Raw genomic sequence first — 115,343 nt, 5'->3', positions numbered from 1 at the left:
ATAAATTCAGCACTGGCAGGCAGCTCCGCTTGTTTACGGTTGCTCGGTGCCATTACTCGTCCACGTTCGTGGAAATAGCGTTCCATCTCTTTAAGCCAGGCTTCATGTAGCACCAGACCTTCACCTTTTGCTGTCGCAGCAGCGAGCGCGCTTAAATCATCGCTGGTTGGCCCCAGTCCGCCGTTGACGATCAGCACATCGGCGTGCTGACTGCGCTCACGAAGAATGGTGACTAAATCTTCAAGGTTATCGCCCACCGTATTACGGCGAGATAGCGGCAAGCCCTGATGAAAGAAAAAGTCGGCCAGCCAGGCTGCATTCGTGTCAACGATTTGCCCGTGTAACACCTCATCCCCGGTGGATAGCATTTCCACTTTTAACATGGTTATCTCCTGCTTTTGTTATCGAATCACTATAACGCAAAGGGAGATAAGGCGTAGTAAGAAACTGAAAGGCGCGACAGAACGCCGCGCCGGAAGGTATCAGAAGCTGGCGTTAACCCCGACATAAGGGCCGTCGGCCACGGCATTATCGCGATTGCCGTCTTTCCCCGACAGGTTCAGATAACGGTAGCCTGCCTCAATACTGACTGGACGCATAATGGTGTAACGCGCGCCAGCATTCGCTTCTTCATAACTTTGAATACCGCTGGAGAGCGAATCCGGAGAGTAATAATACTCGCCAAACAGACGGAAGCTGTCACCAATTTGCCACTGTAAACCACCACCGACTGCCGCCGCATAACCTTCATCGCCGTAATTCGGGTTGGTATAAACACCTTTCCCACCTACAGTTGCCATTAACGGCCCCAGAGGAAGATTCAGGCCCAGCCCCACGCCCGCGACATCACCGTCGTCGTCGTTATGTGTCCAGTTACCGCTTAACGCCAGTCCCGTAGACTCGGTCCCGAAACCGACGCCAATATTGGTGTATTCCTTACCTGCCTGGCCGCTGATGCTTATCGCATTTGCCGATGCAGAAACCAACAGCATTCCAGCCAGAACTGGTAGCGCAAATTTTTTCATTTTTACCTTTTTCCGCAAGAAGATAATCAACATTCCCCAAAGCTGCGGGATTGTACTGCCTGACGCAGAGGATTCAATGCGCGAAAAAAGTGATCTGCTAACTTATTGTAACTAAATACTTCTCAAATAATTTAACGCCGAAAAAATAAACATGATTTACGTTATAAACCAAAATAATAATCAGCGCAGTTATCATCGCAAAAGAGACTAATGTCACTTTCGCATATTTATGAGTTGCCGTATTCTCTTGGTTTATTTTCGATTATAAGGAACATCCCTGTGCGACAACGGACTATTGTTTGCCCTTTGATTCAAAATGATGGTGCTTATCTGCTATGTAAAATGGCTGACGATCGCGGCGTTTTCCCGGGTCAATGGGCGCTTTCGGGTGGTGGCGTGGAACCTGGCGAACGTATTGAAGAAGCATTACGCCGTGAAATCAGAGAAGAGTTAGGCGAGCAACTGATTCTTACTGACATAACTCCGTGGACTTTCAGCGATGATATTCGCACTAAGACGTATGCAGATGGTCGTAAGGAAGAGATTTATATGATTTACCTGATCTTTGACTGCGTTTCTGCCAACCGTGAAGTGAAAATAAACGAAGAGTTTCAGGAATACGCGTGGGTAAAACCAGAAGATCTGGCGCAATACGATTTGAATGTTGCTACCCAGAAAACATTACATTTGAAGGGTCTTCTGTGATAGTGATGACAGCCATTACTGGCTGTCAGATTCAAAGATCAGTGATTGACAAATTCCCCATCCAGTAAAACTTTACCGTTTTCCACATGCATCACCAGTCCATCCAGATAATCTGGTTTAAATGTCACGTTACGTTTATCTTTCGCGATATACGTCAGACAGTGGTTGTGGGTGAAGATAACAATATTTTTATCAGGCGCTTTACTTTGTAAGTCTTTAATTGCGCTATAAATCTCATTACCACATTGTAACAGTCGTTTATCTACCGTCAGTTTTTTGCCCGCAGAAAACCAGGTTGCCGACTGAATAGTCCGAACGGTATTACTGGAATAAAGATCGAAATCAGGGATATCTGCGCTGAAGGCTTTGCCCAGTTCACGCGCATCCTGAGAGCCATTTACCGTAATACCTGTTTTGTCTGACAAGCATTGACTGGAGGAACGATCGCAGCGTTCTCCATGGCGAAACAGAACCACCACCGGGTGCTGCTGCGCCAGCCTGGCCAACGTTTTATTGTCGATTCGTGGCAACCCATTGCTACTCCAGGCAGCATGACTACCCAACCCGGCAATTACAGCAAGCACCAGTAAAATGAAGATATATTTTTTAGACTTCATCGAAGTCCGACAAAAAGCTAACACCTAAGCTCCACCTATAGACACGCGTAGCCAGCTAAATGACCGTGAAAACAAATAATATTTTCACCGGCAAATAGGGGCTGGGGATAGTATTAAAACATTACGATGCACGCAAAATGCCTTAAATCTTGTCAAATGAAAAGCCCGAACAAGCTAAAAAAACGAAAAAAAATAATATGTAAGTACTATATTAGTTCCTTAAGGTTAAATTAATATTCTACCCTTAGAATTTCACTCCAAATGGCAAAATACATATAACGCTCCCTATAACAAATATTAGTGAATAGATGGGGAAAGTATTCAATGGCCGAAGGAATAATAATGTCAGATTTTTTGCCCTTTTCACGTCCGGCAATGGGTGTGGAAGAACTCACTGCGGTTAAAGATGTTCTCGAATCTGGATGGATCACCACAGGTCCGAAGAATCAGGCGCTTGAACAAGCCTTTTGCCAGTTGACGGGAAATCAACATGCCATCGCGGTCAGTTCAGCCACAGCCGGAATGCATATCACGCTGATGGCGCTGGAGATAGGTGCTGGCGATGAAGTGATCACGCCTTCTCTGACCTGGGTATCAACCCTCAATATGATTTCTTTGTTGGGCGCTACGCCGGTAATGGTAGATGTCGACAGCGATATGCTGATGGTCACGCCTGAAGCGATCGAAGCAGCCATTACGCCGCGTACCAAAGCCATCATTCCAGTGCATTATGCCGGTGCGCCAGCAGATATTGACGCCATTCGCGCCATTGGCGAACGTTACGGCATCGCAGTTATCGAAGATGCCGCCCATGCCGTCGGTACGTATTACAAAGGTCGACATATTGGCGCGAAAGGTACCGCTATTTTTTCGTTTCACGCCATCAAAAATATTACCTGTGCAGAAGGCGGCCTGATTGTTACTGATAATGAAAACCTCGCCCGCCAGCTACGGATGCTGAAATTTCACGGTCTGGGTGTCGATGCATATGACAGGCAAACCTGGGGCCGCGCACCGCAGGCAGAAGTATTAACGCCGGGCTATAAGTACAATCTGACCGATATTAACGCCGCGATTGCCCTGACACAGTTAGCAAAATTAGAGCAACTCAACACCCGTCGTCGGGAAATTGCCCTGCAATATCAGCAAGCACTGGCAGCTCTCCCCTTTCAGCCATTAAGCCTTCCCGCCTGGCCGCACGTTCACGCCTGGCATCTGTTTATTATTCGTGTCGATGAACAACGTTGTGGTATCAGTCGCGATGCGTTGATGGAAGCGTTAAAAGAAAGAGGCATTGGCACCGGGTTACATTTCCGCGCTGCTCACACGCAAAAATATTATCGCGAGCGTTTTCCCACGCTGTCGTTACCGAATACCGAATGGAACAGCGAACGCATCTGTTCGTTGCCGCTTTTTCCAGATATGACCACCGCCGATGCCGACCGCGTCATCGCTGCCCTTCAGCAACTCGCAGGACAATAAGCCATGTTTGAAATCCACCCTGTTAAGAAAGTCTCGGTGGTTATTCCCGTTTATAACGAGCAGGAAAGCTTACCGGAATTAATCAGGCGCACCACCGCAGCCTGCGAAACGCTGGGGAAAGAGTATGAGATCCTGCTGATTGATGACGGCAGTAGCGATAATTCCGCACAAATGCTCGTCGATGCCTCACAAGCAGAGGGCAGCCACATCGTGTCTATTTTGCTTAATCGTAATTACGGACAGCATTCGGCGATCATGGCAGGTTTCAGCCACGTTACCGGCGACTTAATTATTACCCTCGATGCCGATCTCCAGAATCCGCCTGAGGAGATCCCCCGTCTGGTAGAAAAAGCCGATGAAGGTTACGACGTAGTGGGTACTGTGCGCCAGAATCGCCAGGATACCTGGTTTCGTAAAACCGCTTCGAAGATGATTAACCGGCTTATTCAGCGCACCACCGGCAAAGCGATGGGCGACTATGGCTGTATGTTACGCGCCTATCGCCGTCATATTATCGATGCCATGTTGCACTGCCATGAACGCAGCACCTTTATCCCGATTCTGGCGAATATCTTCGCTCGCCGCGCTATTGAAATTCCGGTGCATCATGCCGAGCGTGAGTATGGCGAATCTAAATACAGCTTTATGCGCCTGATTAATTTGATGTACGACCTGGTGACCTGCCTCACGACTACGCCGCTACGTATGCTGAGTCTTCTCGGCAGCGTGATTGCGATTGGGGGTTTCAGCATTGCGGTACTGCTGGTGATTTTACGCCTGACCTTCGGACCACAATGGGCGGCAGAAGGCGTCTTTATGCTATTTGCCGTGCTGTTTACTTTTATTGGCGCTCAGTTTATCGGCATGGGATTGCTCGGTGAATATATTGGCAGGATCTACACCGATGTCCGCGCCCGCCCCCGCTATTTTGTTCAGCAAGTTATCCGTCCATCCAGCAAGGAAAATGAATAATGAAAACCGTCGTTTTTGCCTACCACGATATGGGATGCCTCGGTATTGAAGCCCTGCTGGCTGCCGGTTACGAAATTAGCGCCATTTTTACCCATACTGATAATCCTGGCGAAAAAGCCTTTTATGGTTCAGTCGCTCGCCTGGCGGCGGAAAGAGGCATTCCGGTTTACGCGCCGGATAACATTAATCATCCGCTGTGGGTGGAACGCATTGCCCAACTGTCACCAGAGGTGATTTTCTCTTTTTATTATCGCCATCTCATTAGCGATGAGATTTTGCAGCTCGCTCCCGCAGGTGCATTTAATCTGCATGGTTCGCTGTTACCAAAATATCGTGGTCGCGCGCCGCTGAACTGGGTGCTGGTGAATGGTGAAACGGAAACGGGCGTTACATTGCACCGAATGGTTAAACGTGCCGATGCCGGGGCCATTGTTGCCCAACTGCGCGTTGCCATTGCGCCAGATGATATCGCCATTACGCTGCATCATAAATTGTGCCATGCCGCGCGTCAGTTGCTGGAACAGACGTTACCCGCCATTAAACACGGTAAGATTCTGGAAATAGCCCAACGCGAGAACGAAGCCACCTGTTTTGGTCGCAGAACACCAGAAGACAGCTTCCTCGAGTGGCACAAACCGGCAGCCGTATTGCATAACATGGTCCGCGCCGTCGCCGATCCGTGGCCAGGTGCCTTCAGCTATGTTGGTAATCAAAAATTTACCGTCTGGTCGTCACGCGTACATCCTCATACATCCGCATCGCAGCCGGGAAGCGTGATTTCTGTTGCGCCGTTGCTGATTGCCTGTGGCGATGGCGCGCTGGAAATCGTCACCGGACAGGCGGGCGACGGCATTACCATGCAAGGCTCACAATTAGCCCAGACGCTGGGGCTGGTGCAAGGTTCACGCTTGAATAGCCAGCCTGCCTGCGCCGCCCGACGCCGTACCCGGGTGTTAATCCTCGGGGTAAATGGTTTTATCGGTAACCATTTGACAGAACGCCTGCTGCGCGAAGATCACTATGAAGTTTACGGTCTGGATATTGGCAGCGACGCGATAAGCCGTTTTCTGAATCATCCGCATTTTCATTTTGTTGAAGGCGATATCAGTATTCATTCCGAATGGATTGAGTATCACGTCAAAAAATGTGATGTCGTCTTGCCGCTGGTGGCGATAGCCACGCCGATTGAATATACCCGCAACCCGCTGCGCGTATTTGAACTCGATTTTGAAGAGAATCTGCGCATTATCCGTTATTGCGTGAAGTACCGTAAGCGAATCATCTTCCCGTCGACTTCAGAAGTTTATGGGATGTGTAGCGATAAATACTTCGATGAGGACCATTCTAATTTAATCGTCGGCCCGGTGAATAAACCACGCTGGATTTATTCGGTGTCAAAACAATTACTTGATCGGGTCATCTGGGCCTATGGCGAAAAAGAGGGGTTGCAGTTCACCCTCTTCCGCCCGTTTAACTGGATGGGGCCACGACTGGATAACCTTAATGCGGCGCGAATTGGTAGCTCACGCGCGATTACGCAACTCATTCTCAATCTGGTAGAAGGTTCACCGATTAAGCTGATTGATGGCGGAAAACAAAAACGCTGCTTTACTGATATTCGGGATGGTATCGAGGCGTTATACCGCATTATCGAAAATGCGGGAAATCGCTGCGACGGCGAAATTATCAACATTGGCAATCCCGATAACGAAGCGAGCATTGAGGAGCTGGGCGAGATGCTGCTGGCGAGCTTCGAAAAACATCCGCTGCGCCATCACTTCCCACCGTTTGCGGGCTTTCGCGTTGTCGAAAGTAGCAGTTACTACGGCAAAGGATATCAGGACGTGGCACATCGTAAACCGAGCATCCGCAATGCCCGCCGTTGCCTCGGCTGGGAACCGAAAATTGATATGCAGGAAACCATCGATGAAACGCTGGATTTCTTCCTGCGCACTGTCGATCTTACGGATAAGTCATCATGACCAAAGTAGGTTTACGTATTGATGTCGATACTTTTCGTGGCACCCGCGAAGGGGTGCCACGTCTGCTGGAAACCTTAAGTAAGTATAATATTCAGGCCAGCATTTTTTTCAGCGTCGGCCCGGACAATATGGGCCGCCATCTCTGGCGACTGGTGAAGCCACAGTTTTTGTGGAAGATGCTGCGCTCAAACGCGGCATCGCTTTATGGCTGGGATATTTTACTGGCAGGTACGGCATGGCCAGGAAAAGAGATTGGTCATGCCAATGCCGATATCATTCGTGAAGCGGCTAAATACCACGAAGTCGGCCTGCACGCCTGGGATCACCACGCCTGGCAAGCCCATAGCGGCAACTGGGATCGGCAAACGATGGTCGACGATATTGCACGCGGCCTTCGCACCCTGGAAGAGATTATCGGCCAACCGATAACCTGCTCCGCTGCCGCTGGCTGGCGTGCCGACCAACAGGTGATCGAAGCAAAAGAAGCGTTCCATTTGCGTTACAACAGCGATTGTCGTGGGGCGATGCCGTTTCGTCCCTTGCTCGAATCAGGAAAACCCGGCACTGCGCAAATCCCGGTGACATTACCCACCTGGGATGAAGTGATTGGTCGGGATGTGAAAGCGCAAGATTTTAACGGCTGGCTACTCAACCGCATCCTGCGAGATAAAGGGACGCCGGTTTATACCATCCATGCTGAAGTTGAAGGTTGTGTTTATCATCCTGATTTTGTTGATCTCCTGAAGCGTGCCGCCCGTGAAGGCATTACGTTTTGTCCATTAGGCGAGCTGCTGCCGGAGACGTTGCCGCTCGGACATGTGGTGCGTGGAAGAATCGCTGGACGCGAAGGCTGGCTGGGTTGCCAACAAGTTGCGGGAACTCGTCCATGAAATCCATTCGCTATTACGCAGCATTCTTTGCGTTTATTACCGTCTATTATCTCTTGCCGATTAATTATCGCCTGCTATGGCAACCTGATGAAACGCGTTATGCGGAAATCAGTCGGGAAATGCTGGCTTCCGGCGACTGGATTGTGCCCCATCTGTTAGGGCTACGTTATTTCGAAAAACCCATTGCCGGATACTGGATTAACAGTATTGGGCAATGGTTATTTGGCGCGAATAACTTTGGTGTTCGGGCAGGCGTTATCTTTGCGACTCTGTTAACCGCCGCGCTGGTGACCTGGTTTACTCTACGCTTATGGCGCGATAAACGTCTGGCACTACTCGCCGCTGTGATTTATCTCTCGCTGCTTATTGTCTACGCCATCGGCACTTACGCCGTGCTCGATCCGTTTATTGCATTCTGGCTGGTGGCGGGAATGTGTAGCTTCTGGTTGGCAATGGATGCGCAAACGTGGAAAGGCAAAAGCACGGGATTTTTACTGCTGGGAATCACCTGCGGTATGGGGGTAATGACCAAAGGTTTTCTCGCCCTCGCCGTGCCGGTATTCAGCGTGCTGCCGTGGGTGGCGATGCAAAAACGCTGGAGAGATTTCTTTATTTACGGCTGGCTGGCAATCATCAGTTGTGTACTGACGGTTCTCCCCTGGGGGTTAGCAATAGCGCAACGGGAGCCTGACTTCTGGCACTATTTTTTCTGGGTTGAGCATATTCAACGCTTTGCGATGGCTGATGCCCAACATAAAGCCCCGTTCTGGTACTACTTGCCTGTCATCATTGCCGGTAGCCTGCCATGGCTGGGATTACTCCCCGGCGCACTGTGTGCGGGCTGGAAAAACCGCAATCATTCCGCAACCGTCTATTTGTTGAGCTGGACGGTGATGCCACTGCTGTTTTTCTCCATCGCCAAAGGTAAATTACCCACCTATATTCTCTCCTGCTTTGCACCTTTAGCGATGTTGATGGCGTATTACGCGTTGCAGGCAGCAAAAAATAATCCTCTGGCGTTGCGAATTAATGGCTGGATTAACATCGCATTTGGCGTTACTGGCATTATTGCCACGTTTGTTGTCTCTCCCTGGGGACCAATGAGTACGCCAGTCTGGCAAACTTTCGAAATCTATAAAGTCTTTTGCGCATGGTCGATTTTTTCGCTATGGGCATTTTTCGGCTGGTACACATTAACGAACATTGAAAAAAACTGGCCTTTTGCGGCACTTTGCCCGTTAGGGCTGGCGTTGCTCGTGGGAATTGCGATTCCTGACAGAATTATGGAAGGCAAACATCCGCAATTTTTTGTCGAGATGACGCAAGAATCACTTCAGCCGAGCCGCTATATTCTTACTGATAGCGTCGGCGTTGCCGCAGGTCTGGCATGGAGTCTGCAACGCAATGACATCATCATGTATCGTCAGACGGGTGAGTTGAAATATGGCCTTAACTACCCGGATGCGAAAGGCAGATTTGTCAGCGGTGATGATTTCGCCAACTGGCTTAATAAGCATCGTCAGGAGGGGATTATTACTCTCGTACTTTCGGTTGACCACGATGAAGACATTAACAGTCTCCCCATTCCACCTGCAGACGCCACCGATCATCAGGGACGTCTGGTGCTCTTTCAGTATCGGCCTAAATGATCTGGCTGATATTAGTGTTTGCCAGCTTGCTTAGTGTTGCCGGGCAACTCTGCCAGAAACAAGCGACGAGCTTTGTGGCGATAAACAAACGGCGTAAACATATCGCGCTGTGGCTGGGGCTGGCTTTGGTTTGTCTGGGGCTGGCAATGCTGCTCTGGCTGCTGGTATTGCAGAACGTACCGGTAGGCATTGCTTACCCAATGTTGAGTCTGAATTTTGTCTGGGTGACGCTGGCTGCGATAAAACTGTGGCACGAACCAGTGTCTTTTCGTCACTGGTGTGGGGTGGCCTTCATTATTGGCGGCATTGTGATTTTGGGGAGCACGGTGTAATGGGCCTGATGTGGGGATTATTCAGCGTCATTATTGCTTCTGCTGCACAATTAAGCCTCGGTTTTGCAGCAAGTCATCTACCACCGATGACGCAGTTGTGGGATTTTATCGCTGCGCTTTTGGCTTTTGGCCTGGATGCCCGGATGCTGTTGATCGGGCTACTGGGTTATCTGCTTTCCGTTTTTTGTTGGTACAAAACACTTCATCAACTCACACTCAGCAAAGCCTATACTTTGCTGAGTGTGAGTTATGTACTGGTATGGATTGCATCAATAGTACTTCCCGGCTGGGAAGGGACTTTTTCTGTGAAGGCACTGCTTGGAGTGGCCTGTATTATGGGTGGATTAACGCTGATTTTCCTGCCAGTTCGAAATAAAAATCACTGACGATTTCTGGCCATTTTGCGTACATTCTCCCACTCTTCGCCACTGTAGCTTCGGGCATCAATAACTTTAATTGTGCGTTGTGTATCCCGGTTAATACAGTACATAGCATCCTGTAGCGGTGAGAGTAAATCACCAGGCTGAACAATGACATCATTGCACACTTCGGCAATCATTTTGAGAGCACCACTGGTATCACTAAGGACCAATACGTGACGATTTTTCGCCGCGCCGCAACACGTCTTTTTTACTAACCACTCCATTGCACCTCCCTGCCGGATAAGAATTTTCACATTAATTTACAGATTAACATATAAACTCATTATCAATGGCAATGGAATGGTAAAAATGAGAAGTGAAACGGATGGTTAATTATTGCAGGCGTTGCACCCACTCTTTTAGCGCCTGACGTGAAATCTTAATGCCTCCGTTTTTCAATTCAGGCGGCAGCGTTAGCCAACGCACCGGTTGTTGAAAACGCGCCAGCTTATCTTTCACCCATTCGCTAAGATCAACGCTTTGCTGGTCATACTCCACCACCGCTACCGGACGATGACCAAACTCGTGGTCGGCAACGGGGACGATAAACACCTGCAAAACCGCAGGATGTGCAGCAATCACACGTTCGACTTCTTCTGGCTGAATGCCTTCGCCACCACTGAAGAACAGATTGTCTAAACGTCCGACAATGGTCAGCTTGCCATTATGCATCTCACCGCGATCGCGCGTGGCGTACCAGCCTTCGTCATTCACCAGCGGCACCAGTTGCCCGTTACGCCAGTAGCCTTCTGCCATACTGGCAGCCCGCAGCCACACTTCATCGTTAACGATTTTCACTTCCCGACCCGGCAGCGGCGAGCCGACGTCAGCCAGGCCGTCCGCTTCTTTCGCGCAAACCGTGGAAGCGAACTCCGTCAGACCATAGCCACAAAAGCAGCGAATCCCCTGCTCGCGCGCCTGTTCCGTCAACTCGACCGGGATCGCCGCGCCGCCAAGTAACACCGCTTTCAGGGAAACTGAACTACGGTTAACCAGCAAACGCCAGAGCTGCGTCGGCACCAACGATGCGTGAGTACAACCTGCCAGCATTTGCTCCAGCGGTTGTTTATCGCGTACCGTCATCCGCGCACCAGCGTATAACCAGCGCCACATAATTCCCTGACCGGAGACGTGAAACAGCGGCAAAGAGAGCAGCCAGTCATCGTGATCGCCAAATGAGATCAGCGATAACACCCCTTCGGCACTGGCAAGATGGGCCTGATAAGTATGAACTGCGGCTTTTGGCAAGCCAGTGGAGCCGGAGGTCAATGTCATCGAGCAAAGACGTGTCGGCTGCCACACGGCGGCATGTACGCCTTCGACCGCCTGAATATGCAGCGATGTTAACGCCGGAAACGTGTTTTCCCCTTCCGACACCAGCGCAAATTGCAGAGTGAGATTTGGCAGCAATTCTTCAAGCAACGGTTGCGGCAGTTGTGGATTCACGGGCAGCACCCGCGCCCCGCATTGCAGTAACGCCAGCCAGGCGAGCAGCGTTTGCGGCGTATTCCACGCCCGCAACATTACGCCGCTGCCCGCAACCACACCCTGCGCAGCAAAACCGGAGGCTAATTCATCGACGCGAGCACAAAGCTCGCACCAGTTGAGTGGCTCGTCATTAAGACGTAAGGCAATGGCTTCTCCCCGCACCTGCCGCCAGTGACGCCACGGCCAGTCAGAGAAGATCATAACAGCCGCTCCAGTGCATCAACTTCCACTAATGGCAGCGGGCTACCCGGCCAGCGACGAACCTGCTGCGCCTGCATCAGATCCAGCGTATCCAGCCCCGGAATGGTGTCTGGCGTTAACCAGGCAGCAATCCGCGCCAGTTGCGTTAAGCCTAAGCTCGACTCAATGGAAGAACTGATCACCGCCGTCAGCCCCAGCGCGTGCGCCGCCTGCACCTGCTCGCGGACTTTCTCCAGGCTGCCCGTGAGCGTGGGTTTGATCACCACCGCACGCACGCCCTCTTCCGCCACAAAGGCAAAATCCGGCTCGCGCAGGCTTTCATCCCAGGCAATGGCAATACCGGTTTCACGGGCAAACGCACGCGAATCATCGCGGGTTTTGCACGGCTCTTCGAGAAACGCGATGCGGTGGCGATAATCCGGGTTAACGTATTTGGCAAACTGCTGGCCTTTCAGCGGCGTCCAGGCGCGGTTCGCGTCAAGACGCAAATGCAGATCCGGAATTGCCTCCAGCAAAAGATTGACCACCATGCCGTCGCGCACGGCTTCGTACAATCCCACTTTGACCTTCGCCACTTTCTCGCCAGGCATATCGGCAAGTTTGAGGATCAGATCGTCCGGATCGCCATTACACAACGGTGCAGCACGGTAATTGGCCGCCTGCGGGAGCGTATCTGCCAGTTCAGCCAGCGCGCAGCTCACGCCAAAGGCGACGGAAGGCATCTGCGGTAATTCGCAATCGCCTGCCAGCCAGTTATTTACCCAGGCAAGCAGCACACTTTGCGCCTCTTCCCAGGTTTCCTGACTGAAGCCCGGCAGTGGGGAGATCTCCCCCCACCCTTCGCGCTCGCCCTCACGCAGGCAGACGTATAGCCCGTCGCGGGTTTTTAACCGCCTGTCGCGCAGAACCACCCCCGCGTCCATGGGGATCTGCCAGCGGTATACCTGCGCGCTACGCATTACGGATTCCGTTTAAATTTGCTGAAATCAGGCTGACGTTTCTGGTTGAAAGCGTTGCGACCTTCCTGACCTTCTTCCGTCATGTAGAACAGCATGGTGGCGTTACCCGCCAGTTCCTGCAGACCTGCCTGACCGTCACAGTCGGCGTTCAGTGCCGCTTTCAGGCAACGCAGCGCCATCGGGCTGTTTTGCAGCATTTCGCGGCACCAGCGGACGGTCTCTTTTTCCAGATCCGCCAGCGGCACCACGGTGTTTACAAGGCCCATATCCAGCGCCTGTTTTGCGTCGTACTGACGGCACAGGAACCAGATTTCACGCGCTTTTTTCTGTCCGACGATGCGAGCCATGTAGGAAGCGCCCCAGCCGCCGTCGAAGGAACCGACTTTCGGGCCAGTCTGACCGAAGATGGCATTATCTGCCGCGATAGTCAGGTCGCACATCATGTGCAGAACGTGACCGCCGCCGATGGAGTAGCCAGCCACCATCGCGACAACCGGTTTCGGACAGGTACGGATCTGACGCTGGAAGTCCAGCACGTTCAAGTGATGTACGCCGGAATCATCTTTATAGCCGCCGTAATCACCACGCACTTTCTGGTCACCACCGGAGCAGAACGCTTTATCGCCTGCGCCAGTCAGAATGATCACGCCGACGTTATCGTCATAACGCGCATCTGCCAGTGCCTGGATCATCTCTTTTACCGTCAGAGGACGGAAGGCATTGCGCACCTGCGGACGATTAATGGTGATTTTTGCGATACCGTCGGTGGATTTTTCATAACGAATGTCCTCGAAACCTTCGGAGCAGTCGTGCCATTCAACCGGTGCGTAAAGCATTGCTTCATCAGGATAAATCATATTGTGTCCTTTAGTCAGAAACGCAAGATCTGCGCCAGACTTGCGATTACGCCAGCGGGATTTTCCCGATGCGCGTTATGTCCGGCGCGAGGAATGACATGGCAGTCGGCAGCCAGTTCCGCCGCCAGAGCGCGGAATTTGCTGTCACGTTCACCACATAAATAATAAAACGCAAATGCGCGGGCGCTAAGGTTAGCACGTAAATCAGGCTGAACGGCGAGAGAAGTCGCCTCCAGCATGGCGGCAAGGGTTGCGCCATTATTGTTGCTGCGCAGCACCACCAGCTCCCGGCGTTGATCATCATTGAGCGAGGCAAAAACAGGCTGTTGGTACCAGTCGGCAAATACCGCCGTTAACGGTTCTGTGCGAAAACGCTGCGCCCAGCGATGATCGGAAAGCTGACGTTCCGTGCGTTGTTCAGCACTTTGCAGCCCAGGATGCCCACCTTCGACAATCACGCCACAAAGCCCCGCCATCTCCTGACAAGCCGCCATCATCGCCACCCGTCCGCCGAGCGAGTACCCCACCAGCCAGAACTTAAGGATGTTGTAACTAACCAAAGTTTTACGCAGTAATCCGGTGACATCATCAAATCCATCGACGCTAATTGCCGCCGAACCACCGTGACCTGGCAGATCAACATACAACCGCGAGTAGTCGGCAAACGCCTCGCCGACTTCCTGCCATTCATGACAATCGCCGGAAAAACCGTGCAAAAACACCAGCCAGGGTAAACCTGGTTTGCCGTGTTTTGCCTGCGCGTGCAGGATCATAAATGGCTTACCTGCGCCAGCAGTTGCTGGAGCGTTTGCGCGCCGTCGGTGTCGTTAACCACCATTTCAATTACCGTGGTGGTCGGAGTGCGCCAGGCATCGGCAAGTGCCGTTTCAAGTTCCTGCCAGTTTTGCGGACGATGATATTTCAGCTCAAACATCGCGGCAGCGTGCTCAAAATGGACGTTTTGCGGCATCAGATAGAAACGCTCGCGCTCGCTTTTCGGCGTCGGCAGCAGCGAGAAAATTTGCCCGCCGTTGTTGTTCACCACAATTAATACCAGCGGCGCGGAAACCTGACGCAATAGCGCCAGCGCGTTGAGATCGTAAAGAGCAGAGAGATCGCCCACAATCGCCAGCGTCGGTTTGCCGCTTGCCCGCTGAACGCCGGCGGCAGTCGAGAGCAGCCCGTCGATACCGCTGGCCCCTCGGTTGCTGTACACCGGGTAACCTGCCGGAAGTTGCGAAAGCGCATCAATCAGACGCACGACCAGGCTGTTACCAACAAACAGTTGCCCCTGTTCAGGCAAATAGTCGCTGATGCGGTGCGCCAGTTGTGCTTCGCCAAACGCATCGCGACGGGCAATAACTGCCTGCATCGCCTGTTCAGCCAGACCCGGGATCTCCACGCACCAGGGCTGACGTTTTTCAGCCGGATGCAACTCCAGCCAGTCGGCAATATTGGCGACCAGGCGACGTCCACGGTGGTGTGCCGGGTCAAGCTGCCCTTCGATGTTATCAACAATCCAGTACTCTTCTGGCTCACAGCTTGCCTGCCATTGCAGGAGCCGTTTCCCCGTCAGGCTGCTTCCCAGTTGCACCACAATTTGCGCCTGTTGCAGTTCGCTGGTCGCTTTGGCATTGCCTAACCAGAGATCGGCACACGGCAGCGGCTGCCCGGTTTGCGACAGCACGTCGCCAATCAGCGGCCAGCCAAGAGTTTGCGCCCACAGTGCAACTTTTTTGCCCTCTTCCGCACTCATGCGCCCGGCAACCACCACGCCGCGTTTTTGCCGCCAGAAGAACCAGTCGCGCTGTTTTTCACTTTCCAGACGAGGCGCTTCACGCAGCCACGGCTTATCATCCTGCCACCAGTCACCCAGCCGCTGTTGCCAGCTAAGCCCGGTGTCGTCCATTTCGCCATACAGCGGTTCGGCAAACGGGCAGTTGATATGGACCCCACCCGCATGCAGCGTGCCTAAAGCGTGGTCGATGGTAGAAACCAGCCAACGTGCGGGGATATCCTGGGTCGGGCGCGGCAATGAAATGCTATGCGTAGGATGAGAGGCGAACATACCCGGCTGACGAATTGCCTGATTCGCGCCGCAGTCAATCAGTTCCGGAGGACGATCGGCGGTTAACAGGATCAGTTTTTCTCCGGTTAACCCAGCTTCAATCAGTGCCGGATAGAGATTCGCTACCGCCGTGCCGGAAGTCACTATCACCGCCACTGGCTGTTTGCTGACCTTTGCCAGTCCCAGCGCCAGATGCCCCAGCCCACGCTCATCAAAATGAGTGTGATGAATGAATGCGGAATTTTCCGCCGCCGCCAGAGTTAATGGCGTAGAACGAGAGCCAGGGGCGATGCAGACGTGTCTGACGCCGTGACGTGTTAATGCTTCCAGAATGACCGCCGCCCAGCGTCGGTTAAATGCGCTTACTGACATGAGTTTGTCCGGTATCAATATTGCGGCTAAGTATAAGGAGCTACAAAAATAGATTATTGATATGAATCGGTAATGATGCGACTCATTACTATTCCAATTGTAATAAAGTGCGCAGTCCTGCCGCTTTGTTGTCGATTTCCTGCCACTCCAGTTCGGGGTCTGAGCCTCGGACAATACCCGCTCCGGCATACAATCGCACGACATTGCCACTGATTTTCGCCGAGCGCAGGGAAACGCAGAATTCGCTTTGTTGTAATGAGAGATAGCCCGCAGACCCCGCATACCATTCACGGGTAAACGGTTCGTGCCGGGCGATGAACTGCCGTGCCAAATCGCGCGGTAAACCAGCCACCGCTGCCGTTGGCTGCAACTGATGCAGACAAACCACATCATCTGCCGTATTAAGCGAGGTCCAGATACAGCGACGCAGATGCTGCACTTTACGCAGACGAAGCACCTGCGGCGGTAAAACATCCAGCGCCTGGGTATCTGCCTGTAATCGCTGGCAGATATCTTCCACCACCAGCATATTCTCGCGCTGGTTTTTATCATCCGCCATCAGCCACTCACCCAGTTGCTGCGCCTGTTTATCATCAGGATGATTCGCTACCGTTCCCGCCAGTGCTTCAGTACGCAACGCTTTGTCACGCCGCCGCCAAAGCCGCTCAGGAGATGAACCCAGGAACGCACTTTCGCCATCAAAGGCCATGTAGAAATGGTAGCAGTTCAGGTTCAACCGACGACTGGCAGCCATCATTGCCGCCGCGTTAACTGAATCGGAGAAATGCAGATCGGTCGCCCGCGCCAACACCACTTTATCCAGTTCACCTTCAGCAATGGTGTCGGTCGCCAGTTTAATTAACCCCGTCCAACCTGGTTTGTCCGGCCAGTGATTTTCTTGGGTGATGGTTAAATGCAAAGCTGGCAACGGTTTAATGTTTGCCAGAGCCGCAATGAATTCCTTTGCCTGATGTGCGTCGTGCTGAAGGGAGTTTTCACTGAAAAGGGTCAGTCGAAGGGTCGCTTTGCCTGCACAGCGTCGCCATTCCAACCGCGGGAGGAGTAAATTGCCCTGGGAAGGGTCAAACGCATTCAGCCCCCAGATACGTAAGTCGGTATGATCCGGGTGTTGTCGGAGAAAACGCTGCGCCTGCTCCAGCGACGAAAAGCTGGCTATTGTACCCAGCACGGCAGCCTCTTCATCACCATTGCGTTGTTGCCAGTAAAATTGCGGATACATTTTCTGGCTGGCCAGCCAGCTTAAGGCATCAAAGGCGTCATTTAATGGGAAAGGAACATCAAAAACCCGAATGCCGGGCGTCGCTGGAAACTCTTGCGACAGATGGCGCAATAGATTTTCCAGCGCCGTAGTGAGTGATTGCACGCGGACCTCTCCCTGTTAAAAGCCTCACATTATACGGGGTACTGCAAAAAAAATGCAGTACCCCAGTGTAGGGAGGTTTTAACGGCGTGCCAGCAACAGTCCTAATACCAAACCAACCGCAGCGCCAACGCCAATCCCCTGCCACGGTTTTTCATGAACGTAGTCGTCGGCACGATAAACCGCTTGCTTCGCCCGATAGTAATAGCTGTCTGAAGCCTGACTGACTCTTTTTTTCACATCATCCAGCGCCTTCTCTGCTCGCGCCTTCAGCTCAACATATTTCTGATCGGCGGGATCGCCAGAGGAGCGCAGCACTTCTTCCAGTGTTTCACTCAGCAACGTCAGGTCGTCATCGATGCGTGTATCACCAAATTGATTAGACATTCTCGTTCTCCATTTGCTTAAAACCTGCCACTAACTATAGACAACGGTTATCAATTACGCCTGAATGACTTCGCGCGCCATCCCAATGTGGGGAATACCATCTTCCTCGTAAATGTCGGTCACAGGGATAAAGCCAAAACTGCGGTAAAAGTTTTGTAAGTGCGCCTGCGCGCCCAGATAAATCGCCTTGTCCGGCCAGTGGCGCGTACATGATTCCAGCGACTTACTCATCAGTTGCTGCCCCACTTTTTCGCCCCGCAACGCTTCGCCGACAATCACCCGACCAATCACCACCGGTTCGAGATCATCATCACTTTTCAGAATCCTCGCATACGCTACCAGTTTCCCGTTTTGCCAGCCGAGAATATGACGATTTTCACCTACCAGATCGTCACCATCGACATCCTGATAAGGACAGTTTTGTTCGACAACGAATACCGCACAACGCAGTTGTAATAAGGCATAAAGCTGAGAAACCGATAATTCAGAGTGATGAAGATCCTGCCAGTCGATCATGATGCGCTCCTTTTGGTTGTATGCCTTATACTAGCCGGATTATTTTTAGAAATGTGATGGTCTTATGGAATTAATTTTCTTAGGTACTTCGGCGGGAGTTCCGACCCGGGCGCGTAATGTCACGGCGATATTGCTCAATCTGCAACATCCGACCCAGGCCGGACTTTGGTTATTTGACTGTGGCGAAGGCACTCAACACCAAATGCTGCACACGGTGTTTAATCCCGGCAAACTGGACAGGATTTTTATTAGCCATCTTCACGGCGATCATCTTTTCGGTCTGCCCGGTTTGCTGTGCAGTCGTTCCATGTCAGGCATTGTGCAACCCTTAACCATTTATGGTCCGAAAGGTATCCGTGAATTTGTTGAGACAGCGTTACGTATTAGTGGCTCGTGGACCGATTATCCACTGGAGATTATTGAAATTAGCGCAGGCGAAATTCTTGATGATGGCTTGCGTAAAGTGACCGCTTATCCGATGGAACATCCGCTGGAATGTTACGGCTATCGCGTAGAAGAACATGATAAGCCTGGTGCGCTGAATGCTCAGGCATTAAAGGCCGCGGGCGTACCGCCTGGCCCATTGTTTCAGGATTTGAAAGCCGGAAAAACTGTCACATTGGAAGATGGTCGGCAGATTAACGGCGCTGATTACTTAGCCGCGCCTACACCAGGAAAAGCGATCGCCATTTTCGGCGATACGGGTCCTTGCGATGCCGCGCTGACGCTGGCTAAAGGTGTCGACGTAATGGTTCACGAAGCGACTCTGGATATGGCGATGGAGGCCAAAGCCAACAGTCGCGGCCACAGCTCCACACGCCAGGCGGCGGCACTGGCCCGTGAGGCTGGTGTCGGTAAGCTAATCATTACCCATGTTAGTTCGCGCTATGATGATAAAGGCTGTCAGCACTTGTTACACGAATGCCGTTCAATTTTCCCGGCAACAGAACTGGCGAGTGATTTCGCGGTGTTTAGCATTTAAGTCGAAAGCGATGGTTAGTTGGCAGATTAATTTAATGATGCCAACGCACTTATTTTTCATCTGTTTGCCGAATACGCTTGATGTCGATATCCGGCAAACAGATATATCATTTTTAGTTTTGTGAATTGTCCAGACCTTCCGCCAGCCCAATCAGGCGAATAAATTCCGCTCTGTAGCCTTGTTGATCCGGTCCTTTCGCTTGCCGCGCCCACTGTTCGATCTGCTGCCAGGATGTATTATTCAGGTATTCAGAACCGCGCAATTTTTGCCCAAACGCAGCGGCTGCTGCGCGAAAACGCATATCTTCTGACGGTGCGTTTATTGTGGGTGTCAACGGGAATTCAACTAACTGACTTTCTTTTCCCTGCGGGTATTTCCAACGAATCTTTAACCAGGCCAGTTCTTTCGCTTTATCCGATTTTGCTGATTTGTTATCCGGGGCATAGCGTAACTTATCAATTGATGCTTTTTGCCCGTTCAGCGTTAATTCGAATAACAACGTTATATGTTTACCTGCACCAATATCCCCCGCATCAACGTTGTCGTTATTAAAATCCTCCGCCCGAAGTTGGCGCTTTTCATAACCAATCTGACGGTATTCCGTTACCCACACGGGGTTAAACTCTATTTGCGCTTTGACATCTTTTGCTACGGTAATCAACGTCTGCCGCATTTCACTGTTCAACACTTTCTGCGCTTCAGAGAGGGTATCAATGTAGCTGTAGTTGCCGTTACCAACATCGGCAATTCGCACCATCATTGCCTCGTTGTAATTGTCATCCCCCACGCCAAGCGCCGAAAGAGTAACACCGGACTCCCGCTGTTTTTTGACCATTGATTCAATCGATTTTGGATCGTCAATGCCAACGTTAAAGTCACCGTCAGTGGCCAATAAAATGCGATTGATGCCGCCCTTAATAAACCCCTTCGCCGCCTGCTGATAAGCCAGTTCCAGCCCGGCACCGCCATTGGTACTACCTTGTGCATCCAGCGAATCAATCGCGGCATTAATTTCCGACTTGTGATTCCCTGAGGTAGAAGGCAACGCAATACGGGAGTCGCCAGCGTAGGTCACGATGGCAATGTTGTCCTGCTCCCGAAGTTCTTTGACCAATAATTTCAACGAAGACTGAATAAGTGGCAAACGTTCATCAGAAATCATTGAACCAGAAGTGTCGATAAGAAAGACCAGATTAGAAGCTGGTAACTCTTCACTTTTGCGATCTTTCGCCAGGATATCAACTTTCAACAATGTTCGCTGCTCATTCCAGGGCGCAGATGCCAGTTCGTAGCGCATAGCGAAAGGTATTGGCTTAGTGGCGGGAACAGGCTCTTTATTATTGCTTTTATCATTAATAACCCAGTCTGACGGAAAATAATTGACCATCTCCTCCACCCGCACAGCGTCTGGCGGAGGTAACAGCCCTTGATTGAGGAAACGCCGTACATTTGCATAGCTGCCGGTGTCGACGTCAAGGCTAAACGTCGCCAACGGGTTTTGCGCTACCTGCTTAACCGGATTATCATCGAACTGCTGGTAGCGAGCGGTTCCTGGATTTGCGATTTGGGAGGCTGCTTTTTCTCTGGCTGCATGTTGATATTTTGGAGCCGCCTGCAATCGCCCCAGCAAAGCCTGTTTGTCTGAATATTGTTGCACTTCTTGCTGGGCTAAGGCTTTCGCGTCTGCAGCGGCTTTGGCGGCGCTTTGCTCCGCCACTTTTGTTGCCGCTTGTTGCGCGGCAAGCACTTGCTGGTCTGTTGGTGTAGTAGATTGTTGTTGCTGACTTTCCTTATCATCAGATTCCGGCCCACATCCTGACAAAATCAAACTACTAATAAGCAACATGATTATATTTTTATTTCGCATATAAAATCCTTTTAAATAAATTCAGCTACCAGACATAAAATAGACTCTTTGTATAATCCGACCAATCTTAATAAAATACAATCTCGAAACCCATAACAAATAATGATTCAACAACGAAACCCATTAATAATTTGCATATGAAAAAAATAACTTTTCCCTTTTTTATATTGTTCCTGCTTTCACTTCCTCTGATTGTTTTTTATCAGCCCTGGGTCAATGCATTACCGCCAACGCCCCAGCACGCAAGTCCCGAGCAATTAGAAAAAACAGTTCGTTATTTTACACAAACTGTGCATCCACGTAGTGCAGACAATATTGATAATCTGAATAGATCCGCTGAGTATATAAAAGAGGTCTTTGTCAGTAGCGGTGCCAGAGTTACCGTGCAGGACGTCCCCATTACTGGTGGCCCCTACAAAAACATTGTTGCTGATTATGGTCCTGCCGATGGACCGCTGATTATTATTGGTGCGCACTATGACTCTGCCAGCAGTTACGAAAACGATCAATTAACCTATACGCCGGGCGCGGATGATAACGCCAGCGGTGTGGCAGGATTACTCGAACTGGCACGTTTGTTACAGCAGCAAGCGCCGAAAATAGGTGTGCAACTGGTCGCCTATGCGTCGGAAGAACCGCCCTTCTTTCGTAGCGATGAAATGGGGAGCGCGATACATGCAGCTTCGCTTGAGCGTCCAGTGAGATTAATGATAGCGCTGGAGATGATTGGCTATTACGACTCTGCGCCTGGGAGTCAGGATTACCCTTACTCTGTCATGTCCTGGCTTTATCCCGACCGTGGTGATTTTATTGCTGTCGTCGGCAGAGTGCAGGATATCGGCGCTGTGCGTCAGGTAAAATCTGCGTTGTTATCAGCAACAGAGTTGCCTGTTTATTCTATTAATGCGCCAGGTTTTATTCCCGGTATCGACTTCTCCGACCACCTTAATTATTGGCAACACGATATTCCCGCCGTAATGATTACCGACACCGCTTTTTATCGTAATAAACAATATCACTTACCTGGCGATACCGCAGACAGACTCAATTATCAGAAAATGGCTCAGGTTGTGAATGGCGTTATAACCTTGTTGCAAACTAGTAAATAATAAAAATTCCTCGAGGAGGATCCAGAAAAAACAACATGCACATTTTATTTTCCCTCGTCTGTTTTAAGATGCGAAAAATTAAATTCAACGGAGGAAAAACAAATGGGAATGATTGGCTATTTTGCAGAAATTGACTCAGAGAAAATTAACCAACTGCTTGAGTCTACTGAAAAACCTTTGATGGATAATATACATGACACGCTTTCAGGATTACGCCGACTGGATATTGATAAACGCTGGGATTTTTTACACTTTGGGCTGACAGGCACCTCTGCATTTGACCCCGCGAAGAATGACCCGCTAAGTCGCGCAGTGCTTGGTGAACACAGCCTCGAAGATGGCATAGATGGTTTCCTGGGATTGACCTGGAATCAGGAGTTAGCCGCGACAATCGACCGCCTGGAAGCTCTGGATCGAAGTGAGCTGCGTAAACAGTTTTCCATTAAGCGACTCAATGAAATGGAGATTTATCCGGGAGTGACCTTTTCAGAAGAGTTAGAGGGCCAACTCTTTGCTTCGATCATGCTTGATATGGAAAAGCTGATTAGCGCGTATCGACGTATGCTGCGACAAGGGAATCATGCGCTGACGGTTATTGTTGGGTGATGGTGTCAAAGGCACCATAAAAAAACCGCCGAACATGTCGGCGGCTTCCTGACTTACGAACTGACTGCTTACATCAGCGGCATTGCCAAACGCACAATACTAATCAGCGGTTGTGGCCATACACCCAGCACCAGAACCAGCAGTGCAGAGATCAGCACCACGATACCGCCTGCGCTGTACTGCCAGTTTGACGGTGCATCGCGACCCGGTTGTTCCGGTGCGTGCAGGTACAGGCTCACCGCCACGCGCAGGTAGTAGTAGAGACCGATTGCCGAACCGACAACCACGGCACCCACCAGCCACCACAAGTGTGCCTGGACACCGACCGCCAGCACGTAGAACTTCCCGATAAAGCCCAGCGTCATTGGAATACCGGCCAGAGACAGCATCATCACCGTCATCACCGCCGCGAGGATCGGACGATGCCAGAACAGTCCGCGGTAAGAGAACAGGGAATCAGCATCCGGGCCACGATACGGGCTGGACATCAGGCTGACCACGCCGAACGCGCCGAGGCTGCTGAACAGATAACCGGCGAGGTAAACCCCTACCGCTTCCATCGACATCTCGCCGGTTTGCAGTGCAATCAGCGCCACCAGCAGATAGCCGAGGTGAGAGATAGATGAGTAACCGAGCAGACGCTTGATATTGGTCTGGCTCAGCGCCATCAGATTACCGAAGATGATGGAGGCAAAGGCGATAATCGCCAGCACCACGCGAATCGCTTCGCTGTCACCCACCGGCGCGTAGAGGAACAGACGCATCACCACACCGAAGATAGCGATTTTGCTCGCCGTCGCCAGGAAAGTGGAAACCGGCGCAGGCGCGCCCTGGTATACGTCTGGCGTCCACAGGTGGAACGGCACCAGAGAGAGTTTGAAGCCGAGGCCAACAATCATCAGGCCGAAACCTGCCAGCAACAGCGGCTCGTTGAGCATACCGTCGCCGAGGTTTTTACCCAGCGCGACAAACGACAGGTCGCCAGACTGCGCATACACCAGCGCCATACCGAACAGCAGGAAAGAAGACGCTGCGGCAGAAAGGATGGTGTATTTGATACTGGCTTCCAGCGAACGTTTCTGGCGGAAAGCGTAACCGACCAGGCCAAACAGCGGCAAAGAGATCAGTTCGATACCGAGGAACAGAGACGCCAGATGGTTGGCATTCGCCAGCAGGATCCCGCCCAGCGCGGCAATTAACACCAACAGGTAGAACTCGTCCTTGTTGTCGTTATAGCCTTCAAGCCACGGGTAGGCGAAAGTACAGGTGGCGAGGCTCGCCAACAATACCAGCCCGGTGTAAAGCATGGCGAAACCATCAACGCGCATCAGCGGCGTAACGTCCATAGCGCCCGCCTGGCCGACAAACCAGAGCGAAACCAGCGCCGCGTTAAGCCCAATAACCGAGAGCGTAGCGTTGAGGAAATGATTGCGTCGCCACGCAATGGAGAGCATCACAACCACCACCGTCAAGCCGACGATCAGCAACGGTAGCAGTGCGATCAGGTTTTGTGGAGTTATTGTCATGGCGATTTACGGCCTTGTAGTAGTAACGGAATTAACAAACCACTGCTGGATATTGCCAATCGCGGAGTGCGAGGTATCCAGAATCGGCTGCGGATAGAAGCCCAGCAGTACCAGCAGCACCACCAGCAACAGGATCATAAACAGCTCACGCAGCGACATCCCTGGCAGTTCCTGGCTGGCAATCTCGCTTTTCGCTTTACCGAAGTAAGCGCGATGTAACATCGCCAGCGAATAAACAGATGCAAAGACCAGCCCAAAGGTAGAGATAACGGTAATCACCGGGACAACCTGGAAGCTGCCGAACAGAATCATAAATTCGCCGACGAAGTTACCGGTGCCAGGCATCCCAAGCGTTGCCACCGCAAAGAACAGCGACAGTGCTGGCAGCCATTTCATTTTGCTCCACAGACCGCCCATCATGCGCATGTCGCGGGTATGGATACGTTCATAGAGCTGACCGCAGAGAATAAACAGACCCGCCGCCGACAAGCCGTGCGCAATCATCTGGATTACCGCGCCCTGGTAGGCCAACTGGCTGCCGGTGTAGATGGCAATCAGCACGAAGCCCATGTGGGAAACCGAGGTGTAGGCGATCAGACGTTTGATGTCGGTCTGGGCGAAGGCCATCCACGCACCGTAGAAGATGCCGATAACACCCAGCCACATAGCGATTGGCGCAAACTCTGCCGACGCGTTCGGGAACAGCGGCAGGGAGAAACGCAGCAGACCGTAAGCGGCGGTTTTCAGCAAGATCCCTGCGAGGTCCACGGAACCAGCGGTCGGTGCCTGGGAGTGCGCATCTGGCAGCCAGCCATGCAGCGGAACCACCGGCATTTTCACCGCAAACGCGATGAAGAAGCCCAGCATCAACAGATATTCCACACCACTGGACATTGGCGTATTCAACAGCTCTTCATAGTTGAAGGTCCAGACGCCAGTCGCATTGTAGTGAACAAAAACCAGCGCCAGGATGGCGATCAACATCACCAGACCACTCGCCTGGGTGTAAATGAAGAACTTGGTTGCCGCCGTGATACGCGTTTTACCGTCAGAAGCTTTATGCCCCCACAGTGCGATCAGGAAGTACATCGGCACCAACATCATTTCCCAGAAGAAGAAGAACAGGAACATGTCGATGGCAAGGAACACGCCGATAACGCCGCCCAGGATCCACATCAGGTTGAGGTGGAAGAAGCCCTGATATTTTTCGATCTCGTTCCACGAACAGAGTACGGCCAGCACGCCGAGCAGACCGGTCAGCACGACCATCAGCAGTGACAAACCATCAATGGCGAGATGGATAGAGATACCAAAACGCGGGATCCACGGCATGTCGAATTCAGACTGCCACTGCGGAATTCCGGCGGATTGCGTCAGTGAATAACCGCCCTGCAACCACAGTTGCAGCGACAGCGCCAGCGTCAATCCCATGGTGATCAGCGCGATCCAGCGCGGCACCTTGACGCCAAAGCGTTCGGTCTGCCAGCACAGGAAGCCGCCAATAAAGGGGATTAGTATTAACCAGGGTAATAACATAGCTAAGTATGTCCCTTATATTTACTCCTGCTCAGGCTATCTCACTCGCCAGCCCGAATCCCGGCAGTGCTCGCAATCCTCACGTACTTAAGTACGCTCCGGTTGCTGTGCGCTGGCGGTATCCGGTCTGACTTCGCCGATGACGCCTGTACTTCAGGAACAGTTACCTAAAATTTATTCTTAGTTCACAGACCCGGCACAACGCCGGGTATATTCACTCAGCCAACAACTCAACGCAGTACCATCAACAGTGCCAGCACCACGACCGCACCGATGCTCATGGATGCCACATACCAGCGCAGGTAGCCGTTCTCGCTTAACAGCAGGCCTTTACCTGCAAAGCGGGAAAGGACAGCCGGGATGTTCATCATTGAGTTCAGCGGATCGCGTTTCAGCAACCAGGCAATACCCAGGAACGGCTTGACGAACACTTTGTCGTACAGCCAGTCAAAGCCCCAGGCGTTGTACCACCAGGTACTCAGCAGGCGGCCCGGCGCACTGTTGGCGATGGAGGTCACCAGAGTACGTTTACCCAGCCACAGCCAGGCTGCCAGCAGAATGCCGACCACCGCGACCACGGCAGAGGTAATTTCCAGGGTCAACATGCTGCCGTGCGCCAGTTCCGTCGTTGGCGGAAGCACACCCTGCAGCGGCGGTACAATCAGTGCGCCAACGAAGGTGGAAAGGATCAGCAGCACAATCAGCGGCAGGCTGTGAGTTACCCCTTTCACGGCGTGAGCGTGAATTTGTTCTTTTCCGTGGAAGACGATGAAAATCATACGGAAGGTGTAGAGCGAGGTCATAAACGCACCGACCAGACCTGCCACCATCAGATTGATATGACCATTCGCCATCGCACCCGCGAGGATCTCATCCTTACTGAAGAAGCCCGCAGTGACCAGCGGCAGTGCCGACAGTGCTGCGCCGCCCACCAGGAAGCAGAGATAAACCAGCGGAATAGATTTACGCAGACCGCCCATCTTGAAGATGTTCTGTTCGTGATGGCAGGCCAGAATGACGGAACCGGATGCCAGGAACAGCAGCGCTTTAAAGAACGCGTGGGTCATCAAGTGGAAAATCGCCGCATCCCATGCCTGCACGCCAAGCGCGAGGAACATGTAGCCAATCTGGCTCATGGTAGAGTAAGCGAGAACACGTTTGATGTCGGTCTGTACCAGCGCGGCAAAGCCTGCCAGCACCAGCGTCACCGCACCCACGATACCGACCAGATGCAGAACTTCCGGGGTCATCAGGAACAGGCCGTGGGTACGGGCGATCAGGTAGACACCTGCGGTTACCATCGTTGCGGCGTGGATCAGCGCGGAGACAGGCGTCGGGCCCGCCATCGCGTCGGCAAGCCATGTCTGCAACGGCAACTGCGCGGATTTACCGACCGCACCGCCCAGCAGCATCAGCGTCGCCCACATCAGCATGTTATTGCCGTCAGCAAAGTGCGCAGGCGCCAGTTCCACCATTTCGCGGAAGTTCAGCGTACCCAGCTCGTTGTAGAGAATGAACAGCGCGAAAGCGAGGAACACGTCACCCACACGGGTCACGACGAACGCTTTCATTGCCGCTGCGCCATTCTTCGGATCGGTGTAATAGAAACCGATCAGCAGATAGGAGCACAGGCCCACGCCTTCCCAGCCGAGGTACATCAGCAGCAGGTTATCGGCAAGCACCAGAACCACCATGCTGGCGATGAACAGGTTGGTGTAAGCGAAGAAGCGAGAGTAGCCCTCTTCACCACGCATATACCAGGAGGCGTACATGTGAATAAGGAAACCCACACCAGTGACCACCGAGAGCATGGTCAGCGACAGGCCGTCCAGCACCAGGTTAAAACCGATGTTAAAGTCGCCTACCGACATCCACGTCCACAGCGGCTGGCTATATGCCTGCTCACCGTTAGAGAAGAAGTCAACGCCGATAAAGGCGGTTACCAGCGCCGCCAGGCCCACAGAGCCAACGCCGACGATCGCCGAGACGTTTTCAGACCAGCGCCCACGGGAGAACGCCAGCAGGACGAAGCCAATCAATGGCAAAATAATGGTTAAGGCAAGCATGTTCATCCGCGCATCTCACTTACTGAATCGATGTTCAGGTTCTGGCGACGACGGTGAAGTTGCAGCAGCAGCGCAAGGCCGATACTCGCTTCTGCCGCCGCGAGGCTAATGGCGAGAATGTACATCACCTGACCGTCGGTCTGGCCCCAGTAGCTTCCGGCGACCACAAAGGCCAGCGCGGAGGCGTTAATCATGATTTCCAGACCAATCAGCATAAACAGCAGATTGCGACGGATAACCAGACCGGTTAAGCCAAGAACGAATAAGATTGCCGCGAGGATCAGTCCATGTTGTAAGGGGATCATGCGTGCTCCTCCGTTTTTCTTTTCGCGCTGTCGTCTTTACGATTGCTCAGCACTTCACCCGCACGCTCTTCACGACCGACGTGGAAGGCCACAACCAGACCCGCGAGCAGCAGCATTGAAGCCAGTTCCACCGCCAGTACGTAAGGCCCAAACAGCGTAATACCCACTGCTTTAGCACTGATTGGCGTACCGTCGATACCCTGATCATTAACACCAAGGATGGCGTAAACAATCACCACCAGCATGATGGCCGACAAAATTGCCGGACCAATCCACACCTGCGGTTTCAGCCACTGGCGTTCCTGTTCGATTTCTGAACCGCCCAGGTTGAGCATCATCACCACGAACACGAACAGCACCATAATGGCACCCGCGTAGACGATAATTTCCAGCGCACCGGCGAAGTAAGCGCCCAGCGAGAAGAACACCCCGGAAATCGCCAGCAGCGAAATAATCAGGTACAGCAGTGCGTGTACCGGATTGGTATGGGTGATCACTCGCAAGGTCGCAAGTATGGCTATCAGGCCACAGATATAAAAAGCGAACTCCATTGCCCCTCTCCTTACGGTAACAGGCTCTTGACGTCGATGGGCTTGGCTTCGTTCTCTGCTTCGCCCTTATCTTTGCCGTCGATTGCCATACCTGCCATCCGGTAGAAGTTATATTCCGGGTATTTGCCCGGACCGGAGATCAGCAGATCCTCTTTCTCGTAAACCAGATCCTGGCGCTTGTATTCCCCCATTTCGAAATCCGGGGTTAACTGAATCGCCGTGGTCGGACAGGCTTCTTCGCACAGACCACAGAAAATGCAGCGTGAGAAGTTGATGCGGAAAAATTCCGGATACCAGCGACCGTCTTTGGTTTCTGCTTTTTGCAGCGAGATACAGCCGACCGGGCAGGCTACCGCGCAGAGGTTACAGGCTACGCAACGCTCTTCGCCGTCCGGGTCGCGGGTCAGAACGATACGACCACGATAACGGGGCGGCAGATAGACCGGCTCTTCCGGGTACATTCGCGTTTCGCGTTTGGCGAACGCGTGCAGGCCGATCATCCAGATACTACGAACCTGGGTGCCGAAACCTACTAACAATTCTTTTAAGGTCATGGTCTTATTGCCCCTTATTGCGCCTGCCAGAGAATGACAGCCGCCGTTACCAGCAAGTTGATCAGCGTCAGCGGCAGGCAGATTTTCCAGCCGAAGGACATTACCTGGTCATAACGCGGACGCGGTAACGACGCACGAATCAAAATGAACATCATCATAAAGAACGCGGTTTTCAGCGCGAACCAGATGAATGGCGGTAACAACGGGCCTTGCCAGCCACCGAAGAACAGCGTCACCATCAGTGCAGAGATGGTCACAATCCCGATGTACTCACCCACGAAGAACAGACCGAACTTCATGCCGGAATATTCAATGTGGTAACCATCCGCCAGTTCCTGCTCGGCTTCCGGCTGGTCAAACGGGTGACGGTGACACACCGCCACGCCCGCGATGGCAAAGGTAATAAAACCAAAGAATTGCGGGATGACGTTCCACACATGCGCCTGGCTGTTGACGATGTCGGTCATGTTGAATGAACCGGCTTGCGCCACCACGCCCATCAGGGAAAGCCCGAGGAACACTTCGTAGCTCAGGGTCTGCGCAGAAGCACGCATCGCACCCAGCAGCGAGTATTTGTTGTTACTTGACCAGCCCGCAAACAGCACCGCGTAAACCGCCAGACCTGCCATCATCAGGAAGAACAAAATCCCGATGTTCAGGTCGGCAACCACCCAACCCGGACTGACTGGCACAATTGCAAAGGCCAGCAGCAGCGAGGTAAAGGCAATCATCGGTGCCAGGGTAAAGATGACGCGATCCGAGAATTTCGGGATCCAGTCTTCTTTAAAGAACATTTTGATCATGTCCGCGACCAGCTGGAGCGAACCGCCCCAGCCAACACGGTTAGGTCCGTAACGGTTCTGGAACAGACCCAGCAGGCGACGTTCGCCAAAGCTCATGAATGCCCCACAGGTGACAACCACCAGCAGGATCACCACCGCTTTGAGGATGGTCAGCAGGATCTCAATCAGTTCCGGTGATAACCAACTCATTGTTGTGCCTCCTTGAGATCCTCAAGATGCGCGCCAGCCAGCACCGGAGCAATGCCGGACATACCCATCGGCAAGCCCACCTGCCCTGCCGTCAGCCCTTCGGCGATTTCAACCGGCAGCGTGACCGTGTTGCCATCGTAACTAAAGGAGACGCGTGTACCTGCGTTTACACCTAACTTCGCGGCATCCGCTGGGTTGAGTTTGATGTACGGCTGCGGCATACGACTCTGGAAGACCGGAGCACGCTGTGACAATTCATCACTGCCAAACAGGTGGTAATACGGCGCGATACGCCATTTCCCGTCCTGCGGCTGGAAGCGTGTCGGTACGCTGGTGAAGTAATCCAGACCATTCTCGCTGGTTTCAAACAGACGCACACCGGGATCGCCAAAGCGCAGTTTGCCGCCCACTTCGTCCTGGAATTTGTTCCACGCCTGCGGGGAGTTCCAGCCCGGCGCCCAGGCAAACGGCACTTGCGAACGGTGCGCGGTCGGCTGGTTGTTACCTTCCATCGAGAAGGTGAACATGGTGTCAATATCCTGCGGTTGACGCGGCTCATGAACGCTGATGTTGGCGCGCATGGCGGTACGACCGCTGTAACGGTGCGGCTCACGGGCCAGTTTCTGCCCACGAATGCGGAATGTCGCATCCGGTGCAGCATCTTTGATACCTGCCAGTTCCGGGATTTTCGCCACAACGGCGTCAATCACGTGGTCGAGCTGCGTCCAGTCCACTTCACGGCTCAGCAGGGTGCTGTGCAGCGAGTGTAACCAGCGCCAGCTTTCCAGCATGACAGTTTTGCTGTCGTAATAGGACGGGTCGTAAACCTGGAAGAAACGTTGGGCGCGGCCTTCATTATTAATTACCGTACCGTCGCTTTCAGCAAAGCTGGCGGCGGAAAGCACCAGATGGGCGTTTTCCATGATCGCTGTGCGTTGATGGTCAACCACCATCACCAGCGGCGCTTTAGCCAGCGCAGCATTCACGCGGGTAGCGGAAGCGTGACGATGCAGATCGTTTTCCAGCACCACCACCGCGTCGGCGCGTCCGGTTTCCAGTTCGGTTAACGCTTCTTCAAGCGATCCACCGCCCATAATGCCCAGCCCCATGCTGTTGACGGAACGGGCAATCATGGTGATACCGACGTCAGCGCCGCGACCTTTCAGGGCTTTTGCGACGTTAGCCGCCGCCTGAATCACTTCAGCGCTACCGGCGTTCGTCCCGGAGATAATCAACGGTTTCTTCGCACCAGCCAGTGCCTGCACGATGACGTCGATTTTGCTTTGCAGCTCAGGCTCAATACCGTCAACCGCTGGCGCGGAGTTATCCAGCGCATGAGCGATGGCAAAACCTAAACGCGCCTGATCTTCAACCGGTGCGCGGTAAGTCCACGCCGCGATATCATCCAGACGGGTGTCATCAACGTTGGTAACAAACAGCGGATGCTTCGCACGTTGGCCGATGTTGAGGATTGCCGCAATCTGCCAGTCAGCCACTTTCTGTGCTGCCGCCATTTCGCGTGCTTTTCCTTTCACCGCCTGACGCACCGCCAGCGCGACACGCGCGCCGGTCTGGGTAACGTCTTCGCCCAGCACCAGTACCGCATCGTAAGATTCGATTTCGCGCAGTGCCGGCGTATAAATGCCGCCTTCACGCAGTACTTTCAGCGCCAGTTGCAGACGCTCCTGCTCACCGTGAGCGATACCGGTATAGAAGTTTTCTTCGCCCACCAGCTCACGCAGCGCAAAGTTGCTTTCCACGCTGGCACGCGGAGAACCAATACCGATCACTTTCTTCGACTGACGCAGAATATCTGCTGCGCCCTGCATTGCCTGTTCGGCGTTGAGGGTAATGAAATCATCGCCACGACGCTGTACCGGCTGACGCGGACGGTCTTTCAGATTGACGTAGCCGTAACCGAAACGACCACGGTCGCAGAGGAAGTAGTGGTTTACCGTACCGTTGTAACGGTTTTCGATACGACGTAGTTCGCCATAACGCTCGCCGGGGCTGATGTTACAGCCGATGGAACATTGCTGGCAGATGCTCGGCGCAAACTGCATATCCCATTTACGGTTGTAACGCTCGGAGTGCGTTTTGTCGGTAAATACGCCGGTCGGGCAAATTTCGACCAGGTTACCGGAAAATTCGCTTTCCAGCGTGCCGTCTTCCGGGCGACCGAAGTAGACGTTGTCGTGCGCGCCATAAACGCCCAGATCTGTACCGTCAGCGTAATCTTTGTAGTAACGCACGCAGCGGTAGCAGGCGATGCAGCGGTTCATTTCGTGAGAGATGAATGGCCCCAGGTCCTGATTGCGGTGGGTACGTTTGGTGAAACGGTAGCGACGGAAGGTATGCCCGGTCATCACGGTCATATCCTGAAGATGGCAGTTACCGCCTTCTTCACATACCGGACAGTCGTGCGGGTGGTTGGTCATTAACCACTCGACCACACTTTCACGGAACTGTTTCGCTTCTTCGTCGTCAATGGAAATAAATGTGCCATCGGAAGCCGGTGTCATACAGGACATCACCAGGCGACCACGCGTGTCTTCCGCGTTTTGGTATTGCTTCACCGCACACTGGCGGCAAGCACCGACGCTTCCCAGCGCCGGATGCCAGCAAAAGTAAGGAATATCAAGGCCCAGAGACAGACAAGCTTCCAGCAGGTTGTCCGCTCCGTTGACCTCGTATTCTTTGCCGTCTACATGAATTGTAGCCATTAGCATGCTTCCAGTTTTCTCGGTCAGGGACCGAGCGTTAATCGAAATTCGGTTACCAGCGCTCTTTCAGCAGGTTCGGCTGAATCCCATTAATCAAATGGGTATTGCTGAACGGCTGTTTGATTCCCGCCTCAAATTCTTCGCGGAAATATTTGATGGCGCTCTGTAACGGCTCCACTGCACCAGGTGCGTGGGCACAGAAAGTTTTACCCGGACCTAAGAATCGACACAGTTGCTCAAGTGTTTCGATATCGCCCGGCTGACCTTCACCACGCTCCAGCGCACGCAGAATTTTCACGCTCCACGGCAGACCGTCGCGGCACGGCGTACACCAGCCACAGGACTCACGGGCGAAAAACTCTTCCAGGTTACGCACCAGCGACACCATGTTGATCTCATGGTCAACCGCCATCGCCAGCGCCGTACCCAGACGGCTGCCTGCTTTACCGATACTTTCGAATTCCATCGGCAGGTCAAGGTGCGCTTCGGTCAGGAAGTCAGTCCCCGCGCCGCCTGGCTGCCAGGCTTTGAATTTCAGACCGTCACGCATACCACCGGCGTAATCTTCGAGGATCTCGCGTGCGGTGGTGCCAAACGGCAGTTCCCACAGGCCCGGATTTTTCACCCGACCAGAGAAGCCCATCAGCTTGGTGCCAGCATCTTTACTTTTCGAGATGTTCTGATACCACTCCACGCCGTTAGCGAGGATCGCCGGAACGTTACACAGGGTTTCGACGTTGTTGACACAGGTCGGTTTACCCCATGCGCCGGAGGTCGCCGGGAAGGGAGGCTTCGAGCGCGGGTTAGCGCGACGCCCTTCCAGGGAGTTGATTAACGCTGTTTCTTCGCCGCAGATGTAGCGCCCTGCCCCGGTATGGACGAACAGTTCGAAATCGAAACCTGTTCCCATAATGTTTTTGCCAAGCAGCCCTGCCTCGGTGGCTTCGGCAATGGCACGGCGCAGATTCACTGCCGCTTCGATATACTCGCCACGCAGGAAGATGTAGCCACGGTAAGCTTTCAGCGCAAACGCGGAGATGAGCATACCTTCCACCAGCAGGTGCGGCAGTTGCTCCATCAGCAGGCGGTCTTTATAGGTGCCCGGCTCCATTTCATCGGCGTTACACAGCAGGTAACGGATGTTCATGGATTCGTCTTTCGGCATCAGGCTCCATTTCAGGCCAGTCGAGAAGCCCGCGCCGCCGCGCCCTTTCAGACCAGCGTCTTTTACCTGATTAACGATTTCGTCCGGAGACAGCCCGGTCAGCGCCTTACGCGCGCCTTCGTAACCGTTTTTGCTGCGGTATTCGTCCAGCCACACTGGCTGTTTGTCATCGCGCAGACGCCAGGTCAGCGGATGCGTTTCGGGAGTACGGATAATGTTTTTCATTTATACCGCTCCAGCAGTTCAGGGATCGCTTCCGGGGTCAGATGCGCGTGAGTGTCCTCATCGATCATCATGTTTGGCCCTTTATCACAGTTCCCCAGGCAGCAAGTTGGCAGCAGCGTAAAGCGGCCATCAAATGTCGTTTGCCCTGGTTTGATGTTCAGCTTTTTCTCGAGCGCCGCCTGAATACCCTGGTAACCGTTGATATGACAGACCACGCTGTCGCAATAACGGATCACATGGCGACCAACCGGCTGGCGGAAGATCTGGCTGTAGAACGTTGCCACACCTTCAACGTCGCTCGCCGGAATACCCAGCACATCGGCGATCGCGTGGATCGCGCCGTCCGGCACCCAGCCACGCTGCTTCTGAACGATTTTCAGCGCTTCAATGGACGCCGCACGCGGGTCTTCGTAGTGGTGCATCTCGTGCTCAATCGCTTCACGCTCTGCCGCACTCAGCTCAAAAGCCTCGGTTTGTGGTTGTTGATTCTCGTGCATAATTAGCGGTCCACATCTGACATAACAAAATCGATACTGCCCAGATAAACAATCAGGTCAGACACCAGGCTGCCGCGGATCGCCGCCGGAATTTGCTGCAAATGCGCATAACTCGGCGTGCGGATACGAGTGCGATAACTCATGGTGCTACCGTCGCTGGTCAGGTAGTAACTGTTGATCCCTTTGGTCGCCTCAATCATCTGGAAAGATTCATTGGCAGGCATCACCGGCCCCCACGACACTTGCAGGAAGTGGGTGATCAGGGTTTCGATATGTTGCAGCGTGCGCTCTTTCGGCGGCGGCGTGGTCAGCGGGTGATCCGCTTTGAACGGGCCTTCCGGCATGTTGTTGAGGCACTGCTCAAGAATGCGCAGACTCTGGCGCAGCTCTTCCACTTTCAGCATTACGCGGGTGTAGCAGTCAGAAACACCACCACCCACCGGGATTTCAAAGTCGAAGTTTTCATAGCCAGAATAAGGACGCGCCTTACGCACGTCGAAGTCGATCCCGGTAGCACGCAGGCCCGCGCCAGTGGTACCCCACTCCAGCGCCTCTTTCGCGCCATAGGCGGCAACGCCCTGGGAACGACCTTTCAGAATGGTGTTTTGCAGCGCCGCTTTCTCGTAAGACGCCAGACGTTTCGGCATCCAGTCGAGGAACTCACGCAGCAGGCGATCCCAGCCGCGCGGCAGGTCGTGCGCTACGCCGCCAATACGGAACCACGCCGGGTGCATACGGAAACCCGTGATTGCTTCCACCAGATCGTAAATTTTCTGACGATCGGTAAAGGCAAAGAACACGGGCGTCATTGCGCCGACGTCCTGAATAAAGGTCGAGATATACAGCAGGTGACTGTTGATGCGGAACAGTTCGGAGAGCATAACGCGAATGACGTTAACGCGATCCGGCACGGTGATCCCGGCCAGTTTCTCTACCGCCAGCACGTAAGGCATTTCGTTAACGCAGCCGCCGAGGTATTCGATACGGTCGGTATACGGAATGTAGCTGTGCCAGGACTGGCGTTCGCCCATTTTCTCCGCACCACGGTGGTGGTAGCCGATGTCTGGTACGCAGTCGACAATCTCTTCGCCATCGAGCTGCAAAACGATACGGAAAGCCCCGTGCGCCGACGGGTGGTTCGGGCCGAGGTTGAGGAACATGAAGTCCTCGTTTTCGGTGCCGCGCTTCATTCCCCACTCTTCCGGTTTGAAGGTCAGGGCTTCCATCTCCAGATCCTGTTTGGCTTTGGTCAGCTCAAACGGCGAGAATTCGGTAGCGCGCGCCGGGTAATCTTTACGCAGCGGGTGACCTTTCCAGGTTTGCGGCATCATGATGCGGCGCAGGTTCGGGTGACCGTCGAAAGTAATGCCAAACAGATCCCAGGTTTCACGCTCATACCAGTTAGCGTTCGGGAACAGTTTGGTGAAGGTCGGTACGTGCAGGTCGTTTTCTGCCAGCGCCACCTTCAGCATGATGTCGCGGTTACGATCGATAGAAATCAGATGGTAGAAAACGGAAAAATCCGCGGCAGGTAACCCTTCGCGGTGTGTGCGCAGACGTTCGTCCATGCCGTGTAAGTCAAACAGCATGACGTAAGGTTTCGGCAGTTTCTTTAAGAAATCGCCAACTTCCAGTAATTGTTCACGCTTGATCCACACAACGGGAACCCCGGTGCGAGTCGCCTGAACAGTAAAGGCATCCGGCCCAAAACGGTTGCGCAGTTCGCCAATCACCGGATCATCAAGATGATCGCGGGTCTGCCAGGCGGGTTCTTGCGCGGTTAAGTCGGTCATATTGTTCACCATTGCAAATGGTCCGTGGTGACTGTCGGCGCAGTAAGCTTCGCGAAATAGATTTAGGAATAAGCGAAGAAAAATCCCTTTGCCGACAGGCGCAAATTAAATCTCGTCAGGTGTACGCAGGTTGGTTACGGCAATGCGTTCACCGCGCTTGCGTTCGCGCTCTGATTGCATATTGGCGCGATAAACGCCCTGATCGCCAACCACCCAGGAGAGCGGACGACGTTCTTTGCCGATAGATTCCTGCAACAGCATCAGTGCCTGCATGTACGCTTCAGGACGCGGCGGGCAGCCCGGGATATACACATCAACCGGGATGAATTTATCGACGCCCTGCACAACGGAATAAATATCGTACATACCGCCAGAGTTGGCACAGGCACCCATTGAGATAACCCATTTTGGTTCCAGCATCTGGTCATACAGACGCTGAATAACCGGTGCCATTTTGGTAAAGCAGGTTCCTGCCACCACCATCAGGTCAGCCTGACGCGGCGAAGCACGCAATACTTCTGCGCCAAAACGCGCCACGTCATGCACCGCGGTAAACGAAGTCACCATCTCAACGTAACAGCAGGAAAGACCGAAGTTATACGGCCAAATTGAGTTTTTACGACCCCAGTTAACCATGTCATTGAGCTTGCCCATAAACACGTTTTTGTTAACTTCTTGCTCCAGAGGGTCGGTTACGATCTCCTGCTTTTGCAGGGGGTAACGGTCGTTCTCACCGTTGGGATCTATGCGGGTGAGCGTATAATCCATCTTAATGCCTCGCGGTTAGCGTTGACGATTAGCGATACTGTTCGTTTCCGGGTTCATACGCTCGCGGCGTGAACGCGCGGGCGTCCAGTCCAGCGCGCCAATACGCACCAGATAAACCAGACCTGCCAGTAACACAAAAATAAAAATTGCAGCTTCCACAAAGCCTACCCAGCCGCTTTCGCGGATAGAGGTTGACCATGCGAACAGATACAGCGCTTCAACGTCGAAGATAACGAAGAACATGGCCACCAGATAAAACTTGGCGGACAGGCGTAAGCGGGCGGAGCCGACCGAGTCGATACCGGATTCAAACGGCACGTTTTTCGACCTCGCGCGTGCGCGACCGCCTAAAAACCAACCGCCTACCAGCATCAGGCAACACAGGCCAATGGCAACGATAAGAAAGATAGCGAATGCCCAGTGATGAGCGATGACTTCAGTGGATGTTGACATACTCATTGCTTACTCATCAAAAGTAGCGCCAGATTCACTGCTCTTCACGGCAGATGGACGCCACATCGATTCATGGGGAGGAATAAAAAAAACCTTACAACTACTGTAGTAACAACTTTATACAGTGAATTGATGTGGTCTTTTACCCCTTTCTATAACCTTTTGTCAACTTTAACAAAAGTTTCTTCACATTAATTTACATAATACCAACAACCCTTGCATTTAATGCTCTTCATCCCAGATCATTGACGACTCCAGGAAAATTAGATGTTGTTGAATCGTGTCCGTTGTGAAGCAATGGAAAAAATACAGGTCTATTTTGACAGGAATTTGTGTCGATTCCTCCCCCTAAAAGAGAGTATTTTCTTGATCTGTGACACGCTTTTGTTAATCCATAACAAAAATACAGCAACAAATTCACGTATTTTTTAACATCATTGTAGCAGGAGATTTTTATCCGGCGATTTTTTGTTCGCGCGTATAGAGAATGGCGGACGGTTGAAAAATGAACACTTTTATTCAATATCCAGAAAAGTCGTTATCATTTATTGTAAAAAAAAGCCACTGACGTTCAAAAAAACATCAGCGGCTTGTTTTTACAAATGTGGTTATCTGGTACCAGACAATTATTCGTAATCGCCTTCAATTAACAGAGAATCATCCCCTTCATGGGTACCTATCGTGCTGAACTGCCATGGATTCTGATAACTCTCCATTGCCTGGTATATCACCTGGGCCAGTTCATTACCGCTGGACGGATCATAGCAGAGCAAATATTCGGTATCTGGCAGTGGTGGTAAACCGTCCACAGCACTCAAGACGCGCAGGTCCGGACTCATCATCTCAACCGGCCTTGCCGTTACACCCAATCCCGCTTTCACGGCAGCACGAACCGCCGGCAACGTGGAGGCGACATAAGCCAGACGCCATGGAATATCTGCTTTATTGAGTGTTGCCAGAACCATATCGCGGAACGGACTAGGATCATCCAGCAACACCAGAGGGATCGGCTCACCTTTTTGCAATACGTATTCCGCAGCGCAATACCAGTGCGTTGGAGAAGTTCTCAGGTTCAACGCCTTAAAGGTATCAGGGCGATTTGTGGTAACCATTAAATCCACTTCCTGGGACTTCAGCATATCTGCCATATAGGCATTACGCTTAACGCGGACATCCAGCGCAAGTTTCGGATAAACCGAACTCACGCGATTAAGCAGGAAAGGTAAGATCGTATCAGCAGATTCATCTGAAGCGCCGATTGTTAACACGCCCTGAAGATTACTGAACATCAATGATGAGCAAGCTTCATCATTAAAACGCAGGATCTTCCTGGCATAGCCAAGAAGCTGAATGCCATGTTCAGTTAACAGTTTGTTACGACCATGCCGAGCGAACAGTTCTTTACCAACGAGTTGTTCAAGACGTTGCATTTGCTGACTAACAGCGGACTGAGTACGACACACGGCGGCAGCTGCGGCAGCAAAAGTGTTCAGATCGGCAACAGCAACAAATGTTCTCAGCAGATCGAGGTCGAGGTTAATTATCGGACGATTTGCACTTATCATATATTATCACTTACTGGCGGCTCATACTGAGCTGGTTAATGCTGTGCACACACAAACAAGCAATTCCATTTGTAATGTGCCTCCCTGGCAGTTTCATCCGGAAGTCTGGATGAAAGTTAAAATGCATATGAGTTGCACTAATAAGAACGACTCACATTGTTCCGTTATAATGCCTGAAGTAGTTCACAGAATATATCTTCAGGAATCGCATATCTATTAAGTTACTCACTCTTTTCTATTTATGACATGCGAGTGTTTGTGTAAATGTAAATGTTGTTCCTTGTTCCACTACTAGCAAAGCGGCGCCAACCCAGCGTGAACACGCATAAGCGGCGATGATTTGTCTGCATCAAAAGTGGGGCTTCCGTCATTTAAGCGAGCATTTTACCCTAAAACCCATTTATTTATAAGGGCCATTGCGAATTATCTGATGCAAAGTTATGTTATGTTAGGCAAAGTAATCTTCTATTATTAATAAGCACAACAAAACCTTTTTGAATATTAAATAATAATTAATTAGCACACCCTGCATTCATTAATTCCGCTTAACAATAGTTTCGCACGTCATCACCTATACGACACTTCGGCGATCACTACTCTCTTAATGTTTCACTTATAATGAAAATATCATGAATATGTTATGTTCGTGATTTCTTAAATCAAAGGAAATTCGCACATTTATCTACCAGACAAAAAACTATGCATTAGATTAATACTTAGAATAAATCACTACAAAACACAAATCATTAAGCATATGCATCTCAATATTTAACGATTATTAAGTTATTAACAGCACATTCCCTCCTTTTACTCTCGCAAAATCTTGTTCTGCAGAACTTCAAAACACCGCCTCGGGGGAGTACATTGTTCTAAGCTGACTTCCACGGCAGGGAGTGGCGATAACAGCAAAAAAGGTCAAGATTCATGTCACCCATTGAAAAATCCAGCAAGTTAGAGAATGTCTGTTATGACATCCGTGGTCCGGTGCTGAAAGAAGCAAAACGCCTGGAAGAAGAAGGTAACAAGGTATTGAAACTGAACATCGGCAACCCTGCCCCGTTCGGTTTTGACGCTCCTGATGAGATCCTGGTTGACGTGATACGCAACCTCCCGACCGCTCAGGGCTATTGTGATTCAAAAGGCCTCTACTCTGCGCGTAAGGCCATCATGCAGCACTATCAGGCGCGAGGCATGCGTGATGTTACCGTGGAAGACATTTACATCGGCAATGGTGTATCGGAGCTTATCGTTCAGGCAATGCAGGCCTTGCTGAACAGCGGGGATGAAATGTTGGTTCCTGCACCTGATTACCCACTATGGACCGCGGCGGTTTCGCTCTCCAGCGGTAAAGCAGTGCACTACCTTTGTGACGAGTCCTCTGACTGGTTCCCGGACCTTGATGATATTCGCGCTAAAATTACGCCTCGTACGCGCGGTATCGTTATTATCAACCCGAACAACCCTACCGGCGCGGTTTATTCCAAAGAGCTTTTAATGGAAATTGTGGAGATTGCGCGTCAGCATAATCTCATTATCTTCGCCGATGAAATTTACGACAAAATTCTCTACGACGACGCCGAGCATCACTCGATTGCGGCGATGGCGCCTGACCTGCTGACCATTACCTTTAACGGTCTGTCGAAAACGTATCGTGTGGCAGGCTTCCGTCAGGGCTGGATGGTGCTGAACGGGCCGAAAAAACACGCCAAAGGCTACATCGAAGGTCTGGAGATGCTGGCCTCAATGCGACTTTGCGCCAACGTTCCCGCACAACACGCGATTCAGACCGCATTGGGCGGCTATCAGAGTATCAGCGAATTTATCTTACCAGGCGGGCGTCTTTACGAGCAGCGTAATCGCGCATGGGAATTGATTAACGACATTCCGGGCGTTTCCTGCGTGAAGCCACGCGGCGCGCTGTACATGTTCCCAAAAATCGACGCCAAACGTTTTAATATTCACGACGACCAGAAGATGGTGCTGGACTTCCTGTTACAGGAAAAAGTTCTGCTGGTTCAGGGGACGGCTTTTAACTGGCCGTGGCCGGATCACTTCCGCATAGTTACGCTGCCGCGCGTTGATGATATCGAACTGTCATTAAGTAAATTCGCTCGTTTCCTTTCTGGCTATCATCAGCTGTAATCTTAAATTCACTGCCGGAGATTGCATCCGGCAGTGTTATCCCCCCACAATGATCTCATAAAGTCATCACACGCAGGGTCGTTATGAAGCAGAGCCATTTTTTTGCCCATCTCTCCCGTCTGAAACTCATTAACCGCTGGCCGTTAATGCGCAATGTACGGACAGAAAATGTGTCTGAGCACAGTTTGCAGGTGGCGATGGTCGCCCATGCGCTGGCAGCCATTAAAAACCGTAAGTTTGGCGGAAATGTCAACGCTGAACGCATCGCTCTGCTGGCGATGTACCACGATGCCTCTGAAGTGCTCACCGGCGATCTCCCTACCCCAGTGAAATATTTCAACTCGCAAATCGCTCAGGAATACAAAGCCATTGAAAAAATCGCCCAACAAAAGCTGGTCGATATGGTTCCGGAGGAGTTGCGGGATATTTTCGCGCCATTAATCGATGAAAATGCGTATAGCGATGAAGAAAAGTCGCTGGTGAAACAGGCTGATGCACTTTGTGCCTATCTGAAATGTCTGGAAGAGCTCGCAGCCGGAAATAATGAATTTTTGCTGGCAAAAACGCGGCTGGAAGCGACGCTTGAAGCGCGCCGCAGCCAGGAGATGGACTACTTCATTGAAGTCTTTGTTCCCAGCTTCCATCTTTCGCTCGATGAGATTAGCCAGGATTCGCCGCTGTAAGCAGCCGGAGTCTGCGTCGCATCAGGCAATAAGCGCCGGATGCGACATCAGGCTCTTGTCAAAACGGAAACAGCATCGGGATCATCACCACACAAACCGCCATCACAATAACGGTGAACGGTACTCCCAGCTTCACAAAATCACTAAAGCTGTAATTTCCCGGCCCTAAGACCAACGTGTTAACCGGTGAGGAAACTGGCGTCATAAAGGCGGCGGATGCTGCCATCGCCACCACCATGGCAAATGGATACGGCGAGACGCCCATTGTTTTAGCCGCGGCCAGCGCAATCGGCGCCATCAACACAGCCGTTGCCGTATTCGAAATAAACAAACCAATCACCGCCGACAAGACAAACAAACAGCCAAGCATCATATGTGGCCCATAACCGCCGCCGATGTCCATTAACCCTTTCACCGCCAGCGCGACACCGCCTGTTTTCTGTAGCGCCACCGCAAACGGCATCATCCCAACGATCAGAATAATGCTCGGCCAGTGAATAGATTTATAGGCGCTTTCAGCATCGATACAGCGGAATTTCCCCATCAGCAGGCAGGCAATGATAGCCGCGATGGGATTAGGGATTTCATCAGTCAGCATTAACGCCACCATCAACACCAGACAGAAAATGGCATGGGGTGCCTGACTGTGCGCAGGCGATGCTTCACTCACCTCTTCCGGTAAGTTCAGCGCCACGAAGTCGCGGCCCTGTTTTGCCAGCATACCGATAAGCTTCCAGTTACCGACGACCAGAATGATATCGCCCAGCAGCAGAGGCTCATCCGCCAGCGAACCTTCCAGCGCCACGCCATTGCGTTTCAGGCCCACCACATTCAGTCCGTAGCGCGTACGAAAGCCAATTTCGCGCACCGATTTACCAATCAACTCAGACTCAGGAATTAATGAAATCTCCGCCATGCCAACATCAAGGGCTTGATCGGAAAAATACTCGCCGCGCAGCACCATCGGTTCCAGCAATTGTTCACTGCAAAATTGTCGGAGATCGACATCAGCCGCAGACATATCAATAAGCAAAACGTCACGCGCCCGGAATTCAGAAACCCCGTTCACGTTCACAATAACGCGACGAAAACGCCGCCAGCGTTCAACACCGATGACGTTAGCGCCATAACGTTCACGTAATTTGAGATCGTCCAGTCGCTGGCCAATCATCGGCGAACCGGGACGAATGGCCAGGCGACGCGCGCGCCCGGTAAGTCGGTATTCACGGATAAGATCGCGGAAGGTACGACGCGTCCAGCCTTCGCGCTGCGGGGTCTGGGTATCCCCTTTCAGCATGAAACGCATCACTAACATGTACAAGATGCCCAGCACCAGTACGACCAGGCCGATGGGGGTTACGCTAAAGAAACTAAAACCATGATAGCCTTCACGCAGCAATTCACTGTTAATCACCAGGTTAGGTGGCGTTGCCACCAGCGTCATCATGCCGCTGATCAGCCCGGCAAAACTCAACGGCATCATCAGGCGCGACGGCGACGTTTGCATGCGCATAGCGACGCTTAACACCACAGGGATAAAGATAGCGACGACGCCCGTTGAACTCATAAACGCGCCAAGGCCCGCAACGGTCAGCATCAACAAAACCAACATTTTGATTTCACTGTTGCCTGCCACTTTAACCAGCCATGTCCCCATTACAGTGGCGACGCCCGTGCGGACTAAACCATCGCCAATAATAAACAAGGCGGCGATCAGTACCACGTTAGGATCGGAAAAACCGGAAAATACTTCAGGGACGGTCAGCGTACCGCTTAATGCAAACGCAACAATGACAAACAAAGCGACCGCATCCATACGCACTCTGCCAGTCGCAAACAAGACGATGGCAACCGCCAGTAATGAAAGAACCCAGATCAATTCACCGTTCACAACGTATCCTTGTTAATTGAGGGGGATGGCCTGATTCTGCCACAAAAAAGCCCCGTCGGGACGGGGCTAAATCATGATCTGGCGTTTCACGCAATAATAACGTCACCATTTGGCTGTTTGATCACAGTAATTTGTTCCAGACTATGGAGGACCAAATCTACCTCATTCAGACGCGGGGTATCAGCCGGTGAGTTAACCGCAATGACATGACACCCCGCGGCCAGGCCTGAAAGCACGCCAGCGGGAGCATCCTCCACCACCACACATTCATGCGGCGCAAGGCCCAACAGTTGTGCACCTAACAGATATGCATCCGGCTCTGGTTTTCCACGTTTAACCCGCTCTGCGGTAACAAACACTTCCGGCGCGGGAAGTCCGGCGACTTTGTGACGTGCTCGCGCAACAGGCATGGAACCAGAAGTGACAATGGCCCACGGAATCCCCGCTTTATTCAAATGATTGAGTAAAGCTATCGCCCCTGGGAGTGCGGTAATACCTTCGGTTTCCGTGGCCTCGATTTGTTCCAGACGGGTAAACTCGGCGGCAATTTCCGTCTCCGATTTGCCCATCATGAAATGGCGCAGAGACGTAATCGCCTGTTTACCATGAATAAACGCCAGCACATCTTCCGGTGCTAGCCCATGACGTCTGGCCCAGTTGCTCCACGCCCGCTCTACCGCGGGCAGAGAATCCACCAGCGTACCATCCAGATCAAACAGAAAACCTTTACACCGCACGCGGGCCTCCTCAGGCGTTGATGATTTGGTTAATTTCGTTAGCGCTCAGGTGATACTGACGCGGGCAGGCATGCCAGACATTCAACATGCGCAGATATTTCTCCCACATTGGCGTCTGGGCATTAAAGCCGTGAGTTCCGGCATCAAAATGGGTGTAACGCCCTTCAACGTTAACCATAAAGCGGACATATCCGAGATAACGCGCTTCGGTGGCGGCGTCAAAGCCGAGGAAGGTGACACGACGTTCATCGATGGATTGCTGGTCCTGTAAATTAGACCAGGAAACATGCAGTGCGTGATACATCTCCATAATGTCGATGATAGTGCGGCAGGTTTCTTCTTTCAGCTCGCCAAACTCGCGATCCAGTTCGCGCATTTGTAAACCATAACCACGCTCGATGATTGTTTGCAGGCGACGGTAACGTTCAGCATTTGCCGGATCGAGCATAGTCATCATTTTGTACTGGTTAGACAAAATAAGACGTTGCGCGTTGGTCATTTCCATTGTTGACTCCTGTATCACTCTACTACGGTGAAAAAAAAGAAGGCCGATGTCTGCCTTCTTTTATATGCGTAATCAGGGGTCAATTACAAATCATCAAGGAAAGTTTTATCCAGTTGTTTGAAGGCGCGCTTAAGCGTGTCAGCTAATGCCTGGTAATCAGGCTTGCCTTCAACAGGTGCCAGCACCTGTCCAGACTCCTGCAATTTACCGCGAACTTCATAAAACCAGTTGAGGATTGCAGGTGGTAGTGGCGTTACAGAACGCTTGCCCAGCCACCACAGTCCCTGCATGGGTAAGCTTAGGGCGAACAACGCAGTGGCGACTGCCGGACCAAGCTGACCGCCCAGCGCAATCTGCCAGCAGAGAGTAAACACGGCGATCGGCGGCATAAAGCGGATCGCATAACGCGTCATCTTAATGACGCGATTCTCAACAAAGACCGGGGCAAGGCGTTTTTCCAGCGGCCACGTCTTTGAGTAATGCTGTCCCCGGCGAAACAAGCTAAAAAAATTAACAGAACGATTATCCGGCGTTGACATGCTTCACCTCAACTTCACATATAAAGATTCAAAAATTTGTGCAAATTCACAACTCAGCGGGACAACGTTCAAAACATTTTGTCTTCCGTACCCACAATCAGGTATCCTTTAGCAGCCTGAAATGGCCGAGTAGTACATATTCATTGAGTCGTCAAATTCATAAACATTATGCCATTGGCTGAAAATTACGCAAAATGGCATAGACTCAAGATATTTCTTCCATCATGCAAAAAAAATTTGCAGTGCATGATGTTAATCATAAATGTCGGTGTCATCATGCGCTACGCTCTATGGCTCCCTGACGTTTTTTTAGCCACGTATCAATTATAGGTACTTCCATGTCGAGTAAGTTAGTACTGGTTCTGAACTGCGGTAGTTCTTCACTGAAATTTGCAATCATCGATGCAGCGAATGGTGAAGAGTACCTTTCTGGTTTAGCCGAATGTTTCCACCTGCCTGAAGCACGTATCAAATGGAAAATGGACGGCAATAAACAAGAAGCGGCTTTAGGTGCAGGCGCCGCTCACAGCGAAGCGCTCAACTTTATCGTTAATACTATTCTGGCACAAAAACCAGAACTGTCTGCGCAGCTGACCGCTATCGGTCACCGTATCGTACACGGCGGTGAGAAGTATACCAGCTCCGTAGTGATCGACGAGTCTGTTATTCAGGGTATCAAAGATGCAGCTTCTTTTGCACCGCTGCACAACCCGGCTCACCTGATCGGTATCGAAGAAGCACTGAAATCTTTCCCGCAGTTGAAAGATAAAAACGTTGCTGTATTTGACACGGCGTTCCACCAGACTATGCCGGAAGAGTCTTACCTCTACGCCCTGCCGTACAACCTGTACAAAGAGCACGGCATCCGTCGTTACGGCGCGCACGGCACCAGCCACTTCTATGTAACCCAGGAAGCGGCAAAAATGCTGAACAAACCGGTAGAAGAACTGAACATCATCACCTGCCACCTGGGCAACGGTGGTTCCGTTTCTGCTATCCGTAACGGCAAATGCGTTGATACCTCTATGGGTCTGACTCCGCTGGAAGGCCTGGTAATGGGTACTCGTTCTGGTGACATCGATCCGGCGATCATTTTCCACCTGCACGACACCCTCGGCATGAGCGTTGATGCCATCAACAAACTGCTGACCAAAGAGTCTGGCCTGCTGGGTCTGACCGAAGTGACCAGCGACTGCCGCTATGTTGAAGATAACTACGCGACGAAAGAAGACGCGAAGCGCGCAATGGACGTTTACTGCCACCGCCTGGCGAAATACATCGGTGCATACACCGCGCTGATGGATGGTCGTCTGGACGCTGTTGTATTCACCGGTGGTATCGGTGAAAACGCTGCGATGGTTCGTGAACTGTCTCTGGGCAAACTGGGCGTGCTGGGCTTTGAAGTTGATCGCGAACGCAACCTGGCTGCACGTTTCGGCAAATCTGGTTTCATCAACAAAGAAGGTACCCGTCCTGCGGTGGTTATCCCAACCAACGAAGAACTGGTCATCGCGCAAGACGCGAGCCGCCTGACTGCCTGATTTCACACCGCCAGCCCAGCTGGCGGTGCTGTTTTGTAACCCGCCAACCGGCGGTAACGAAAGAGGATAAACCGTGTCCCGTATTATTATGCTGATCCCTACCGGAACCAGCGTCGGTCTGACCAGCGTCAGCCTCGGCGTGATCCGTGCAATGGAACGCAAAGGCGTTCGTCTGAGCGTTTTCAAACCTATTGCTCAGCCGCGTACCGGTGGCGATGCGCCCGATCAGACAACGACTATCGTGCGTGCGAGCTCTTCCACCACGACAGCCGCCGAACCGCTGAAAATGAGCTACGTTGAAGGTCTGCTTTCCAGCAATAAAAAAGATGTGCTGATGGAAGAGATCGTCGCGAACTACCACGCTAACACCAAAGACGCTGAAGTGGTTCTGGTTGAAGGTCTGGTACCGACACGTAAACACCAGTTTGCCCAGTCTCTGAACTACGAAATCGCCAAAACGCTGAACGCGGAAATCGTCTTCGTTATGTCTCAGGGCACCGACACCCCGGAACAGCTGAAAGAGCGTATCGAACTGACTCGCAACAGCTTCGGTGGTGCCAAAAACACCAACATCACTGGCGTTATCGTTAACAAACTGAACGCACCGGTTGATGAACAGGGTCGTACTCGCCCGGATCTGTCCGAGATTTTCGACGACTCTTCCAAAGCTAAAATCAACAATGTTGATCCGGCGAAGCTGCAAGAATCCAGCCCGCTGCCGGTTCTCGGCGCTGTGCCGTGGAGCTTTGATCTGATCGCGACTCGTGCTATCGATATGGCACGCCACCTGAACGCCACCATCATCAACGAAGGCGACATCAACACTCGCCGCGTGAAATCTGTAACTTTCTGCGCACGCAGCATTCCACACATGCTGGAGCACTTCCGTGCAGGTTCTCTGCTGGTAACTTCCGCAGACCGTCCTGACGTACTGGTTGCAGCTTGCCTTGCTGCCATGAATGGCGTAGAAATCGGTGCCCTGCTGCTGACTGGCGGCTACGAAATGGACGCGCGCATTTCTAAACTGTGCGAACGTGCTTTCGCCACCGGCCTGCCGGTATTCATGGTGAACACCAACACCTGGCAGACTTCTCTGAGCCTGCAGAGCTTCAACCTGGAAGTTCCGGTTGACGATCACGAGCGTATCGAGAAAGTTCAGGAATACGTTGCTAACTACATCAACGCTGACTGGATTGACTCTCTGACTGCCACTTCCGAGCGCAGCCGTCGTCTGTCTCCGCCTGCGTTCCGTTATCAGCTGACCGAACTGGCGCGCAAAGCGGGCAAACGTATCGTTCTGCCGGAAGGCGACGAACCGCGTACCGTTAAAGCAGCTGCCATCTGTGCTGAACGTGGTATCGCAACTTGCGTACTGTTGGGTAACCCGGCAGAGATCAACCGAGTTGCAGCGTCTCAAGGCGTAGAACTGGGCGCAGGCATTGAAATCGTTGATCCAGAAGTGGTTCGCGAAAAATATGTTGCTCGTCTGGTCGAACTGCGTAAGAACAAAGGCATGACCGAAACTGTTGCCCGCGAACAGCTGGAAGACAACGTGGTTCTCGGTACCCTGATGCTGGAACAGGATGAAGTTGATGGTCTGGTTTCCGGTGCTGTTCACACCACCGCAAACACCATCCGTCCGCCGCTGCAGCTGATCAAAACTGCACCGGGTAGCTCTCTGGTATCTTCCGTGTTCTTCATGCTGCTGCCGGAACAGGTTTACGTTTACGGTGACTGTGCGATCAACCCGGATCCGACCGCAGAACAGCTGGCTGAAATCGCCATCCAGTCCGCAGATTCCGCTGCTGCCTTCGGTATCGAACCGCGCGTGGCTATGCTTTCCTACTCCACCGGTACTTCTGGTGCAGGTAGCGACGTAGAGAAAGTTCGCGAAGCAACTCGTCTGGCACAGGAAAAACGTCCTGACCTGATGATCGACGGTCCGCTGCAGTACGACGCTGCGGTAATGGCTGACGTTGCGAAATCTAAAGCGCCGAACTCTCCGGTTGCAGGTCGCGCTACCGTGTTCATCTTCCCGGATCTGAACACCGGTAACACCACCTACAAAGCGGTACAACGTTCTGCCGACCTGATCTCCATCGGGCCGATGCTGCAGGGTATGCGCAAGCCGGTTAACGACCTGTCCCGTGGCGCACTGGTTGACGATATCGTCTACACCATCGCGCTGACTGCGATTCAGTCTGCACAGCAGCAGTAATCTCGTCATAATCCGCAGCCTTACTGCTGCGGATATCAGAACCGGAAATAGCCACTATTTCCGGTTTTTTATTCTCTTAATTTGCATTACTCCTTTCTGATTATCTTGCTTAACTGCGCTGCATCAATGAATTGCGCCATCTCACTTTGCATACTTACCACTTTGTCTTGTGCAAGGGAAAATTTGCGCTATGTCAGCAATCACTGAATCCAAACCAACCAGAAGATGGGCAATGCCCGATACTCTGGTGATTATCTTTTTTGTTGCTATTTTAACCAGCCTCGCCACCTGGGTTGTTCCGGTGGGAATGTTTGACAGTCAGGAAGTGCAATATCAGGTTGATGGTCAGACAAAAACACGCAAGGTTGTAGACCCTCACTCATTTCGCATTCTGACCAACGAGGCGGGCGAACCAGAGTATCACCGCGTGCAACTGTTCTCGACGGGCGATGAACGTCCCGGCCTGATGAACTTCCCGTTTGAAGGGCTAACTTCTGGCTCGAAATATGGGACCGCCGTTGGCATCATCATGTTTATGCTGGTGATTGGCGGCGCGTTTGGCATCGTGATGCGCACAGGAACTATTGATAACGGCATCCTGGCGCTTATCCGCCACACACGAGGGAATGAAATTCTTTTCATTCCGGCGTTATTTATTCTCTTTTCACTCGGCGGTGCGGTATTTGGCATGGGGGAAGAGGCAGTCGCCTTTGCCATCATCATCGCGCCACTCATGGTACGGCTGGGTTATGACAGTATCACCACCGTCCTGGTAACCTATATCGCTACGCAAATCGGTTTTGCCAGCTCGTGGATGAACCCGTTCTGCGTGGTCGTCGCCCAGGGGATCGCTGGTGTTCCGGTGCTTTCTGGCTCCGGTTTGCGCATCGTGGTATGGGTAATCTCTACTCTGATTGGCCTGGTCTTCACCATGGTGTACGCCTCACGGGTGAAAAAGAATCCTCTGTTGTCACGCGTTCATGAGTCCGATCGTTTCTTCCGCGAAAAACAGGCGGATGTCGAACAGCGCCCATTTACCTTTGGTGACTGGCTGGTATTAATTGTTTTAACCGCCGTCATGATCTGGGTGATTTGGGGCGTTATCGTCAATGCCTGGTTTATTCCTGAAATTGCCAGCCAGTTCTTCGCTATGGGTCTGGTAATTGGCATCATCGGCGTTGTCTTCCGTCTGAATGGTATGACGGTAAACACCATGGCTTCATCATTTACCGAAGGCGCGCGAATGATGATAGCCCCCGCCCTGCTGGTTGGTTTCGCCAAAGGGATTTTGCTGCTGGTAGGTAACGGCGAAGCCGGTGATGCCAGCGTACTGAATACCATCCTCAACAGCATTGCCAATGCCATTAGCGGCCTTGATAACGCGGTCGCGGCGTGGTTTATGCTGCTCTTCCAGGCGGTATTTAATTTCTTCGTGACATCCGGTTCTGGCCAGGCCGCGTTAACCATGCCGTTACTGGCACCGCTTGGCGATCTGGTCGGCGTTAACCGTCAGGTTACCGTGCTGGCCTTCCAGTTTGGCGATGGCTTCAGTCATATCATTTACCCGACCTCGGCTTCGTTAATGGCAACGCTCGGTGTTTGCCGGGTGGACTTCCGTAACTGGATAAAAGTGGGTGCAACACTGCTTGGACTGCTGTTTATTATGTCCAGCGTGGTGGTGATAGGCGCCCAGTTGATGGGCTACCATTAAAAACGTTAAGAGCCGCGATTGCGGCTCTTAGATTGATGACAACGGAAAAATTGCCTGATGCGCTACGCTTATCATGCCTACATGGCCCATGCAATATATTGAATTTGCAATATTTTGTAGGCCGGATAAGGCATTTACGCCACATCCGGCATAAACAAAGCGCACTTTGTCTACAACCTGAGAGCCGCAACTGCGGCTCTTTTTTCATTCTGCCGTTTCAGTCTCTACGGCTTCATTGTTGGCATTGCGCTTCATCCACAACGCCAAAGCTTTTAGCGAGTCTGGAGTGAACTCATCGCAACGAGCGGTGATTTCTTCTGGCGTCAGCCAGCAGACCTCGCTGACTTCATCTTCCTGAAGGGCGAAGGGACCGTGAGAAACACAGCTGAACAACGCGCCCCAGACACGGCAATTTTTGTCTTCAAAATAGAACTGCCCGTGCTCGGCAAAGGGGACACCGGCAATGCCCAACTCTTCTTCCGCTTCGCGACGTGCGGATTCCAGCAGTTGTTCATCAGCCTGGACCACACCACCAGCAGTAGCATCTAACATGCCGGGTAAAAAGTCTTTTGTCTCGGTACGACGCTGGACCAGAATTTTGCCCATACCATCATGCACAACGATGTAAGTTGCACGATGACGCAGACACTGTGCCCGCATTTGTTCCCGGCTGGCTTGTGCAATGACTTCGTTATCTTCATTGACAATATCCACCCATTCAGTACTTGCCAAACGACGCTGTTCCATTATCAGGAAACCTTCTTTTTCTGGCGCTCTTACGGCGCATTTTGAGTTGTTGGGTAAATTACGGATTAATCGCGACCTGCGCAATGATACTTTGATCATTGAGTGCGATTACGCTTAGTACGTCATCTTCGAGCATGCCGTAGCTCGCCAGATTGCCGCCTTTCGGAATGCTAACCGAACCGGGGTTGAAGTGGAAAATCTCCCCCCGCTGCTCCGCCACCGGCAGATGGGTATGACCATACACCAGCACGTCGTTCTGGTTTAACGCCGGCAGATTATCCGGGCCAAACAGATGCCCATGTGTCAGAAACAGGCGCTGTTTTTCCAGCAACACCTGTTGCCATGGCGCGGTCATTGGGAAATGCAGCAGCATTTGGTCCACTTCACTGTCGCAGTTGCCACGTACAGCGATGACTTTATGCGCCACTTCATTCAACCGTTCCGCCACCTTAGCCGGCGCATAGCCCTCCGGTAAAGCATTGCGTGGGCCGTGATTCAGCACGTCGCCAAGAATCACCAGCCACTGCGCGCCGCTTTGGGCAAACAACTCCAGTACACGTTCCGTCGCCGGTAACGACCCATGAATGTCCGATGCAAACATCAGTTTCATCACTCACTCCTCGTCGAAAAAACGTAAGCTATGATACTGGATTCTGTCGCTGCTATCAGCCAGATTGCTTTGCTGAAAGTGCAATAAAACGCTGAACTGAAGCCCGCTGCCACTGGAATGCCGCATAATCCACCAGACGCTCCGGCACCTCATCGCCGTGCAGCACCAGACGATTAATCATTAGCGCTAAATCAGTGTCGGCAATGCACCACTCGCCAAACAAATTAGGCTGGTTATGCGTCAGTAAATGTTCTGCCATTGCGAACAGTTTCTGCGCGCTGGCTTTTCCCTCCGCCGTTAGCGGTGCTTTTTTTGCGCCAGCAAAAACGACATCCGTCGAACGCTCTTCACGCAGAGGCATCAGGTCGCTTCGCAGCCATGCCTGAATCTGCCGTGCACGCGCCCGGTTTTGCAGATCTAATGGATAAATGCGTTCCCAGGTCGGCGGCGCAAAACGGTCTTCCAGATATTCCGCTATGGCAGAGGATTCACTCAACTCAAAATCATCAATCTGTAACAAAGGCACACGGCGTGTCTGCCCGTAACCTTGCCACGCCGGCTGTAAATGTTCACCGCTGTCAAGGTCGATAGTCTTTATATGAAAAGGTAGTCCTTTCTCCTGCAACGCCACCCAGGCAGATAACACGTAGGGGGAGAAAAAATGGGCATCTGACCAAAGCGTGATAGCGGGTTTACTCATTATATCCTCGGCGATAAAGGGGCTTGCTCTCAAACTATAGAGCCTTTTTGCCACTGTTACTTGATGAAAACTCACGCGAGTCTCCGGGGTTTCTATACTTGAGATGTTCAGATTATTAGACAACCGGAGCTGCAATGATCGATCTCTATTACGCCCCTACCCCAAATGGCCACAAAATTACGCTGTTTCTCGAAGAGGCTGGTCTGGAATATCGTTTAATCAAGGTTGACCTGGGGAAAGGCAGTCAGTTTCGCCCGGAGTTTTTGCGCATATCGCCGAACAATAAGATTCCGGCAATTGTTGATCATTCACCGACTGATGGCGGCGGACCGTTAAACCTCTTTGAGTCAGGTGCAATTTTGTTGTATCTGGCAGAAAAAACGGGACTATTTTTAAGTCACGACCCGCGTGAGCGCGCCACCACCTTACAATGGTTATTCTGGCAGGTTGGCGGCCTGGGGCCAATGCTCGGACAGAATCATCATTTTAATCATGCTGCGCCACAGACTATTCCTTACGCTATTGAACGTTATCAGGTTGAAACCCAGCGTCTGTATCACGTACTCAATAAGCGCCTGGAAAACGCCCCCTGGCTTGGCGGCGAAGATTACAGCATTGCGGATATTGCCTGTTGGCCGTGGGTAAATGCATATGCTCGTCAGCGGATTGACCTTGCTATGTACCCGGCAGCGAAGAACTGGCATGAGCGGATCCGTTCGCGCCCTGCCACCGGGCAATCACTATTAAAGGCTCAATTGAATGATGAGATCTCAGATAGTTAACTGAGAAAGGTTCTCGTGTATTATTCCTGTCTAAGTAAAACAACAGGGAACCTGCAATGTCACAACCTGCCGCTATTATTCGTATAAAGAACCTTCGTTTACGTACATTTATCGGAATTAAGGACGAAGAGATTAACAACCGTCAGGATATCGTTATCAATGTCACGATCCACTACCCCGCCGATAAAGCGCGTACCAGTGAAGATATTAATGACGCGCTGAACTATCGCACCGTCACCAAAAACATCATTCAACACGTGGAGAATAACCGTTTCTCTTTGCTGGAAAAATTAACTCAGGATGTGCTCGATATCGCACGTGAACATCACTGGGTAACCTATGCTGAAGTGGAGATCGATAAACTGCACGCGCTGCGCTACGCCGATTCGGTATCAATGACCTTGAGCTGGCAGCGTTAACCGCCATATCGGGAGGCTGCATGAATATAGTGATCACCGGAGGGACTGGATTAATTGGTCGCCATTTAATCCCGCGTTTGCTGGAGTTGGGCAATCAGGTCACAGTGGTGACGCGTAACCCGCAGAAAGCCAGTTCAATCCTCGGCCCTCAGGTGACACTATGGCAAGGGCTTGCCAATCAAAGCAACCTCAACGGCGTTGACGCGGTAATCAACCTGGCTGGCGAACCGATTGCCGACAAACGCTGGACTCGCGAGCAAAAAGACCGACTGTGCCAAAGTCGCTGGAATATTACGCAAAAACTGGTGGATTTAATTAACGCCAGCGACACACCGCCGTCGGTCCTTATTTCTGGTTCGGCGACGGGATATTACGGTGATTTAGGTGAAGTTGTCGTTACCGAAGAAGAGCCTCCGCATAACGAATTTACCCATAAACTCTGCGCTCGTTGGGAAGAAATTGCCTGTCGGGCGCAAAGCGACAAAACGCGAGTGTGCCTGCTGCGTACCGGTGTGGTACTGGCACCAGATGGCGGTATTCTCGGCAAAATGCTGCCGCCGTTTCGCCTCGGTTTAGGTGGCCCGATTGGCTCTGGTCGGCAGTATCTGGCCTGGATTCATATCGATGATATGGTCAACGGGATTCTCTGGCTGCTGGATAACGATCTACGCGGACCGTTTAATATGGTTGCCCCCTACCCGGTACGTAATGAACAATTTTCCCATGCGCTCGGCCATGTACTGCATCGCCCGGCAATTATGCGCGTCCCCGCGACCGCCATTCGGCTGTTAATGGGCGAATCTTCAGTTCTGGTGTTAGGTGGACAACGCGCGTTACCTAAAAGGCTGGAAGAAGCGGGGTTTGCGTTTCGCTGGTACGATTTAGACGAGGCGCTGGCAGATGTCGTTCGCTGATGTGGTTTACCGCGAACATCCGCCAGTTAGTCCCTGGTAATTCAGAATTAGTGGCTTTTCGCCAAAAGGTCGTCTGGCGAAAGTCGGGTCAACATCAGGATGACTTCGCGGTCAAATCCTTTTTCCAGCATCTCCTGAGCAATTCGCAGGGCTTCTTCGTGTTTGCCCTGCATTGCGCCTTCTTCACGTAATCTGTCAGCAATGGTCATCAGTTTCTCCTTTTCTTGTGGTGCACGTTCCGCTATCTCACCAATAAATGAGCGGAAGCGCTGGGCATCCCCCGTTTGTAATACGTAATTAAACAGGGCTTTTAGCTGCCTGTCATTAGTGTTGCCTGTAATAAGCAGAGAAACTATTTGATCGACTAATCCCAACAGATCGCGCTGGCGAATATGTTTCTGCATTAACTCCAGCAACGCCATTTTGCGGTGTTGCATAATCTCGTCATCCGGCACTACGGTAATATCCACCAGCGGAAAAGCCGATGAATAAATTTGGCGGGCAATAGCAGGTTCCGCAAATTCATCAAGCCAACATAGAGAATAAGGATAAGGACTTCTGCAACCATGATAAAACAGCATCGGGATCACCAAAGGCAGTTCTTTATAGCCTGCATCAAGATGGTTTTGCATTGCCGCGATAGAATAGCGCATCATGCGAAAAGCCATTAATTCTTCCGCCTTACTTTGGTGTTCAATGACGACATAAATATATCCCATCCCCTCATCAGTTTTCACTGACCACAAAATGTCGGAGTAATATTGCCGCAGGTTTTCATCAATAAAACTGTTTGGTTCCAGTTTTAACGTCGATAAATCACAAAGTTTACGTAGCGGCGCAGGAAGGTGAATATCAATAAAATCCCGTGCGGTGTCCGGGTGACGTAAAAAGGATTTAAATACCGCATCATGCGGTGTGGAAGTTGTCGATATGGTCATGGCGTTCCGTCACCCCTCAAATTTAAGATGACGAGACAATAACCACCCTTTATAAGCAATGCAGCAGGCAGTTTTTATATCTGGACAGCGAATTCAGAACTATTTTAAGTGGACTGCAATATATACATGTCAATGGAAGCCAACTCGCAAATTAGCCTTGAAAATACTCCGGCAGCATTAGCCACCGGAGAGGAAATTATTTCAGCGATCCCTTAAGGAACTGTTGCAAACGAGGACTTTGCGGGTTGCCAAATAATTGTTCTGGCGCACCCTCTTCTTCGATTTTCCCCTGATGGAGGAAAATAACATGTGTGGAGACATGGCGAGCAAATTCCATTTCGTGGGTTACCACCACCATCGTTTTCCCCTCTTCCGCCAGCTGCTGCATAATGCGCAGCACTTCGCCCACCAGCTCTGGGTCAAGGGCCGATGTAGGTTCATCAAACAGCAGAACTTCTGGTTCCATTGCCAGCGCCCTTGCGATGGAAACACGCTGTTGCTGACCGCCAGAAAGGTGCACCGGATATTTCCCCTGCGCACGTTCGTCTATGCCGACTTTCGCCAGATATTTCACCGCCCGCTCGCGCGCTTCATGCTTGCTCAGGCCCAGCACCTGAATGGGCGCTTCCATGACGTTTTCCAACACCGTCATGTGGCTCCAGAGATTGAAGTGCTGGAATACCATCGTCAGGCGTGTGCGCAGCAAGCGCAGCTGATTTTTATCGGCGACTTTGAGTTGGCCGTCTTTATCCCGCACCAGATAGATAGTCTGGCCGTTAACCACGATCGAGCCTTCACTCGGTTTTTCGAGGAAGTTAATGCAACGCAGAAAGGTACTTTTCCCCGATCCCGACGATCCGATGATGCTGATCACATCCCCGGCGTTCGCTTGCAGTGACACCCCTTTCAGCACTTCATGTTCGCCGTAGCGTTTGTGCAAATCGATAACGTTTAATTTATTCTCGGACATCGTATTCTCAGTGCGTTGAAGAAGGTTTCACATGCTGCAACCAGCGTTTTTCCGCTCTGCGAAAGAGGCTGATCAGGACATAAGAGATGATTAAATAGAGTACCGCAGCAATGCCAAAGGCGGTAAAAGGTTGATACGTCGCGGCGTTGATATCACGGGCAATTTTCAGCAGATCCGGCACCGTGGCAGTAAACGCCAGCGCAGTCGAGTGCAACATCAGGATCACTTCGTTGCTGTAGGCCGGTAAAGCAATGCGCAGCGCCGACGGTAAAATAATGCAGCGATACATTTTAAAGGTCGAGAAACCATAGGCTCTGGCAGCTTCAATTTCCCCGTGCGGCACCGAGCGAATCGCTCCGGCAAAAATCTCGGTGGTGTAAGCACAAGTGTTAAGCGTCAGCGCCAGCACGGTACAGTTCAGGCCACTGCGGAAGAAAGCGTTAAGAAACTCGGTACCCTTAACAATCTCCAGCGTGTACATGCCGGAATAGAACACCAGCAACTGCACATACAGCGGCGTACCGCGAAAAATATAGGTAAATAACCAGATTGGAAACTGGATGTATTTATTACTTGAGACACGACCAATCGCCAGAAACAGCGCCAGAATTCCGCCTATCACTACTGACAAAATCAGCAACCAAAGGGTAATCGCCACGCCGGTAAAGCGATAACCGTCGGTCCACAACAGCGGTTTCCAGTATTCATGTAAGATTTCGATCACAGGTCAGCCCTCTTCACACCCACGGAGTAGCGGCGCTCAAGGAACAGCAGCACACCATTGGAAACGGTGGTGAAAACCAGATAAATCACGCCACAGACGATGGCGAAATAGAACGGTTCCCATGTACTTTTGCCTGCCAGTTGGGTGGCTTTCACCACATCTTCCAGGCCGAGTAACGAAACCAGGGCGGTAGATTTGAGGATCACCTGCCAGTTGTTGCCAATGCCCGGCAGAGCGTAACGCATCATCGCCGGAAACATAATCCGCCGAAACACTTGCCCACGAGTAAAACCGAACGCCGTCGCCGCCTCTATTTGCCCTTTCGGCACCGCCATAAACGCGCCACGGAACGTTTCGGTGAAGTAAGCACCGTAAATAAAACCCAGGGTGATAATACCGGCAACCATCGGGTCAATATCAATCTGTCCGACGCCCATCGCCTCCGTCACCGTATTTAACGCAATCTGCAAACCGTAAAATATCAGCAGCATCAACACTAAATCCGGCACACCGCGAATCAGCGTGGTATATCCTTCGAAAATCAGCCCCGAGAGTCGATTTTGCGAAAGCTTACCGCCAGCGCCAATTAAACCGATGATTACAGCGAGCACTACAGAGCTGATGGCCAGCTCCAGCGTGACGAGCGCACCCTGTAAAATAACACCTGAAAACCCATACAACATGCTGCCTGTCCTGTCGTGTGTGGTGAATTACCGCCTCTTGTCTCCCTCCGGTTACCCGAAGGGAGCGGGCTTTCTTTCACCGATGGCGATTAACCACCATAAACATCAAAATCGAAGTACTTTTTCGCTAATTTCTCGTAAGTACCGTCAGCGCGCATTTCGGCAAAGGCTTTGTTCAGTGCCTCGCGCAGTTCGTTATCTTCTTTACGCAGGCCCATGCCGGTGCCTACGCCAAACAGTTTTTCATCTTTAACAGACGGGCCACCGAATTTGTAATCTTTACCGACGGGCTGTTTGAGGAAACCTTCGCTGGCGGCAACTTCGTCCTGGAACGCGGCATCAATACGCCCGGCAGTCAGGTCAGAATAAATGTTGTCCTGCCCCTGATAAGAGACGATTTCAATGCCTTTTGGCGCCCAGTGCTCGTTACCAAATGTCTCCTGGGTCGTGCCCTGCAATACGCCCACCCGCTTGCCTTTCAGCGATTCTACTGTCGGCTGAATGTCGGAATTTTTCGCCACAACCAGGCGAGAATCGGCGGCGTACAATTTGTCGGTGAAGGCTATTTCCTGCTGACGTTTTTCGGTGATGGAAAGCGATGACATGATGGCGTCAATCTTCTTCGCTTTTAATGACGGAATTAACGCATCCAGCGGGTTTTCGACAAATGTACATTGCGTATTGATGCGTTTGCACAGTTCCTTCGCCAGGTCGATATCAAAGCCAACCAATTCACCTTGTGAATTTTTTGATTCAAACGGTGCATAAGTTGGATCAGTACCGATGCGAATATTTTGCGGAATAGCAGCAAAAGCAGCAGTCGCGCTGGAGAAGGCCAGAACCAGAGAGAGCGATAGCACCAGTTTTTTCATAATGTCCTCAACTGACAGTCTTTTAATAGGGAATATTTACAGGTTTGTTACACTTATCGTGCCATAAAATTGACCAACAAGGCAAAATATCCTGGCCAGTTAATCGTATTATTTTTCATTAAAATTGCTTAAGTATGCATTTCAATGCACCACGATAGTGCAACAAACCTATAATGCACCATGATAATGACGCTATCAGGTGCAGCTTCCCTGCGACATATCAGTCACCGTAGACATTAAAATCGAAGTACTTTTTCGCCATCTTGTCGTAAGTACCGTCCTGGCGCAGCTCGCCAAGCGCTTTGTCAAAGGCGGCTGTCAGTTCGGCATCATCTTTACGCAGCCCGACACCGGTACCGTCACCGAAGTATTTTTTGTCTTTCACTGATGGGCCTGCAAAGGCGAACTCTTTACCGGCAGGTTGCTTAAGGAATCCTTCACTGGCGGCGACTTCATCTTGTAACGCAGCATCCAGACGCCCCGCAGCAAGATCGGAATAGACTAAATCCTGGTTGGCATAGGCCACAACATCAATACCTTTACTGCGCCAGGTATCGTTAGCGTAGGCTTCCTGAGTGGAGCCTTGCAGCACTCCGACATGTTTACCTTTCAGTGAATCCAGCGTTGGCTGAATCGGCGAACCTTTAGCGGCAATCAGACGGGAATCCGCGGCGTACAGTTTGTCGGAGAAAGCAATCTCCTGCTGACGTTTATCGGTAATGGAGAGCGACGAAATAATAGCGTCGATTTTTTTCGCTTTCAGTGAGGGGATCAGCGCATCAAAGTCACTGGCAACCCAGGTACATTTCACCTGCATCCGTTTGCACATCTCGTTACCGAGATCGATATCAAAGCCAACAAAGTCACCTTTGGCATCTTTCGATGAGAACGGTGCATAGGTGGTATCCGTTCCGATACGTACCGTCTCCGGCAGCGCCGCGTAGCTGGAAGCTGCTGCGGAGATACCGACTAACAAAGACAGAGCGAGAATCGACTTCTTCATACATAACCCTCAAGTGAAATGGCTTTTTTATATTGTGTATTGTGTTGTGTGTTTGCAGGCTCGTTCATGCAGGTCTTATGCCATCTTGCCGACAGCAGCAACATTCAACGCAAAATATGTTAATAAGACGTTGCATTATTGTCCTGAAATTGAAGATAGCAGGTATGGCGGTTGAATCGCAGCGTTTCGATTCAATGGAAGGAACAAAATGTCGAGGATTTGATCGCGGTTGCAAAATTGCCCTGAAACAGGGCAACAGCGGAGTTAAGCGCCCTGCCAGCGGGCAAAGAGATCTTCGGGAAGGGTTATCGAAAACTGGTCAAGAACACGGTTAACCGTCTGATTTATCACATCATCAAGGGATTGCGGGCGATGATAAAACGCCGGAACGGGAGGCATAATCACCGCACCGATTTCAGCCGCCTGAGTCATTAAACGCAGGTGGCCTAAGTGCAACGGTGTTTCACGCACGCAGAGCACCAACGGGCGACGCTCTTTCAGCACCACATCTGCCGCGCGGGTCAACAGGCCATCGGTATAGCTATGGACAATGCCGGAAAGGGTCTTGATTGAACAGGGTAAAATCACCATGCCCAGCGTCTGGAAAGAACCAGAAGAGATGCTGGCAGCAATATCGCGCGCATCATGAGTTACATCGGCTAACGCCTGCACTTCGCGCAGGGAAAAATCCGTTTCGAGGGATAAGGTCTGGCGAGCCGCCTGGCTCATAACCAGATGCGTTTCGATGTCTGTGACATCGCGCAGAACCTGTAATAAGCGCACGCCATAAATCGCGCCGCTGGCACCACTGATGCCTACAATGAGTCGTTTCATAGAGAGTTGCCCTGTCAGACTTGCAGGCAGACTTTGCAGGATTTCGGCGGGAGTTGCAAGTCAGGGTGCCAGACTGGCACCCTGAGCGAAGGCATCATCCTTCGTTATGCATTTCCAGGTTTTCCACTTCGTTCTGACGTTGCAATGCTTTGGCGTCGTCATTACGTAAAGTATCGAGAAAATCGAGGTAGCCCTGATCAACATCTTTGGTGACGTAGACCCCGTTGAACACCGAGCATTCAAACTGCTGAATGTCCGGGTTTTCCGCGCGGACGGCTTCGATCAGATCGTTCAGATCCTGGAAAATCAAACCGTCAGCACCGATGATCTGGCGAATTTCATCCACTTCACGACCGTGGGCGATCAGCTCCGTGGCGCTCGGCATATCGATACCGTAAACGTTCGGGAAGCGAATCTCTGGTGCCGCAGAGGCGAGGTACACTTTCTTCGCTCCGGCTTCGCGTGCCATCTCGATAATTTGTTCAGAGGTGGTGCCGCGCACGATGGAGTCATCAACCAGCAGGACGTTTTTATCGCGGAACTCAGCGCGGTTGGCGTTCAATTTACGGCGCACAGATTTACGACGCAGTTGCTGACCCGGCATGATGAAGGTACGACCAACATAGCGGTTTTTAACAAAACCCTGGCGGTACGGTTTACCCAGAATTCGGGCAATTTCCAGCGCGATGTCGCAGGAAGTTTCCGGAATCGGGATCACCACGTCAATATCCAGATCTTCCCATTCACGGGCAATTTTTTCGCCCAGTTTCGTGCCCATATTCACACGCGCGCTGTAAACGGAAATTTTGTCGATGAACGAGTCAGGACGGGCAAAGTAAACATACTCAAACAGGCACGGATTGCTGACCGGATTGTCAGCACACTGACGGGTAAACAACTGCCCTTCTTCAGTGATGTAAATCGCCTCGCCCGGCGCGACGTCACGCAGGAACTCAAAGCCCAGCGTATCGAGCGCAACGCTTTCGGAAGCGACCATATATTCTGTGCGATTCTCGTCGATATCGCGTTTCCCCAGTACCAGCGGACGAATCCCGTTAGGATCGCGGAAAGCAACCATGCCGTGGCCGATAATCATCGCCACACAGGCATACGCGCCGCGAATTTGGCGGTTAGTCGCGGCAATGGCGGAGAAAATGTTATCGGCTTCCAGCGGGTAGTGGCGGAAGTTATCCAGCTCGCTGGCGAAGATATTAAGCAGAATTTCCGAGTCGGAAGTGGTGTTGATGTGGCGGCGTTTTTCTTCAAACAGTTTTTTACGCAACTCGTGAGCGTTGGTCAGATTGCCGTTGTGGGCAAGCGTAATACCATACGGAGAGTTAACGTAAAACGGCTGCGCTTCAGAGGCACTGGAGCTGCCAGCCGTAGGGTAACGCACATGACCAATGCCCATATTGCCCTGCAAACGCTGCATATGGCGAGCTTCAAATACATCGCTCACCAGCCCGTTCGCTTTACGCAAACGGAAGCAGTTATTGGCATCTATGGTGATGATGCCGGCGGCATCCTGACCGCGATGCTGAAGCACCGTTAAGGCATCATAAATCGACTGGTTAACCGGCATAACACCGGCGATACCGACAATACCGCACATACGTCTTTTTCCTCGTTAAGCCACATCTCAGAGCACTTACGCCCTGGGCAAGAAACTTGACGAGCTTTGCAGATAATCAAAAAACCATCTGATGATAAAACTGAACTGCGGGATCAGCTGTGATTTACTCCAGTCTTCGCTTTTCGACACTCCAGTAAAGGAGTCGAGAAAGAAGAGAATGGCAGCAACAATCAACACACCGCGCAACGCACCGAAACAGACGCCCAGCACCCGATCGGTGCCTGACAACCCCGTTTTCTCCACCAGCTGGCCTATCACGAAGTTCACGATAGCACCAACGATCAGGGTAGCGATAAACAGTACCGCGATGGCAATCCCATTTCGAACCAGTTCGTCTTCAAAGCCCGTAAACCAGACTGACAGGTAAGTGTAGTAATGACTGGCGACAAAGAAAGCACAGCCCCATGTCACCAGCGATAACGCTTCACGAACAAAGCCGCGGATCAGGCTAACCAGAGAGGAAAAAGCAATCACCGCGATTATGGCGTAATCAATCCAGACCATATGTGTCCCACGATTTTACGCCCTGTCATCCTGTTCGGGGCGCATTCTAACAGAAAAAGAAAACGTTTGCGTAGGGATTTCCTTCCCGTGCATCAATAAAAATGGCGCTGAAAAAATATTCAACGCCATCGACTTTTTATGCCTTTGCGGCATCGGGCAATGTTTGTCGGATGCGGCGTGAACGCCTTATCCGACCTACGGTTCTACCCCTGCGTAGGCCTGATAAGACGCGCTGGTGTCGCATCAGGCAACGGCTGTCGGATGCGGCGTGAACGCCTTATCCGACCTACGGTTCTGCTCCAGCACAGGCCTGATAAGACATGCTGGCGTCGCATCAGGTAACGGCTGTCGGATGCGGCGTGAACGCCTTATCCGACCTACTGTTCTGCTCCAGCACAGGCCTGATAAGACGCGCCAGCGTCACATCAGGCAACGGCTGTCGGATGCGGCGTGAACGCCTTATCCGACCGACAGTTCGCCCCCTGCGTAGGCCTGATAAGACGCGCTGGCGTCGCATCAGGCAACGGCTGTCGGATGCAGCGTGAACGCCTTATCCGACCTACAGTTCTGCTCCAGCACAGGCCTGATAAGACATGCTGGCGTCGCATCAGGTAAAACCGTATTAATTCGGCGTGTAGCCCATAACCACGCCGCTCAAACCAGAGATCTGCTTCAGTTCGCCAAGCGATCCTTTCAGCTTATCTTTTGAGGCATCTGGCCCCACAAGAATACGGGTGATTTTACCCTGCACTGGCGTTGACGGCGAAGTATAAACCCGATATCCCGCGCCACGCAGCTTACCGACAATCTCATTCACTTTATCGGCATTTTTCAGCGCGCCCAGTTGCACAACATAGGCTTTACCCGTCGGCGCTGCCTTTTCTTCAACAACCGGCTTCGGTTCTGGCTTCGGCGGGGGCGGCACTTCAACCTTCGGCTTAGGCGGATCCACCGGTTTCGGTTTCGGTGGAGCGACCGGTGCAGGCTCCGGTTCAAACACGGTATTATTGGCCGCAATGGTTGTCGGGTCGAGCGAAGGCGCTGCGGCATCACCTGCCCGCACCTCTTCTGCCGCGCCTTCTGGCGGCTGTGTCGGCAACGCCTGAGTGGCGGCTGGCATCATATCTGGCTCGTCACGATCACCCGCTTTCGGCACCAGCGGGATCGCTGCGAACTCATCCTGATAATGTTTTTTCTGCCCATCAAGCAATCCTGGAAGCACAATAACTCCCAGAGCTACCAGCACAATAGTGCCAACTAACCGATTCTGAAACTTACTCGCCACCGCTTCTCCTCGCGTCAATCACTTCCATGACATGTGCGACCGTATGGAACGAACCACACACCAGCACGGTATCTTCCGGTTTAGCGTCCGCCATTGCGGCTTCCCATGCCTGCGCAACGCTATCGAATGGTTTGCCGTTCCCCAGATGCTCAAGCAGTTGTGCTGCCGTGGCACCGCGCGGCCCTTCCAGTGGCGCACAATACCAGTCATCAACCACGCTTTTCAACCAGGCCAGTGTTCCGGCAATATCTTTATCATGTAGCATACCGATAACCGCCAGCACGCGCCCGTTTTTCGGTAACGCTTTCATGCGTCCGGTAAGATATTCCGCCGCATGAGGATTATGGGCGACATCAAAAATAACGCGTGGCGTCTCGCTCACAATCTGGAAACGTCCAGGCAAAATTGCGCTGGCAATACCGTCGCGAATTGCCTTTTCACTGACTTCCAGGCCGCTGGCACGCAGTGCCGCCAGCGCTGTTGCGGCATTCGGTTGCGGGACAAGTGGCAACGGTAACTCCGCCAACGTGCCGTGAGCATCGGTAAATGACCAGTCATGGTCAGTGACGGAATAATTCCACTCAACGCCACAACGTTGCAACAGTGCGCCTTTCTCCTGTGCTACATCGGCAATGGTGTAAGGCATTTCCGGTTCACCGACGATTGCCGGTTTTTCGCTGCGGAAGATCCCCGCTTTCTCACGACCAATGCTTTCACGATCTGGCCCCAGCCAGTCGGTATGATCCAGCGCGATACTGGTTACCACGGCAACATCAGCATCGACAATGTTAGTCGCATCCAGACGACCGCCCAGACCTACTTCCAGAATCACCACATCGAGTTGCGCCTCTTTGAACAACCACAATGCCGACAGCGTACCGTATTCAAAATAAGTCAAAGAAATATCGCCGCGCTCGGCCTCAATCTCGGCAAAAGAAGCTGTATGGGCCGACTCCGCCAGTTCTTTGCCCTGTATACGAACGCGCTCGGTATAACGCACCAGATGCGGCGAACTGTAGACCCCCACCCTGTACCCTGCCGCCATCAGAATCGACTCCAGCGTACGGCAGGTCGTGCCTTTGCCATTAGTTCCCGCAACGGTAAACACAAACGGTGCAGGTTTAAGGACGCCAAGACGCGCCGCAACCTGGCTGACGCGATCAAGGCCGAGATCGATAGTTTTACTGTGCAGGTTTTCCAGATAAGAAAGCCACGAAGCCAGAGGCGACGCGGCTTGAGGAGTGCGTTTGATAATCATGGTATCCGCTGATTCGTTACGGGGAGAATAAATAGCAAAAGGGCAGAGCCAGTGGCCCTGCCCTTATCAGTTATCAGGCCTCTGGTTCCTGATCCGGCACCGGTGGCACCACTTCGCCTTCACGCGGCGCATCAGGATTAGGCGCTGGCAGATTCATCAGCTTCGCCAGAATGCTAGCCAGTTTCAGGCGCATTTCCGGTCGACGGACGATCATATCGATGGCGCCTTTCTCGATCAGGAATTCACTGCGCTGGAATCCTGGCGGCAGTTTTTCGCGAACGGTCTGTTCGATAACGCGAGGACCGGCAAAGCCGATTAGCGCTTTCGGTTCAGCAATATTGAGATCGCCCAGCATCGCGAAGCTTGCAGAAACACCGCCCATGGTCGGGTCGGTCAGCACGGAAATGTACGGTAACCCGCGCTCCTGCATTTTCGCCAGTGCCGCAGAGGTTTTCGCCATCTGCATCAGCGACATTAACGCTTCCTGCATACGTGCGCCACCAGAAGCAGAGAAGCAGATCAGCGGGCAGTTATCTTCCAGCGCTTGCTCAACGGCGCGCACGAAACGAGCGCCAACCACTGAACCCATTGAACCGCCCATAAAGGCGAATTCGAATGCCGCAGCGACAACCGGCATACCGTACAGAGTGCCTTTCATCACCACCAGCGCGTCTTTTTCGCCGGTTTCTTTCTGCGCAGAGGCCAGACGGTCTTTATACTTTTTGGAGTCACGGAACTTCAGCACATCTTTCGGCTCAAGCTCGCTACCCAGCTCCACAAGGCTGCCTTCATCTAACAAGCTATGCAGGCGGTTACGCGCCGACATACGCATGTGATGGTCACACTTCGGACAGACCTCAAGATTACGTTCCAGTTCAGCGCGGTATAAAACCTGACCGCAGCTATCACACTTAGTCCACACACCTTCAGGAATGCTCGCCTTGCGGGTGGGAGTAATGTTGCTTTTAATTCGTTCAATCCAGCTCATTAGGGACCTTTCTGTCTGAACCTGGTTCGATGCCAGTTTTATCTTTGGGGACGCATAATGCCATTTTTGCCCCCAACAGACCATGAATGTTGCACATTAAAACATAACAGCCCGAAACTTTGGATAAAAAAGTGGTCGAACCGCGGAGTTACTTTTTATTTTGCGGCGCGGGCCGCAGCGCGTTTGTGACGGATAATTTCGATGACGCCCGGCAAAATGGAAACCACAATAATACCGACGATCAGCAGCTTAAGGTTATCCTGAACCATCGGGATTGTACCGAAGAAATAACCTGCATAGGTAAAAAGCAGTACCCATAACAGTGCGCCGATCACGTTATAAGCGGCGAAATGACGGTACGACATGTGGCCCATTCCCGCAACGAACGGCGCGAACGTTCTGACGATCGGTACAAAACGGGCGAGAATAATGGTTTTGCCGCCATGTTTCTCATAAAACTGGTGCGTTTTGTCGAGATAACTACGACGGAAAATTTTCGAATTGGGGTTACTGAATAACTTCTCACCGAACAACCGCCCAATGGTGTAGTTGACCGCATCACCCACAATTGCAGCAATCAACATCAGTACCACCATCATATGGACGTTGAGATCATTAGTCTCCAGAGATGCCAACGCGCCAGCGACAAACAGCAACGAATCACCAGGCAGGAAAGGCGTTACCACCAGCCCGGTTTCACAGAACAGAATCAAAAACAGAATGGCATAAACCCAGACGCCGTACTCTGCGACCAGCTCCGCCAGATGCACATCAATATGCAAAATAAAATCGATGAGGAAATAAATCAGGTCCATAATTGCCTATGCCTTGTACTCTTCATTTCTCAGGCTGTAACTGCGTTGGCTACAGCCTGAAATTTTTAGAGCATTATTCTCATTAGTCCGCCAGAAACAGCGGGCCCATTGGCGGTTTTGGAAGATCAAATCGGTCAGGGTAATCTACCGCAACCAGATACAGCCCTTCCGCTTTCGCCGTTGCTGCCGCCAGCGTTCTGTCCTTTGCCGCTAACAGCTCTGCTATCCAACTCTCTGGCTGGTTGTGGGCGCCTACTTCCATCAGGCTACCGACAATATTCCTCACCATATGATGTACAAAGGCATTCGCTTTGATATCTACCACCACATAAGGACCATGTCGCGTGACGTTAATATGCATAACGTTGCGCCACGGCGTTCGGGACTGGCACTGCACCGCGCGAAATGAGGTGAAATCATTCTCGCCCAACAAGCATTGCGCAGCCCGATGCATCCGTTCGGCATCCAGCGGTTCGTAGAAGTGGGTCACACCTTTACTCAACACCGCCGGGCGCAGCCGATGATTGTAGATGATGTAGCGATAACGGCGAGCCGTGGCGCTAAATCGGGCATGAAAATCATCAGGTACAGCTTTAACCCAACGCACGGCGATGTCACCAGGTAAATTCGCATTTACGCCTAATGTCCACGCGGCGTCTTTGCGCTGCGCGGTGGTTTCGAAATGCACTACCTGCCCGGTGCCGTGTACGCCTGCGTCAGTACGCCCGGCGCAGAAGACGGTGATGGGTTCGTTCGCCACCTGGGAGAGCGCCTTTTCCAGCTTCTCCTGCACACTGCGGACTTCATTCTGCCGTTGCCAGCCGTAATACCTACTGCCGTCGTACTCAATGCCCAGCGCAATTTTATAAACTGGCGGTTGTTGCTGGTCGGACATTAGTACAGATACTCCTGCACCAGTTTCTCGGCGATTTTCACTGCCATCAGTGCGCCGCCAAAACGGACGTTATCGGCCACCGACCAGAACTGGATTTGCTCTGGAATACCGTAATCATTGCGCACGCAGCCCACAGAAAGATGCGGCGTACCGGAAGCGTCACCCACCTGCGTCGGGAATTCGTTCTCTTCGGAAAGCACAATATCTTCGCCCTGGGTAAAGGCATCACGCGCTTCTTCTGCCGCCAGCGGACGCAGAGCTTCAAAGTTAACCATCTGAGCGTGACCGTAAAATACCGGTGCCTGCACGACGCTTGCCGAAATCATCAGCCCTTCGTCCTGCATGATTTTGCGCACTTCATCGACGATACGACGTTCTTCGCGCACGCTACCTTCCCTGTCCGGCAGTAACGGCAGCATGTTGAACGCCAGCTGACGTCCGAAGAAATCTTCTTCGTCAATCGGAATGCCGTTGAGCAATTTCGCACTCTGCCCCGCTAACGCATCGACCGCTTTTTTGCCCTGTGCGGAGGCTGAAATCAGGCTGGTAACGCTAATACGCGACAATCCGCCCTGATCGATTAACGGTTTCAGAGAAGCCAGCAGCTGGCTGGTCAGGCTGTCCGGTACGGCGATAACATTACGGTTACGGTAATCAGCAAGTACAAACGGGTTTACTTCCGGCACCACCAGCGGTACGTCGGGTTCGAGAGCGAACAATCCGCTGCTGTCGATAACCAGGCAGCCTGAGTTGGTTGCTTCTTCAACCCAGGTCGCGGTCGCTTCTTTGCCTGCGACAAAAAACGCCAGTTGCGCCTGCGTCCAGTCAAATTCGGCGGCATCCTGCACGGTGATTGTCTTACCACCAAAGCGCAGATGTTCGCCTGCGCTTTCGTTACGTGCCAGTGCATAAATTTCCCCAACCGGGAACTGACGTTCAGCCAGCGTTTCAATCAGGGCTTCGCCCACAGCGCCAGTTGCGCCCAGGACGGCAATGTTCCAGCCTTCAGACATGGTGGTTTACTCCAGAAAATGCAAAGCTCCCTGCCTATGTTACAGCAGAGAGCATGAAGAAGAGATTAACGAGCCGGATGATGAACGGCGTTAAAACCCAGTTTACACAGTAATGCCGCCGCGCTGGCGTCATCACAGATCACATACAGAGACGACCATTCACGGCGCTCAAGGTAATTTTTGCGCAGTTTATCGAACTCACCCGGTATTCCGGCGACTTTACGCAGCGGTGCGTCGTCGCGGCGCACATCATACACCAAATGCACCAGCCTTTTTAGCGTCGGCTGATCGAGCGGACCATGCAGCGTGATGCGGCCAAACTCCGGCGCGGGCAGTAAAGTATCCAACGCCACGTGCTGTTCATGACCAATAAACTTGCTGTAAGCTTCAAACACTTGCGTTGTGCCGCGAGCTTTGCCTTCGAGGGTATAGCCCGCGATATGCGGCGTGCCGATATCCACTTTTTGCAGCAGCTCGACGTTGAGTTCTGGCTCGCCTTCCCAGACATCCAGCACCACGCTTAACTTCTGACCTTCATTCAGGCAGGTCAGCAGTGCGGTATTATCGACAACGGCACCACGGCAGGCGTTAATCAGAATTGCCCCCGGCTTCAGGCTGCGAATCAGTTTTTCATCCGCCAGATGCCGCGTTTTGTAGGGACCATCTTTAAAGAGTGGCGTATGGAAAGTCAGAATGTCTGCTTGCGCGACCAGTTCATCAAGAGGACGGAAATCCCCCTCATCCCCACGATCGGCGCGTGGTGGATCGCAAAGTAATGTTTTGATCCCCCACGCTTCCAGCCGTGCCTGTAACCGTCGCCCGACGTTGCCGACGCCCACGATCCCCACGGTACGCTCGTGCAGTGAAAATCCATCGCGTTCGGCAAGCATCAGCAGTGACGAGAAAACATATTCCACTACCGCAATCGCATTGCAGCCAGGTGCAGCAGAAAAACCAATTCCCGCCTGCTTTAACCACGCTTCATCGACATGGTCCGTCCCCGCGGTCGCGGTGCCAATAAATTTTACCGGTTTTCCTGCCAGCAAAGATTCATTCACTTTCGTGACCGAACGCACCATCAAAGCATCTGCATCATCCAGTTCAGCAACTGGAATTGGACGCCCCGGAACCGCTTTCACCTCCCCCAGACGACTAAATAATTCGCGGGCATAAGGCATATTTTCATCAACAAGGATTTTCACGTTTGTGGTACCTGTATGAGAACGAGAGTTAACCGGACAAGTGTGCCATAATCTCGCGGCCAGGCATACTTGCGATGATTTCAGGTATAAGGATACGTAATGATACAACCAATTTCCGCCCCTCCTGGGCAACCACCGGGTCAGGGGGATAAACTGTCGTCTGGCGCAGGCAATCAGCCTTTATCCAGCTTACAACGTACAGTGCTGGAAAGTTTGATAACCAAAGTGACTTCGCTGACGCAACAGCAGAGCGCGGAATTGTGGGCCGGTATAAAGCACGACATCGGTCTGCCAGGAGATTCACCGTTACTTTCACGCAATTTCCCCGCCGCAGAACAAAACCTTGCACAACGTTTACTGGCCGCGCAAGAAAGCCATTCTGTCCGCCAGCTTTTGGCGCAATTGAGCGAGTACTTACGGCTGGGGAATAATCGTCAGGCGGTCACAGATTACATTCGTCATAACTTTGGTCAGACGCCGCTGAATCAACTCTCACCGGAGCAATTAAAAACCGTCCTGACGCTGTTACAGGAAGGGAAGATGGTTATCCCGCAGCCGCAACAGCGCCAGGCGACCGATCGCCCTTTGCTACCGGCAGAACACAATACGCTTAAGCAACTGGTGACTAAACTCGCGGCGGCAACAGGAGAACCCAGCAAACAGATTTGGCAATCTATGCTGGAACTTTCTGGGGTAAAAAATGGTGAGTTGATCCCGGCAAAAATGTTTACCCACCTGGTTACCTGGTTGCAGGCACGCCAGGTGTTAAGTCAGCAAAATACACCGACGCTGGAGTCGCTTCAGATGGCGCTAAAACAGCCACTGGATGCCAGCGAGTTGACAGTATTATCGAGCTATGTTGAGCAAAAATATGGCCTTTCTCAGCAATCAGCCCTGACTTCCGCACAGGCCGAGGATATCCTCAACCAGCTTTATCAACGGCGGGTGAATGGGATTGAACCGCGAGATATTCAACCGTTGCTCAATCCCTTTACGCCATTCATTAACACGATGCAAGAAATGGCCATGCGCCCCAGCCTGTGGATATTGCTGACCGCCATCATCGTGATGTTGGTCTGGTTATTGAGTTAACCACGACGAAATGACAGTATCGTCACGATAATCCCCAGCACCGCCGATATCGCCCCGGCAAGGAATACCGACGAGTAGCCAAATGTGGTCGCCAGGACACCTGCCAGTGGCCCGGAAACACCGAGGGCGATATCCTGAAACGCCGCATAACCGCCGAGCGCAGTACCGCGAACCTGAGACGGAACGCGCTTAACCACTTCCACACCAAGCGCCGGGAAGATAAGTGAACACCCTGCCCCGGTTAACGCCGCACCAGCTAACGCCACCCACGCGCCAGGCGCTTGCCAGAGCAGCAACAAACCTACCGTTTCGACAAGCAAAGAGACAATCGCCACTTTCACGCCGCCAAAACGGTCTGGCATCCAGCCGAACATCACGCGCATCACGACAAATGCGCCGCCAAATGCGGTGAGTGTAAAACCTGCCATCGCCCATCCTTTGCTGGCAAAGTAGAGCGATACAAAGGTTCCGATAACCGCAAAGCCAACTCCCTGAAGCGCCAGACCAAGACCCGGTTTCCAGATAAGTCCGACAACGCTCCACAGCGATGGACGTTCTCCCGCCATTGCCGGTACTTTGCGGACTGTGCCGTTACAAGCCCACGCCAGTAAAGGTAATGCCATTGTCGTAAGCGCCAGTGCGGCAAAACCGTAATGGCTATGAATCAACAAGCCAAGCGGTGCGCCAACAGCGAGGGCACCGTAAATAGCCATTCCGTTCCATGACATCACTTTGCCTGAGTGTTTCGGCCCGACAATGCCCAATCCCCAGGTCAAAGCGCCCGTCAGCAACTGGCTTTCGCCAAATCCAAGAATCAAACGTCCGACGACCAGCAGGGCAAATTTAATCGGTGCGGAGACAGGCAAAAGCGCCGCCAGCAGCAGCGCGCCGCCAGCCAGACCACAGGCGAACATACCCTGAAGCGCCGAACGTTTTGCACCATATTGATCGGCCAGCCGTCCGGCGTAGCCACGCGTCAGTACCGTAGCCAGAAACTGAATGCCGACGGCAATCCCGACCATGGTGTTGCCATAGCCCAGTTCATGATGAACAAACAGCGGGATAACCGGCAACGGCAGCCCTACGGTCATGTAGGTTAGAAAAACCGCAAAAGCGATGCGGAAGAGCGAAAAATTGGCAGAAGATCGTGTTTCTGTTTGGCTTACAGCAGTCATGCATTACTCCAGAATGCAGCGCAAGGCGAGGAGTCTCCCCGTCTCATCTCTCTGGTTTTCAGGGTTACGGTGCGTTGGCAGGATTTAACGCGTATGTCTTTTCAGAAGGAAATCGACAAAGCGGGAAGTTTGCCTGGAACAGGCGGCGATTGTCAATGATGTGAAAAAGGGAACCATCGGGTTCCCTTTTTCTTTAGTGCCGGAGGCAGCATTGCCGCGTAACGTCGGATGCGACGCTGGCGCGTCTTATCCGACCTACTCCGACCTACTGCGAATTAATCTTTCAGCTTACGCATTACCAGCGTGGCGTTGGTGCCGCCGAAGCCGAAGCTGTTAGACATCACGGTGGTCAGTTCGCGATCGGTCGTTTCGGTCACGATGTTCAGACCCGCAGCCTGCTCGTCCAGCTCTTCAATGTTGATACTCGGGGCGATAAAGCCGTGTTCCAGCATCAGCAGAGAGTAGATAGCTTCCTGTACGCCAGCAGCACCCAGAGAGTGACCGGTCATTGCTTTGGTTGCAGAAATCGCCGGGCTCTTATCGCCGAACACTTCACGGATAGCCGCCAGCTCTTTCACGTCGCCAACCGGAGTCGAAGTACCGTGGGAGTTCAGGTAGTCGATTGGGGTATCAACACCGTGCATCGCCATCTTCATGCAGCGCACTGCGCCTTCGCCAGACGGAGCAACCATGTCTGCGCCATCAGACGTTGCGCCGTAGCCAACGATTTCAGCGTAGATATGAGCACCACGTGCCAACGCGTGTTCCAGTTCTTCGACCACCACCATACCGCCGCCGCCAGCGATAACGAAACCGTCACGGTGAGCGTCATAAGTACGGGAGGCTTTTTCCGGGGTGTCGTTGTATTTGGTAGACAGCGCGCCCATTGCGTCGAATTCGCAGGCCATTTCCCAGCACAGCTCTTCGCCGCCGCCAGCAAACACGATGTCTTGTTTGCCCAGTTGGATCTGCTCTACTGCGTTACCGATACAGTGTGCGGAAGTCGCACACGCGGAGCTGATGGAGTAGTTAACGCCGTGGATTTTGAACGGCGTGGCGAGGCAGGCAGAAACGCCAGATGCCATCGCTTTAGTGACCACATACGGGCCAACCGCTTTCAGGCCGCGCGGGCCGCGCATTGCGTCAGCGCCGAACACCTGGAAACGCGGAGAGCCGCCGCCGGAACCTGCAATCAGGCCAACGCGCGGGTTATTCTGGTAAGCTTCCGGGGAGAGGCCAGCATCTGCAATTGCCTGCTCCATAGAAAGGAATGCATAAATGGATGCGTCGCTCATAAAGCGCACAACTTTGCGGTCAATGAGGCCAGTGGTATCCAGTTTTACGTTGCCCCAAACGTGGCTACGCATGCCGGAATCCTTCAGCTCCTGAGAGAAAGTGATCCCTGAGCGTCCTTCACGCAGAGATGCCAGGACTTCCTGCTGGTTATTACCGATGCTGGAAACAATGCCCAGGCCAGTAATCACTGCACGTTTCATTCAATACCTCTGTAAGTCGCACATAGAGTAAGTTTCGAATGCACAATAGCGTACACTTGTACGCCGAACAAGTCCGATCAGCCAATTAATAGAGAAATTTGCGCAGCCTGGCACACATCGCTAAGATCGAGCCACCGCCTGTAAGACGAGTAACTTACGTGAAACACTACTCCATACAACCTGCCAACCTTGAATTTAATGCTGAGGGTACACCTGTTTCCCGAGATTTTGACGATGTCTATTTTTCTAACGATAACGGACTGGAAGAGACGCGTTATGTTTTTCTTGGGGGTAACCAATTAGAGGCACGCTTTCCTGAGCATCCACATCCTCTGTTTGTGGTAGCAGAGAGCGGCTTCGGCACCGGATTAAACTTCCTGACGCTATGGCAGGCATTTGATCAGTTTCGCGAAGCGCATCCACAGGCGCAATTACAACGCTTACATTTCATTAGTTTTGAGAAATTTCCCCTCACTCGTGCTGATTTAGCGCTAGCGCACCAACACTGGCCGGAACTTGCGCCGTGGGCGGAACAGCTTCAGACACAGTGGCCTTTGCCCCTGCCCGGTTGCCATCGTTTATTGCTCGATGAAGGCCGCGTAACGCTGGATTTATGGTTTGGCGATATAAACGAACTGACCAGCCAACTGGACGATTCGCTAAATCAAAAAGTAGATGCCTGGTTTCTGGACGGTTTTGCGCCCGCGAAAAACCCGGATATGTGGACGCAAAATCTGTTTAACGCCATGGCACGACTGGCGCGTCCGGGCGGCACGCTGGCGACATTTACTTCTGCCGGTTTTGTCCGCCGCGGTTTGCAGGAAGCCGGATTCACCATGCAAAAGCGTAAGGGCTTTGGGCGCAAACGGGAAATGCTTTGCGGGGTGATGGAACAGACATTACCCCTCCCCTGCTCCACGCCGTGGTTTAATCGTACGGGCAGCCGCAAACGGGAAGCTGCGATTATCGGCGGTGGTATTGCCAGCGCGTTGTTGTCGCTGGCGTTATTACGGCGCGGCTGGCAGGTTACGCTTTATTGCGCGGATGAGGCCCCCGCGCTGGGTGCTTCCGGCAATCGCCAGGGGGCGTTGTATCCGTTATTAAGCAAACACGATGAGGCGCTAAACCGCTTTTTCTCTAATGCGTTTACTTTTGCTCGTCGGTTTTACGACCAATTACCCGTTAAATTTGATCATGACTGGTGCGGCGTCACGCAGTTAGGCTGGGATGAGAAAAGCCAGCATAAAATCGCACAGATGCTGTCGATGGATTTACCCGCAGAGCTGGCTGTAGCCGTTGAGGCTAATGCGGTTGAACAAATTACGGGCGTTGCGACAAATTGCAGCGGTATTACTTATCCGCAAGGTGGCTGGCTGTGTCCGGCAGAACTGACCCGTAATGTGCTGGAACTGGCGCAACAGCAGGGTTTGCAGATTCATTATCAATATCAGTTGCAGGATTTATCCCGTAATGATGATTGTTGGTTGTTGAATTTTGCAGGTGATCAGCAAGCGACGCATAGTGTGGTGGTACTGGCGAACGGGCATCAAATCAGCCGTTTCAGCCAAACGTCGTCTCTGCCAGTGTATTCGGTTGCCGGGCAGGTCAGCCATATTCCAACAACGCCGGAATTGGCGAAGCTGAAGCAGGTGCTGTGCTATGACGGTTATCTCACGCCACAAAATCCGGCGAATCAGCACCATTGTATTGGTGCCAGTTATCATCGCGGCAGCGAAGATACGGCGTACAGTGAGGACGATCAGCAGCAGAATCGCCAGCGGTTGATTGATTGTTTCCCGCAGGCACTATGGGCAAAAGAGGTTGATGTCAGTGATAAAGAGGCGCGCTGCGGTGTGCGTTGTGCCACTCGCGATCATCTGCCAATGGTAGGCAACGTGCCTGATTATGACGCTACACTCGTGGAATATGCGTCGCTGGCGGAGCAGAAAGATGAGGCGGTAAGCGCGCCGGTTTATGACGATCTCTTTATGCTTGCAGCTTTAGGTTCTCGCGGTTTGTGTTCTGCCCCACTGTGCGCCGAGATTCTGGCGGCACAGATGAGTGAAGAACCGATTCCGATGGATGCCAGTACGCTGGCGGCGTTAAATCCGAATAGGTTATGGGTGCGGAAGTTGTTGAAAGGTAAAGCGGTTAAGGCGGGGTAATCTACTTTGGCATTATTTGTCGGATGCGGCGTAAACGCCTTATCCGACCTACGTGTGACGCGTAGGCCTGATAAGACGCGATAAGCGTCGCATCAGGCATGGTGCTCCCAATGTCAGATGCGGCGTGAACGCCTTATCCGACCTACGTGTGACGTGTAGGCCTGATAAGACGCTGTAAGCGTCGCATCAGGCATGGTGCTCCCAAGGTCAGATGCGGCGTGAACACCTTATCCGACCTCGTGTGACCTGTAGGCCTGATAAGACGCGATAAACGTCGCATCAGGCATGGTGCTCCCAATGTCGGATGCGGCGTGAACACCTTATCCGACCTCGTGTGACCTGTAGGCCTGATAAGACGCTGTAAGCGTCGCATCAGGCATGGTGCTCCAGACGCCAACAACTTACTGCTGTGACGCCTGCTGAAACAGGTGTTCCCACATATCGGTCACCAGCGCCTGGTCACGCGGCGACAACTCACCGGCACCAATGGCTTTTTCCAGACTCTGGCTAACGGTCGTATGCACCGCCTGAGCGGAGTGGTCATCACCACTTTCCAGTTCTGCGATGGCTAATGTCAGGTGGCCACGCAAATACCCACTGGCAAACAACTCATCATCACTGGCATGGTCAACCATACCGTCGATTAATGCCAGAATGCGTGATTCAAACTCCGCGATCATCTTCTTTCCTCATTGTAAAACGTGGCGCCGGCTTCAGTTGAGCGCTTCCGGCCACGGGAACTGTTCCGCCGTAATTTCCGGCGTGTGATAATAATTTTGTAGCGCTTTAATTAAGCGTGCCGGACGTTCTGGAATACCGTTAGCCAGATAATCCATCACCTGCGCATGTACTCGCCGTTGAAACACCACACGATCCGGTTCGAAGTCGCCTTCCAGATTGTCGCAACTGACGTTAAACGGATATCCCGCCGCCACGCAGAACAACCAGTCCAACGCCTGCGGCTTCACTTCAACATCTTCAAACTGACTTTGCGTTTGGGCATCGCGTCCGTCCGGGCAATACCAGTAACCGAAATCAACCAGCTCACGGCGCGCTTTTCCGGCAATACACCAGTGCGAAATCTCATGAATTGCGCTGGCATAAAAGCCATGAGCAAAGACGATTCGGTTATACGGTACTTCCGCATCAGCAGGAAGATAGATCGGTTCGTCGTCGCCTTTAATCAGACGGGTATTAAATTCATCGGCAAAGCAGCTATTAAAAATTTCAATCAACTGCTCATAGTGGTGTGTACTGTTCATTAGTTCATCCCCAACCAGTGGAGGATCTCCTGTCCGTGGCTATCGTAAAGTAATTTGGCACTCATCACCGCCGAGACGATAACGATCATCGGGCGGATCAGCTTTTGTCCTTTGCTCAACACCAGTCGTGAACCCATGCGCGCGCCGAGGAACTGCCCCACCAGCATCACAAAGCCCGTCGCCCAAATCACTTTGCCGCCGAGAATAAACAGCAGTAAACCGCCGATGTTTGACGTTGCGTTGAGTAATTTGGCGTGAGCCGTGGCTTTGGCGAGGTTGAATCCGCACAGCGTAACAAAGGCCAGCGCGTAAAACGATCCGGCAGCCGGGCCAAAGAATCCGTCATAAAAACCGACGCAGCCACCGGCAATTAACGCGAAGGGTAAACCGTACATCCGGCGCTGGCGATCTTCTTCACCCAGCTTTGGCATCAGCAAGAAATAGAGGCCGATGCAAATCACGAGGATGGGCAATATCTGCCGTAATATATCGGCCTGAACATATTGCACCAGCAGTGCGCCACTCATTGAGCCGACAAAGGTCATGGCGATATTGAGTTTCTGATCGCTTAAACTAACCACTTTGCGGCGAATAAAGTAGATAGTGGCGGAAATAGAGCCACCGCAGGCTTGCAGTTTATTGGTTGCCAGCGCGTTAGCGGGAGACATCCCCGCCGCCATCAATGCCGGAATGGTGAGTAACCCACCGCCACCGGCAATCGAGTCGATAAATCCCGCCAGCATGGCGACAAAAAAGAGAACTCCCAGCAACAGCGGGGAAACCATAAACAGGCTATTAAACGTTTCCATTAGATCACGTGCTCATCCAGTAGCGCCTGGCAGGAAGGCGGCAACGGAGGCGGTGTCTTCTTCTCAGGCTTTGTTGTTCCCGGTTTTGGAGGTTCAAACCAGCTTTGCAGTTCTGCCCCGCAGCCATCGCCCGGTGGCGGTAAAGGTTGATCTTCACACTCCAGACTATCGGCAGGACAACGTAATCGTACATGCATATGCGCGCGATGCTGGAACCAGGGTCGCACTTTGCGCAACCAGTCGCGATCGGTGCCGGCATCAAGGCAAAGTTGTTGTTTAATCGCCGGATTAACAAAAATGCGCGTGACGTCTTTGTCCTGGGCGGCGAGTTTGATCAAGCTGAAAATTTCCGGCTTCCACAGCGTGGGGACAACGTGTTTACCGTCGCGGGAAACCAAATCTAACGCTTGCGGACGCAAGAGTTGCGCGGAGGTCCAGCGTGTTTTCGGCAGTTGCAGGAAGATATCGACATCCAGTCCGGTCTGGTGGCTGGCGTGACCGCCGTTGAAACGCCCACCAGCGGGCATTCCCATATCGCCAATCAACACCGTACCCATGCCCAGATTGCTCACCTGGCTACTCAGGCGCTGGATAAACATCACCAGGTCCGGGTGACCGAAATAGCGACGCTGATCGGTACGCATGACCTGATAATGTTCGGACTGTATCGGCAACGTGTCAGCGCCGACGATACAACCATTGGAAAAACTGCCTATCGATTGTGCACTACCCGGCACAGGTTGGGTTATTTTTTGCCACGGCGTCGCTGCCAGGCAGGCGCTACTGGCAAGCAGGGCCAGCAGCGCAATCGCGGTTTTGTTCATTTTTTACCAGCGTGGAATATCAGTCTTCACATCGGCATTTTGCGCCCGTTGCCGTAACAGGTGATCCATTAAAACGATCGCCAGCATCGCTTCAGCGATCGGCACTGCGCGGATCCCGACACAGGGATCGTGACGGCCTTTAGTGATCATCTCAACTTCTTCGCCAAAGCGGTTAATGGTACGCCCCGGCACGGTAATGCTGGAGGTCGGTTTCAGCGCCATATGGGCAATGATTTGCTGCCCGCTGCTGATACCGCCAAGAATGCCACCTGCGTGGTTGCTCTGGAAACCGTCTTTAGTGATTTCGTCGCGATTCTGGCTGCCGCGCAGCGCCACCACGTCAAAACCGTCGCCAATTTCCACGCCTTTCACCGCGTTGATACTCATTAGCGCATGGGCGATGTCGGCATCCAGGCGGTCAAAGACCGGCTCGCCAAGTCCGGCAGGAACGCCACTGGCAACAACGGTGACTTTCGCGCCGATGGAGTCGCCCTCTTTTTTCAGCGCGCGCATCAGTTCATCTAACGCGTCGATTTTGTCCGGGTCCGGGCAGAAGAACGGATTTTGTTCAACCTGCGACCAGTCTTTGATTTCCAGCGGAATGTCGCCCATCTGGGTCAGGCAGCCGCGAATCTCAATGCCAAATTTCTCAGCGAGATATTTTTTGGCAATCGCCCCTGCCGCTACGCGCATGGCGGTTTCGCGGGCGGAAGAACGTCCACCGCCGCGATAATCGCGCAGACCGTATTTTTGTTCGTAGGTGTAATCAGCATGGCCAGGGCGGAAAACGTCTTTAATTGCGCTGTAATCCTGAGAACGCTGGTCGGTATTTTCGATCAACAAGCCAATGCTGGTGCCGGTAGTAACGCCTTCAAAAACACCGGAGAGAATTTTGACCTGATCCGGCTCGCGGCGCTGGGTGGTATAGCGCGATGTCCCAGGGCGACGACGGTCGAGGTCATGTTGCAGGTCCGCTTCCGTCAGCGGAATGCCTGGCGGAACACCATCGACGATGCAGCCGAGCGCCAGCCCGTGCGATTCGCCGAAAGTGGTTACGCGAAAGAGTTGTCCAATTGTGTTTCCAGCCATCACGGCTCCGTTATTGTTGTGTTTGCATTTTTATACTCTAAATAATTCAAGTTGCAGGAAGGCGACAAGTGAGTGAATCCCCAGGAGCTTACAGAAGTAAGTGACTGGGGTGAACGACAAATCCGCATGGAGCGGATTTGAACGCTACTTGTAGCGGCCCCGTAAGGGGTGAGGCCCATGGATGGGCCGAATAACCCGCTGACGCAGCACATGCAACTTGAAGAATGACGAGTAAATTTAATCTTTATAAATCGCGAAATGTTCACGGGCCGCCAGCAGCTGCTCTTTGGTGAGCATAAACACACCATCGCCACCGTTATCAAACTCCAGCCAGGTGAACGGAACATCCGGATATTGTTCCATAAGATGTACCATGCTGTTGCCCACTTCACAAATCAGCACACCATCATCCGCAAGGTAATCTGCCGCGTTACCGAGAATGCGGCGCGTCAGTTTCAGGCCGTCGGTGCCAGATGCCAGACCCAGTTCCGGCTCGTGGCGGTATTCGTTTGGCAGGTCGGACATATCTTCCGCATCGACATACGGCGGGTTAGTGACAATCAGGTCGTACTGCACTTTCGGTAAATCACGGAACAGATCGGAACGAATCGGGATGACGTTATGGATCAGGCCGTGTTCTTCGATGTTCTGTTCGGCAACCGCCAGCGCGTCTGGAGAGATATCCACCGCGTCGACTTCCGCTTCCGGGAAGGCATAAGCACAGGCAATAGCGATGCAGCCGCTCCCGGTACACATATCTAAAATGTGCTGCGGTTGCTTGCTGATGAGTCCGGCAAATTTATTGTTGATCAGTTCACCAATCGGCGAGCGCGGCACCAGCACGCGTTCATCGACGTAAAATTCATGGCCGCAGAACCACGCTTTGTTGGTCAGGTAAGCCACCGGAATGCGCTCGTTGACGCGGCGGATCACGCGCTCAACAATGCGGTGTTTTTCGCTGGAGGTCAGACGCGCATTGCGCATATCTTCCGGAATATCCAGTGGCAGGTAGAGCGAAGGCAACACCAGCTGTACGGCTTCATCCCACGGGTTATCGGTGCCGTGACCGTACCAGATATTTGCCGCGCTGAAGCGGCTAACCGACCAGCGCAACATGTCCTGAATGGTTTGCAGCTCATTTACTGCTTCATCAACGAAAATTTTATCCACGTATTCCTCCAGGGCATGATCGCAATAATTTCGGCGGCTAGTTTGCCATGAAGATGACGATAAATCAGCATTCACGCGCGGTGAGTGAGGAAAAATACGTTTAAAACGATCGATTGCGCGGCGAGTCGGGTAAACTGTAGGAAAATTAAAAATAGAGACGCATAAATGAAAAAGAAAACAACACTTAGCGAGGAGGACCAGGCTCTGTTTCGCCAGTTGATGGCGGGAACTCGCAAGATGAAGCAGGACACGATTGTCCACCGACCGCAGCGTAAGAAAATCAGCGAAGTGCCGGTTAAGCGGTTGATTCAGGAACAGGCAGATGCCAGCCATTATTTCTCAGATGAGTTTCAGCCGTTATTGAATACCGAAGGCCCGGTGAAATATGTACGCCCGGATGTGAGTCATTTTGAGGCGAAGAAGTTGCGCCGTGGCGATTATTCGCCGGAGCTGTTTTTGGATTTACACGGTCTGACGCAGCTACAGGCCAAACAGGAACTGGGCGCGTTGATTGCCGCCTGCCGCCGTGAACATGTGTTTTGTGCCTGCGTGATGCATGGTCACGGGAAGCATATTTTGAAACAGCAAACGCCGCTGTGGCTGGCGCAACATCCACATGTCATGGCATTTCACCAGGCACCGAAAGAGTACGGCGGTGATGCGGCGTTGCTGGTGTTGATTGAAGTGGATGAGTGGCTGCCGCCGGAGTTGCCCTGAACGTTTTAACCCGCTTCAGACTGCCGAGCTGCAAAAATGCACAGTAGCATTAGGCATAATAATATAATTTAACGTCGCCTCCCATCGGAGCAAAAGATTGCCGGAGGCGACGCGACAATAGAGGTCACAACTCATTTAAAATATACTGAAAGCGACAAGATGAATCTATCGGTTGCATACTACTTGTATCTACTCGCACTACTATATCGTGGAGTTTTTTATCAGTAACTGCTTGCTCTATTGGCGTCACCGTCACTTTAGCGTTGTCACATCCATACGAAGAGAAAGTGATTAAACCAGAAACGAACCGACAATAGTCACCGCGCCTATCCATAACACTGCTATCGCATAATTTATTAGATTCCATTAAATAGGTAGAGACAGTTTTTTCAATAAACCCTCCCGTAGAATGAAGGCTAATGCCAAGATTATGATTGACACGATTCTCACTCCAGGAAACATCAAATGTATCTACAGGCACAGTCGGGCATACCGTACTATTGGCCGTTGGTGCGCGATAAGAAGCGCCGTAGTCCGTGACCACACTGTATACCGATGCCAGCCAGGGGCAACCAAAATCATCTGCGGCATCAATAGTAATGCTGAATGTCAGATATTGACAATTTCGACCACTGGGCAAACCAGGGCATTGGGATGCGCCTGCATTACCAAAGCCAACTATTTGTATAATGGGAGCAGCTCCGGGGCCAGACCACTGATCTGTCACCAGATAATCATTATTTCTGGGGACAGCATGCGGGTCATAATATTTCGCTGTATAAGCACCATTTCTTGGTGAAATTATAGTAAAATAAAACTCCATCGTAGGATTAGATTGACCGCTCGCGCCATACAGCACATCAACACTACCAAACGTAACACTTGCCTGTACACTGGTACTACTAAGCCATGTAATCAGCAAACAAAATAATATCCATATTGTCTTCATATTATAAATACTCAAAAGTTGCCGTCGCTGTAGCAGTGAAATTACCGAGCGTCACATCTCGCCCACTTTTTGCCTGAACCCAGGTGTTAAAAAGCAATGTATTACTGCCATCACTCAAAACAAACGTCGCACCAGAGTTATTATTGATCTTCACTGGGACACCATCCACTGTCTCAATACCAATACCCACACCTTGCGCCTGTGAGTCTGAATCAAGAGCTAAAAATCCAGGTTGTCCGGTATCCTCTGTGCCCGTAAATGTCACCTTAACGCTATTTTGTGATTGTGAAGACCCCTTACAGTTTTCTAGCTCAAAAGCCATTGAGACTTTACCTGACTGCATTTGTGTACTCAGATCTCTTGAGCTAATCGTCGGAAAGCGAACTTCTGCCAGTAATCCTCCAGGAGCGACCAACGTGCATGATTTATCAATCAAATTTCCGGTGAAATGAAGGTTGTTTTTCGCGCTCGTCGCTGTTCCTTGAGCTAACAACACTAGCCCCAGTAAACTCCCCGCTGTATATCTGGTGTAGTAGGTTTGGTTTCTTGTCATTGGTAATCCACCTGTAATGTGGCATAGGCTTCAAATGCCCCTTCACTGAGCACCGCTCCGCTTTTTTTCACCAGTACCGCATGTAGTTTCGGCAGATTAGTTTTTGAAATATTTATCGCCTTTCCCTGTTGAAAACGCTGACCGTTTTGCTGCAATTCGACCCCCAGCCCCACCACGTCCGTCTCTACCGCAGAGTCATTAAAATCAGTTTCTACTCCCGTCCAGGTCAGCTTCATTTGTATTCCCGTATCGGTATTCTCAGAGTCACATTCAACGCTATAAGGCACTTCTCGTTTATAGTTATCACCAGAGATGTCACTAATAATGACCTCATTAAATGCAATCTCAATCGTCTTATTTTCACTGACGATGCATGTTGGCGGCGCTATCAAATTGCCATGAAACGTTATATCTGGAGATGAGCTAACCACCGTTGCGTAACTTACCAGCATGATAAAAAATGCGATCTGTTTCATTGATAATCAACCACCATAGTTGCAGTAGCACTGAATGCAGAAGATACCAGCGATACCCCATTCTGCTTCACGGGTACAGCTTCAAGCGTTGGTTGGTTATCGATGCTAAATGGTAGCCAGGCACTGCTTCCTACCGTAATAAGCGAGTCATTCGTAGCGTTTTGAATACGAATACCAAACCCATCAATACCTGTATTAAGCACAGTTTCACCATTGATGACGCTTGTAGGACCCTGCAACTGCATACGTAAGTCATCCGCACCAGTAAGTCGTTGCCCGCAGTCCAGCTTGTAAGTTACTGGCTGCAAATACTGGCTGCCATCTATACGCCTGATGAGCACATCCCCAAAATCGACATCGCTCCCCGTAACGGTACATGGTGGAGGCCCATCTACCTGTACACGTAAAACCATATTTACTGGCTTACTGCCTGCGTAAGTCAATTCCCCTACCGTAGTGCAGATCAGCAGCCCCCCAACCATAGTCAGTAGAATATTTTTCATCCGTTATCTCTTAACCTCATCCCTTGAGACTTTGATCTTTATCCACCTGGCATGTGTTGCCGTCACAGCGGAAAAAGAGTGGCATCCGTGCGCCAAAGTCGTTGACGTAAGTCAGCACCGGTACGCTATCCATTTTCACATTCAGCGGAACTGTGGTTTTCGGCTCAATGACCAGAGGCGAGAACCCCGTAGCCGGATTACCGTTTTTCTGCGCACTGGCGTTGCTGATAATCACGTAGTATGGCGTCGGGTTATTGACGGTAAATGCCTGACCGCTGCGGGTTAAAGTAACTTTATGCTGCCACGGACTTTTCATGCTGGTGTTTTCCAGCGCCTTTGGTCGCCAGAACAACTTGATACGCGTTTGCAGCGCGATTTGCAGGGTGTTGGGTTTGTCTGATTTTGGCGGGATCTCGCGCACGTTGAAGTAGAACATGCTTTCACGATCGGCAGGTAATTTGTTGATATCCGGCATTCCCTGCACTTTTACCTGCCCGTTCATCATTGAATCGATGCGTTGCACTGGCGGCAGAACGGTTAACGGCGAGCTGATCTTGTTACCCTTTTCATCTTCAATCCAGCTTTGAGCCAGATAAGGGAGTTTCGGATCGTTATTGCGCAGCGTCACGCTGATTGATTTGTCGCTTTCATTAAATATCAAACGGGTACGATCTGGCGTTACAGATGCCTGGGCAGACAAACTGGCAGTGCTGAGCAGTAACGCCAGCGTCGTAGCACCCAATTTGGCAGAGCAAAGTAAATCAGACATGGATCATTCCTTAATCACGTTATTGGTTAGCTGAAATAGAAACAGGGGGATTGCCAGGTGTCACCTGCTGCGTCTGCTCCTGAATGACAGGCTTTATGTCATCAGGAACAACCGGCGCGACGTTTCCTTTATGCTGGCATGGTAGTAACAAGCCGTTAAACAGATCGGCCGGTAACGGGTCCGGCAGGTTGATATCGCAATGTGCAACACCACTCCAGAACACGCTCATATGTTCGCCTGGTTTCACCCCAGCCAGATAAACATTGCCGTCATCATCGACGAGGCCCACTGTCTGCTTGTTATCATTTTTCACTTCTGCGCCAAACGGTGGATGGCTGCCATCTTGTAAACGCAGCACAGCCATCGCTTTTTGACCACTGATGACAGCAAATTTGCGGTAGCCAATGGCTCCTTCAGTTAGCGTGGCTTGCACCACCGACTGGGTTGCTTCGGCGTTTTCTGGCAGTTTGTTGAGGTCGATATACGCCTGATTGCGGTAATAGTTATTGACGTCAGAAACGACGGCTTTACCAAACATATTGGTATAAACAGCAGCTCCGTTACCTTCCACCGGAACATCGGCAACACCATCGGCATCAATCAACAGGCGTGTCCCGCCCATATTCTGGGTACGGTGAAGCGCGCCGCCTTGGGCAGTAAGCGTCGCGCCACCCTGTAACGACAAGCCCGCAGAGGTGTATTGCCCTTCATGGTAGTTCGCGCTGAGGTCAACCTGCGCCAGCGAACCATCATGGCTGTAGTAGCCATCAACGCTGGTGTGTTTGTCACTGGTGCCGACGTTCAACTGATAGTGAGTCGCGTCATCGACACGGCTGAAATAACCGACCTGACTGCTGTCCGTCCCACTTCCATAGTTGCCGTTATAGCTAACGGTGCTGTTATCGCCCCACGGCATACTGAGCGAAATGTACATGCCCTTATCCGCCCTGTTGTCATACTCGTAGCGGTAGCCAGTCAGGGAAACGCTCATATTGCGAATGCTACCCATATTGAAATAGTGGGAGAGCATGATGTTGTAGTTTGTCTGCTCCTCGCGATCCCAGTAAGTATGGCGGGTATAGTTGAGATAAACCGAAACACCCGCATCGCGGAAGTTCTGGTTATACGTGGCGGTGTACATCTCTTTGTCGTTGCCCGTGCGGACCATTTCGCTGTCACTGGCATCCAGGTACTCGCTCATGGTCATAAAGTTCTCTTCCGAGAAGCGATATCCAGCGAAGGTGACGCGACTGTTAAGCTGGTCAAAGTCTTTGGAATAACTCACACGGAAGGAGTTACCGTCCAGCGAACCTTTGCCATAAGCGGTGTCTTTATCCAGTTTGGTATGCGAGTGGGTAACATCAAACGCAACCGCGCCGAACGTAGACAAATCGCGACCGATGCCAAGTGCCGCAGACTGATAGTTTTTGTCTCCCAGCGCGCCGCCATATAGCGACCAACCGTTAGCGATCCCCCAGGAGGCTTCAGCACCAGAGAAAAATCCCCCTTCGACATGGTGACCCCACTCTTGCGGACGTCCCATCATGACTTTATAGCGAACCTGGCCTGGGCGAGTGAGGTATGGCATCGAGGCGGTGCTGATGTCATATTCCTGCACCTGGCCGTTCTGTTCTTCAATGCGAATATGCAACGTACCGGAGACGGAATCACCAAGATCCTGAATACGAAACGGCCCAGCCGGAACCTGCGTTTCGTAAATCACACGCCCCATCTGGCTGACGGTCACTTTTGCTGTGGTGTGTGCCACGCCGGAAATGTCTGGCGCGTAGCCGCGCAGGTTGGGAGGCAACATTTGATCGTCAGTACTGACACTGCCGCCAACATAGTTAAAACCGTCGAAAATATCGGAATTGAGGTAATCTTCGCCCAGCGCCAGTTTGGCTTTCAATGACGGTAACGCCCGCCAGGCATAGTAGCGACTCCACTCCCATTTTTTTTGTGTGTCATCGCCGCTAAATTCATCGTCATCATCATTACTGCGAGTATGTTGATAGTCGGTCTGCCAGTCGGCACGCACACGCCACGGCCCCAGGTTAACCCCGACCGTCCCGTTGCCGCTGATCTCGTTAGAGTCATCACCGCCATTTTCTTCGTGTCGTGTTTGCGCAGTGATGCTGTAGTCCGCGATGATCCCGGAGATGCCATCATCCCAACGAGAAGGCGGATCCCAGTCGGGCCAGGTATATTCGAGGTAAGCCTGCGGTAATGAAATGACTAATGCGGACTGGCTTAAATCAGCCTTAATTTCCATGCCTTCCAGTTGACCGGGTTTCAGGCATTTACCATCGTGGCTCCATTGCAGATTTTTCGCCACATCTTCTTTTAAACCAAACTGCGCCACCAGGTCCGGTGTCAGACAAGCATAAGTTTTGCTCGCGTCATCTTCACCAGCGTACCAGTAAATATCGTGCTCTTCCGCCAATGGCTGTTTATTTAGTTGAACCTGTAAATTGTATTTTCCGGGCTCAACATATCCCTGACTGGAAAAACGCTTCAGATCAATTTTCGTGTCGCCTTTTAATTCCAGAAAACGGGAATCAAACTGAATGTCGTCTTCAGCCCAGACACTGCTATAACTCCCTGACATTGCCAGCGCAATGCACCACGGAAGTATCCGTAATCGAAAAAGAGAATGGTCAGGCATACACGTTTCTATCCGTTTTTATTATTGTTCGGTCAAAATCCATTTAAATACCCCCATAGCATTGTCACTATGGGGGTACGCCTTACAGGTAAGTAATCTGGAAGGTGGTATTTGCTTCGAAATTACCCAGATCTGGCGCAGCAGCCGCGCCGACCAACCAGGCTTTAAAGTTCAGTGTCTGCTTCGCTTTACCTCTGTTGGTGGAAGTATCTTTCACGATTTTCTGGTCAATACCCATGCCGCTTTTATAAGAGGTTCCCAGAGAGTCACCGATCGCCAGGCTAACGTTGTTAAATGCCGCACCCGTATCGGTATTGAAAATGGTGTAATAATTGCCGCTGTTCGCAGAAGAAACCGTGCCAGTGAAGGTGGTGGTCATTGTTTCCTGAGTATCAAATACGCAATCTTGCAGGCGAATCTGGAAGTTTTTCGGCGTGGTGGTGCCGTTGTTTTTCAGTTTTTCTGCACCGATATCACCCATATCGACTTCCAGTTTGTGATCGTCCGGGACGATAGAACACACAGAGTCTTCGATGGTGCCGTAAAAACGTGCAGTACCGTTGTTGCCCGCAGCGATTGTTGCAGTAGAAGTGAACGCACCCATCACCATTGCCGCAGCAATAGCTGTTTTAACAAACTTACTCATTATTTGTCCTTAAACTATAAATAATTGAAAATATAAACATTGCAATACATTGATTCAGTCAATAGTCAATGTTTATACCCAGCCATTGAATACGGCATGCGATCCAAAAAGAACAGGTCGTAGAAAATTGTATTCGTTGGTGTGGGGTAGAATAGTGATGGTACCCCTCCCCTAATTCAACTTAATTTTACTAAAGAGTAAATGTAGATTTAATTAATATATTGACAGGGGAAAGATTATCTTAAGGATATCCTCAGGAAACACGAAGTATATATTTAGAAAAAGCAGGAAGCATATCAACAATGAATATCGAAAGATTAAAAAACAAACAATGAACATATAATGCGATTGGCATTTACCCGCTTTTGACGATATAATATATAAACACTATAGCCATAATTTAATCAAGTTTCAATTACATCCTGCCTGATTATTCAACTCGATTATCTCTATTAATAAATGATAATGAGCGTCAAACAGATATTCTTCATTTCACCATGTAACTTTGAGCAAAATCAAGACGCGCAGAAGAATAATTTCCGAATGAAAGAAAAAAGTGTTTTATTTATAGATGGGGAAAGTCTTCGATAGCAGTGAGGTTTACAAACATCCGCAGCCTGATGAGCAATTATGCCCAATGAATCAACCTCATCGGGCATAATTTGGAACTCATCAGATAGCTTTTGCCATCTTCAGATTACACGGGCTCATCTGCCAGTTGAATGTGCCGTTTCCGCTTTCATCAAGCGTTACGCAGGCAATAGCCGAAGTGGTAAACATAGGCGGCGTTTCGCCCGGACATAACTCGGCAACCAGATATCCGACTAACGGTAAGTGGGAGATCACCAGTACCGAAGCAACACCTTCATTGGTCAACGCCTGCAGATAGGCACTGACCAGACCAACATCGCCGCAGGGCGTTAACTCCGGCAGAACTTCTGTACTGGAAGGCAGGTTCAGACAATCCCCTACTTCGTCCAGTGTTTGCTCGGCTCGCAGGAACGGGCTCACCAGAACGCGTTCGATTTCCACTTTTTGACCTTTCAGCCAGTTCGCCATCAGGCGAGATTCGTCACAACCGTTAGTGGTCAGAGGACGAACCGAATCACTGGCGGCATCGAGGGCTGCGTCGCCGTGACGCATGATAAAAACTTGCATATTGCACCGCTTTTGTTAACCAGATTCGCCCGTCTTGTTTCATCTGAAACCAGAGAAACGAGACGGTGGCCGGCATTGTGCCTTATCCATTCACCGAATGAAACGCTGTTTTTTACCTCAATGGCGCAAGTATAGTCAACATGCGTTTACATTTTGACCAATACTCCGCCATTCAGCGCGGATTCATATAGCTTTGACCCTTTTATTGAGGGTCAGTTGCACTTGTTTTCCAAAAACTCTCCCCGCGCTCGCTCATCTCTAATAAACGCTCGCAAGGGGTAAAACGAGAACCATACTGCGTGGCCAGTCGTTGCATTATTGCAACGACTTCCCCCGCGCCGAGAGCATCGATATATCGGAACGGGCCACCAAGAAACGGCGGGAAGCCTATTCCAAATACCGCGCCAATATCCCCATCACGCACACTTCGGATAACCTGCTCGTCCAGACAACGTACTGCTTCATTCAGCATCAACATCACACACCGTTCAGTAATCTGCGGTGCGGAGAGTCGCCCCTGCCCTTGTACACCAATTAGCGGGTAAATGGCGGGATCGACCTGTTTTTTGCTTTTACGCCCTTTTTGGCCATAAAGATAGAAACCTCGGCCATTTTTTCTGCCTTTGCGATCATCATTCAAAATTGAAGAAACAACATTTGCAGGCGCGCTAAAACGTTCTCCATAAGTTGCTTCCAGTACAGGAATAATTTTAGTCCCGGTATCAATTCCTACCTCATCCAAAAGTTGGATTGGCCCCACCGGAAAACCAAATTTCACCAGCGCGGCATCAATATGCTCAACACGTTCGCCTTCGGTCAACATACGGATAGCTTCATTAATATACGGCGCTAAGATGCGATTGACATAAAACCCAGCTTTATCCTTTACCACAATCGGCGTTTTGCCCTGTTTTTTCGCCAGTTTTACCGTGGTGGCGATGGTTTTCGCCGATGTCCCCGCATGAGGGATGATTTCCACCAGCGGCATTTTTTCCACCGGGCTGAAGAAATGCAGGCCGATAACTTGCTCTGGTCGCGTGGCGTGAGCGGCGATATCGCTAATCGGTAAAGAGGACGTGTTCGAGGCAAAAATGGTATGAGAAGCGCAATTTTGCTCCACTTCCGCCACCATCTGTTGTTTTAATTCGAGATTTTCAAACACCGCTTCAATAATCAGATCTCGATGGGCAAAGCCGCGATAGTCCGTCGTTCCCGAGATTAATGCCAGTTGCTTGTCGCGTTCGCTGGCTTTGAGATGACGACGGCGTACTTTACCCTCCAGCTGATCCCAACTGTATTTCAGCGCATGATTTATGCCCTGGGCATTGATATCTTTAATTCTTACCGACAGACCTGCTTTACAGGCAGTAACGTAGGCAATTCCACCGCCCATCAACCCGCCGCCTAAAATCCCCACGCTGTTTAATGGCGCAGGCGGCGCATCACTGCCGGGATCTTTCTTCACTTCCGTACTGGCAAAAAAGATATTGCGCAGCGCCTGCGATTGCGGCGTCATCGCCAGTTCACCAAACGCCCGAGCTTCGGCGTCATAGCCACTGCTGGTTCCCTGCGCTAAACCGGTTTCAATAACGTCAAGAATGCGTTTTGTTGCTGGATAGTTACCCTGAGTTTTTTGCTCTGTTTTCTTGCCTACCATTTTGAACAACAATGCACGACCTAACGGCCCCGCCAGAATTCGCTCGCGTACAGGTAGAGGGCGGGAAGATGGACGATCCTGCTTTGCCAGCTCAACAGCGGCTTCCAGCAAAATGGAGTGCGGAACGACGTCATCCACCAGCCCCAGCTTTAACGCCTGTTTCGCCCGAAGTTGTTTTCCGGTGAGGATCATCTCTAATGCTGTGCTGACACCTGTCAGGCGTGGCAAACGCTGAGTTCCGCCTGAACCTGGCAATAATCCAAGCTGAACTTCCGGCAAGCCGAGCACAGTTTTAGGATCGTCAGTACAGACGCGGCCATGACATGCCAGCGCCAGCTCCAGCCCGCCACCCAGGCAAGCGCCGTGAATAGCGGCAATAACCGGAACAGGCAGAGCATGAATCTCCGCCATCAACTGTTGGCCCTGCCGCGCCAGAGCTTCCGCTTCTTGCGCCGTTTTGCAGTTGCCGATCATGTTGATATCTGCGCCAGCAATGAAGTTATCTGGTTTAGCGGAGACAAACACCACGCCGCGCAACTCTTTGTTTTCGCGAAGTTGCTTAATAATGGCGCGCACCTGCGAGGCAAATTCCGCCTTCAGGGTATTCATTTTCTCGCCCTGAACATCAATGGTGATAACGGCAATGTTGTCCAGACGGACATTGAGGGTAAACGCTGATGCCATTTCCATTATTCCGCCTCCACAACCATTGCCGCGCCAAGCCCACCTGCGGCACAGGCAGTCACCAAACCAAACCCACCGCCACGACGCCGCAGTTCATGTAAGGTCTGAGTAATCATCCGCGCGCCGGTCGCCGCGAAGGGATGCCCGTAAGCAATCGAACCGCCAAGCACGTTAAATTTGCTATCGTCCACTTCGCCAGTGGCATGTGCACGCCCCAGTACTACACGAGCAAAACGTTCACTACTCAGCAACTGAATATTCGCCAGTGTCTGAGCTGCAAAGGCTTCGTGCATATCAATCAACGTCAGATCGGCCATTGTCAAACCAGCACGTTCCAGCGCCAGCGGTGTTGACCAGGCCGGACCGAGCAGCATGTCCTGCCAGACATCAATAGCGGTAAATGCGTAGCTGCGCAGATATCCCAGCGGCACCAGCCCTAATTCTTTCGCCCGGGATTCAGTCATCAGGATCACCGCTGCCGCGCCATCGGTCAGCGGCGTACTGTTTGCCGCCGTTACCGTTCCGTGTTTGCGATCAAACGCCGGGCGCAGCTTTGCGTAATCGGCAAGCGTGGAATTGCCGCGAATATTATTATCTTCCGCAAGAGGCTGTTTATAAGGCGGGATATAAGCGGTCATGACTTCTTCTTTTAATTTACCTTCTGACCACGCCTGGGCGGCACGTTGATGCGAACGGTGGGCCAACGCATCTTGCTGTTCACGGGTGATGCCGTACGTTTTCGCCATTTGTTCGGCGGTGTCGCCCATCCGTAATCCAGTGGAGTATTCCGCCACTGCCGGAGGCACCGGCATTAAGTCACGCAAACGTAAGCGAGAAAAAAGTTTCAGGCGCTGACTCATGGTTCGAGCTTTGTTGGCATCAACCAGCACGCGCGCCAGTTTTTTACTGACGCCAATTGGCAATACGGAAGAGGAATCTGCCCCGCCGGCAATCCCCGCTCGAATAGTTCCCGCCATCAGGCTTTCTGCGACGTTTGCAACCGCCTGGAAACTGGTAGCGCAAGCGCGGCTGACGCTGTAAGCATCGGTATGCACATTCATTCCAGTGCCGAGAACAATTTCACGCGCAATGTTGGGCGCTTCCGGCATTTGCACAACCTGACCGAAGACCAGTTGCTCAATCACTTCTGCGGGAATTTCGCTGCGTGCCAGCAATTCGCCTACGACCATCTTCCCCAAATCAACAGCAGGGATGCCATGAAAAGCCGTCGCCTGGCGGGCAAAAGGCGTACGTAACCCGCTAACGATGGCGATACGATCGCCCTGACGGGTAATCAGCGGTAAAACCTGACCCATAACCTTCCCCTGTAAAAAAAGACATAAAGTGGTCTGACCTGATCATAGTCTTAACCATTTTTTTACATTTAGCCAAGCGGAGAAAAGGGAAAGTGGGAGCTATGACACAGTGAAGACAGGAGAAAGAAAAGAAAACGCCCCTGCCTGTTGCTGGCAGGGGCGTACGTACCCGAGAGGAATTAACGCAGACCCAGCTGGAAGATCAGCATTTCAGCTTCGCAGGCAAAAGTGAAATCGATATCCAGGCGCACACCGTCAGACTCTTCAGTGAAAGTCGGGGTGATTTTGCACGGTTCGGATTCCACGCTACGGGCTTTTTCAGTCAGCGCCGCCAGCGTTTGTTCTGCTTCTGCGCGGTTTGCAAACACGCGGCTATAAGACGCGGTGCAGTCGGAGTTGTCCATAATGGTGCCAACATCCATACAGCAGCAAACCGGGGTTTCATCAGCACTACATTTACTCATCGTTGATTTCCTCTGTATGTGCACCTAAGGTGCCAGATAAACGTTGCGGATATTTTACGCTTCTGAAAAGTGCCACTCCAGTTGTTAATTCTGCAAAATCGGATAAGTGACCGAAATCACACTTAAAAATGATCTAAAACAAAATTCACCCAAATCTATGAGTGCGCCACCTCCAAATTTTGCCAGCTGGATCGCGTTTCTTAGATCATATTTGAAAAAACATAGAAACATACTTGCAACATTCCATCTGGTCCGACCTATACTCTCGCCACTGGTCTGATTTCTAAGATGTACATCAGACCCTACACTTCGCGCTCCTGTTACAGCACGTAACATAGTTTGTATAAAAATAAATTATTGAGGTTATGGTCATGAGCCAGAAAACCCTGTTTACAAAGTCTGCTCTCGCAGTCGCAGTGGCACTTATCTCCACCCAGGCCTGGTCGGCAGGCTTTCAGCTAAACGAATTTTCTTCCTCAGGCCTGGGCCGGGCTTATTCAGGGGAAGGCGCAATTGCCGATGATGCCGGTAACGTCAGCCGTAACCCCGCGTTGATTACCATGTTTGACCGCCCAACTTTTTCAGCGGGCGCGGTTTATATTGACCCGGATGTAGATATTACCGGACATTCTAATTTAACCGGTCAGAGTGCAAATGCTAAAAATATCGCGCCGACAGCGTGGGTACCTAACCTGCACTTTGTCGCGCCTATTAACGATCAGTTTGGTTGGGGAGCGTCAATAACTTCCAACTACGGCCTGGCTACGGAATTTACCGATAACTACGCGGCTGGTATCTATGGCGGTAAAACCGATCTGCAGACAATCAACCTTAACCTTAGCGGGGCTTATCGCCTTAACAATAGCTGGAGTTTTGGTCTTGGTTTTGATGCTGTTTACGCCAAGGCAAAAATTGAGCGTTACGCAGGTTCGCTGGGGCCTTTGTTGTCTCAACAGTTGATTGCCCAGGGTGTACCCGCTTCATTAACCAATGGTATTAATACTCCGGACTCTCAAATTGCTCATCTGAAAGGTGACGAATGGGGCTTTGGCTGGAACGCGGGTATTCTTTATGAACTGGATAAAGATAACCGTTGGGGCCTGACATATCGTTCAGAAGTTAAAATCGACTTCGAAGGGGATTACAAAAGCTCCATTAACCCAAATCTGAACAATATTTTGGGTAACATGGGCTTACCATATGGCACGATGGGTGCAACCCAAAATGGGTCCCTGACGCTGAATTTACCTGAGATGTGGGAGATTTCTGGTTATAACCGTGTTGCGCCGCAGTGGGCAATTCACTACAGCATGGCCTATACCAGTTGGAGCCAGTTCCAGGAACTGAAAGCGAAAGGCGATAGTGGTCAGACTCTGTTCTATAAAGATGAAGGATTCCGGGATGCATATCGTATCGCGTTGGGTACAACCTACTATTACGATAAAAACTGGACCTTCCGTACCGGTATCGCTTATGACGACAGCCCGGTTCCGGCAGATAAACGTTCTATTTCCATTCCTGACCAGGATCGTTTGTGGTTAAGTGCTGGGTTAACCTACGCATTTAATGAAGATGCATCCATTGACGTTGGCGCATCTTATATGCATGGTCAGAAAGTGAAATTCACCGAAGGTGAAGGAGCGGCAGCTTATTCCTTCGAATCTGAAGGTAAAGCCTGGCTGTTCGGTACTAACTTTAACTACGCGTTCTAATAACACGTTAGTTTAATAACAAAAAAGGTGAGTTTTTCAACTCACCTTTTTTATTGGCTTCTTATTCAGAATCGATATCTTTTAAATCATCCTGAATCGCTTGCGCATTCGGGTTTTCCTGCGGTTTGAGTTCTCCGCCATTGGCGATGAAATCATGACGCTGGAAGTACGCCTCGCGCACCATGACGTAAGGATCGGACGACTGACGAAGCAGGCCATCAGAATCCAGCAGTTGCGCACGCGTTTCGATACCTTCAAGCGTCCATTTACCTACCGACATCGGCCAGGTCAACCACGAAAGCACTGGATAGAGGCCATCAGCCATATCACCGCCGTCATCACGCAGCGTGAAGCTACCGTAGAACGGTAACTGAACATAAGGCCCATACCCCACGCCATAGTGACCGAGCGTGCTACCAAAACGGTGAGGTTCCGTTCGTTGCAGTTTCGGATTCGCCATCCCTGCAACATCAATAAAACCGCCCATCCCCAAAATAGTGTTCAGGAAAAAGCGGGTAAAGTGGACCATCCCCTGATAAGGGTCGCCCTGCAGGAAGTAGTTAACCATCACTGCAGGTTCTTCAAGGTTGCCAGTAAAGTTGCTTAACCCATTACGTGCCGGTTGCGGAACATAATCACGCCACACGACAGCCACCGGTCGAACCACATACGGGTCTAACACATTGAAGTTAAAATTGTACATGGTGCGGTTGAACCCTTCTAACGGGTCAGAACGCCCTTGCTGATCTGTTCCGGAACTCGCACACCCCACCAGAAGCGTAGTTCCCAGAGCAAGCGCCGACAGGCGAAGCTTCATAAATGTCTCCCTGTTTTTTTATGGCTTATGCAGTTTGCCATCCATGACGGAACGATACCGTATCCGCCTGTTTAGGTGTGGGCGATTGTAACAGCACGTCAAATGATGTCCATACGCCCTGTTTTGCTGATTTGATCATAGCCTGGTAATCACCGCCCTGTAGGCTACTTGATTCTATAGAAACAGAAAAAGGCAAACGTTGCCTTTTATTCATTTTCAGAGTAACTCCCGCCAGTTGCGAGCAAAAAAGCCGCTACGCTTTAGCTATACGTGCTAATCAAGAGAACTCACCATGGATAACGATAAAATTGATAAACACAGCGACGAAATTGAAGTCGAGAGTGAAGAAAAAGAGCGCGGAAAAAAAATTGAAATAGATGAAGATCGGCTCCCTTCCCGGGCAATGGCTATCCACGAACATATTCGTCAGGACGGTGAAAAAGAGCTGGAACGCGACGCAATGGCGCTACTGTGGTCAGCTATTGCAGCAGGTCTGTCGATGGGTGCATCGCTACTGGCAAAAGGGATATTTCATGTCGAACTAGAAGGTGTGCCAGGGAGTTTCTTGCTGGAGAATCTCGGTTATACCTTTGGTTTTATTATCGTTATTATGGCGCGCCAGCAATTATTCACCGAGAATACAGTTACTGCGGTACTGCCCGTAATGCAAAAACCGACAATGGGCAATGTTGGTTTATTGCTGCGACTTTGGGGCGTTGTTCTGTTAGGTAATATTCTGGGAACGGGTATTGCGGCGTGGGCTTTTGAGTATATGCCTATTTTTGATGAAGAAACCCGCGATGCGTTTGTCAAAATCGGCATGGATGTGATGAAGAACTCGCCCAGCGAGATGTTTGCCAATGCGATCATTTCCGGCTGGCTAATAGCTACTATGGTATGGATGTTTCCGGCGGCGGGTGCGGCAAAAATAGTAGTGATTATTTTGATGACCTGGCTTATCGCCCTGGGAGACACCACTCATATCGTTGTCGGTTCCGTAGAGATCCTCTATCTGGTATTTAACGGCACACTACACTGGAGCGATTTTGTCTGGCCATTTGCGCTTCCCACTCTGGCGGGAAACATCTGTGGCGGCACCTTTATCTTCGCGTTGATGAGTCATGCGCAAATTCGCAACGACATGAGCAATAAGCGAAAAGAAGAAGCACGTCAGAAAGCAGAACGTGCGGAAAACATTAAGAAAAATGATAAAAATCCAGCATGAGTGGCGAGCGTTTAAGCAATCGAGCGGCAGTGTACTTACCCCGCAGTCCATTAGCGGGTATACTCATGCCGCACTGTCCTCTTAGTTAAATGGATATAACGAGCCCCTCCTAAGGGCTAATTGCAGGTTCGATTCCTGCAGGGGACACCATGTTAACGTCTTGATTACCGCCTTCCGTACCCCACCATAAAGCGAATCATCAATCCGCAGGCTGGTGCAAGAAACATAAATATTCCCGTGACCAACTCATTGCCACTGGTTAACCACATCGTGGAGTAATAAATGAGTGCGGCAAGGATGACCATGCCGAAGAATGAAGAGACAGCAGAAACTACATTTAATACCTGACCGATATATCCACTAACGCAGACGATACACAGGGCGAGAAACATCCATAAATAAATCATAGCTCAACCTCCTGCCGTGCTAAAAAACGTGTTACTTCAATTACTCCAATAGTAAGACAATTCTTAACCACTGGCAATTTCAGCAAAATATTAATAAAAACAATACATTATCGACATCACTATAAATCACTGAAAAATATTCACTTGAGTAATAAATAATCAGTAGCTGAAAATAATCAGCTGGTGATAAAATAGAAATACCGCATTCATGCTCCTCGTGGTTATGTCCTGACTAGTCTTTACACTCTTTACAGGAACCATTGTCGTACATGATGGCCCAATCAATTGAGTGTACCGCTGTAGACATGGAATCTTCTGCGATACAACAATTCGTATCTACAGAAGGTAACTATGTTTCCACAATGCAAATTTTCCCGCGAGTTCCTGCATCCTCGCTACTGGCTGACGTGGTTTGGTCTTGGTGTACTCTGGCTTTGGGTACAACTTCCTTACCCTGTTCTGTGCTTTCTTGGCACGCGTATCGGCACAATGGCCAGACCGTTCTTGAAACGTCGCGAATCCATCGCCCGCAAAAACCTTGAGCTTTGTTTCCCGCAGCTTTCCTCCGAAGAGCGCGAGAAGATGATTACCGACAACTTTCGCTCGCTCGGAATGGCGTTGGTAGAAACTGGAATGGCGTGGTTCTGGCCAGATCGTCGCGTGCGTAAATGGTTTGATGTCGAAGGGCTGGATAACCTGCAACGCGCGCAAATGCAAAATCGTGGCGTGATGGTTGTCGGTGTGCACTTTATGTCGCTGGAGTTGGGTGGCCGCGTAATGGGGCTTTGTCAACCGATGATGGCAACTTACCGTCCGCATAATAATCAACTGATGGAATGGGTACAGACCCGTGGTCGCATGCGTTCCAATAAAGCGATGATCGGTAGAAATAATCTGCGCGGCATTGTCAGTGCGCTGAAAAAAGGTGAAGCCGTATGGTTTGCACCTGACCAGGATTATGGTCGTAAAGGTAGCTCCTTCGCGCCGTTCTTTGCGGTAGAAAATGTTGCTACAACCAATGGCACCTACGTTCTCTCTCGCCTCTCTGGCGCAGCTATGCTAACTGTGACGATGGTACGAAAAACCGATTATAGCGGTTACCGTCTGTTTATTACGCCAGAAATGGAAGGCTATCCGGCTGATGAAATTCAGGCCGCCGCCTATATGAACAAAATTATTGAGAAAGAGATTATGCGCGCACCAGAGCAGTATCTCTGGATCCATCGCCGCTTCAAAACGCGTCCGGTGGGTGAAGCCTCGTTATACGTTTAACAAATAACCCAAGCTTTTTCCCTCCTCAGATAAGCCATAATAACATCATGGTTTTTATGGCTTTTTTCTTAAGATTTTTCCCTTCGCTGAATCGTGAATTATTACTTCCAGAAATCAATCTGTCGCCGATATGCGACACTCGTAAGTTACTAAAAGTAAATAAGAAAATGCCACTTGTTTCGATTTAGTTTTAGGCGTACATTAGCGCCGTCTCGAGCCAATATGCTCAGAATTCTGAGGTGATGCCCGCGGGTGTCAGCTCACTGTAACAGGTGTAATGAAGTCATTCAGGCGTAACAGTAATTACGCGGAGAGATGTAAAGTGAAATATTTCTTTATGGGCATTTCTTTTATGGTCATCGTTTGGGCCGGTACTTTTGCCCTGATGATCTAAAAGTAAACTGCGAAACGAAAAACAGGAGCCATCAGGCTCCTGTTTGCATTTCTGGCGATGGTGTTTATTCCGCGCTTTCGTGAATATGTTTGCTGCTGGCAGGCAGTAAACCGTCAGCGCGGAACATCGCTTTAATCCCACGAATCGCCTGACGAATACGGTCGCGGTTTTCAATCAGCGCAAAGCGTACATGCGTGTCGCCGTAGTCGCCAAAGCCGATGCCGGGTGAGACACAAACCTTCGCTTCGTTAAGCAGCTTCTTGGCAAATTCCAGCGAGCCCATTGCCGCATACGGTTCCGGGATTTTCGCCCAGACATACATCGAGGCTTTCGGCATTTCAACCATCCAGCCCGCTTCATGCAGCCCTTTTACCAGCACATCGCGGCGACGCTTATACTGTTCGGCAATATCACGAACACACTGCTGATCGCCTTCCAGCGCCGCGATGGCGGCAACCTGTAATGGCGTAAAGGTGCCGTAATCGTGATAGCTTTTGATGCGCGCCAACGCGCTGACCAGTGTTTTATTGCCGACCATAAAGCCGATACGCCAGCCCGCCATATTGTAGCTTTTCGACAGCGTAAAGAACTCGACCGCTACGTCACGTGCGCCCGGCACCTGCATGATTGACGGCGCTTTCCAGCCATCGTAGACGATATCCGCATAGGCCAGGTCATGGACCACCAGTACATCGTAGCGTTTCGCCAGCGCCACTACTTTTTCGAAAAACTCCAGTTCCACGCATTGCGCGGTTGGGTTTGACGGGAAGCCAAGGATCATCATCTTTGGTTTCGGATAACTTTCACGAATAGCGCGTTCCAGTTCGTTGAAGAAATCGACACCTTCCACCAGCGGCACTGAGCGTACCTGCGCCCCGGCAATCACCGCGCCATAAATATGAATGGGGTAGCTTGGATTCGGCACCAGCACGGTGTCACCGTGATCCAGCGTCGCCAGCATCAGGTGCGCCAGCCCCTCTTTCGAACCGATGGTGACGATGGCTTCTGATTCCGGGTCGATCTCAACGTCGTAACGTTCCTGATACCAGCGGGAAATCGCGCGACGTAACCGAGGAATACCGCGTGAGGTGGAGTAACCATGTGTGTCCGGTCGCTGCGCCACAGTACATAATTTTTCGACAATATGCGGCGGGGTCGCACCGTCTGGGTTACCCATGCTGAAATCGATAATATCTTCGCCGCGACGACGCGCAGCCATCTTCAGTTCAGCGGTAATGTTAAAAACGTAGGGCGGGAGACGATCGATGCGCGTAAAGCGACGTTCAGGGCGAGTGTCAGCCATAATTTCCTCAGATTAACGTTAGCGCCCGGACCGTCCGAGCGACGCTGCCACGATGGTGGCTGTTTTGAAAATAGCCTGATTAATTTCTGTCTGTCCAGCGTTTTGGAAAATTTTTATCAATGCGAAAAAAGAGGAACAAAACCTTAAAAACAGGAAAGTCAGATTCGCCAACAAGAAAATTATCACCCATTGCATTAACAATATAATTTCAATAAATTTACCTATTAGCTTGATGCTGACAAGAGATGTATTGCCAGTACACCATTTAGCTTTCAATCCCCTTTTAAATTTGTGGTTTTTCCTCAAAAGTAGCGCACTGGTCATCAGCCTTCAGGTTACCTATCATAGAGGTTTAAACCTTATTCAGAGTCACCCGTGCACGAAATATTCAACATGCTGCTGGCGGTCTTCGATCGGGCAGCGCTAATGCTTATCTGCCTGTTTTTCCTCATTCGTATCCGCCTGTTTCGCGAGCTGTTGCACAAGTCGGCTCACTCAGCGAAAGAGCTACTCGCTGTTACCGCCATTTTCTCGATGTTCGCCTTGTTCAGCACCTGGTCCGGCGTACCGGTGGAAGGTTCGCTGGTTAACGTGCGTATTATTGCGGTGATGTCAGGCGGGATTCTGTTTGGCCCGTGGGTAGGCATTATTACCGGGGTAATTGCGGGTATTCACCGTTATTTAATTGATATCGGCGGCGTGACGGCTATCCCCTGCTTTATCACCAGTATTCTGGCGGGATGCATCTCTGGTTGGATCAACCTGAAAATCCCTAAAGCGCAGCGTTGGCGCGTCGGTATTCTCGGCGGCATGCTCTGTGAAACGTTGACCATGATTCTGGTGATTGTCTGGGCGCCGACCACTGAGCTGGGGCTGGATATCGTCTCCAAAATCGGTATCCCGATGATCCTCGGCAGTGTCTGTATCGGCTTTATTGTGCTGCTGGTACAAAGCGTTGAGGGAGAAAAAGAAGCCAGTGCCGCGCGCCAGGCCAAGCTGGCGCTGGATATCGCCAATAAAACCCTGCCGCTGTTTCGCCATGTGAATAGCGAATCATTACGTAAAGTTTGCGAAATTATCCGCGATGACATTCACGCTGACGCGGTGGCAATCACCAATACCGATCATGTGCTGGCGTATGTCGGCGTGGGCGAACACAACTATCAGAATGGCGATGACTTCATTAGCCCGACTACCCGCCAGGCGATGAATTACGGGAAAATCATTATTAAAAACAATGATGAAGCCCACCGCACACCAGAGATTCATTCCATGCTGGTGATCCCATTGTGGGAGAAAGGCGTGGTGACCGGAACACTGAAAATTTACTACTGCCACGCGCACCAGATTACGTCATCATTACAGGAAATGGCGGTCGGTTTGTCGCAAATCATCTCTACCCAACTGGAGGTTTCTCGCGCCGAGCAGCTACGGGAAATGGCAAATAAGGCAGAGCTTCGCGCCCTGCAAAGCAAAATTAATCCCCATTTTCTGTTTAACGCTCTGAACGCTATTTCATCGTCGATTCGTCTGAATCCAGACACTGCTCGCCAGCTAATCTTTAATTTGTCGCGCTATCTGCGCTATAACATTGAATTAAAAGACGATGAGCAAATTGATATCAAAAAAGAGCTGTACCAAATTAAAGACTATATCGCCATTGAGCAGGCCCGCTTTGGCGACAAGCTGACGGTTATCTATGATATTGATGAAGAGGTGAATTGCTGTATTCCCAGTCTGCTGATCCAGCCGTTAGTGGAGAACGCCATTGTCCACGGTATTCAGCCTTGCAAGGGAAAAGGGGTTGTCACCATCAGCGTTGCGGAGTGCGGTAATCGGGTCCGTATTGCGGTAAGAGATACCGGGCATGGCATCGATCCAAAGGTGATTGAGCGGGTCGAAGCGAATGAAATGCCGGGCAATAAAATCGGCCTGCTGAATGTGCATCATCGCGTGAAGTTGTTATATGGCGAGGGGCTGCATATCCGCCGCCTGGAACCAGGAACGGAAATTGCGTTTTACATTCCTAACCAACGCACCCCTGTCGCCTCACAGGCTACGTTATTGCTTTGAGCCGGAGTGATATTGTGAAAGTCATCATTGTTGAAGACGAATTCCTGGCACAACAGGAACTTAGCTGGCTTATTAAAGAGCACAGCCAGATGGAGATTGTCGGCACCTTTGACGACGGTCTGGACGTGTTGAAGTTTTTGCAGCATAACCGCGTCGACGCCATTTTTCTGGATATCAATATTCCGTCGCTGGATGGCGTGCTGCTGGCACAAAACATCAGCCAGTTCGCCCATAAGCCGTTTATTGTGTTTATCACCGCATGGAAAGAACATGCGGTGGAAGCGTTTGAACTGGAGGCGTTTGACTACATTCTCAAACCGTATCAGGAGTCACGGATTACCGGGATGCTGCAAAAGCTGGAAGCCGCCTGGCAGCAACAACAAACCAGCAGTACGCCCACTGTGCCGTTAACGCGTGAGAATGACACCATCAATCTGGTGAAAGATGAACGCCTCATCGTGACGCCGGTTAATGATATCTACTACGCCGAAGCGCACGAGAAAATGACCTTTGTCTATACGCGGCGTGAATCTTATGTGATGCCAATGAACATCACCGAGTTTTGCAGCAAACTGCCGTCGTCGCACTTTTTCCGCTGCCATCGCTCGTTTTGCGTCAACCTGAACAAAATCCGCGAGATAGAACCGTGGTTTAATAATACCTATATTCTGCGGCTGAAAGATCTGGATTTTGAAGTGCCAGTCAGCCGCAGCAAAGTTAAAGAATTCCGCCAGTTAATGCATCTGTAATCGGGAACCTTCATGAAAGCAGCAGGCTTGCCCGCCGATCAACAATTTTTCGCCGATTTGTTCAGCGGCCTGGTGCTTAACCCGCAACTGCTTGGGCGCGTCTGGTTTGCCTGCCAGCCCGCCTCGCTGCCGGTAGGCAGTTTGTGTATTGATTTTCCCCGACTGGATATTGTGCTGCGCGGCGAATATGGCAATCTGCTGGAAGCAAAGCAGCAGCGTATGGTGGAAGGAGAAATGCTGTTTATTCCGGCGCGCGCGGCTAATTTACCGGTCAACCACAAACCGGTAATGCTGTTAAGCCTGGTGTTTGCGCCGACCTGGCTGGGGTTATCGTTTTACGATAGCCGCACAACGTCGTTGTTGCATCCGGTTCGCCAGATCCAACTTCCCAGCCTGCAACGCGGCGAAGGTGAAGCAATGCTTACCGCCCTCACTCATCTCAGCCGTTCGCCGCTGGAGCAGAGTATCATTCAGCCACTGGTGTTAAGTTTGCTGCATCTTTGCCGCAACGTGGTCAACATGCCACCGGGCAATTCGCAACCGCGCGGCGATTTTCTCTACCACAGCATTTGTAACTGGGTTCAGGATAACTACGCCCAGCCGCTCACCCGCGAGAGCGTGGCGCAGTTTTTTAATATCACGCCCAATCATCTGTCAAAACTGTTTGCGCAGCATGGAACAATGCGTTTTATCGAATATGTGCGTTGGGTGCGAATGGCGAAGGCGAGGATGATTTTGCAGAAATATCATCTGTCGATTCATGAAGTGGCGCAGCGTTGCGGGTTTCCGGATAGCGACTATTTTTGTCGCGTTTTCCGGCGTCAGTTTGGTCTGACGCCGGGAGAGTATAGCGCACGTTTTCAGGGCTAACGTCAGAAGGTTAATTCTGTTTCCAGCAGCGTCAGAATACTTTGTGCATCTTGCGCGGCAAACAACGACTGGCGGAAGTTTTTATTCACCAGTTTACGCGCCAGCTGCGAGAAGACTTTCACATGATTCATCCCTTCGTTAGCGCCCAGCGTCAGCATGATCACCAGTTCGACTTCGCCCATTTCTGACTGCCAGTCAACCGGTTTCACCAACCGGGCAATGCTGATACTGGAATGACGGATCCACTGTGATTTGGTGTGCGGGATCGCCACGCCAAAACCAACGCCAGTAGTAACAATCTCTTCCCGCTGCCAGACATCTTCTTCCAGCTCGAACGGATGCTCAGTACGCCCGTTAACACCGAGGTTACCGCACAGGAACTGGATCGCCTGCTCTTTATTGCTAAAGGCCTGATCAACGAAGATATTCTCCAGCGCCAGCAGTGGGCGAACGTCTTCTTCCGGCGTAAAGGCGGTGAGTAACGCTTCAATTTCCTGCGCGCTGCGACATTCACACGCCTGACGTGCCAGTTCCCGACACGCCTCGCTATCCAGTTGACGAAGCTGGCTTTTCACCGCCGGAATGCGCGGACTACTCATGCTTAACTCGTCCAGGCCCAGCCCAAGCAGTAGCGGCAGATAACGGCTTTCACCGCCCAGTTCACCGCAAATACCTACCCATTTGCCCCGCTGATGCGCAGTGGTAACAATCTGCTGCAACATGCGCAGGAACGATGGCGTAATCGGGTTATACAGCGGCGATACGCGCGGGTTATTACGATCGACCGCATACAGATACTGGGTCATATCGTTGGAGCCGATACTGAAGAAATCGACCTCATCGCAGAAGTGATCGATGATGTAGCACACCGACGGTACTTCCACCATGATACCCAGCGTAATCGTCTCTGCATGACGCAGGCCATCGCGCTTAAGCTCAACGATCGCTTTTTGGATCTCGCCCTTCACCCATAAGATCTGATCGAGGCTGTGGACCATCGGGATCATCAACTGGGCGTTGCCGAAACTGGCGGCGCGCAAAATGGCCCGCAGTTGAGTGCGGAACAGGCCAGCAAATTCCGGGTAAATACGTACCGCACGATAGCCGAGGAACGGGTTCTCTTCCTGGGGAATGTTGAGGTAAGGAATGCTTTTATCACCGCCGATGTCCATCGTGCGGAAGATAATCGGCTTGTCGCCCGCCGCCAGTAATACCTGCTGGTAGGCTTCAAATTGCTCCTGTTCGTCCGGCGCGCTGTCACGATCCATATAGAGCATTTCGGTACGGAACAGCCCGACGCCTTCCGCGCCGTTAGCAAACGCGCCTGGGGCTTCCAGAGCAGTGCCAATATTCGCCGCAATATCAATACGCTTGTTATCACGGGAATAGGCCAGCTGCGCGGCGGCCTGCGCCTGTTGCTGCTGGCGTTTATCCGCCAGTGTCTGCGCAACCTGATAATAACCACTCACCGCGTCATCAGGATTTACCGCCAGTACGCCGCACTGGGCGTCAAGCACCGCCGGTTGCCCGGCATAACGGGCGATTGCATCCAGCGGCAGGCCGCTCAGTACCGGGATCGCCGAGGCGCGGGCCAGAATCAGAGTATGCGAGGTGCGCCCGGTTTTCTCCAGAATCATGCCCGCAAGATTTTTCAAATCGAGGCTCAAAAACTGGCTAGGGGTTAAATCCTCGGCCACCAGAATGGTCGGTTTTTCGAGCACCAGATTATTACGCGGCTTCAGTTCCGGCCAGGTGATATGCAGCAACTGTTCGCTGATATCACGAATGTCGCTGACACGTTCGCGCAGATAATCGCTGGCAGAGGCAGAAAGCTTGTCGCAAACCTGCTCCATATTGCTGATGATCGCCGCCCCCAGCCCCTGATGCTGTTCTGCCATCAGGCGACGGATATTCCCCGCGAACTCATCATCCTGAATCAGCGACAAATGGGCGCTGAGGATGGTTTTGCTTTCGCCGTCACGCTCGCGCAACTGCTGGTTCAGTTGCTCGGCAAGCGTTGCCAGGCTGTGTTCCAGCCAGGTGGAGTCTTGCGCACTGGCCGGGATTGCCCGATAACTGTCGAGGCTGTTGCTCTGTAACAGGGTCAGCGTCCCCACGCCGACGCCGCTTGCCAGCACATTGCCGTACAGTAAATCAGGGTTCAGGCGGCTTAATGAACGCGGCAGCGGATGCGCCGTCAGTTCTGCCTGCGTCGGCTGAACACTGTCGCTGTCGATAAAGCGCACCTGGATGTACTCTTCCAGCACGCGCCGCGCCTGCTCTTCATCACTGCCGCTAATGTTCAGGCTGCAACTGTCATTAAATAAGGTGCCGGTGCCAATCAGCGCCAGCGAGCTTTTGGCATCGGCCTTTGCGTTCTGGCGATGGTTGATGAAGGTGATTTCGCTTTGCCACTGGCTGCACTGTTCTTTAAGTTCCCACGCCGGACGGGCATGAAGACCGTTAGGCAAAGGACAGAGAAATTGAATCGTTAGCATAACCGCTCCGGGTTAATCAGGAGATCATCTGAAATCCGTCAGTTGAACAACCGTCTCACGCGTAAGACGTTGAATAAGGGCAGATAAAAGTTGCTGCATCTGCAAAATGTCGCGGCAGTCGGCAATCGATGCAGCGCAATGTCCGTGGCGGGTTGCTGGCCCCATCACCACTGTGGGTACGCCAGTGCCAGTTAAGTGCACCGCCCCACCGTCCGTGCCGCCGTTACTGAACATATCCGCCTGTAACGGCACGCCAATTTCTGCCGCCACGGTTTCGATCCAGGCGGTGAGTTTTGGCGGCGCAATCAGCGATTTATCGCTTAACACCAGCATCGGCCCGTTACCAATCTGGCGATGGTTAGCTGCGCCATAATCAAAGTTTTTCGCCCAGCAGGCGGTATCAAGCACAATGGCGACGTCCGGCGACACCGCACGGGTGGCAGTTTGCCCACCGCGTAATCCCACCTCTTCGCTGGAGCTGGCCACCAGCCACACTTCCGCAGGCAGTTCGGCGTCGTGCAGTTCGCGCAGTAACGTCACCAGCAGATAGCAACCGAGGCGGTCATCAAAGGCTTTCCCCATCACCCGCTGGTGAGGGAGAACCTGAAAAGTGGTATCGAAGGTGACGCGATCGCCTGGACGAATTCCTGCCTGCATCACTTCGTCATAGGAGCGCGCGCCAATGTCCACGCGCATAGCGCTGACGTCATTCCCCTGCCGCTCGCCATCGAGCAGACCGGGAATTTTGCACTCTTCACGGGTAGTGATGCGCACCGACTGCAGCTGGCGGGCAGCCATGCGCACATTGCCAACTGGCAGCACATCAATCGCCCCTTCGCGGGAGACGCTGCGCACCATAAATCCCACTTCATCCATATGGGCGCAGATCATCACCTTCGGACCTGTCGATTCATTGAGGCGGATCAGCACCGATCCCAGGCCGTCAAATCGCACTTCTTTTTGCAGGCGATCCGCTTCTTCCAGCAGGATCTGCCGCACTTCCTGTTCCGACGAGGCGATCGCATCTGCCTCGCTCAACGCTTTTAATAGCGATAAATCCATTATGCATCTCCCGTGAGCAGCACTGTTTTCGGCATGGCGTAGAGCACTTCTGCGCCTTGCGGGGTAACCAGCACGACATCTTCGATGCGCACGCCCCCTTGCCCTGGCAAATAAATCCCCGGCTCCACGGTCAGTAACATACCTGGCTGTAGCGTCGTGGTGTCCCGCGGTGAAAAACGCGGATCTTCATGGACTTCAATGCCGATAGCATGACCGGTGTTATGACCGAAATAGTCGCCATAACCGGCTTCTGTAATCACCCGGCGCGCAACGTCGTCAACTTGTTGGCAGCGCACGCCGGGGCGAATCGCGGAGATTGCCGCCAGCTGTGCCTGTAGGACAATCTGGTAGACGTTAAACAGCGGGTGAGATTCGGCGCTCACCCCTTCGCCATTCACCAGCAAGGTGCGCGTCATATCAGAGCAGTAGCCCTGATACAGCGCACCGAAATCGAGAGTGACAAACTCGCCTGCTGCAACAATCTTGTCGCTGGCTTTACCGTGCGGCAGCGCCCCACGCCAGCCGCTGGCGACAATGGTGTCAAAAGAGGCTTTTTCTGCGCCCTGCTGGCGCATAAACCACTCCAGTTCAGCGGCTATCTCGCATTCGCTCATACCTGCCTGAATAAAGCGGCGAATGTGCTCTGCTCCGCGATCGGCAATCCCACAGGCGAGGCGGATTTTCTCCACCTCCTCCGGCGTTTTGATTTGCCGCAGTACATCTGGCGTGGCGCTGACCAGTTTCGCATTGAGTTCCGACTGCCAGCGGTGCGCGGTTTCCCAACTCACCTGCTGGCCTTCAAAACCGAACGTTTGCAGCTGCTCATCAGCAATGATTTGCCTGGCGATGGTGGTAAGGGTGTGCGTCGCGTCGAGCAAATGCAGCTGGTAACCTTGCGTGCGGGCTTCTACATCCGCGTAATAGCGCGAATCCACCAGAATGTGCGCACTTTCACGGCTAATCACCAGATAACCTGATCCGGTGGAGATCCCCAGATGCGGCTGTTTGTTTTGCCGTGAGGAGAGAAGCACCGCATCCAGTTGTTGCGCCTTAAGCCAGTCGCGCAGCGAAGCGAGTAATGTCATCTGGATTTTCCTTCTTACAGGCTATCGATTAACAATTTGCCTTTGCGGAACATCATCAGACGCAGGAATACCACCATCAGCGCAGTAATGATTGCTCCCAGCGCGATCCCCGCCATATAGACGCCAAGGTTAGTGACCAGCGGCCACGCCCAGATAGCGGATTCCGGGAACCATTGCACTGCACCCAGCCAGACAGCAGCGGTGGAACCGACAATCGCGCCAACCATATAGGACGGAATGGCAGTGATGGGGCTTTCCAGCGCAAACGGAATCGCACCTTCACTGATCCCCATAAACGCCAGGAACATAGCGGTTTTACCCTGCGGATAAAGCTGGGCGTTGAACAGGCGTTTGCCAGTTAAGCGACGATCGATAATGGTCGCCAGACCCAGACCAATCGGCGGAATAACGATAGCGATAGAACGTGCGGTGACTGGTAATACATGGTCGGTGGTAAAGCTGAAGGCGACGAAACCAGCTGCTTTGTTGATTGGACCACCCAAATCGATTGCGGTCGCCGCAGCAATGCCCATTGCGTACATCAGCGCGCCCTTCTCACCAGCAGCGGTCAGCACGGTACGGATACCGCCGTTGATCCAGCCACCAAATGGGGTGATCACGTAGTACATCGCCAGCATGACAAAAATGGCGGAAAGAATCGGTAGCAAAAATGTGGTTTTGAACGCTAACAGGAAATCTGGTAACTGGATTTTCTGGTTCATCCACTTCACGAGGTAACCCGCGACGATAGAAATAATCAGCGCACCAATGAAGGTAGACGGGACTGGTGAAGAGGTCGCCCACTGCATAGTGCTGGGATCAAAGTTCAGCAGTTGCGTGGGCTGGGTAGACATCAACCCGCCGATAAACCCAGCCGGGAACGCCAGTTTGCCGCCAATAGAGTTCGCCACAAAAGCAGCAAACATCGGAATGGCAAAACCAAACAATACGCCGCCGAAGGACTGCGACAGCCAGGCAAATTTAAGTAAGGAGAGGTCGAAACCGGAGAATTTCCCGCTATTAAGAGCATCCATGATGCCGATATCAGCAGGAATTTTAAGCCAGCTATAAGCAATCAGCTGGCTGAAAGCGAGGATCACACCGCCCATAATTAAGGTCGGCACCATGCGTGAAATCCCTGACATCACATGCTGCGGGAGTTCACCCCAGAAGCTGGTTTTAGAGGCCTGCGGATTCTTAACTGCCGCTGCCGCACCGGATGCGCCAGGCACAACGGTTGCACTGCGTTTTTTAATGGCCATAATAATTATCCCTGTCGAATATTACTGTTGTTCAGCGGCAATCATCTCTTCGATTTCTTTGATGATGCCCGCAGCGTTTTTAATTGCGTCCTGCAAAGTGATTTCATAAACGTCGCGTGATTCGAAACGTTCGTTATCTTCTGGTGTTACTGCCACGGAATGAATGATGATGGTCGCTTCGGCGATATCCTGCGCCGTCAGGCGGTTCTGGATACCATCCGCGCCCTGAGTTTCAATTTTCACTTCATAGCCGGCTTCCACCGCCGCTTCTTCCAGCGCCTGGGCGGCCATAAAGGTGTGAGCCAGGCCCATTGGGCAGGCACATAAGGCAATCAGTTTCTTACTCATCGTTATTTCCTCGTTCGTTTATAGTTGACGAATGAAATTATGAACGTGCAAAACAAATTGCCGTTACCAGACAAATAATGCATTTACTGGAGAATTAATCCCGTAGTGCGGAAGTGTGACGCAGGTCGGCCTTGTGAAGAGACACAAAGAAAAATTGAATTAACTGTTTGATTTAAAAGATTATCGGGAGAGTCACCTCCCGATATGACAGGAAGGATTTACAGAATGTGGCCTAAGGTCTGGCGTAAATGTGCACCGGAACCGAGAAGCCCAGGGTTATCGTGCACAATTAAATAGACCGGAATATCATGAACATAATCTTTAAAGCGCCCTTTGTCTTCAAAAGCGGCACGGAAACCGGAGGCTTTGAAGAACTCAAGAAAACGCGGAACGATACCGCCCGCAATATAGACGCCGCCAAATGTTCCGAGATTGAGCGCCAGATTGCCGCCAAAACGCCCCATAATGACGCAAAACAGTGACAACGCGCGGCGACAATCGGTGCAGCTGTCGGCCAGCGCGCGTTCGGTAATATCTTTTGGCTTGAGATTTTCCGGCAGGCGGTTGTCGGCTTTCACAATCGCGCGATACAGATTTACCAGACCAGGGCCAGAGAGCACGCGTTCAGCCGAGACATGGCCAATTTCCGCGCGCAGTATTTCAAGGATAATGGCTTCTTCTTCACTGTTTGGCGCAAAATCAACGTGACCACCTTCACCAGGCAGGCTTACCCAGCGTTTATCGACATGGACCAGATGTGCAACCCCAAGCCCTGTCCCGGCACCGTACACCGCGACAGGTTTACCTTCAACCGGTTCTGCGCCGCCAAACTGGATCAGATGCTCTTTTTTCAGCATCGGGATCGCCATCGAAACCGCCGTAAAATCGTTAATAATCTCCAGGTGGCTAAAACCGAGATTCTTTTTCATTTCGGCAATCGAAAACGCCCAGGTGTGGTTGGTCATTGCCACCCAGTCACCGGTAATTGGGCAAGCGATGGCGATGCAGCCATCTTTCACCTCGACTTTATGCTCTTCAAGATAAACGCGAATGACCGCTTCCAGGCTGGGATAATCAAGCCCTGAATAGGTTTTAGCCTGCGAGATTTCACCACTGGCAATATCACACAGAGCAAGACGTGCGTTAGTACCGCCCACATCACCGACTAATGCATACTTTGTCATTCTTCAACTGCTCCGCTAAAGTCAAAATAATTCTTTCTCACACTGTAAGTTCATGGGGGCATAACAACAACGCCGTAGAGGCGGGCTCCCTGTAAATATCGATCTAGGTCACACATTTACTTTATCGTTTCAGCACCAATTGCAGCGATGTCTTTATGCAAGCTGGGCAAACTAAATATCTGAACCCGCATAAAGGAATAGAACATGCTCCATCCGCGAGCCAGAACCATGTTGTTATTATCGCTCCCCGCTCTGGCAATTGGGATTGCGTCCAGTCTTATTCTGATGGTGGTAATGAAAATCGCCTCGGTATTACAGAATCTGCTCTGGCAACGACTACCGGGAAGTCTGGGGATAGCCCAGGATTCACCGCTCTGGATCATCGGAATTTTAACGCTGACAGGGGCCGCTGTTGGGCTAGTCATTCGTTTCAGCCGGGGTCATGCCGGGCCGGATCCTGCCTGTGAAGCGCTGATTGGCGCGCCAGTCTCCCCCTCTGCGCTACCAGGACTGATCGTAGCATTAATTCTCGGTCTTGCGGGCGGCGTCAGTCTTGGGCCGGAACATCCTATTATGACCGTCAATATCGCCCTCGCGGTGGCGATTGGCGCGCGTCTGTTACCACGAGTGAACCGGATGGAGTGGACTATTTTAGCCTCTGCGGGCACCATCGGCGCACTGTTTGGCACACCTGTTGCGGCGGCGTTGATATTTTCACAAACCTTAAATGGCAGCCACGACGTTCCACTTTGGGATCGTCTCTTTGCGCCGTTAATGGCAGCGGCGGCTGGCGCACTAACCACCGGATTGTTTATCCATCCTCATTTTTCGCTGCCCATTGCTCATTACGGACAGATGCAGTTAGCAGACATCATCAGTGGTGCAATTGTGACGGCGATCGCCATTGCGGCAGGTATGGTTGCAGTGTGGTGTTTCCCACGGGTGCACGCGATGATGCATCAGATTAAAAATCCGGTCCTCATGCTGGGGGTTGGCGGCTTTATTCTCGGTATTCTGGGTGTTATTGGTGGGCCTGTTTCGCTATTTAAAGGGCTGGACGAGATGCAGCAGATGGTGACAAATCAGGCTTTCAGCACCAGCGATTACTTATTGCTGGCGGTAATCAAACTTGCCGCCCTGGTCATTGCCGCCGCCAGCGGGTTTCGCGGCGGGCGAATCTTCCCGGCGGTATTTGTCGGCGTAGCGTTAGGTTTGATGCTGCATGCGCACGTTCCCGCCGTTCCAGCGGCCATTACCGTCTCCTGCGCGATTCTCGGCCTCGTACTGGTGGTAACGCGCGATGGCTGGCTAAGTTTGTTTATGGCGGCGGTCGTTGTACCTGATTCCACATTGTTACCGCTACTGTGTATCGTCATGCTTCCGGCATGGTTATTACTGGCAGGTAAACCGATGATGATGGTGAATCGACCAAAACAACAGCCACCCCACGATAACCTTTAGCAAAAAATGCTCTCCCTTATGATTTAAGAGTTATGGCGATGAAACGGGGCTTTACCTCCCCGTAATATTGCGTTAACAGGCCGCTGACGGCTTCGATCGTGAAGGAGAATAACAATGTTCAGGTCACTGTTTCTGGCGGCCGCCCTGATGGCATTTATCCCGCTTGCAGCAAACGCAGGTGAAATTACCTTACTGCCATCAATTAAATTACAAATTGGCGATCGCGATAATTATGGTAACTACTGGGACGGCGGCCACTGGCGCGATCGTGACTACTGGCACCGTAATTATGAATGGCGTAAAAACCGCTGGTGGCGTCATGATAATGGCTATCACCGTGGTTGGGATAAGCGTAAAGCGTATGAGCGTGGCTATCGCGAAGGCTGGCGCGACCGTGATGATCATCGCGGAAAAGGCCGTGGACATGGGCATCGTCATTAAACACATTCGCTAATGGAGCGCAATGCCTGATGCGACGCTTGCGCGTCTTAGCAGGCCTACAAACCCACTTCATTTAACGCGTAGGGCGGATAAGGCGTTTTACGCCGCATCCGCCAGTGGTGCCTGATGCGACACTTGCGCGTCTTATCAGGCCTACAAACCCGCTCCATTTAACGCGTAGATACTGTTATGGCCTG

General features: G+C 51.7%; 110 protein-coding genes and 1 tRNA gene (1 of these 111 running past the window's edge). 32 read left to right on the top strand and 79 right to left on the bottom strand.

Annotated elements, in window-relative coordinates; genetic code table 11:
• Positions 1-383, bottom strand: partial view of a nicotinamide mononucleotide deamidase-related protein YfaY gene (locus tag FEK47_RS08760; RefSeq protein WP_135487499.1) — the 5' end (the start) only. 820 nt of this gene lie to the left of the window's left edge; 383 of the gene's 1,203 nt are visible here — the first part of the coding sequence; its start codon is at positions 381-383; the stop codon falls past the left edge of the window.
• Positions 384-482: 99 nt separating this feature from the next.
• Positions 483-1,025, bottom strand: coding sequence for a YfaZ family outer membrane protein (locus FEK47_RS08755; RefSeq protein ID WP_130207171.1), 543 nt, complete (start codon positions 1,023-1,025; stop codon positions 483-485).
• A gap of 279 nt (positions 1,026-1,304) precedes the next feature.
• Here FEK47_RS08755 and nudI point away from each other — a divergent pair, with 279 nt between their 5' ends.
• Positions 1,305-1,730, top strand: coding sequence for a nucleoside triphosphatase NudI (gene nudI, locus FEK47_RS08750; RefSeq protein WP_130217016.1), 426 nt, complete (start codon positions 1,305-1,307; stop codon positions 1,728-1,730).
• A gap of 38 nt (positions 1,731-1,768) precedes the next feature.
• On the opposite strand, the gene ais is transcribed toward nudI, so the two are convergent.
• Positions 1,769-2,371: a lipopolysaccharide core heptose(II)-phosphate phosphatase Ais gene (gene ais / locus FEK47_RS08745; RefSeq protein WP_135487498.1), complete on the bottom strand. Its 603-nt coding sequence runs from the start codon at positions 2,369-2,371 to the stop codon at positions 1,769-1,771.
• Positions 2,372-2,689: 318 nt separating this feature from the next.
• Here ais and arnB point away from each other — a divergent pair, with 318 nt between their 5' ends.
• From arnB to arnF, 7 genes are read left to right on the top strand one after another with little or no spacing between them, the layout of a single operon-like run.
• Complete coding sequence (gene arnB / locus FEK47_RS08740) at positions 2,690-3,829, top strand: UDP-4-amino-4-deoxy-L-arabinose aminotransferase (RefSeq protein ID WP_135487497.1); 1,140 nt, start codon at positions 2,690-2,692, stop codon at positions 3,827-3,829.
• A 3-nt stretch (positions 3,830-3,832) separates the two neighbouring features.
• Positions 3,833-4,801, top strand: coding sequence for an undecaprenyl-phosphate 4-deoxy-4-formamido-L-arabinose transferase (arnC, locus tag FEK47_RS08735; protein ID WP_130221923.1), 969 nt, complete (start codon positions 3,833-3,835; stop codon positions 4,799-4,801).
• Positions 4,801-6,783, top strand: coding sequence for a bifunctional UDP-4-amino-4-deoxy-L-arabinose formyltransferase/UDP-glucuronic acid oxidase ArnA (gene arnA / locus FEK47_RS08730; protein ID WP_135487496.1), 1,983 nt, complete (start codon positions 4,801-4,803; stop codon positions 6,781-6,783). The genes arnC and arnA overlap by 1 nt, the downstream gene beginning before the upstream one ends.
• On the top strand, positions 6,780-7,673 hold the full coding sequence (gene arnD, locus FEK47_RS08725) for a 4-deoxy-4-formamido-L-arabinose-phosphoundecaprenol deformylase (protein ID WP_135487495.1): 894 nt from the start codon (positions 6,780-6,782) through the stop codon (positions 7,671-7,673). The genes arnA and arnD overlap by 4 nt, the downstream gene beginning before the upstream one ends.
• On the top strand, positions 7,670-9,322 hold the full coding sequence (gene arnT, locus FEK47_RS08720; RefSeq protein ID WP_135487494.1) for a lipid IV(A) 4-amino-4-deoxy-L-arabinosyltransferase: 1,653 nt from the start codon (positions 7,670-7,672) through the stop codon (positions 9,320-9,322). The genes arnD and arnT overlap by 4 nt, the downstream gene beginning before the upstream one ends.
• Positions 9,319-9,654: a 4-amino-4-deoxy-L-arabinose-phosphoundecaprenol flippase subunit ArnE gene (gene arnE / locus FEK47_RS08715; RefSeq protein ID WP_135487493.1), complete on the top strand. Its 336-nt coding sequence runs from the start codon at positions 9,319-9,321 to the stop codon at positions 9,652-9,654. The genes arnT and arnE overlap by 4 nt, the downstream gene beginning before the upstream one ends.
• A complete protein-coding gene (gene arnF, locus FEK47_RS08710) occupies positions 9,654-10,040 on the top strand; it encodes a 4-amino-4-deoxy-L-arabinose-phosphoundecaprenol flippase subunit ArnF (protein ID WP_135487492.1) in 387 nt (128 codons plus the stop codon). Before arnE ends, arnF begins: the two co-directional genes overlap by 1 nt.
• Here the strand turns inward: arnF and pmrD are convergent.
• The 9 genes from pmrD to FEK47_RS08665 all read right to left on the bottom strand — a co-directional run bounded on the left by pmrD (position 10,034) and on the right by FEK47_RS08665 (position 18,305).
• Positions 10,034-10,300 (bottom strand): signal transduction protein PmrD, encoded by a 267-nt coding sequence (pmrD, locus tag FEK47_RS08705; RefSeq protein ID WP_130216998.1) that lies wholly within the window; start codon positions 10,298-10,300, stop codon positions 10,034-10,036. The genes arnF and pmrD overlap by 7 nt on opposite strands.
• Positions 10,301-10,409: 109 nt before the next feature.
• Positions 10,410-11,765: an o-succinylbenzoate--CoA ligase gene (gene menE / locus FEK47_RS08700; protein WP_135487491.1), complete on the bottom strand. Its 1,356-nt coding sequence runs from the start codon at positions 11,763-11,765 to the stop codon at positions 10,410-10,412.
• A complete protein-coding gene (gene menC, locus FEK47_RS08695; protein ID WP_135487490.1) occupies positions 11,762-12,724 on the bottom strand; it encodes an o-succinylbenzoate synthase in 963 nt (320 codons plus the stop codon). Before menC ends, menE begins: the two co-directional genes overlap by 4 nt.
• Positions 12,724-13,581: a 1,4-dihydroxy-2-naphthoyl-CoA synthase gene (gene menB, locus FEK47_RS08690; RefSeq protein WP_000640002.1), complete on the bottom strand. Its 858-nt coding sequence runs from the start codon at positions 13,579-13,581 to the stop codon at positions 12,724-12,726. Before menB ends, menC begins: the two co-directional genes overlap by 1 nt.
• 14 nt (positions 13,582-13,595) lie before the next feature.
• Entirely contained in the window at positions 13,596-14,354 is a 759-nt protein-coding gene (menH, locus tag FEK47_RS08685; protein ID WP_135487489.1) for a 2-succinyl-6-hydroxy-2,4-cyclohexadiene-1-carboxylate synthase, read from the bottom strand.
• Positions 14,351-16,021, bottom strand: coding sequence for a 2-succinyl-5-enolpyruvyl-6-hydroxy-3-cyclohexene-1-carboxylic-acid synthase (gene menD / locus FEK47_RS08680; RefSeq protein ID WP_135487488.1), 1,671 nt, complete (start codon positions 16,019-16,021; stop codon positions 14,351-14,353). Before menD ends, menH begins: the two co-directional genes overlap by 4 nt.
• A gap of 88 nt (positions 16,022-16,109) precedes the next feature.
• The gene (menF, locus tag FEK47_RS08675; protein ID WP_135487487.1) at positions 16,110-17,405 is read right to left on the bottom strand and encodes an isochorismate synthase MenF; all 1,296 of its coding nucleotides are present in this window, start codon (positions 17,403-17,405) and stop codon (positions 16,110-16,112) included.
• A 78-nt stretch (positions 17,406-17,483) separates the two neighbouring features.
• Complete coding sequence (elaB, locus tag FEK47_RS08670; protein ID WP_000070621.1) at positions 17,484-17,789, bottom strand: stress response protein ElaB; 306 nt, start codon at positions 17,787-17,789, stop codon at positions 17,484-17,486.
• A 54-nt stretch (positions 17,790-17,843) separates the two neighbouring features.
• Positions 17,844-18,305: a GNAT family N-acetyltransferase gene (locus FEK47_RS08665; protein WP_135487486.1), complete on the bottom strand. Its 462-nt coding sequence runs from the start codon at positions 18,303-18,305 to the stop codon at positions 17,844-17,846.
• Between the two features lie 64 nt (positions 18,306-18,369).
• Between FEK47_RS08665 and rbn the strand changes: the two genes are divergently transcribed.
• On the top strand, positions 18,370-19,287 hold the full coding sequence (gene rbn / locus FEK47_RS08660) for a ribonuclease BN (RefSeq protein ID WP_135487485.1): 918 nt from the start codon (positions 18,370-18,372) through the stop codon (positions 19,285-19,287).
• A gap of 112 nt (positions 19,288-19,399) precedes the next feature.
• On the opposite strand, the gene FEK47_RS08655 is transcribed toward rbn, so the two are convergent.
• Positions 19,400-21,154, bottom strand: coding sequence for a VWA domain-containing protein (locus FEK47_RS08655; protein ID WP_138183162.1), 1,755 nt, complete (start codon positions 21,152-21,154; stop codon positions 19,400-19,402).
• Between the two features lie 137 nt (positions 21,155-21,291).
• Between FEK47_RS08655 and FEK47_RS08650 the strand changes: the two genes are divergently transcribed.
• Positions 21,292-22,263 carry a M28 family metallopeptidase gene (locus FEK47_RS08650; protein WP_135487534.1) on the top strand — a complete coding sequence of 324 codons (972 nt, stop codon included), beginning with the start codon at positions 21,292-21,294 and terminating at the stop codon, positions 22,261-22,263.
• Between the two features lie 102 nt (positions 22,264-22,365).
• Positions 22,366-22,869 (top strand): YfbM family protein, encoded by a 504-nt coding sequence (locus FEK47_RS08645; protein ID WP_000525358.1) that lies wholly within the window; start codon positions 22,366-22,368, stop codon positions 22,867-22,869.
• A gap of 68 nt (positions 22,870-22,937) precedes the next feature.
• Here the strand turns inward: FEK47_RS08645 and nuoN are convergent, their stop codons facing one another.
• The 14 genes from nuoN to lrhA form a co-directional block, all read right to left on the bottom strand.
• The gene (nuoN, locus tag FEK47_RS08640; RefSeq protein ID WP_000156701.1) at positions 22,938-24,395 is read right to left on the bottom strand and encodes an NADH-quinone oxidoreductase subunit NuoN; all 1,458 of its coding nucleotides are present in this window, start codon (positions 24,393-24,395) and stop codon (positions 22,938-22,940) included.
• Between the two features lie 6 nt (positions 24,396-24,401).
• Positions 24,402-25,931 (bottom strand): NADH-quinone oxidoreductase subunit M, encoded by a 1,530-nt coding sequence (gene nuoM, locus FEK47_RS08635; RefSeq protein ID WP_130216980.1) that lies wholly within the window; start codon positions 25,929-25,931, stop codon positions 24,402-24,404.
• Positions 25,932-26,161: 230 nt separating this feature from the next.
• Positions 26,162-28,003 (bottom strand): NADH-quinone oxidoreductase subunit L, encoded by a 1,842-nt coding sequence (gene nuoL, locus FEK47_RS08630; protein WP_138183161.1) that lies wholly within the window; start codon positions 28,001-28,003, stop codon positions 26,162-26,164.
• Positions 28,000-28,302, bottom strand: a complete 303-nt coding sequence (nuoK, locus tag FEK47_RS08625) for an NADH-quinone oxidoreductase subunit NuoK (RefSeq protein WP_000612644.1) — start codon at positions 28,300-28,302, stop codon at positions 28,000-28,002. Before nuoK ends, nuoL begins: the two co-directional genes overlap by 4 nt.
• On the bottom strand, positions 28,299-28,853 hold the full coding sequence (gene nuoJ, locus FEK47_RS08620; protein WP_000393511.1) for an NADH-quinone oxidoreductase subunit J: 555 nt from the start codon (positions 28,851-28,853) through the stop codon (positions 28,299-28,301). The genes nuoK and nuoJ overlap by 4 nt, the downstream gene beginning before the upstream one ends.
• Before the next feature lie 11 nt (positions 28,854-28,864).
• Positions 28,865-29,407, bottom strand: coding sequence for an NADH-quinone oxidoreductase subunit NuoI (gene nuoI, locus FEK47_RS08615; protein ID WP_000172749.1), 543 nt, complete (start codon positions 29,405-29,407; stop codon positions 28,865-28,867).
• 14 nt (positions 29,408-29,421) lie between these two features.
• A complete protein-coding gene (nuoH, locus tag FEK47_RS08610; protein WP_000118685.1) occupies positions 29,422-30,399 on the bottom strand; it encodes an NADH-quinone oxidoreductase subunit NuoH in 978 nt (325 codons plus the stop codon).
• Entirely contained in the window at positions 30,396-33,122 is a 2,727-nt protein-coding gene (nuoG, locus tag FEK47_RS08605; protein ID WP_135487483.1) for an NADH-quinone oxidoreductase subunit NuoG, read from the bottom strand. Before nuoG ends, nuoH begins: the two co-directional genes overlap by 4 nt.
• 52 nt (positions 33,123-33,174) lie before the next feature.
• Entirely contained in the window at positions 33,175-34,512 is a 1,338-nt protein-coding gene (gene nuoF / locus FEK47_RS08600; protein WP_000789500.1) for an NADH-quinone oxidoreductase subunit NuoF, read from the bottom strand.
• Positions 34,509-35,009 (bottom strand): NADH-quinone oxidoreductase subunit NuoE, encoded by a 501-nt coding sequence (gene nuoE / locus FEK47_RS08595; RefSeq protein ID WP_000545042.1) that lies wholly within the window; start codon positions 35,007-35,009, stop codon positions 34,509-34,511. The genes nuoF and nuoE overlap by 4 nt, the downstream gene beginning before the upstream one ends.
• Before the next feature lie 2 nt (positions 35,010-35,011).
• Complete coding sequence (gene nuoC / locus FEK47_RS08590; RefSeq protein WP_000247878.1) at positions 35,012-36,814, bottom strand: NADH-quinone oxidoreductase subunit C/D; 1,803 nt, start codon at positions 36,812-36,814, stop codon at positions 35,012-35,014.
• 93 nt (positions 36,815-36,907) lie between these two features.
• A complete protein-coding gene (gene nuoB / locus FEK47_RS08585; RefSeq protein ID WP_000386733.1) occupies positions 36,908-37,570 on the bottom strand; it encodes an NADH-quinone oxidoreductase subunit NuoB in 663 nt (220 codons plus the stop codon).
• A gap of 15 nt (positions 37,571-37,585) precedes the next feature.
• Positions 37,586-38,029 carry an NADH-quinone oxidoreductase subunit NuoA gene (gene nuoA, locus FEK47_RS08580; RefSeq protein ID WP_000062997.1) on the bottom strand — a complete coding sequence of 148 codons (444 nt, stop codon included), beginning with the start codon at positions 38,027-38,029 and terminating at the stop codon, positions 37,586-37,588.
• 620 nt (positions 38,030-38,649) lie between these two features.
• Entirely contained in the window at positions 38,650-39,588 is a 939-nt protein-coding gene (lrhA, locus tag FEK47_RS08575) for a transcriptional regulator LrhA (protein ID WP_135487482.1), read from the bottom strand.
• Positions 39,589-40,512: 924 nt separating this feature from the next.
• Here lrhA and alaA point away from each other — a divergent pair.
• Complete coding sequence (alaA, locus tag FEK47_RS08570) at positions 40,513-41,730, top strand: alanine transaminase AlaA (protein WP_064526608.1); 1,218 nt, start codon at positions 40,513-40,515, stop codon at positions 41,728-41,730.
• 83 nt (positions 41,731-41,813) lie between these two features.
• Positions 41,814-42,413, top strand: coding sequence for a 5'-deoxynucleotidase (gene yfbR / locus FEK47_RS08565; RefSeq protein WP_130221942.1), 600 nt, complete (start codon positions 41,814-41,816; stop codon positions 42,411-42,413).
• Positions 42,414-42,471: 58 nt separating this feature from the next.
• Here yfbR and FEK47_RS08560 read toward each other — a convergent pair whose 3' ends face one another.
• The 4 genes from FEK47_RS08560 to yfbV form a co-directional block, all read right to left on the bottom strand.
• Positions 42,472-44,304, bottom strand: a complete 1,833-nt coding sequence (locus FEK47_RS08560) for an SLC13 family permease (protein WP_130216966.1) — start codon at positions 44,302-44,304, stop codon at positions 42,472-42,474.
• 86 nt (positions 44,305-44,390) lie between these two features.
• Positions 44,391-45,041 (bottom strand): hexitol phosphatase HxpA, encoded by a 651-nt coding sequence (hxpA, locus tag FEK47_RS08555; protein ID WP_135487481.1) that lies wholly within the window; start codon positions 45,039-45,041, stop codon positions 44,391-44,393.
• A 10-nt stretch (positions 45,042-45,051) separates the two neighbouring features.
• Entirely contained in the window at positions 45,052-45,546 is a 495-nt protein-coding gene (locus FEK47_RS08550) for a YfbU family protein (protein WP_064526599.1), read from the bottom strand.
• Between the two features lie 83 nt (positions 45,547-45,629).
• Positions 45,630-46,085: a terminus macrodomain insulation protein YfbV gene (gene yfbV, locus FEK47_RS08545; protein WP_000106627.1), complete on the bottom strand. Its 456-nt coding sequence runs from the start codon at positions 46,083-46,085 to the stop codon at positions 45,630-45,632.
• A gap of 338 nt (positions 46,086-46,423) precedes the next feature.
• Here yfbV and ackA point away from each other — a divergent pair, with 338 nt between their 5' ends.
• The 3 genes from ackA to yfcC all read left to right on the top strand — a co-directional run bounded on the left by ackA (position 46,424) and on the right by yfcC (position 51,555).
• A complete protein-coding gene (gene ackA / locus FEK47_RS08540; protein ID WP_130207228.1) occupies positions 46,424-47,626 on the top strand; it encodes an acetate kinase in 1,203 nt (400 codons plus the stop codon).
• A gap of 73 nt (positions 47,627-47,699) precedes the next feature.
• The gene (gene pta / locus FEK47_RS08535; protein ID WP_130207230.1) at positions 47,700-49,844 is read left to right on the top strand and encodes a phosphate acetyltransferase; all 2,145 of its coding nucleotides are present in this window, start codon (positions 47,700-47,702) and stop codon (positions 49,842-49,844) included.
• 190 nt (positions 49,845-50,034) lie between these two features.
• The gene (gene yfcC, locus FEK47_RS08530) at positions 50,035-51,555 is read left to right on the top strand and encodes a putative basic amino acid antiporter YfcC (protein ID WP_130207232.1); all 1,521 of its coding nucleotides are present in this window, start codon (positions 50,035-50,037) and stop codon (positions 51,553-51,555) included.
• Between the two features lie 204 nt (positions 51,556-51,759).
• Here yfcC and yfcD read toward each other — a convergent pair whose 3' ends face one another.
• Genes yfcD through yfcF form a run of 3 tightly spaced genes read right to left on the bottom strand, consistent with a single transcriptional unit; the run spans position 51,760 to position 53,612 of the window.
• A complete protein-coding gene (yfcD, locus tag FEK47_RS08525; RefSeq protein ID WP_130207234.1) occupies positions 51,760-52,302 on the bottom strand; it encodes an NUDIX hydrolase YfcD in 543 nt (180 codons plus the stop codon).
• A 58-nt stretch (positions 52,303-52,360) separates the two neighbouring features.
• A complete protein-coding gene (gene yfcE / locus FEK47_RS08520; RefSeq protein WP_064526570.1) occupies positions 52,361-52,912 on the bottom strand; it encodes a phosphodiesterase in 552 nt (183 codons plus the stop codon).
• Between the two features lie 55 nt (positions 52,913-52,967).
• Entirely contained in the window at positions 52,968-53,612 is a 645-nt protein-coding gene (gene yfcF, locus FEK47_RS08515) for a glutathione transferase (RefSeq protein WP_135487480.1), read from the bottom strand.
• Positions 53,613-53,746: 134 nt separating this feature from the next.
• Between yfcF and yfcG the strand changes: the two genes are divergently transcribed.
• From yfcG to FEK47_RS08500, 3 genes are read left to right on the top strand one after another with little or no spacing between them, the layout of a single operon-like run.
• Complete coding sequence (gene yfcG, locus FEK47_RS08510) at positions 53,747-54,394, top strand: GSH-dependent disulfide bond oxidoreductase (protein ID WP_135487479.1); 648 nt, start codon at positions 53,747-53,749, stop codon at positions 54,392-54,394.
• 56 nt (positions 54,395-54,450) lie between these two features.
• Positions 54,451-54,813 carry a dihydroneopterin triphosphate 2'-epimerase gene (gene folX, locus FEK47_RS08505; RefSeq protein WP_130207240.1) on the top strand — a complete coding sequence of 121 codons (363 nt, stop codon included), beginning with the start codon at positions 54,451-54,453 and terminating at the stop codon, positions 54,811-54,813.
• Positions 54,814-54,833: 20 nt separating this feature from the next.
• Positions 54,834-55,727, top strand: a complete 894-nt coding sequence (locus tag FEK47_RS08500) for a TIGR01777 family oxidoreductase (protein ID WP_135487478.1) — start codon at positions 54,834-54,836, stop codon at positions 55,725-55,727.
• Positions 55,728-55,774: 47 nt separating this feature from the next.
• Here FEK47_RS08500 and FEK47_RS08495 read toward each other — a convergent pair whose 3' ends face one another.
• From FEK47_RS08495 to pdxB, 16 genes are all read right to left on the bottom strand, one after another.
• Positions 55,775-56,665, bottom strand: coding sequence for an Rpn family recombination-promoting nuclease/putative transposase (locus FEK47_RS08495; RefSeq protein ID WP_135487477.1), 891 nt, complete (start codon positions 56,663-56,665; stop codon positions 55,775-55,777).
• Between the two features lie 196 nt (positions 56,666-56,861).
• Positions 56,862-57,635, bottom strand: a complete 774-nt coding sequence (hisP, locus tag FEK47_RS08490; RefSeq protein ID WP_135487476.1) for a histidine ABC transporter ATP-binding protein HisP — start codon at positions 57,633-57,635, stop codon at positions 56,862-56,864.
• A gap of 7 nt (positions 57,636-57,642) precedes the next feature.
• Positions 57,643-58,359 (bottom strand): ABC transporter permease, encoded by a 717-nt coding sequence (locus FEK47_RS08485; RefSeq protein ID WP_000569948.1) that lies wholly within the window; start codon positions 58,357-58,359, stop codon positions 57,643-57,645.
• Positions 58,356-59,042, bottom strand: coding sequence for a histidine ABC transporter permease HisQ (gene hisQ / locus FEK47_RS08480; protein ID WP_064526547.1), 687 nt, complete (start codon positions 59,040-59,042; stop codon positions 58,356-58,358). The genes FEK47_RS08485 and hisQ overlap by 4 nt, the downstream gene beginning before the upstream one ends.
• An 89-nt stretch (positions 59,043-59,131) precedes the next feature.
• On the bottom strand, positions 59,132-59,914 hold the full coding sequence (gene hisJ / locus FEK47_RS08475) for a histidine ABC transporter substrate-binding protein HisJ (RefSeq protein WP_000737621.1): 783 nt from the start codon (positions 59,912-59,914) through the stop codon (positions 59,132-59,134).
• Positions 59,915-60,134: 220 nt separating this feature from the next.
• A complete protein-coding gene (gene argT / locus FEK47_RS08470) occupies positions 60,135-60,917 on the bottom strand; it encodes a lysine/arginine/ornithine ABC transporter substrate-binding protein ArgT (protein WP_064526540.1) in 783 nt (260 codons plus the stop codon).
• A 264-nt stretch (positions 60,918-61,181) separates the two neighbouring features.
• Positions 61,182-61,751 carry a flavin prenyltransferase UbiX gene (ubiX, locus tag FEK47_RS08465; RefSeq protein WP_130257458.1) on the bottom strand — a complete coding sequence of 190 codons (570 nt, stop codon included), beginning with the start codon at positions 61,749-61,751 and terminating at the stop codon, positions 61,182-61,184.
• Positions 61,752-61,845: 94 nt separating this feature from the next.
• Positions 61,846-63,363 (bottom strand): amidophosphoribosyltransferase, encoded by a 1,518-nt coding sequence (gene purF, locus FEK47_RS08460; RefSeq protein WP_130207254.1) that lies wholly within the window; start codon positions 63,361-63,363, stop codon positions 61,846-61,848.
• A gap of 36 nt (positions 63,364-63,399) precedes the next feature.
• A complete protein-coding gene (cvpA, locus tag FEK47_RS08455) occupies positions 63,400-63,888 on the bottom strand; it encodes a colicin V production protein (RefSeq protein WP_000262113.1) in 489 nt (162 codons plus the stop codon).
• 622 nt (positions 63,889-64,510) lie between these two features.
• The gene (gene dedD, locus FEK47_RS08450; protein ID WP_130207256.1) at positions 64,511-65,173 is read right to left on the bottom strand and encodes a cell division protein DedD; all 663 of its coding nucleotides are present in this window, start codon (positions 65,171-65,173) and stop codon (positions 64,511-64,513) included.
• A complete protein-coding gene (folC, locus tag FEK47_RS08445) occupies positions 65,163-66,431 on the bottom strand; it encodes a bifunctional tetrahydrofolate synthase/dihydrofolate synthase (protein WP_135487475.1) in 1,269 nt (422 codons plus the stop codon). The genes dedD and folC overlap by 11 nt, the downstream gene beginning before the upstream one ends.
• Positions 66,432-66,504: 73 nt before the next feature.
• Positions 66,505-67,419, bottom strand: a complete 915-nt coding sequence (gene accD / locus FEK47_RS08440) for an acetyl-CoA carboxylase, carboxyltransferase subunit beta (protein ID WP_064526523.1) — start codon at positions 67,417-67,419, stop codon at positions 66,505-66,507.
• A 155-nt stretch (positions 67,420-67,574) separates the two neighbouring features.
• Positions 67,575-68,234 carry a DedA family protein gene (locus FEK47_RS08435; RefSeq protein ID WP_000364335.1) on the bottom strand — a complete coding sequence of 220 codons (660 nt, stop codon included), beginning with the start codon at positions 68,232-68,234 and terminating at the stop codon, positions 67,575-67,577.
• Between the two features lie 82 nt (positions 68,235-68,316).
• Entirely contained in the window at positions 68,317-69,129 is an 813-nt protein-coding gene (gene truA / locus FEK47_RS08430) for a tRNA pseudouridine(38-40) synthase TruA (protein WP_001283597.1), read from the bottom strand.
• On the bottom strand, positions 69,129-70,142 hold the full coding sequence (locus FEK47_RS08425; RefSeq protein WP_130207262.1) for an aspartate-semialdehyde dehydrogenase: 1,014 nt from the start codon (positions 70,140-70,142) through the stop codon (positions 69,129-69,131). Before FEK47_RS08425 ends, truA begins: the two co-directional genes overlap by 1 nt.
• A gap of 65 nt (positions 70,143-70,207) precedes the next feature.
• A complete protein-coding gene (gene pdxB / locus FEK47_RS08420) occupies positions 70,208-71,344 on the bottom strand; it encodes a 4-phosphoerythronate dehydrogenase PdxB (RefSeq protein WP_135487474.1) in 1,137 nt (378 codons plus the stop codon).
• 99 nt (positions 71,345-71,443) lie between these two features.
• On the opposite strand from pdxB, the gene flk reads away from it, so the two are divergent.
• Positions 71,444-72,436: a flagella biosynthesis regulator Flk gene (gene flk / locus FEK47_RS08415; RefSeq protein ID WP_130216936.1), complete on the top strand. Its 993-nt coding sequence runs from the start codon at positions 71,444-71,446 to the stop codon at positions 72,434-72,436.
• Here flk and FEK47_RS08410 read toward each other — a convergent pair.
• Positions 72,433-73,611: an MFS transporter gene (locus tag FEK47_RS08410; RefSeq protein WP_130207268.1), complete on the bottom strand. Its 1,179-nt coding sequence runs from the start codon at positions 73,609-73,611 to the stop codon at positions 72,433-72,435. The two genes, flk and FEK47_RS08410, sit on opposite strands and share 4 nt — an antisense overlap.
• Before the next feature lie 275 nt (positions 73,612-73,886).
• Entirely contained in the window at positions 73,887-75,107 is a 1,221-nt protein-coding gene (gene fabB, locus FEK47_RS08405; RefSeq protein ID WP_000817178.1) for a beta-ketoacyl-ACP synthase I, read from the bottom strand.
• Positions 75,108-75,265: 158 nt separating this feature from the next.
• Here fabB and mnmC point away from each other — a divergent pair, with 158 nt between their 5' ends.
• The gene (gene mnmC, locus FEK47_RS08400; RefSeq protein WP_135487473.1) at positions 75,266-77,272 is read left to right on the top strand and encodes a bifunctional tRNA (5-methylaminomethyl-2-thiouridine)(34)-methyltransferase MnmD/FAD-dependent 5-carboxymethylaminomethyl-2-thiouridine(34) oxidoreductase MnmC; all 2,007 of its coding nucleotides are present in this window, start codon (positions 75,266-75,268) and stop codon (positions 77,270-77,272) included.
• Between the two features lie 401 nt (positions 77,273-77,673).
• Here the strand turns inward: mnmC and FEK47_RS08395 are convergent, their stop codons facing one another.
• From FEK47_RS08395 to prmB, 6 genes are all read right to left on the bottom strand, one after another.
• Positions 77,674-77,952: a YfcL family protein gene (locus FEK47_RS08395; RefSeq protein WP_000559761.1), complete on the bottom strand. Its 279-nt coding sequence runs from the start codon at positions 77,950-77,952 to the stop codon at positions 77,674-77,676.
• Positions 77,953-77,985: 33 nt separating this feature from the next.
• On the bottom strand, positions 77,986-78,534 hold the full coding sequence (epmC, locus tag FEK47_RS08390) for an elongation factor P hydroxylase (RefSeq protein WP_135487472.1): 549 nt from the start codon (positions 78,532-78,534) through the stop codon (positions 77,986-77,988).
• A complete protein-coding gene (locus tag FEK47_RS08385) occupies positions 78,534-79,343 on the bottom strand; it encodes a sulfite exporter TauE/SafE family protein (protein WP_064526496.1) in 810 nt (269 codons plus the stop codon). The genes epmC and FEK47_RS08385 overlap by 1 nt, the downstream gene beginning before the upstream one ends.
• Positions 79,343-80,167 (bottom strand): penicillin-insensitive murein endopeptidase, encoded by an 825-nt coding sequence (mepA, locus tag FEK47_RS08380; protein ID WP_001043792.1) that lies wholly within the window; start codon positions 80,165-80,167, stop codon positions 79,343-79,345. The genes FEK47_RS08385 and mepA overlap by 1 nt, the downstream gene beginning before the upstream one ends.
• Positions 80,168-80,170: 3 nt before the next feature.
• On the bottom strand, positions 80,171-81,256 hold the full coding sequence (gene aroC / locus FEK47_RS08375; RefSeq protein ID WP_001297933.1) for a chorismate synthase: 1,086 nt from the start codon (positions 81,254-81,256) through the stop codon (positions 80,171-80,173).
• 237 nt (positions 81,257-81,493) lie between these two features.
• A complete protein-coding gene (gene prmB, locus FEK47_RS08370) occupies positions 81,494-82,426 on the bottom strand; it encodes a 50S ribosomal protein L3 N(5)-glutamine methyltransferase (RefSeq protein WP_135487471.1) in 933 nt (310 codons plus the stop codon).
• 165 nt (positions 82,427-82,591) lie between these two features.
• On the opposite strand from prmB, the gene smrB reads away from it, so the two are divergent.
• Positions 82,592-83,143, top strand: a complete 552-nt coding sequence (gene smrB / locus FEK47_RS08365; RefSeq protein WP_135487470.1) for an endonuclease SmrB — start codon at positions 82,592-82,594, stop codon at positions 83,141-83,143.
• Positions 83,144-83,267: 124 nt separating this feature from the next.
• On the opposite strand, the gene FEK47_RS08360 is transcribed toward smrB, so the two are convergent.
• From FEK47_RS08360 to FEK47_RS08310, 11 genes are all read right to left on the bottom strand, one after another.
• Positions 83,268-84,107 carry a StfH/YfcO family fimbrial adhesin gene (locus FEK47_RS08360; RefSeq protein ID WP_240727844.1) on the bottom strand — a complete coding sequence of 280 codons (840 nt, stop codon included), beginning with the start codon at positions 84,105-84,107 and terminating at the stop codon, positions 83,268-83,270.
• Positions 84,094-84,645, bottom strand: a complete 552-nt coding sequence (locus FEK47_RS08355; protein ID WP_000197766.1) for a fimbrial protein — start codon at positions 84,643-84,645, stop codon at positions 84,094-84,096. The genes FEK47_RS08360 and FEK47_RS08355 overlap by 14 nt, the downstream gene beginning before the upstream one ends.
• The gene (locus tag FEK47_RS08350) at positions 84,642-85,121 is read right to left on the bottom strand and encodes a fimbrial protein (protein ID WP_000809301.1); all 480 of its coding nucleotides are present in this window, start codon (positions 85,119-85,121) and stop codon (positions 84,642-84,644) included. Before FEK47_RS08350 ends, FEK47_RS08355 begins: the two co-directional genes overlap by 4 nt.
• Positions 85,118-85,603, bottom strand: coding sequence for a fimbrial protein (locus tag FEK47_RS08345; RefSeq protein ID WP_012767747.1), 486 nt, complete (start codon positions 85,601-85,603; stop codon positions 85,118-85,120). Before FEK47_RS08345 ends, FEK47_RS08350 begins: the two co-directional genes overlap by 4 nt.
• A 37-nt stretch (positions 85,604-85,640) precedes the next feature.
• Entirely contained in the window at positions 85,641-86,393 is a 753-nt protein-coding gene (locus FEK47_RS08340; protein WP_135487469.1) for a fimbria/pilus periplasmic chaperone, read from the bottom strand.
• Positions 86,394-86,412: 19 nt separating this feature from the next.
• A complete protein-coding gene (gene yfcU, locus FEK47_RS08335; RefSeq protein ID WP_135487468.1) occupies positions 86,413-89,058 on the bottom strand; it encodes a fimbrial usher protein YfcU in 2,646 nt (881 codons plus the stop codon).
• Positions 89,059-89,140: 82 nt separating this feature from the next.
• Positions 89,141-89,704, bottom strand: coding sequence for a fimbrial protein (locus tag FEK47_RS08330; protein WP_135487467.1), 564 nt, complete (start codon positions 89,702-89,704; stop codon positions 89,141-89,143).
• Positions 89,705-90,376: 672 nt separating this feature from the next.
• Positions 90,377-90,862 carry a phosphohistidine phosphatase SixA gene (sixA, locus tag FEK47_RS08325; protein WP_135487466.1) on the bottom strand — a complete coding sequence of 162 codons (486 nt, stop codon included), beginning with the start codon at positions 90,860-90,862 and terminating at the stop codon, positions 90,377-90,379.
• Between the two features lie 202 nt (positions 90,863-91,064).
• Positions 91,065-93,209: a fatty acid oxidation complex subunit alpha FadJ gene (gene fadJ / locus FEK47_RS08320; protein ID WP_135487465.1), complete on the bottom strand. Its 2,145-nt coding sequence runs from the start codon at positions 93,207-93,209 to the stop codon at positions 91,065-91,067.
• Entirely contained in the window at positions 93,209-94,519 is a 1,311-nt protein-coding gene (fadI, locus tag FEK47_RS08315) for an acetyl-CoA C-acyltransferase FadI (RefSeq protein ID WP_138183160.1), read from the bottom strand. Before fadI ends, fadJ begins: the two co-directional genes overlap by 1 nt.
• A 179-nt stretch (positions 94,520-94,698) precedes the next feature.
• Entirely contained in the window at positions 94,699-94,983 is a 285-nt protein-coding gene (locus FEK47_RS08310) for a YfcZ/YiiS family protein (protein ID WP_001296261.1), read from the bottom strand.
• A 371-nt stretch (positions 94,984-95,354) separates the two neighbouring features.
• On the opposite strand from FEK47_RS08310, the gene fadL reads away from it, so the two are divergent.
• A complete protein-coding gene (fadL, locus tag FEK47_RS08305; RefSeq protein WP_024212665.1) occupies positions 95,355-96,695 on the top strand; it encodes a long-chain fatty acid transporter FadL in 1,341 nt (446 codons plus the stop codon).
• 61 nt (positions 96,696-96,756) lie between these two features.
• On the opposite strand, the gene mlaA is transcribed toward fadL, so the two are convergent.
• The gene (gene mlaA / locus FEK47_RS08300) at positions 96,757-97,512 is read right to left on the bottom strand and encodes a phospholipid-binding lipoprotein MlaA (RefSeq protein WP_130207304.1); all 756 of its coding nucleotides are present in this window, start codon (positions 97,510-97,512) and stop codon (positions 96,757-96,759) included.
• Between the two features lie 25 nt (positions 97,513-97,537).
• Entirely contained in the window at positions 97,538-97,726 is a 189-nt protein-coding gene (locus FEK47_RS08295; RefSeq protein WP_130207306.1) for a hypothetical protein, read from the bottom strand.
• A 78-nt stretch (positions 97,727-97,804) separates the two neighbouring features.
• On the opposite strand from FEK47_RS08295, the gene FEK47_RS08290 reads away from it, so the two are divergent.
• Together FEK47_RS08290 and FEK47_RS08285 are read left to right on the top strand one after the other, a co-directional pair.
• Positions 97,805-98,737 carry a formate/nitrite transporter family protein gene (locus FEK47_RS08290; protein ID WP_130207308.1) on the top strand — a complete coding sequence of 311 codons (933 nt, stop codon included), beginning with the start codon at positions 97,805-97,807 and terminating at the stop codon, positions 98,735-98,737.
• A 75-nt stretch (positions 98,738-98,812) separates the two neighbouring features.
• Positions 98,813-98,887, top strand: a tRNA-Arg gene (locus FEK47_RS08285).
• A gap of 14 nt (positions 98,888-98,901) precedes the next feature.
• Here FEK47_RS08285 and FEK47_RS08280 read toward each other — a convergent pair.
• On the bottom strand, positions 98,902-99,144 hold the full coding sequence (locus FEK47_RS08280) for a YfdY family protein (protein ID WP_130216891.1): 243 nt from the start codon (positions 99,142-99,144) through the stop codon (positions 98,902-98,904).
• A gap of 351 nt (positions 99,145-99,495) precedes the next feature.
• Here FEK47_RS08280 and lpxP point away from each other — a divergent pair, with 351 nt between their 5' ends.
• Positions 99,496-100,416: a kdo(2)-lipid IV(A) palmitoleoyltransferase gene (gene lpxP / locus FEK47_RS08275; RefSeq protein WP_064526419.1), complete on the top strand. Its 921-nt coding sequence runs from the start codon at positions 99,496-99,498 to the stop codon at positions 100,414-100,416.
• Positions 100,417-100,738: 322 nt separating this feature from the next.
• Positions 100,739-100,810 carry a membrane protein YpdK gene (gene ypdK, locus FEK47_RS08270; RefSeq protein WP_010723117.1) on the top strand — a complete coding sequence of 24 codons (72 nt, stop codon included), beginning with the start codon at positions 100,739-100,741 and terminating at the stop codon, positions 100,808-100,810.
• 64 nt (positions 100,811-100,874) lie between these two features.
• Here the strand turns inward: ypdK and alaC are convergent, their stop codons facing one another.
• The gene (alaC, locus tag FEK47_RS08265; protein ID WP_135487464.1) at positions 100,875-102,113 is read right to left on the bottom strand and encodes an alanine transaminase; all 1,239 of its coding nucleotides are present in this window, start codon (positions 102,111-102,113) and stop codon (positions 100,875-100,877) included.
• Between the two features lie 375 nt (positions 102,114-102,488).
• On the opposite strand from alaC, the gene ypdA reads away from it, so the two are divergent.
• Genes ypdA through FEK47_RS08250 form a run of 3 tightly spaced genes read left to right on the top strand, consistent with a single transcriptional unit; the run spans position 102,489 to position 105,805 of the window.
• Complete coding sequence (gene ypdA / locus FEK47_RS08260; protein ID WP_130207334.1) at positions 102,489-104,186, top strand: two-component system sensor histidine kinase YpdA; 1,698 nt, start codon at positions 102,489-102,491, stop codon at positions 104,184-104,186.
• Between the two features lie 14 nt (positions 104,187-104,200).
• The gene (gene ypdB, locus FEK47_RS08255) at positions 104,201-104,935 is read left to right on the top strand and encodes a two-component system response regulator YpdB (protein ID WP_130221968.1); all 735 of its coding nucleotides are present in this window, start codon (positions 104,201-104,203) and stop codon (positions 104,933-104,935) included.
• A 12-nt stretch (positions 104,936-104,947) separates the two neighbouring features.
• The gene (locus tag FEK47_RS08250) at positions 104,948-105,805 is read left to right on the top strand and encodes an AraC family transcriptional regulator (protein WP_130257442.1); all 858 of its coding nucleotides are present in this window, start codon (positions 104,948-104,950) and stop codon (positions 105,803-105,805) included.
• 2 nt (positions 105,806-105,807) lie between these two features.
• On the opposite strand, the gene ptsP is transcribed toward FEK47_RS08250, so the two are convergent.
• From ptsP to glk, 6 genes are all read right to left on the bottom strand, one after another.
• Entirely contained in the window at positions 105,808-108,303 is a 2,496-nt protein-coding gene (ptsP, locus tag FEK47_RS08245; protein ID WP_135487463.1) for a phosphoenolpyruvate--protein phosphotransferase, read from the bottom strand.
• A gap of 24 nt (positions 108,304-108,327) precedes the next feature.
• Positions 108,328-109,365, bottom strand: a complete 1,038-nt coding sequence (gene ypdE / locus FEK47_RS08240; protein ID WP_135487462.1) for an aminopeptidase — start codon at positions 109,363-109,365, stop codon at positions 108,328-108,330.
• Positions 109,365-110,450 (bottom strand): aminopeptidase, encoded by a 1,086-nt coding sequence (ypdF, locus tag FEK47_RS08235; RefSeq protein WP_135487461.1) that lies wholly within the window; start codon positions 110,448-110,450, stop codon positions 109,365-109,367. The genes ypdE and ypdF overlap by 1 nt, the downstream gene beginning before the upstream one ends.
• A gap of 14 nt (positions 110,451-110,464) precedes the next feature.
• Positions 110,465-111,712: a PTS fructose transporter subunit IIC gene (locus FEK47_RS08230; protein ID WP_000985352.1), complete on the bottom strand. Its 1,248-nt coding sequence runs from the start codon at positions 111,710-111,712 to the stop codon at positions 110,465-110,467.
• Between the two features lie 21 nt (positions 111,713-111,733).
• Positions 111,734-112,060: a PTS fructose transporter subunit IIB gene (locus FEK47_RS08225; protein ID WP_000038455.1), complete on the bottom strand. Its 327-nt coding sequence runs from the start codon at positions 112,058-112,060 to the stop codon at positions 111,734-111,736.
• Between the two features lie 218 nt (positions 112,061-112,278).
• Entirely contained in the window at positions 112,279-113,244 is a 966-nt protein-coding gene (gene glk, locus FEK47_RS08220; protein ID WP_130216883.1) for a glucokinase, read from the bottom strand.
• Positions 113,245-113,448: 204 nt separating this feature from the next.
• Here glk and FEK47_RS08215 point away from each other — a divergent pair, with 204 nt between their 5' ends.
• The gene (locus FEK47_RS08215; protein ID WP_130216881.1) at positions 113,449-114,705 is read left to right on the top strand and encodes an ion channel protein; all 1,257 of its coding nucleotides are present in this window, start codon (positions 113,449-113,451) and stop codon (positions 114,703-114,705) included.
• 114 nt (positions 114,706-114,819) lie between these two features.
• Positions 114,820-115,146: a DUF2502 domain-containing protein YpeC gene (ypeC, locus tag FEK47_RS08210; RefSeq protein ID WP_130216879.1), complete on the top strand. Its 327-nt coding sequence runs from the start codon at positions 114,820-114,822 to the stop codon at positions 115,144-115,146.
• The last annotated feature ends 197 nt before the right edge of the window (positions 115,147-115,343 follow it).

The sequence above is a fragment of the Escherichia sp. E3659 genome (assembly GCF_005781135.1).
In the GTDB taxonomy this organism is placed as follows: domain Bacteria; phylum Pseudomonadota; class Gammaproteobacteria; order Enterobacterales; family Enterobacteriaceae; genus Escherichia.
Note: the sequence above shows the minus strand (reverse complement) of the source record. Positions and strands in the feature narration are given on the sequence as shown.

Coding starts and splice junctions, on each gene's coding strand:
- FEK47_RS08330 (WP_135487467.1), bottom strand. CDS start 89,704: ATGAGTAAGTTTGTTAAAACAGCTATTGCTGCGGCAATGGTGATGGGT.
- FEK47_RS08395 (WP_000559761.1), bottom strand. CDS start 77,952: ATGATCGCGGAGTTTGAATCACGCATTCTGGCATTAATCGACGGTATG.
- FEK47_RS08425 (WP_130207262.1), bottom strand. CDS start 70,142: ATGTCTGAAGGCTGGAACATTGCCGTCCTGGGCGCAACTGGCGCTGTG.
- FEK47_RS08355 (WP_000197766.1), bottom strand. CDS start 84,645: ATGACAAGAAACCAAACCTACTACACCAGATATACAGCGGGGAGTTTA.
- FEK47_RS08385 (WP_064526496.1), bottom strand. CDS start 79,343: ATGGAAACGTTTAATAGCCTGTTTATGGTTTCCCCGCTGTTGCTGGGA.
- nuoF (WP_000789500.1), bottom strand. CDS start 34,512: ATGAAAAACATTATCCGTACTCCCGAAACGCATCCGCTGACCTGGCGT.
- FEK47_RS08350 (WP_000809301.1), bottom strand. CDS start 85,121: ATGAAACAGATCGCATTTTTTATCATGCTGGTAAGTTACGCAACGGTG.
- arnD (WP_135487495.1), top strand. CDS start 6,780: ATGACCAAAGTAGGTTTACGTATTGATGTCGATACTTTTCGTGGCACC.
- ypdE (WP_135487462.1), bottom strand. CDS start 109,365: ATGGATTTATCGCTATTAAAAGCGTTGAGCGAGGCAGATGCGATCGCC.
- arnE (WP_135487493.1), top strand. CDS start 9,319: ATGATCTGGCTGATATTAGTGTTTGCCAGCTTGCTTAGTGTTGCCGGG.
- FEK47_RS08435 (WP_000364335.1), bottom strand. CDS start 68,234: ATGGACCTGATTTATTTCCTCATCGATTTTATTTTGCATATTGATGTG.
- mlaA (WP_130207304.1), bottom strand. CDS start 97,512: ATGAAGCTTCGCCTGTCGGCGCTTGCTCTGGGAACTACGCTTCTGGTG.
- hisP (WP_135487476.1), bottom strand. CDS start 57,635: ATGTCCGAGAATAAATTAAACGTTATCGATTTGCACAAACGCTACGGC.
- arnC (WP_130221923.1), top strand. CDS start 3,833: ATGTTTGAAATCCACCCTGTTAAGAAAGTCTCGGTGGTTATTCCCGTT.
- nuoG (WP_135487483.1), bottom strand. CDS start 33,122: ATGGCTACAATTCATGTAGACGGCAAAGAATACGAGGTCAACGGAGCG.
- nuoC (WP_000247878.1), bottom strand. CDS start 36,814: ATGGTGAACAATATGACCGACTTAACCGCGCAAGAACCCGCCTGGCAG.
- FEK47_RS08645 (WP_000525358.1), top strand. CDS start 22,366: ATGGGAATGATTGGCTATTTTGCAGAAATTGACTCAGAGAAAATTAAC.
- cvpA (WP_000262113.1), bottom strand. CDS start 63,888: ATGGTCTGGATTGATTACGCCATAATCGCGGTGATTGCTTTTTCCTCT.
- yfcF (WP_135487480.1), bottom strand. CDS start 53,612: ATGAGTAAACCCGCTATCACGCTTTGGTCAGATGCCCATTTTTTCTCC.
- glk (WP_130216883.1), bottom strand. CDS start 113,244: ATGACAAAGTATGCATTAGTCGGTGATGTGGGCGGTACTAACGCACGT.
- arnA (WP_135487496.1), top strand. CDS start 4,801: ATGAAAACCGTCGTTTTTGCCTACCACGATATGGGATGCCTCGGTATT.
- FEK47_RS08345 (WP_012767747.1), bottom strand. CDS start 85,603: ATGGTTGGGGGGCTGCTGATCTGCACTACGGTAGGGGAATTGACTTAC.
- FEK47_RS08495 (WP_135487477.1), bottom strand. CDS start 56,665: ATGACCATATCGACAACTTCCACACCGCATGATGCGGTATTTAAATCC.
- accD (WP_064526523.1), bottom strand. CDS start 67,419: ATGAGCTGGATTGAACGAATTAAAAGCAACATTACTCCCACCCGCAAG.
- nuoI (WP_000172749.1), bottom strand. CDS start 29,407: ATGACCTTAAAAGAATTGTTAGTAGGTTTCGGCACCCAGGTTCGTAGT.
- menD (WP_135487488.1), bottom strand. CDS start 16,021: ATGTCAGTAAGCGCATTTAACCGACGCTGGGCGGCGGTCATTCTGGAA.
- arnF (WP_135487492.1), top strand. CDS start 9,654: ATGGGCCTGATGTGGGGATTATTCAGCGTCATTATTGCTTCTGCTGCA.
- nuoE (WP_000545042.1), bottom strand. CDS start 35,009: ATGCACGAGAATCAACAACCACAAACCGAGGCTTTTGAGCTGAGTGCG.
- ackA (WP_130207228.1), top strand. CDS start 46,424: ATGTCGAGTAAGTTAGTACTGGTTCTGAACTGCGGTAGTTCTTCACTG.
- fabB (WP_000817178.1), bottom strand. CDS start 75,107: ATGAAACGTGCAGTGATTACTGGCCTGGGCATTGTTTCCAGCATCGGT.
- nuoJ (WP_000393511.1), bottom strand. CDS start 28,853: ATGGAGTTCGCTTTTTATATCTGTGGCCTGATAGCCATACTTGCGACC.
- fadL (WP_024212665.1), top strand. CDS start 95,355: ATGAGCCAGAAAACCCTGTTTACAAAGTCTGCTCTCGCAGTCGCAGTG.
- yfcD (WP_130207234.1), bottom strand. CDS start 52,302: ATGGAACAGCGTCGTTTGGCAAGTACTGAATGGGTGGATATTGTCAAT.
- fadI (WP_138183160.1), bottom strand. CDS start 94,519: ATGGGTCAGGTTTTACCGCTGATTACCCGTCAGGGCGATCGTATCGCC.
- FEK47_RS08295 (WP_130207306.1), bottom strand. CDS start 97,726: ATGAATAAAAGGCAACGTTTGCCTTTTTCTGTTTCTATAGAATCAAGT.
- FEK47_RS08550 (WP_064526599.1), bottom strand. CDS start 45,546: ATGGAAATGACCAACGCGCAACGTCTTATTTTGTCTAACCAGTACAAA.
- FEK47_RS08340 (WP_135487469.1), bottom strand. CDS start 86,393: ATGTCTGATTTACTTTGCTCTGCCAAATTGGGTGCTACGACGCTGGCG.
- menE (WP_135487491.1), bottom strand. CDS start 11,765: ATGATCTTCTCTGACTGGCCGTGGCGTCACTGGCGGCAGGTGCGGGGA.
- lpxP (WP_064526419.1), top strand. CDS start 99,496: ATGTTTCCACAATGCAAATTTTCCCGCGAGTTCCTGCATCCTCGCTAC.
- nuoM (WP_130216980.1), bottom strand. CDS start 25,931: ATGTTATTACCCTGGTTAATACTAATCCCCTTTATTGGCGGCTTCCTG.
- nuoK (WP_000612644.1), bottom strand. CDS start 28,302: ATGATCCCCTTACAACATGGACTGATCCTCGCGGCAATCTTATTCGTT.
- menC (WP_135487490.1), bottom strand. CDS start 12,724: ATGCGTAGCGCGCAGGTATACCGCTGGCAGATCCCCATGGACGCGGGG.
- flk (WP_130216936.1), top strand. CDS start 71,444: ATGATACAACCAATTTCCGCCCCTCCTGGGCAACCACCGGGTCAGGGG.
- FEK47_RS08410 (WP_130207268.1), bottom strand. CDS start 73,611: ATGACTGCTGTAAGCCAAACAGAAACACGATCTTCTGCCAATTTTTCG.
- FEK47_RS08755 (WP_130207171.1), bottom strand. CDS start 1,025: ATGAAAAAATTTGCGCTACCAGTTCTGGCTGGAATGCTGTTGGTTTCT.
- hisQ (WP_064526547.1), bottom strand. CDS start 59,042: ATGTTGTATGGGTTTTCAGGTGTTATTTTACAGGGTGCGCTCGTCACG.
- yfbR (WP_130221942.1), top strand. CDS start 41,814: ATGAAGCAGAGCCATTTTTTTGCCCATCTCTCCCGTCTGAAACTCATT.
- FEK47_RS08650 (WP_135487534.1), top strand. CDS start 21,292: ATGAAAAAAATAACTTTTCCCTTTTTTATATTGTTCCTGCTTTCACTT.
- ypdF (WP_135487461.1), bottom strand. CDS start 110,450: ATGACATTACTCGCTTCGCTGCGCGACTGGCTTAAGGCGCAACAACTG.
- mepA (WP_001043792.1), bottom strand. CDS start 80,167: ATGAACAAAACCGCGATTGCGCTGCTGGCCCTGCTTGCCAGTAGCGCC.
- FEK47_RS08230 (WP_000985352.1), bottom strand. CDS start 111,712: ATGGCCATTAAAAAACGCAGTGCAACCGTTGTGCCTGGCGCATCCGGT.
- arnB (WP_135487497.1), top strand. CDS start 2,690: ATGTCAGATTTTTTGCCCTTTTCACGTCCGGCAATGGGTGTGGAAGAA.
- arnT (WP_135487494.1), top strand. CDS start 7,670: ATGAAATCCATTCGCTATTACGCAGCATTCTTTGCGTTTATTACCGTC.
- argT (WP_064526540.1), bottom strand. CDS start 60,917: ATGAAGAAGTCGATTCTCGCTCTGTCTTTGTTAGTCGGTATCTCCGCA.
- nuoL (WP_138183161.1), bottom strand. CDS start 28,003: ATGAACATGCTTGCCTTAACCATTATTTTGCCATTGATTGGCTTCGTC.
- FEK47_RS08215 (WP_130216881.1), top strand. CDS start 113,449: ATGCTCCATCCGCGAGCCAGAACCATGTTGTTATTATCGCTCCCCGCT.
- yfcE (WP_064526570.1), bottom strand. CDS start 52,912: ATGAAACTGATGTTTGCATCGGACATTCATGGGTCGTTACCGGCGACG.
- elaB (WP_000070621.1), bottom strand. CDS start 17,789: ATGTCTAATCAATTTGGTGATACACGCATCGATGACGACCTGACGTTG.
- FEK47_RS08500 (WP_135487478.1), top strand. CDS start 54,834: ATGAATATAGTGATCACCGGAGGGACTGGATTAATTGGTCGCCATTTA.
- FEK47_RS08250 (WP_130257442.1), top strand. CDS start 104,948: ATGAAAGCAGCAGGCTTGCCCGCCGATCAACAATTTTTCGCCGATTTG.
- FEK47_RS08310 (WP_001296261.1), bottom strand. CDS start 94,983: ATGAGTAAATGTAGTGCTGATGAAACCCCGGTTTGCTGCTGTATGGAT.
- nuoA (WP_000062997.1), bottom strand. CDS start 38,029: ATGAGTATGTCAACATCCACTGAAGTCATCGCTCATCACTGGGCATTC.
- ubiX (WP_130257458.1), bottom strand. CDS start 61,751: ATGAAACGACTCATTGTAGGCATCAGTGGTGCCAGCGGCGCGATTTAT.
- nuoH (WP_000118685.1), bottom strand. CDS start 30,399: ATGAGTTGGTTATCACCGGAACTGATTGAGATCCTGCTGACCATCCTC.
- nuoB (WP_000386733.1), bottom strand. CDS start 37,570: ATGGATTATACGCTCACCCGCATAGATCCCAACGGTGAGAACGACCGT.
- folX (WP_130207240.1), top strand. CDS start 54,451: ATGTCACAACCTGCCGCTATTATTCGTATAAAGAACCTTCGTTTACGT.
- ypeC (WP_130216879.1), top strand. CDS start 114,820: ATGTTCAGGTCACTGTTTCTGGCGGCCGCCCTGATGGCATTTATCCCG.
- lrhA (WP_135487482.1), bottom strand. CDS start 39,588: ATGATAAGTGCAAATCGTCCGATAATTAACCTCGACCTCGATCTGCTG.
- pmrD (WP_130216998.1), bottom strand. CDS start 10,300: ATGGAGTGGTTAGTAAAAAAGACGTGTTGCGGCGCGGCGAAAAATCGT.
- yfcU (WP_135487468.1), bottom strand. CDS start 89,058: ATGCCTGACCATTCTCTTTTTCGATTACGGATACTTCCGTGGTGCATT.
- FEK47_RS08225 (WP_000038455.1), bottom strand. CDS start 112,060: ATGAGTAAGAAACTGATTGCCTTATGTGCCTGCCCAATGGGCCTGGCT.
- truA (WP_001283597.1), bottom strand. CDS start 69,129: ATGTCCGACCAGCAACAACCGCCAGTTTATAAAATTGCGCTGGGCATT.
- yfcG (WP_135487479.1), top strand. CDS start 53,747: ATGATCGATCTCTATTACGCCCCTACCCCAAATGGCCACAAAATTACG.
- FEK47_RS08655 (WP_138183162.1), bottom strand. CDS start 21,154: ATGCGAAATAAAAATATAATCATGTTGCTTATTAGTAGTTTGATTTTG.
- epmC (WP_135487472.1), bottom strand. CDS start 78,534: ATGAACAGTACACACCACTATGAGCAGTTGATTGAAATTTTTAATAGC.
- nuoN (WP_000156701.1), bottom strand. CDS start 24,395: ATGACAATAACTCCACAAAACCTGATCGCACTGCTACCGTTGCTGATC.
- sixA (WP_135487466.1), bottom strand. CDS start 90,862: ATGCAAGTTTTTATCATGCGTCACGGCGACGCAGCCCTCGATGCCGCC.
- hisJ (WP_000737621.1), bottom strand. CDS start 59,914: ATGAAAAAACTGGTGCTATCGCTCTCTCTGGTTCTGGCCTTCTCCAGC.
- alaC (WP_135487464.1), bottom strand. CDS start 102,113: ATGGCTGACACTCGCCCTGAACGTCGCTTTACGCGCATCGATCGTCTC.
- rbn (WP_135487485.1), top strand. CDS start 18,370: ATGGAATTAATTTTCTTAGGTACTTCGGCGGGAGTTCCGACCCGGGCG.
- FEK47_RS08280 (WP_130216891.1), bottom strand. CDS start 99,144: ATGATTTATTTATGGATGTTTCTCGCCCTGTGTATCGTCTGCGTTAGT.
- yfbV (WP_000106627.1), bottom strand. CDS start 46,085: ATGTCAACGCCGGATAATCGTTCTGTTAATTTTTTTAGCTTGTTTCGC.
- FEK47_RS08290 (WP_130207308.1), top strand. CDS start 97,805: ATGGATAACGATAAAATTGATAAACACAGCGACGAAATTGAAGTCGAG.
- alaA (WP_064526608.1), top strand. CDS start 40,513: ATGTCACCCATTGAAAAATCCAGCAAGTTAGAGAATGTCTGTTATGAC.
- fadJ (WP_135487465.1), bottom strand. CDS start 93,209: ATGGAAATGGCATCAGCGTTTACCCTCAATGTCCGTCTGGACAACATT.
- smrB (WP_135487470.1), top strand. CDS start 82,592: ATGAAAAAGAAAACAACACTTAGCGAGGAGGACCAGGCTCTGTTTCGC.
- menH (WP_135487489.1), bottom strand. CDS start 14,354: ATGATCCTGCACGCGCAGGCAAAACACGGCAAACCAGGTTTACCCTGG.
- ptsP (WP_135487463.1), bottom strand. CDS start 108,303: ATGCTAACGATTCAATTTCTCTGTCCTTTGCCTAACGGTCTTCATGCC.
- folC (WP_135487475.1), bottom strand. CDS start 66,431: ATGATTATCAAACGCACTCCTCAAGCCGCGTCGCCTCTGGCTTCGTGG.
- menB (WP_000640002.1), bottom strand. CDS start 13,581: ATGATTTATCCTGATGAAGCAATGCTTTACGCACCGGTTGAATGGCAC.
- aroC (WP_001297933.1), bottom strand. CDS start 81,256: ATGGCTGGAAACACAATTGGACAACTCTTTCGCGTAACCACTTTCGGC.
- purF (WP_130207254.1), bottom strand. CDS start 63,363: ATGTGCGGTATTGTCGGTATCGCCGGTGTTATGCCGGTTAACCAGTCG.
- FEK47_RS08665 (WP_135487486.1), bottom strand. CDS start 18,305: ATGATCGACTGGCAGGATCTTCATCACTCTGAATTATCGGTTTCTCAG.
- yfcC (WP_130207232.1), top strand. CDS start 50,035: ATGTCAGCAATCACTGAATCCAAACCAACCAGAAGATGGGCAATGCCC.